The organism is Luteibacter sp. 3190 (assembly GCF_031456385.1).
GTDB lineage: Bacteria > Pseudomonadota > Gammaproteobacteria > Xanthomonadales > Rhodanobacteraceae > Luteibacter.
In genome coordinates, this window is record NZ_JAVDUO010000005.1 from 1 (window position 1) to 114313 (window position 114313).

At 66.2% G+C, this 114313-nt stretch carries 105 protein-coding genes and 1 tRNA gene (1 of these 106 cut by a window edge); 75 read left to right on the plus strand and 31 right to left on the minus strand.

Translation table 11 applies throughout. From position 1 onward, the window contains the following. Positions 1 to 544: 544 nt before the first annotated feature. Positions 545 to 1102 carry a DUF4879 domain-containing protein gene (locus J2X58_RS17275; protein ID WP_310049822.1) on the minus strand — a complete coding sequence of 186 codons (558 nt, stop codon included), beginning with the start codon at positions 1100 to 1102 and terminating at the stop codon, positions 545 to 547. Positions 1103 to 1269: 167 nt separating this feature from the next. Here J2X58_RS17275 and J2X58_RS17280 point away from each other — a divergent pair, with 167 nt between their 5' ends. The 4 genes from J2X58_RS17280 (at position 1270) to glpK (ending at position 6188) form a co-directional block, all read left to right on the plus strand. Next, positions 1270 to 2043 (plus strand): DeoR family transcriptional regulator, encoded by a 774-nt coding sequence (locus J2X58_RS17280; protein ID WP_310049824.1) that lies wholly within the window; start codon positions 1270 to 1272, stop codon positions 2041 to 2043. A 354-nt stretch (positions 2044 to 2397) separates the two neighbouring features. Beyond that, complete coding sequence (glpD, locus tag J2X58_RS17285; protein ID WP_310049826.1) at positions 2398 to 3885, plus strand: glycerol-3-phosphate dehydrogenase; 1488 nt, start codon at positions 2398 to 2400, stop codon at positions 3883 to 3885. Positions 3886 to 3957: 72 nt separating this feature from the next. After that, positions 3958 to 4662, plus strand: a complete 705-nt coding sequence (locus tag J2X58_RS17290) for an MIP/aquaporin family protein (protein WP_310049828.1) — start codon at positions 3958 to 3960, stop codon at positions 4660 to 4662. A 17-nt stretch (positions 4663 to 4679) separates the two neighbouring features. Continuing rightward, entirely contained in the window at positions 4680 to 6188 is a 1509-nt protein-coding gene (glpK, locus tag J2X58_RS17295) for a glycerol kinase GlpK (protein ID WP_090055483.1), read from the plus strand. A 172-nt stretch (positions 6189 to 6360) separates the two neighbouring features. Here the strand turns inward: glpK and J2X58_RS17300 are convergent, their stop codons facing one another. Further along, positions 6361 to 7296 carry a carbohydrate kinase family protein gene (locus J2X58_RS17300; RefSeq protein ID WP_090055480.1) on the minus strand — a complete coding sequence of 312 codons (936 nt, stop codon included), beginning with the start codon at positions 7294 to 7296 and terminating at the stop codon, positions 6361 to 6363. A 269-nt stretch (positions 7297 to 7565) separates the two neighbouring features. Between J2X58_RS17300 and J2X58_RS17305 the strand changes: the two genes are divergently transcribed. The 15 genes from J2X58_RS17305 (at position 7566) to lpdA (ending at position 26468) form a co-directional block, all read left to right on the plus strand. After that, complete coding sequence (locus tag J2X58_RS17305; RefSeq protein ID WP_072322142.1) at positions 7566 to 8612, plus strand: rod shape-determining protein; 1047 nt, start codon at positions 7566 to 7568, stop codon at positions 8610 to 8612. Between the two features lie 38 nt (positions 8613 to 8650). Further along, positions 8651 to 9661, plus strand: coding sequence for a rod shape-determining protein MreC (mreC, locus tag J2X58_RS17310; RefSeq protein ID WP_310049834.1), 1011 nt, complete (start codon positions 8651 to 8653; stop codon positions 9659 to 9661). Next, positions 9658 to 10149, plus strand: a complete 492-nt coding sequence (gene mreD / locus J2X58_RS17315; protein ID WP_090055474.1) for a rod shape-determining protein MreD — start codon at positions 9658 to 9660, stop codon at positions 10147 to 10149. Before mreC ends, mreD begins: the two co-directional genes overlap by 4 nt. Further along, complete coding sequence (gene mrdA / locus J2X58_RS17320) at positions 10146 to 12149, plus strand: penicillin-binding protein 2 (protein ID WP_310049836.1); 2004 nt, start codon at positions 10146 to 10148, stop codon at positions 12147 to 12149. The genes mreD and mrdA overlap by 4 nt, the downstream gene beginning before the upstream one ends. A gap of 2 nt (positions 12150 to 12151) precedes the next feature. After that, complete coding sequence (gene rodA, locus J2X58_RS17325; protein WP_090055469.1) at positions 12152 to 13267, plus strand: rod shape-determining protein RodA; 1116 nt, start codon at positions 12152 to 12154, stop codon at positions 13265 to 13267. Between the two features lie 139 nt (positions 13268 to 13406). Next, positions 13407 to 14372 (plus strand): lytic murein transglycosylase B, encoded by a 966-nt coding sequence (gene mltB, locus J2X58_RS17330; RefSeq protein WP_310050105.1) that lies wholly within the window; start codon positions 13407 to 13409, stop codon positions 14370 to 14372. A gap of 140 nt (positions 14373 to 14512) precedes the next feature. Then, the gene (locus J2X58_RS17335; RefSeq protein WP_310049841.1) at positions 14513 to 15727 is read left to right on the plus strand and encodes a septal ring lytic transglycosylase RlpA family protein; all 1215 of its coding nucleotides are present in this window, start codon (positions 14513 to 14515) and stop codon (positions 15725 to 15727) included. Positions 15728 to 15764: 37 nt separating this feature from the next. Further along, positions 15765 to 16988 carry a D-alanyl-D-alanine carboxypeptidase family protein gene (locus J2X58_RS17340; protein WP_090055467.1) on the plus strand — a complete coding sequence of 408 codons (1224 nt, stop codon included), beginning with the start codon at positions 15765 to 15767 and terminating at the stop codon, positions 16986 to 16988. 13 nt (positions 16989 to 17001) lie between these two features. Continuing rightward, a complete protein-coding gene (locus J2X58_RS17345; RefSeq protein ID WP_090055462.1) occupies positions 17002 to 17292 on the plus strand; it encodes a DUF493 family protein in 291 nt (96 codons plus the stop codon). Between the two features lie 197 nt (positions 17293 to 17489). Beyond that, complete coding sequence (lipB, locus tag J2X58_RS17350; RefSeq protein WP_090181200.1) at positions 17490 to 18158, plus strand: lipoyl(octanoyl) transferase LipB; 669 nt, start codon at positions 17490 to 17492, stop codon at positions 18156 to 18158. A gap of 15 nt (positions 18159 to 18173) precedes the next feature. Continuing rightward, positions 18174 to 19172, plus strand: a complete 999-nt coding sequence (lipA, locus tag J2X58_RS17355; protein WP_310049847.1) for a lipoyl synthase — start codon at positions 18174 to 18176, stop codon at positions 19170 to 19172. 31 nt (positions 19173 to 19203) lie between these two features. Continuing rightward, positions 19204 to 21540, plus strand: a complete 2337-nt coding sequence (locus J2X58_RS17360) for a carboxy terminal-processing peptidase (RefSeq protein ID WP_310049849.1) — start codon at positions 19204 to 19206, stop codon at positions 21538 to 21540. A 238-nt stretch (positions 21541 to 21778) separates the two neighbouring features. Continuing rightward, positions 21779 to 22639 (plus strand): mechanosensitive ion channel domain-containing protein, encoded by an 861-nt coding sequence (locus J2X58_RS17365; RefSeq protein ID WP_310049851.1) that lies wholly within the window; start codon positions 21779 to 21781, stop codon positions 22637 to 22639. Between the two features lie 318 nt (positions 22640 to 22957). Beyond that, positions 22958 to 24652, plus strand: a complete 1695-nt coding sequence (gene aceF / locus J2X58_RS17370) for a dihydrolipoyllysine-residue acetyltransferase (RefSeq protein WP_310049854.1) — start codon at positions 22958 to 22960, stop codon at positions 24650 to 24652. Positions 24653 to 24665: 13 nt separating this feature from the next. Beyond that, positions 24666 to 26468 (plus strand): dihydrolipoyl dehydrogenase, encoded by a 1803-nt coding sequence (gene lpdA / locus J2X58_RS17375; RefSeq protein ID WP_310049857.1) that lies wholly within the window; start codon positions 24666 to 24668, stop codon positions 26466 to 26468. Positions 26469 to 26579: 111 nt separating this feature from the next. On the opposite strand, the gene J2X58_RS17380 is transcribed toward lpdA, so the two are convergent. Further along, entirely contained in the window at positions 26580 to 27047 is a 468-nt protein-coding gene (locus J2X58_RS17380) for a transposase (protein WP_310049859.1), read from the minus strand. A gap of 214 nt (positions 27048 to 27261) precedes the next feature. Between J2X58_RS17380 and J2X58_RS17385 the strand changes: the two genes are divergently transcribed. Next, a complete protein-coding gene (locus J2X58_RS17385) occupies positions 27262 to 28587 on the plus strand; it encodes an amino acid permease (RefSeq protein ID WP_090055443.1) in 1326 nt (441 codons plus the stop codon). A gap of 44 nt (positions 28588 to 28631) precedes the next feature. Next, positions 28632 to 30746, plus strand: coding sequence for a beta-agarase (locus J2X58_RS17390; protein ID WP_310049861.1), 2115 nt, complete (start codon positions 28632 to 28634; stop codon positions 30744 to 30746). Here J2X58_RS17390 and J2X58_RS17395 read toward each other — a convergent pair. From J2X58_RS17395 to J2X58_RS17410, 4 genes are all read right to left on the minus strand, one after another. Next, complete coding sequence (locus J2X58_RS17395) at positions 30729 to 30911, minus strand: DUF2061 domain-containing protein (protein WP_090055440.1); 183 nt, start codon at positions 30909 to 30911, stop codon at positions 30729 to 30731. The genes J2X58_RS17390 and J2X58_RS17395 overlap by 18 nt on opposite strands. A 90-nt stretch (positions 30912 to 31001) precedes the next feature. Then, the gene (locus J2X58_RS17400) at positions 31002 to 31412 is read right to left on the minus strand and encodes a hypothetical protein (RefSeq protein WP_090055437.1); all 411 of its coding nucleotides are present in this window, start codon (positions 31410 to 31412) and stop codon (positions 31002 to 31004) included. A gap of 10 nt (positions 31413 to 31422) precedes the next feature. Next, entirely contained in the window at positions 31423 to 31890 is a 468-nt protein-coding gene (locus J2X58_RS17405) for an Mpo1-like protein (protein WP_310049865.1), read from the minus strand. A gap of 35 nt (positions 31891 to 31925) precedes the next feature. Continuing rightward, positions 31926 to 32822 carry a phosphoribosylaminoimidazolesuccinocarboxamide synthase gene (locus tag J2X58_RS17410; RefSeq protein WP_310049868.1) on the minus strand — a complete coding sequence of 299 codons (897 nt, stop codon included), beginning with the start codon at positions 32820 to 32822 and terminating at the stop codon, positions 31926 to 31928. A 241-nt stretch (positions 32823 to 33063) separates the two neighbouring features. Between J2X58_RS17410 and J2X58_RS17415 the strand changes: the two genes are divergently transcribed. The 10 genes from J2X58_RS17415 to J2X58_RS17460 all read left to right on the plus strand — a co-directional run bounded on the left by J2X58_RS17415 (position 33064) and on the right by J2X58_RS17460 (position 43354). Then, positions 33064 to 33375, plus strand: coding sequence for a c-type cytochrome (locus tag J2X58_RS17415; RefSeq protein ID WP_090055427.1), 312 nt, complete (start codon positions 33064 to 33066; stop codon positions 33373 to 33375). After that, positions 33372 to 34178 carry a co-chaperone DjlA gene (djlA, locus tag J2X58_RS17420; protein WP_090055424.1) on the plus strand — a complete coding sequence of 269 codons (807 nt, stop codon included), beginning with the start codon at positions 33372 to 33374 and terminating at the stop codon, positions 34176 to 34178. Before J2X58_RS17415 ends, djlA begins: the two co-directional genes overlap by 4 nt. Before the next feature lie 122 nt (positions 34179 to 34300). Continuing rightward, positions 34301 to 34978, plus strand: a complete 678-nt coding sequence (gene rpe / locus J2X58_RS17425; protein ID WP_310049872.1) for a ribulose-phosphate 3-epimerase — start codon at positions 34301 to 34303, stop codon at positions 34976 to 34978. 142 nt (positions 34979 to 35120) lie between these two features. After that, positions 35121 to 35870, plus strand: coding sequence for a hypothetical protein (locus J2X58_RS17430; RefSeq protein WP_310049874.1), 750 nt, complete (start codon positions 35121 to 35123; stop codon positions 35868 to 35870). 91 nt (positions 35871 to 35961) lie between these two features. Then, entirely contained in the window at positions 35962 to 36726 is a 765-nt protein-coding gene (locus J2X58_RS17435) for a hypothetical protein (protein ID WP_310049876.1), read from the plus strand. A gap of 588 nt (positions 36727 to 37314) precedes the next feature. Then, positions 37315 to 38004: a proteobacterial dedicated sortase system response regulator gene (gene pdsR / locus J2X58_RS17440; RefSeq protein WP_090055412.1), complete on the plus strand. Its 690-nt coding sequence runs from the start codon at positions 37315 to 37317 to the stop codon at positions 38002 to 38004. A gap of 124 nt (positions 38005 to 38128) precedes the next feature. Then, positions 38129 to 40126: an ATP-binding protein gene (locus J2X58_RS17445; RefSeq protein ID WP_090055409.1), complete on the plus strand. Its 1998-nt coding sequence runs from the start codon at positions 38129 to 38131 to the stop codon at positions 40124 to 40126. A gap of 161 nt (positions 40127 to 40287) precedes the next feature. Beyond that, complete coding sequence (gene trpE / locus J2X58_RS17450) at positions 40288 to 41763, plus strand: anthranilate synthase component I (RefSeq protein ID WP_090055406.1); 1476 nt, start codon at positions 40288 to 40290, stop codon at positions 41761 to 41763. Positions 41764 to 41917: 154 nt separating this feature from the next. Continuing rightward, a complete protein-coding gene (locus J2X58_RS17455) occupies positions 41918 to 42577 on the plus strand; it encodes a UTRA domain-containing protein (RefSeq protein ID WP_090055403.1) in 660 nt (219 codons plus the stop codon). A gap of 306 nt (positions 42578 to 42883) precedes the next feature. Further along, complete coding sequence (locus J2X58_RS17460; RefSeq protein WP_139206089.1) at positions 42884 to 43354, plus strand: DUF4019 domain-containing protein; 471 nt, start codon at positions 42884 to 42886, stop codon at positions 43352 to 43354. A 58-nt stretch (positions 43355 to 43412) separates the two neighbouring features. Here the strand turns inward: J2X58_RS17460 and J2X58_RS17465 are convergent, their stop codons facing one another. Further along, complete coding sequence (locus J2X58_RS17465; protein ID WP_310049884.1) at positions 43413 to 44411, minus strand: alpha/beta hydrolase; 999 nt, start codon at positions 44409 to 44411, stop codon at positions 43413 to 43415. A gap of 233 nt (positions 44412 to 44644) precedes the next feature. On the opposite strand from J2X58_RS17465, the gene J2X58_RS17470 reads away from it, so the two are divergent. After that, on the plus strand, positions 44645 to 44953 hold the full coding sequence (locus J2X58_RS17470; protein WP_310049886.1) for a hypothetical protein: 309 nt from the start codon (positions 44645 to 44647) through the stop codon (positions 44951 to 44953). Between the two features lie 198 nt (positions 44954 to 45151). Here J2X58_RS17470 and J2X58_RS17475 read toward each other — a convergent pair whose 3' ends face one another. The 4 genes from J2X58_RS17475 to J2X58_RS17490 form a co-directional block, all read right to left on the minus strand. Continuing rightward, positions 45152 to 46522: a leucyl aminopeptidase family protein gene (locus tag J2X58_RS17475; RefSeq protein WP_310049888.1), complete on the minus strand. Its 1371-nt coding sequence runs from the start codon at positions 46520 to 46522 to the stop codon at positions 45152 to 45154. A gap of 61 nt (positions 46523 to 46583) precedes the next feature. Continuing rightward, complete coding sequence (locus tag J2X58_RS17480) at positions 46584 to 47282, minus strand: HAD family hydrolase (RefSeq protein ID WP_090180514.1); 699 nt, start codon at positions 47280 to 47282, stop codon at positions 46584 to 46586. A 3-nt stretch (positions 47283 to 47285) separates the two neighbouring features. Next, a complete protein-coding gene (locus J2X58_RS17485) occupies positions 47286 to 48791 on the minus strand; it encodes a substrate-binding domain-containing protein (RefSeq protein WP_310049891.1) in 1506 nt (501 codons plus the stop codon). Positions 48792 to 49152: 361 nt separating this feature from the next. Next, positions 49153 to 50523 carry a Do family serine endopeptidase gene (locus tag J2X58_RS17490; protein WP_090180520.1) on the minus strand — a complete coding sequence of 457 codons (1371 nt, stop codon included), beginning with the start codon at positions 50521 to 50523 and terminating at the stop codon, positions 49153 to 49155. A 352-nt stretch (positions 50524 to 50875) separates the two neighbouring features. Here J2X58_RS17490 and J2X58_RS17495 point away from each other — a divergent pair, with 352 nt between their 5' ends. The 7 genes from J2X58_RS17495 (at position 50876) to J2X58_RS17525 (ending at position 58412) form a co-directional block, all read left to right on the plus strand. Next, complete coding sequence (locus J2X58_RS17495; protein WP_090055382.1) at positions 50876 to 53023, plus strand: adenosylcobalamin-dependent ribonucleoside-diphosphate reductase; 2148 nt, start codon at positions 50876 to 50878, stop codon at positions 53021 to 53023. Positions 53024 to 53044: 21 nt separating this feature from the next. Beyond that, entirely contained in the window at positions 53045 to 53971 is a 927-nt protein-coding gene (locus J2X58_RS17500) for a hypothetical protein (RefSeq protein WP_310049895.1), read from the plus strand. 56 nt (positions 53972 to 54027) lie between these two features. Further along, entirely contained in the window at positions 54028 to 54813 is a 786-nt protein-coding gene (locus tag J2X58_RS17505; RefSeq protein ID WP_310049897.1) for an NrdJb, read from the plus strand. Positions 54814 to 54942: 129 nt separating this feature from the next. Continuing rightward, positions 54943 to 56046, plus strand: coding sequence for a DNA cytosine methyltransferase (locus J2X58_RS17510; protein ID WP_310049899.1), 1104 nt, complete (start codon positions 54943 to 54945; stop codon positions 56044 to 56046). After that, complete coding sequence (gene dcm, locus J2X58_RS17515) at positions 56043 to 57179, plus strand: DNA (cytosine-5-)-methyltransferase (RefSeq protein WP_310049902.1); 1137 nt, start codon at positions 56043 to 56045, stop codon at positions 57177 to 57179. The genes J2X58_RS17510 and dcm overlap by 4 nt, the downstream gene beginning before the upstream one ends. A 66-nt stretch (positions 57180 to 57245) precedes the next feature. Further along, positions 57246 to 58214: an HNH endonuclease gene (locus J2X58_RS17520; RefSeq protein WP_310049905.1), complete on the plus strand. Its 969-nt coding sequence runs from the start codon at positions 57246 to 57248 to the stop codon at positions 58212 to 58214. 123 nt (positions 58215 to 58337) lie between these two features. Beyond that, positions 58338 to 58412, plus strand: a tRNA-Val gene (locus tag J2X58_RS17525). A gap of 1201 nt (positions 58413 to 59613) precedes the next feature. Here the strand turns inward: J2X58_RS17525 and J2X58_RS17530 are convergent. Further along, a complete protein-coding gene (locus tag J2X58_RS17530; protein WP_310049908.1) occupies positions 59614 to 61356 on the minus strand; it encodes a hypothetical protein in 1743 nt (580 codons plus the stop codon). Positions 61357 to 61962: 606 nt separating this feature from the next. Further along, on the minus strand, positions 61963 to 62721 hold the full coding sequence (locus tag J2X58_RS17535; RefSeq protein WP_310049911.1) for a hypothetical protein: 759 nt from the start codon (positions 62719 to 62721) through the stop codon (positions 61963 to 61965). Between the two features lie 628 nt (positions 62722 to 63349). Here J2X58_RS17535 and J2X58_RS17540 point away from each other — a divergent pair. After that, positions 63350 to 63616 (plus strand): hypothetical protein, encoded by a 267-nt coding sequence (locus J2X58_RS17540; protein WP_310049914.1) that lies wholly within the window; start codon positions 63350 to 63352, stop codon positions 63614 to 63616. On the opposite strand, the gene J2X58_RS17545 is transcribed toward J2X58_RS17540, so the two are convergent. Then, positions 63597 to 64328, minus strand: a complete 732-nt coding sequence (locus tag J2X58_RS17545) for an HNH endonuclease (protein WP_310049916.1) — start codon at positions 64326 to 64328, stop codon at positions 63597 to 63599. The genes J2X58_RS17540 and J2X58_RS17545 overlap by 20 nt on opposite strands. 234 nt (positions 64329 to 64562) lie before the next feature. Here J2X58_RS17545 and J2X58_RS17550 point away from each other — a divergent pair, with 234 nt between their 5' ends. The 11 genes from J2X58_RS17550 (at position 64563) to J2X58_RS17600 (ending at position 75789) form a co-directional block, all read left to right on the plus strand. Continuing rightward, the gene (locus J2X58_RS17550; protein ID WP_310049919.1) at positions 64563 to 65651 is read left to right on the plus strand and encodes a lysozyme inhibitor LprI family protein; all 1089 of its coding nucleotides are present in this window, start codon (positions 64563 to 64565) and stop codon (positions 65649 to 65651) included. After that, a complete protein-coding gene (locus J2X58_RS17555; RefSeq protein ID WP_310049922.1) occupies positions 65648 to 66304 on the plus strand; it encodes a hypothetical protein in 657 nt (218 codons plus the stop codon). The genes J2X58_RS17550 and J2X58_RS17555 overlap by 4 nt, the downstream gene beginning before the upstream one ends. A gap of 146 nt (positions 66305 to 66450) precedes the next feature. Continuing rightward, a complete protein-coding gene (locus J2X58_RS17560; protein ID WP_310049923.1) occupies positions 66451 to 67035 on the plus strand; it encodes a hypothetical protein in 585 nt (194 codons plus the stop codon). A 561-nt stretch (positions 67036 to 67596) separates the two neighbouring features. Next, positions 67597 to 68160, plus strand: coding sequence for a hypothetical protein (locus J2X58_RS17565; protein ID WP_310049927.1), 564 nt, complete (start codon positions 67597 to 67599; stop codon positions 68158 to 68160). A 48-nt stretch (positions 68161 to 68208) separates the two neighbouring features. Continuing rightward, complete coding sequence (locus J2X58_RS17570; protein ID WP_310049930.1) at positions 68209 to 70377, plus strand: peptidoglycan-binding domain-containing protein; 2169 nt, start codon at positions 68209 to 68211, stop codon at positions 70375 to 70377. A 139-nt stretch (positions 70378 to 70516) separates the two neighbouring features. After that, positions 70517 to 72316: a type IV secretory system conjugative DNA transfer family protein gene (locus tag J2X58_RS17575; protein WP_310049932.1), complete on the plus strand. Its 1800-nt coding sequence runs from the start codon at positions 70517 to 70519 to the stop codon at positions 72314 to 72316. A gap of 27 nt (positions 72317 to 72343) precedes the next feature. Continuing rightward, on the plus strand, positions 72344 to 72772 hold the full coding sequence (locus J2X58_RS17580) for a hypothetical protein (protein WP_310049935.1): 429 nt from the start codon (positions 72344 to 72346) through the stop codon (positions 72770 to 72772). 74 nt (positions 72773 to 72846) lie between these two features. After that, positions 72847 to 73716, plus strand: a complete 870-nt coding sequence (locus tag J2X58_RS17585; RefSeq protein ID WP_310049939.1) for a trypsin-like serine protease — start codon at positions 72847 to 72849, stop codon at positions 73714 to 73716. Further along, positions 73713 to 74069, plus strand: coding sequence for an antibiotic biosynthesis monooxygenase family protein (locus J2X58_RS17590; protein ID WP_310049941.1), 357 nt, complete (start codon positions 73713 to 73715; stop codon positions 74067 to 74069). Before J2X58_RS17585 ends, J2X58_RS17590 begins: the two co-directional genes overlap by 4 nt. 84 nt (positions 74070 to 74153) lie before the next feature. Next, entirely contained in the window at positions 74154 to 74786 is a 633-nt protein-coding gene (locus tag J2X58_RS17595; protein WP_310049943.1) for a hypothetical protein, read from the plus strand. A gap of 118 nt (positions 74787 to 74904) precedes the next feature. Next, on the plus strand, positions 74905 to 75789 hold the full coding sequence (locus tag J2X58_RS17600; RefSeq protein WP_310049945.1) for an alpha/beta hydrolase: 885 nt from the start codon (positions 74905 to 74907) through the stop codon (positions 75787 to 75789). Between the two features lie 70 nt (positions 75790 to 75859). Here the strand turns inward: J2X58_RS17600 and J2X58_RS17605 are convergent, their stop codons facing one another. Further along, complete coding sequence (locus J2X58_RS17605; protein ID WP_310049947.1) at positions 75860 to 76750, minus strand: LysR family transcriptional regulator; 891 nt, start codon at positions 76748 to 76750, stop codon at positions 75860 to 75862. 99 nt (positions 76751 to 76849) lie between these two features. On the opposite strand from J2X58_RS17605, the gene J2X58_RS17610 reads away from it, so the two are divergent. Continuing rightward, complete coding sequence (locus J2X58_RS17610) at positions 76850 to 77986, plus strand: hypothetical protein (protein WP_310049951.1); 1137 nt, start codon at positions 76850 to 76852, stop codon at positions 77984 to 77986. Here the strand turns inward: J2X58_RS17610 and J2X58_RS17615 are convergent. Further along, positions 77974 to 78366, minus strand: a complete 393-nt coding sequence (locus J2X58_RS17615; protein ID WP_310049954.1) for a VOC family protein — start codon at positions 78364 to 78366, stop codon at positions 77974 to 77976. The two genes, J2X58_RS17610 and J2X58_RS17615, sit on opposite strands and share 13 nt — an antisense overlap. 324 nt (positions 78367 to 78690) lie before the next feature. Here J2X58_RS17615 and J2X58_RS17620 point away from each other — a divergent pair, with 324 nt between their 5' ends. Continuing rightward, the gene (locus J2X58_RS17620; protein WP_310049955.1) at positions 78691 to 79329 is read left to right on the plus strand and encodes a glutathione S-transferase family protein; all 639 of its coding nucleotides are present in this window, start codon (positions 78691 to 78693) and stop codon (positions 79327 to 79329) included. A gap of 478 nt (positions 79330 to 79807) precedes the next feature. Here the strand turns inward: J2X58_RS17620 and J2X58_RS17625 are convergent, their stop codons facing one another. After that, positions 79808 to 80554: an SDR family oxidoreductase gene (locus J2X58_RS17625; protein ID WP_310049958.1), complete on the minus strand. Its 747-nt coding sequence runs from the start codon at positions 80552 to 80554 to the stop codon at positions 79808 to 79810. Between the two features lie 99 nt (positions 80555 to 80653). On the opposite strand from J2X58_RS17625, the gene J2X58_RS17630 reads away from it, so the two are divergent. Together J2X58_RS17630 and yjjJ are read left to right on the plus strand one after the other, a co-directional pair. Continuing rightward, positions 80654 to 81568 carry an AraC family transcriptional regulator gene (locus J2X58_RS17630; protein WP_310049960.1) on the plus strand — a complete coding sequence of 305 codons (915 nt, stop codon included), beginning with the start codon at positions 80654 to 80656 and terminating at the stop codon, positions 81566 to 81568. A gap of 100 nt (positions 81569 to 81668) precedes the next feature. Further along, positions 81669 to 83045 (plus strand): type II toxin-antitoxin system HipA family toxin YjjJ, encoded by a 1377-nt coding sequence (gene yjjJ, locus J2X58_RS17635; protein WP_310049962.1) that lies wholly within the window; start codon positions 81669 to 81671, stop codon positions 83043 to 83045. A 9-nt stretch (positions 83046 to 83054) separates the two neighbouring features. Here the strand turns inward: yjjJ and J2X58_RS17640 are convergent, their stop codons facing one another. Further along, positions 83055 to 83474, minus strand: coding sequence for a hypothetical protein (locus J2X58_RS17640; protein WP_090055321.1), 420 nt, complete (start codon positions 83472 to 83474; stop codon positions 83055 to 83057). A 156-nt stretch (positions 83475 to 83630) separates the two neighbouring features. On the opposite strand from J2X58_RS17640, the gene J2X58_RS17645 reads away from it, so the two are divergent. Further along, on the plus strand, positions 83631 to 84131 hold the full coding sequence (locus J2X58_RS17645) for a DUF4879 domain-containing protein (RefSeq protein ID WP_310049964.1): 501 nt from the start codon (positions 83631 to 83633) through the stop codon (positions 84129 to 84131). Positions 84132 to 84361: 230 nt separating this feature from the next. Here the strand turns inward: J2X58_RS17645 and J2X58_RS17650 are convergent, their stop codons facing one another. Continuing rightward, positions 84362 to 85192 (minus strand): restriction endonuclease, encoded by an 831-nt coding sequence (locus tag J2X58_RS17650; RefSeq protein WP_310049966.1) that lies wholly within the window; start codon positions 85190 to 85192, stop codon positions 84362 to 84364. Between the two features lie 203 nt (positions 85193 to 85395). On the opposite strand from J2X58_RS17650, the gene J2X58_RS17655 reads away from it, so the two are divergent. Continuing rightward, positions 85396 to 86724, plus strand: coding sequence for a lysozyme inhibitor LprI family protein (locus J2X58_RS17655; RefSeq protein ID WP_310049968.1), 1329 nt, complete (start codon positions 85396 to 85398; stop codon positions 86722 to 86724). Between the two features lie 138 nt (positions 86725 to 86862). Here the strand turns inward: J2X58_RS17655 and cycA are convergent, their stop codons facing one another. Next, on the minus strand, positions 86863 to 88236 hold the full coding sequence (gene cycA, locus J2X58_RS17660; protein ID WP_090055316.1) for a D-serine/D-alanine/glycine transporter: 1374 nt from the start codon (positions 88234 to 88236) through the stop codon (positions 86863 to 86865). Between the two features lie 180 nt (positions 88237 to 88416). Between cycA and J2X58_RS17665 the strand changes: the two genes are divergently transcribed. Next, complete coding sequence (locus tag J2X58_RS17665) at positions 88417 to 88800, plus strand: nuclear transport factor 2 family protein (RefSeq protein WP_310049973.1); 384 nt, start codon at positions 88417 to 88419, stop codon at positions 88798 to 88800. Positions 88801 to 88806: 6 nt separating this feature from the next. On the opposite strand, the gene J2X58_RS17670 is transcribed toward J2X58_RS17665, so the two are convergent. Continuing rightward, positions 88807 to 89160, minus strand: coding sequence for a response regulator (locus J2X58_RS17670; protein ID WP_090055313.1), 354 nt, complete (start codon positions 89158 to 89160; stop codon positions 88807 to 88809). Between the two features lie 141 nt (positions 89161 to 89301). Here J2X58_RS17670 and J2X58_RS17675 point away from each other — a divergent pair, with 141 nt between their 5' ends. The 6 genes from J2X58_RS17675 to J2X58_RS17700 are packed head-to-tail and all read left to right on the plus strand — an operon-like array spanning position 89302 to position 94701. Continuing rightward, positions 89302 to 90159 (plus strand): STAS domain-containing protein, encoded by an 858-nt coding sequence (locus J2X58_RS17675; RefSeq protein WP_310049976.1) that lies wholly within the window; start codon positions 89302 to 89304, stop codon positions 90157 to 90159. 5 nt (positions 90160 to 90164) lie between these two features. Then, positions 90165 to 90527: an STAS domain-containing protein gene (locus J2X58_RS17680; protein WP_090055310.1), complete on the plus strand. Its 363-nt coding sequence runs from the start codon at positions 90165 to 90167 to the stop codon at positions 90525 to 90527. Positions 90528 to 90532: 5 nt separating this feature from the next. Continuing rightward, positions 90533 to 90928, plus strand: coding sequence for an anti-sigma regulatory factor (locus J2X58_RS17685; protein WP_217642653.1), 396 nt, complete (start codon positions 90533 to 90535; stop codon positions 90926 to 90928). After that, positions 90919 to 91932, plus strand: a complete 1014-nt coding sequence (locus J2X58_RS17690) for an ATP-binding protein (protein WP_310049978.1) — start codon at positions 90919 to 90921, stop codon at positions 91930 to 91932. Before J2X58_RS17685 ends, J2X58_RS17690 begins: the two co-directional genes overlap by 10 nt. Next, positions 91929 to 92777 carry an ATP-binding protein gene (locus J2X58_RS17695; protein WP_090055305.1) on the plus strand — a complete coding sequence of 283 codons (849 nt, stop codon included), beginning with the start codon at positions 91929 to 91931 and terminating at the stop codon, positions 92775 to 92777. Before J2X58_RS17690 ends, J2X58_RS17695 begins: the two co-directional genes overlap by 4 nt. Continuing rightward, the gene (locus tag J2X58_RS17700; protein ID WP_310049982.1) at positions 92767 to 94701 is read left to right on the plus strand and encodes a response regulator; all 1935 of its coding nucleotides are present in this window, start codon (positions 92767 to 92769) and stop codon (positions 94699 to 94701) included. The genes J2X58_RS17695 and J2X58_RS17700 overlap by 11 nt, the downstream gene beginning before the upstream one ends. Before the next feature lie 3 nt (positions 94702 to 94704). Here the strand turns inward: J2X58_RS17700 and J2X58_RS17705 are convergent, their stop codons facing one another. Then, positions 94705 to 95712, minus strand: coding sequence for a zinc-binding alcohol dehydrogenase family protein (locus J2X58_RS17705; RefSeq protein WP_310049983.1), 1008 nt, complete (start codon positions 95710 to 95712; stop codon positions 94705 to 94707). Positions 95713 to 96007: 295 nt separating this feature from the next. On the opposite strand from J2X58_RS17705, the gene J2X58_RS17710 reads away from it, so the two are divergent. The 3 genes from J2X58_RS17710 to J2X58_RS17720 all read left to right on the plus strand — a co-directional run bounded on the left by J2X58_RS17710 (position 96008) and on the right by J2X58_RS17720 (position 101132). After that, positions 96008 to 96922 (plus strand): SDR family oxidoreductase, encoded by a 915-nt coding sequence (locus J2X58_RS17710; protein ID WP_218143218.1) that lies wholly within the window; start codon positions 96008 to 96010, stop codon positions 96920 to 96922. Positions 96923 to 97135: 213 nt separating this feature from the next. Then, complete coding sequence (locus tag J2X58_RS17715; protein WP_310049985.1) at positions 97136 to 98374, plus strand: tetratricopeptide repeat protein; 1239 nt, start codon at positions 97136 to 97138, stop codon at positions 98372 to 98374. 124 nt (positions 98375 to 98498) lie between these two features. Then, positions 98499 to 101132: a M1 family metallopeptidase gene (locus J2X58_RS17720; RefSeq protein WP_310049988.1), complete on the plus strand. Its 2634-nt coding sequence runs from the start codon at positions 98499 to 98501 to the stop codon at positions 101130 to 101132. Between the two features lie 65 nt (positions 101133 to 101197). Here the strand turns inward: J2X58_RS17720 and J2X58_RS17725 are convergent, their stop codons facing one another. Next, complete coding sequence (locus J2X58_RS17725) at positions 101198 to 102052, minus strand: PfkB family carbohydrate kinase (protein ID WP_310049990.1); 855 nt, start codon at positions 102050 to 102052, stop codon at positions 101198 to 101200. Between the two features lie 4 nt (positions 102053 to 102056). Next, positions 102057 to 103361: a nucleoside transporter C-terminal domain-containing protein gene (locus J2X58_RS17730; RefSeq protein ID WP_090055292.1), complete on the minus strand. Its 1305-nt coding sequence runs from the start codon at positions 103359 to 103361 to the stop codon at positions 102057 to 102059. Between the two features lie 506 nt (positions 103362 to 103867). Here J2X58_RS17730 and rhtC point away from each other — a divergent pair. Next, the gene (gene rhtC, locus J2X58_RS17735; protein ID WP_090055291.1) at positions 103868 to 104497 is read left to right on the plus strand and encodes a threonine export protein RhtC; all 630 of its coding nucleotides are present in this window, start codon (positions 103868 to 103870) and stop codon (positions 104495 to 104497) included. Here rhtC and J2X58_RS17740 read toward each other — a convergent pair. The 5 genes from J2X58_RS17740 to J2X58_RS17760 all read right to left on the minus strand — a co-directional run bounded on the left by J2X58_RS17740 (position 104494) and on the right by J2X58_RS17760 (position 107325). Next, positions 104494 to 104931, minus strand: coding sequence for a MarR family transcriptional regulator (locus J2X58_RS17740; RefSeq protein ID WP_310049992.1), 438 nt, complete (start codon positions 104929 to 104931; stop codon positions 104494 to 104496). The genes rhtC and J2X58_RS17740 overlap by 4 nt on opposite strands. Position 104932: 1 nt before the next feature. Further along, positions 104933 to 105694, minus strand: a complete 762-nt coding sequence (locus J2X58_RS17745) for an AraC family transcriptional regulator (protein ID WP_310049994.1) — start codon at positions 105692 to 105694, stop codon at positions 104933 to 104935. Positions 105695 to 105800: 106 nt separating this feature from the next. Then, positions 105801 to 105983 carry a hypothetical protein gene (locus J2X58_RS17750; protein WP_310049997.1) on the minus strand — a complete coding sequence of 61 codons (183 nt, stop codon included), beginning with the start codon at positions 105981 to 105983 and terminating at the stop codon, positions 105801 to 105803. Between the two features lie 110 nt (positions 105984 to 106093). Beyond that, positions 106094 to 107011, minus strand: coding sequence for a hypothetical protein (locus J2X58_RS17755; protein WP_310049998.1), 918 nt, complete (start codon positions 107009 to 107011; stop codon positions 106094 to 106096). Positions 107012 to 107052: 41 nt separating this feature from the next. Continuing rightward, a complete protein-coding gene (locus tag J2X58_RS17760; RefSeq protein WP_090055283.1) occupies positions 107053 to 107325 on the minus strand; it encodes a hypothetical protein in 273 nt (90 codons plus the stop codon). Between the two features lie 105 nt (positions 107326 to 107430). Between J2X58_RS17760 and wrbA the strand changes: the two genes are divergently transcribed. Next, positions 107431 to 108030 carry an NAD(P)H:quinone oxidoreductase gene (gene wrbA / locus J2X58_RS17765; RefSeq protein ID WP_090055281.1) on the plus strand — a complete coding sequence of 200 codons (600 nt, stop codon included), beginning with the start codon at positions 107431 to 107433 and terminating at the stop codon, positions 108028 to 108030. Between the two features lie 4 nt (positions 108031 to 108034). On the opposite strand, the gene J2X58_RS17770 is transcribed toward wrbA, so the two are convergent. Then, entirely contained in the window at positions 108035 to 108631 is a 597-nt protein-coding gene (locus J2X58_RS17770; RefSeq protein WP_090055280.1) for an AraC family transcriptional regulator, read from the minus strand. Between the two features lie 214 nt (positions 108632 to 108845). Between J2X58_RS17770 and J2X58_RS17775 the strand changes: the two genes are divergently transcribed. The 6 genes from J2X58_RS17775 to J2X58_RS17800 form a co-directional block, all read left to right on the plus strand. Beyond that, positions 108846 to 110834, plus strand: coding sequence for an ATP-binding protein (locus J2X58_RS17775; protein ID WP_310050002.1), 1989 nt, complete (start codon positions 108846 to 108848; stop codon positions 110832 to 110834). Next, positions 110831 to 111469, plus strand: a complete 639-nt coding sequence (locus tag J2X58_RS17780) for a response regulator transcription factor (RefSeq protein WP_090055276.1) — start codon at positions 110831 to 110833, stop codon at positions 111467 to 111469. Before J2X58_RS17775 ends, J2X58_RS17780 begins: the two co-directional genes overlap by 4 nt. A 108-nt stretch (positions 111470 to 111577) precedes the next feature. Then, positions 111578 to 111955: a response regulator gene (locus tag J2X58_RS17785; protein WP_090055275.1), complete on the plus strand. Its 378-nt coding sequence runs from the start codon at positions 111578 to 111580 to the stop codon at positions 111953 to 111955. Positions 111956 to 112002: 47 nt separating this feature from the next. After that, on the plus strand, positions 112003 to 112776 hold the full coding sequence (locus tag J2X58_RS17790; RefSeq protein WP_310050004.1) for a YdcF family protein: 774 nt from the start codon (positions 112003 to 112005) through the stop codon (positions 112774 to 112776). Between the two features lie 60 nt (positions 112777 to 112836). Beyond that, a complete protein-coding gene (locus J2X58_RS17795) occupies positions 112837 to 113358 on the plus strand; it encodes a hypothetical protein (RefSeq protein WP_310050007.1) in 522 nt (173 codons plus the stop codon). 246 nt (positions 113359 to 113604) lie between these two features. Next, positions 113605 to 114313, plus strand: the 5' portion of a protein-coding gene (locus J2X58_RS17800) for an EamA family transporter (RefSeq protein ID WP_310050009.1). Its footprint extends 170 nt past the window's final position; 709 of the gene's 879 nt are visible here — the first part of the coding sequence; its start codon is at positions 113605 to 113607; its stop codon lies beyond the right edge, outside the window.

The window sequence follows — 114313 nt, forward strand, 5'->3', positions numbered from 1 at the left end:
GGGGCTTTATCCTAAAAACCCGGTCTCATTGAGGCCGGGTTTTTTCTTTTGCGCATCGCGCGACCCGCAACAGGTCACCGCCAGGGGCTTTATCCAAGAAGGCCTCCCCGATCGGGGAGGCCTTCGTCTTTTCCGTCGTTGCTGTCGTGCCCGCAGGGCACGCACTGCAACAGGTCACCGCCAGGGGCTTTATCCCAAAAACCCGGTCTCGGAAGAGGCCGGGTTTTTCTTTTGCGCTGTGGGAGCGGACCCGGCCGCGACGGCTCCTCGCCGCACGCCACAGGTCCTGCGTCGCCTCGCGACAGGCCGTCGCGCCCAGGTGCGCTCCAACGGCCGCCATGTCGCGCGCTTCTGTGGGAGCGGACCTGGCCGCGACCGCTTCTCGCCGAACGCCACAGGTCCTGCAACACCTCGCGACAAGCCGTCGCGCCCCAGTGCGCTCCAACGGCCGCCGTGTCGCGCGCTTGTGTGGGAGCGGACCTGGCCGCGACCGCTTCTCGCCGAACGCCACAGGTCCTGTGGCACCTCGCGGATTGGCCTGACGTCAGAGGATTTCGAGCGAGTCGCTGCGCGACGGCCCTTCGGCGGGAATGCTTTCGTGACGGAACTGGCCGCCGTCGGAATCGCCGAGGTCGTACTGCAGGAACGTGCCTACCACGGTGCCTGACGAGCACGGCCAGCTGTACTGCCCATCGATGATGCACACGGGGAACGTGTACATCGGTGTCAGGTTCAGCGCGACGCCATCGAGCGTCAGTCTCCGCTGGGCGGCGATTCCGACCTCGAGCACGCCGACCTTCAGGTAAAGACCATAGTGATCGTTCGACGTCCGGGTCTGATCCTCGCGGATCGTCTCGGCACCGCCGTACTGAGACTCCACGGAGAGGATCCAGACTTTTTCGATCGCACGTGGATCCGGACTCGCCGATGGCTGCCCGGCGTCGCGATACGGTGCCGGAAGCTCGAAGGGCAGGTCGGCGGAACGGCTGTATGCGGGCACGGTGCGGTAGCAATCCAGGCTTTCCGCGAGGGCACCAGCGAAGGGAAAAAGGGAGAGCGCGGTAGCGCAGGCGACACGAGTCGCCGGACAGGAAGTGAACATTGAAACTCCTTGTTCGTAGAGCGCCCGCTCCAGCGCGGGCGAACCGATTCTCTCATCGCGACTACCCGAGCAACTACCGGCATTCACTCACCGACGCGCCCGCCGCATGACTTCCACCCGCCACACGCGCCATCATGTCGGGAAGTGGAACGTTGATGGGGTAGCCGATGGAGCCAAGACTCAACAGGCGACAGGAAGAATTGATCGCGATCGTGCAACGCGAAGGGTTCGTCGGTGTCGACGAGCTCGCGAGTCACTTCGACGTCGCGCCGCAGACGATCCGACGCGATCTCAACCTGCTGGCCGACGGGGGGCTCATCCGCCGCTATCACGGTGGCGTCAGCGCGCCGTCCTCCAGTGTCGAGAATGTCGCCTACGCGGCGCGCCAGTCACTGCAGGCGGCGGAAAAGAACCGCATCGCCGCATCGATCGCAGGCGCGATCCCGGACGGCTCGTCGCTCTTCATCAACCTCGGCACCACCAACGAAGGCGTCGGCCGCGCGTTGCTCAACCACCGCGATCTGCGCGTCATCACCAACAACCTCAATATCGCCATCCTGCTCAGCGACAACCCGACGTTCGAAGTGATCGTCGCCGGCGGCGTCGTGCGCGGGCGCGACCACGGTGTGACGGGCGAGGCCACGATCGAGCTGATCCGTCAGTTCAAGGTCGACTTCGGCATCATCGGCATCTCGGGCATCGAGCTCGACGGCACGCTGCTCGACTTCGATTTCCACGAGGTGCGTGTGGCGCAGGCGATCATCGAGCACTCCCGTCAGGTCTACCTGGGTGCGGACCATACCAAGATCGGCCGCAACGCCATGGTCCGCCTGGGCGACTTTTCGCGCGTCGACGCATGGTTCACCGACCGCCCCCCTCCGGACGCGTTGCAGCCCGTGCTCGAGGCATCGGGTACCCAGGTCTTCGTCGCCAAGGATTGAGCTAGAGCCCGGCCTCCGCGGCGATCGTGCCCGCTGCCGCGGGATCGCCGATACGATCGGCTCACACCAGAGCCGCCAGCTCTCACCCATGGAATGGTTGGCCCCGCTACCGAAGGGTGGGAGCCGATCCCATCGGCGATGGGCGCTCGCACGGACACGACTTCGCTGCACCGCAGCGTGCGATGTTCGTTTGTGTTCGAATATGCTCGTTTACCAACAGGCGGTGCCTGACAGCGCGTAAGAAATGTTCGAATGCGCAAGGATTCACGCGCGAGTTCCACCCAAACGAACGTACCCGGGCGTAGGGTCTTTCTCACGGTTGCCGGCGCCGCCTCCCGAATGACGGAGCGTGCGATGGTCGAGCAGGTCGATGTTCTGGTGGTGGGTGGTGGCGTCAATGGCGTCGGTATCGCGCGTGACGCGGCGGGCCGTGGCCTCAGCGTCTGGCTCTGCGAGCGCGACGACCTCGCGTCCCACACCTCCAGCGCGAGCACGAAACTGATCCACGGTGGGCTGCGCTACCTCGAGCAGTTCGAATTCGCCCTCGTCGGCAAGGCGCTGGCCGAGCGCGAGGTGCTCCTGCGCGCGGCCCCGCACATCATCTGGCCGCTGCGCTTCGTACTCCCGCACCAGCCGCACCTGCGCCCCGCGTGGATGATCCGCATCGGCCTGTTCCTCTACGACCATCTCGGCCGCGGACGGCGCACGCTGCCCGGCTCGCGGCGCGTTCGCTTCGGCAAGCACGTCACCGGCGAGCCGCTGCGCGACGAGTTCACGCAGGGCTTCGTGTACTCCGACGCGTGGGTGCAGGATGCGCGCCTCGTCGTGCTCAACGCGATGGACGCGGCGCGTCGCGGTGTCCGCGTCGAGACGCACACGCGCTGCGTCAGCGCGCGCCGCGACGGCGAAGGCTGGACCGCCGAACTCGAGAGCCGCGACGGCAGCCGCCATTTCATCCGGGCGCGCGCGCTCGTCAACGCCGCCGGCCCCTGGGCGGCGACGTTCCTCGATGACGTGGCGCACGTGCCGCACCAGCACTCGCTGCGCCTGATTAAGGGCAGTCATATCGTGGTGCCGAAGATCTTCGATCACCGCTATGCGTACATCTTCCAGCAGCCCGACCGCCGCATCGTCTTCGCCATTCCGTACGAGCGCGATTTCACGCTCGTCGGCACGACGGATATCGAATACAAGGACGACCCGTCGCGCCCCGTCATCACCGACGAGGAGACGCGTTACCTGTGCGACGCCGCCAACCGCTACTTCAAGAAGCAGCTGACGCCCGCCGACGTCGTCTGGAGCTACAGCGGTGTACGCCCGCTGCTTCAGGACGAATCCGGCAACGCCTCGGAAGTCACGCGCGACTACCAGCTCGACATCGACGCCAACGGCCCGCCGCTGCTGAACGTCTTCGGCGGCAAGCTGACCACCTTCCGCAAGCTGTCGGAGGAGGCCGTGGACAAGCTCGCGCCGCTGCTCGGCAACACGCAGCCGGCGTGGACCGCCGACGCACCGCCGCTGCCCGGTGGCGGCGAACGCGACATCGACGAACTGCAGGCGGACATCCGCGCCTCGCGTCCCTGGCTCCCCGATGCCTTCGCCTGGCGTCTCGTGCACAGCTACGGCACGCGCGCCCGCGACCTGCTCGGCGAAGCCGATGGTCTGCACGCGCTTGGCGAGCATTTCGGTGCCGATCTCTACCAGGCCGAGGTCGATTACCTCGTCCGTCACGAATGGGCGACGGAGGCCGAGGACATCCTCTGGCGCCGGAGCAAGCTGGGCCTGCGCGTCGCGCCGGCCGACGTGCAGCGCCTTTCCGATTACCTGTCCACGAAGCGCTAAACGCTCGCGGCCACCCCCAGCGCGCGCCGGACTGCTGACCGTCGCGCGTCCCCAAGATAAGGAGTACTCAGCATGTCGGTGTACCTGAGTGAGTTCCTCGGAACGATGGTGATGATCCTGCTCGGCGACGGCGTCGTCGCCGGCGTGCTGCTGAAGGATTCGAAGGCGAAGGATGCGGGCTGGAGCGTCATCACGTGGGCGTGGGGCCTCGCCGTGCTCATGGGCATCTTCGTCGCCGCGAAGAGCGGCGCCCACATGAACCCCGCGATCACGCTCGCGATGGCGTCCATCGGCAAGCTGTCGTGGACGCTGGTCCCGGGCTATATCGCCGCCCAGATGGCCGGTGCGTTCACCGGAGCGGTGCTCGTGTACTTCGCCTACCTCGCGCACTGGAAGGGCACGCAGGACGCCACGGCCAAGCTCGGCGTCTTCTGCACCATCCCGGCGATCCGTTCCATTCCGGCGAACCTCGTGACCGAAATCATCGGAACGTTCGTCCTCGTCTACTGCGTGCTGGCCATCGGCAGCAACGATCTGTCGAAGGGTCTCGCCCCGATCGCCGTCGCGCTGCTCGTGGTCGTGATCGGCATGGGCCTCGGCGGCCCCACCGGTTACGCCATCAATCCCGCGCGCGACTTCGGGCCGCGCGTCGCCCACGCCATCCTGCCCATCCCCGGCAAGGGTGGTTCCGACTTCGCCTACGCACCCGTGCCGATCGTCGGCTCGATCATCGGCGCACTGCTTGCCGCCTTCGCCTATACCGCCCTCGCGGCGTGAACCCAAGGACCCGCATCGTGACCACGAAGAAGAAATACATCCTCGCCATCGACCAGGGCACCACCAGCTCGCGCACCATTCTGTTCGACCACGACGGCAACATCGCCGGCACCGCGCAGCGCGAGTTCCCGCAGATCTTCCCGCAGCCGGGCTGGGTGGAGCACAACCCGCGCGAGATCATGACCAGCGTGCTGTCGACCATGACGGAAGTCATCAGCAGCTCGCAGATCGACGCGTCGTGCATCGAAGGCATCGGCATCACCAATCAGCGCGAGACGGCCGTGGTGTGGGATCGCCACACGGGGCAGCCCATCTACAACGCCATCGTCTGGCAGTCGCGCCAGACGGCGGAGATCTGCGACAAGCTCAAGGCCGACGGCTTCGAGGACATGGTCCGCGAGAAGACGGGCCTGCTGATCGACGCCTACTTCGCCGGCACGAAGGTGCGCTGGATCCTCGACCATGTCGAGGGCGCGCAGGAAAAAGCCGAAGCCGGCGACCTGCTGTTCGGCACGATCGACACCTGGCTGATCTGGAACCTCACCGGCGGCAAGGTGCACGTCACCGACTACACCAACGCCTCGCGCACGCTCATGTACGACATCTTCAAGCGCGAATGGGACGACGAGCTTCTGAAGATGCTGAACGTGCCGCGCGCGATGCTGCCGGAGGTGAAGTCCTCGAGCGAGGTCTACGGCAACACGCTGGCGAAGCATTTCTTCGGCCGCGAAGTGCCGATCGCCGGCATCGCGGGCGACCAGCAGGCCGCGCTGTTCGGCCAGGCGTGCTTCGAGGAAGGCCTGGCGAAGAACACCTACGGCACCGGCTGTTTCATGCTGATGAACACCGGTGAGAAGGCGGTGCGTTCCAAGAACGGTCTGCTCACCACCATCGCGTGGGGCGTCGACGGCAAGGTGGAATACGCCCTCGAGGGCAGCATCTTCGTGGCGGGCTCGGTCATCCAGTGGCTTCGCGACGGCCTGCGCATGCTCGGCAAGGCGTCGGACTCGCAGGCGTACGCGGAGCGAGCGAAGGACAACGACGGCGTCTACTTCGTGCCCGCGTTCGTCGGTCTGGGCGCACCGTACTGGAAGAGCGACGTGCGCGGTGCCGTCTTCGGCCTTTCGCGCGGCACGACGAAGGAACAGTTCATCCGCGCGGCGCTCGAATCGATGGCCTACCAGACGCGCGACGTGCTCGAGGCCATGCAGTCCGACTCCGGCATCCAGCTCAAGGAACTGCGCGCCGACGGCGGCGCGATCGCCAACGACTTCATGGCGCAGTTCCAGGCCGACATCCTCGACGTCACGCTCTTGCGTCCGAAGGTGCAGGAAACCACGGCGCAGGGCGCGGCGTATCTCGCCGGCCTCGCCGTCGGTTTCTGGAAGGACAAGAAGGACATCGCCACGCGCTGGGCGGTCGATCGCGAGTTCAAGCCGGAGATGACGAAAGAACGTCGCGACGATCTCTACGACGGCTGGAAGCAGGCCGTGAATGCGACCATGGGCTTCAAGCCACGCAACTAAGAGCATCGCCGATGCGATCGGCTCCCACCCTCTGGTAGGTCGGCCTTCGCAAGCATGGCTACCGAAGGGTGGGAGCCGATCGTATCGGCGATCACGACGAAGCGAGCCGCACAATCAAAAAGGGGCGACGCATCGCTGCGCCGCCCCTTTCGCTTTCAGGCTCTTCGACCGATCAACCGATCGCGTAGCCGAACTGTTCCTCGAACGCTTCCGCGAACTGCGCGTACGTGAAGTACTGGTTCTGCGTGCCCGGATGCTCGACCTTCAGCGCGCCCATCAGCGACGCCATGTTGCCGACCGTCTTCCAGTCGTAGCCCTTCATGATGCCGAAGATCAGGCCGGCGCGGTACGCGTCGCCGCAACCCGTCGGATCGACGACCTGGCGCTCGCGCGCCGGCCCGATCTCGATCGTCTCGCCATCGGCGTGGATCTGCGAGCCGCGCGGTCCGAGCGTCACGATGTACGCCTTCACCTTCGACGCGATCGTCTTCGCGTCCCAGCCGGTGCGCTGCTGCAGCAGCTGCGATTCGTAGTCGTTGACGATCACGTACGTCGACTTCTCGATCATCGAGCGGAACTCGTCGCCGTTGAACAGCGGCATCGCCTGGCCCGGATCGAAGATGAAGGGCACGCCACGCGCGGCGAACTCGTCCACGTGCTGCAGCATCGCCTCGCGGCCATCCGGCGCCACGATGCCGAACTGGTAATCAGGAATGTCGCGCACGTGGTTGTCGTGCGCGTTCGACATCGCGCCCGGGTGGAACGCGGTGATCTGGTTGTTGTCCAGGTCGGTCGTGATGAAGCACTGCGGGGTGAACATGTCGTCGTACTGACGCACGCCCTCGAGGCGGATGCCGTGCTTCTCCATGTGCGCGCGGTACGGACCGAAGTCCTGGCCCACCGTCGCGACCGGCATCGGGTCGCCGCCGAGCAGCTTCAGGTTGTACGCGATGTTGCCCGCGCAACCACCGAACTCGCGACGCATGCCCGGAACGAGGAACGACACGTTGAGGATGTGCACCTGGTCCGGAATGATGTGGTTCTTGAACTGGTCCTGGAACACCATGATGGTGTCGTAGGCGAGCGATCCGCAGATAACGGCAGTCATGCGTCGGTGACCCTGGAAGTAGTGGTGGGACGACCCGGGCGGGCCGCCGCAAACGCCGCCCGCGTGGGGTCCGGCAAACCTGCGAATCCTACCCAAAAAAGGGCCGCGAGGCGACCATCCGGAGGCATCGCATGCCCGGAGCAGGGCGGTCTCCCGCACGCATCATCCGGACTTACAAGGCTTTCTTAACGTATCCGCCCTTGCGTGGGAGGGGTGGCCAATCTAGACTCGCACGCTTACTTTTTCCCGCTACGGGCGCCCGCCGCACCATGTTTAAGAAGTTCCGCGGACTTTTCTCGAACGACATCTCCATCGATCTCGGCACGGCGAATACGCTCATTTATGTGCGCGGTCAGGGCATCGTCCTGAACGAGCCGTCGGTGGTGGCGATCCGCCAGGACCGCGGCCCGGGTGGTCCCCGTGCCGTGGCGGCCGTCGGTGGCGACGCCAAGCGCATGCTCGGCCGCACGCCGGGCAACATCGCCACGGTGCGTCCGATGAAGGACGGCGTCATCGCCGACTTCACCATGACGGAGGCGATGCTCCAGCATTTCATCAAGCAGGTGCACCGCTCGCGCATGCTGCGCCCGAGCCCGCGCGTGCTGGTCTGCGTGCCCTGCGGCTCCACCCAGGTGGAGCGCCGCGCGATCAAGGAATCGGCCGAAGGCGCCGGTGCCCGCGACGTCTTCCTCATCGAGGAGCCGATGGCGGCCGCGATCGGCGCCGGCATCCCGGTGCACGAGGCCCGCGGCTCCATGGTGCTGGACATCGGCGGCGGCACCTCGGAAGTGGCGGTGATCTCGCTCAACGGCATCGTCTACTCGCAGTCCGTGCGCGTGGGCGGCGACCGCTTCGACGAGGCCATCATCAATTACGTGCGCCGCAACCACGGCACGCTGATCGGCGAATCCACCGCCGAGCGCATCAAGCTGGAAATCGGCTGCGCCTTCCCGCAGAGCGAAGTCCGCGAGATCGAGATCTCCGGCCGCAACCTCGCCGAGGGCGTGCCGCGCATGTTCACGATCAACTCCAACGAGGTGCTGGAAGCCCTGCACGAGCCGCTCTCCGGCATCGTGGCGGCGGTCAAGGCGGCGCTGGAGCAGACCCCGCCGGAGCTCTGCTCCGACGTGGCCGAGCGCGGCATCGTGCTCACCGGTGGCGGCGCGCTGCTGCGCGACCTGGATCGCCTGATCTCCGAGGAAACCGGCCTGCACGTGCAGGTCGCCGACGATCCGCTCACCTGCGTGGCGCGCGGCGGCGGCAAGGCCCTGGAGATGATCGACCAGCACGGCAGCGACTTCTTCGCGTTCGAATGATGATGGCGCGCAGCGGCGCTATGGCCGGAGCGCGCTGAATGGCCCTGAATCGCGACGACAAGTCGCCCCTGTTCGCACCGGGCGTGGCGGGAACGCTGCGCCTGATCGTGTACCTCGCGCTCGCCTGCGTGCTCATGGTGCTCGATCATCGTGGCGGCTGGCTGGCCAACGTCCGCTACGGTCTCTCGCTCGTGGTCGAACCCGTGTACCGGATCGCCGGGCTGCCCTCGCAGGGCTTCCAGGCGGCGACGGTGGCGTTCGCCGACCGCCAGCGCCTCACCGAGCAGAACCAGCGCCTGCGTGAAGACCTCCTGCTCGCCAACGCCAAGCTCAACCGCATGGCCTCGGTGGCCGAGCAGAACACGCGCCTGAAGGAACTGCTGGATACCCAGCACAGCCTGTCGCTCAACGTGCAGCTCGCGCGGCTCATCGGCGTGGACCTCGGTACGTTCCGCCACCGGATCGTGCTCAACGTCGGCGCGCGCGACAAGGTGCAGCCGGGACAGGTCGTGATCGACGCCCGCGGTGTCATGGGCCAGATCGTGGACGTCATGCCCACCACGTCCGTCGCGATGCTGATCACCGATCCGAACCACGCCATTCCCGTGACCATCGAACGCACCGGCCTGCGCACCATCGCCTATGGCTCGCGCGCGGGCGACCTGCTGACGCTGCCGAACATTCCCGTGTCCGCCGACGTGCAGGTGGGCGACAAGCTCGTCACCTCCGGCCTCGGCGGACGCTTCCCGCCCGGCTTCCCCGTGGGCGAGATCCGCGACGTGGCGCAGACCGCGTCGGGCACCTTCCTCTCCGCGCAGGCGAAGCCGGCCGCGGACCTCGACCGCAGCGAGGACGTCCTGCTCCTGCACGATCTGGCGGAATCCGCCGGTCCGCCGCCGCCAGCGCCCAACGTCGGGCCGCCGTCCGACATGAAGCCCGATCCGAACGCGCCGCCGGCGCCGACGCTGCCGGCGGTCACCTCGCCGACGGCGACGCCGCTGCCCGCGCGTGCCGCCACGGCCGCCTCGCCGGCGGGGAGCACGCCATGAACCGCGTCCGCGTCCGCCAGCTCTGGTTCGCCGCCACGCTGCTCATCTCGCTGTTCCTGATGCTGATCCCGCTGCCGGGTCCGCTCACGCCGTTCAAGCCGTATTGGCCGGCGCTCATCCTGCTCTACTGGTGCCTGCAGTCGGGCGATCGTGTGACGCTCGGGCTCGCGTTCTGCCTGGGCGTCGCGGCCGATCTCTTCGATGGCGTGCTGCTCGGCGAACAGGCGCTGCGCCTCACCGCGATGGTGTTCATCGCGCTGCGTTTCCGCTCGCGCCTGCGCTTCTTCCCGATGTGGCAGCAGTCGCTCGCGGTGCTCGGGTTCCTGGTGAACGACCGCATCCTGCTGCTGCTCGTGCGCGTGTTCGGCGGCGATCCGCTGCCGCCGGCGGAATACTGGATCTCGCCGCTGGTCGGCGCGGCGCTGTGGCCGTTCGTGTTCCTGATCCTCGACGACCTGCGCGCGCGGCTGCGCATCCACGACGCATGAAACGCCGGCGCGCCTCGATCAAGGAAACGCGCGGCGAAGTCGCGCTGTTCCGCCGTCGCGCGCTGGCCGGCTTCGCGCTGATCCTGCTCGGCCTCAGCGCCGTGTGCGTGCGCTATGTCTACCTGCAGGTGCTGCATCACGAGGAATTCGTGGCGCGCTCGGACCAGAACCGGGTCAAGCCGCGCGCGATCCCGCCGGCGCGCGGCCTCATCTACGACCGCAACGGCGTGCTGCTGGCCGACAACGTGCCGGCGTTCCGCCTGGAAGTGACGCCCGAGCAGGTCGACGACATGGACGCGATGCTCGGCAAGCTCGGCGCCGTCGTGCCGATCAGCGACGACGACATCGCCACGTTCAAGAAGCAGGTGAAACAGGGCCGACGCTTTGAGGGCATCCCGCTGCGCCTGAAGCTGACCGAAGACGAGATCGGCCGCTTCGCCGTGAACCGCTGGCGCTTCCCCGGCGTCGACGTCGTGCCGTACCTCACGCGTCGCTATCCGCTCGGCCCCTCCATGGCGCACGTCATCGGTTACGTCAGCCGCATCGACGCCGACGACCTCGACCGCATGGACGACGACGAGGAGGCCAGCTACAAGGGCACCACGCACATCGGCCGCATCGGCATCGAGCGTTCGTACGAGAAGCTGCTGCACGGTTCGCCCGGCTACGAGCTGGTGGAAGTGAACGCCGACGGCCGCACGCAGGCCGTGCTCGACACCACGCCGCCCACCCCCGGCAAGAACGTGTACCTCAGCATCGACGTGCGCCTGCAGAAGGCGGCGGAGCAGGCCATGGCGGGCAGGGCGGGGGCGGCGATCGCCATCGATCCGCGCAACGGCGAGGTGCTCGCGTTCGTCAGCGTGCCGGACTTCGATCCCAACCTCTTCGTCAACGGCATCAGCTCCGCCGACTACAAGGCGCTGACCACGGCGCCGGACAAGCCGCTGTACAACCGCGCCCTGCGCGGCGTGTACCCGCCGGGGTCCACCGTGAAGCCCTTCCTCGCGCTCGGCGGCCTCTCGATGGGCATCCGCCGCCCGAGCGACACCGTGCTGTCCACGGGCGAGTTCTGCATCCCGGGCCAGTCGCGCTGTTACCGCGACGACAAGCGCGGCGGCGACGGCACGGTGAACATGATCCGCGCCATCGAGCTGTCGACGAACACCTATTTCTACCGCCTCGCGCTCGACATGGGCATCGACCGGCTCGCGACCTGGATGGGCGGCCTGGGCTTCGGCAAGAAGACCGGCATCGACCTCGTCGGCGAAGTCGAGGGCATCCTGCCGTCGCGGGAGTGGAAGGCCACGCGGAGCAAGTCCGGGTGGTATCCCGGCGAGACGATCATCGCGGGCATCGGCCAGGGCTACTGGGCCGTGACGCCGCTGCAGCTGGCGCACGCCACCGCCACGTTCGCCGGCCACGGCATCCCGTACACGCCGCATCTCCTGCTCGACACGCAGGACGGCGTGGACAGCCCACGCGTGCACCAGCCGTTCCCGCCCAGTGGCCCCTCCGTGATCCGCAAGGCCTCCGACTGGGACGCCGTGAACGAGGGCATGGAAGCGGTGATCAACTCCGGCAAGGGCACCGGCAAGGCGCTGCGTTTCGGGTTTCCGTACATCATCGCGGGCAAGAGCGGCACCGCCGAACGCTTCTCGCGCAAGACCGACGCGTACGACACGAACAAGAACACCGCGTACCTCGCCAGTCGCCACCGCGCGCTCTTCATCGCCTACACGCCGGCCGACGATCCGAAGATCGCCGTCGCGGTGGTGCTCGAGGCGGGCGCCTGGGGCGCGGCGGATTCCGGCCCCATCGCGCGCAAGATTCTCGATCAGTGGGTGGTGGACGAGGGCGGCCCGCGGCCGGTCGACCCCGCGCCGGGCCAGGTCGTGACGGCCGACGCCGATCCGGCGGACGCGACGGAGGACGAACCCGAGCCGCCGGCCGCGCCGGCCAGCGCGGGTGCGCCGCCGCAGGACGATGGAGAGGACCAGTAACGATGTTCCCGCAACTCGCCCTCCGTCTGAAACGCTTCGGCCTGCGCCTGCTCTCGAAGCCGCGTCTCGACATTCCGCTGCTGCTCGCGCTGTTCGTGCTCGCGATCGTGGGCCTGTCCAACCTCTACAGCGCGGGCAACGGCAACGATTCGCTGGTGATCGGACAGGCCGCGCGCTTCGTGCTCGGCGGCGTGCTGCTGCTCGTCATCTCGCGCATCCCGCCGCCGGTGCTGCGCTCGTGGACGCCGTGGCTCTACCTCGGCAGCACCGCGCTGCTGGTGGTCGTCGCGATCCTCGGCGAAGGGCGTGGCGCGTACCGCTGGCTCGACCTGGGCGTCATGCGCTTCCAGCCCTCCGAACTGCTGAAGCTGACCATGCCCATGATGGTCGCGTGGTACCTGCACCCGCGGCAGCTGCCGCCGGGCTGGAAGGACATCGCCGTCGTCGGCCTGCTGATCGCCGTGCCCGCGGGGCTCATCGCCGAGCAGCCCGATCTCGGCACCGCGCTGCTCGTCGCGGGCGCGGGCGCGTTCGCGCTGTTCCTCTCGGGCATGGCGTGGTGGCGGATCGGCCTGCTCGGCGGCGCGGTGGGCGCCGTGATCCCGGTGGCGTGGCAGTTCCTCCACGAATACCAGCGCAACCGCGTGCGCACGCTGCTCGATCCCGAATCCGACCCGCTGGGCAAGGGCTGGCACATCATCCAGTCGAAGATCGCGGTGGGCTCCGGCGGCGCGTTCGGCAAGGGCTGGCAGCACGGCACGCAGTCGCGCCTGGAGTTCCTGCCGGAACACACCACCGACTTCGCGTTCGCCGTGTTCTCCGAGGAATTCGGCCTGCTCGGCGTGATCCTCATCATGCTGCTCTACGCCTTCATCATCGGCCGCTGCCTGTGGATCGCGATGAACGCGCGCGACACCTATTCGCGCCTGCTCGCGGGCGCCATCGGCATGAGTTTCTTCGTGTACGTGGCCGTGAACGGCGGCATGGTCGCCGGCATCCTGCCCGTCGTGGGCGTGCCGATGCCGCTGCTCAGCTACGGCGGCACCTCCGCGGTCTCGCTGCTCACGGGCTTCGGCGTGCTGATGTCCATCCACGCGAACCGCAAGCTGCACGACTGACGATCCGCCTCAGCCTGAACATTCGCCGAAGACGGCCCCGGCCGCGCCACGACAGCGTGATACGCTTCCTTGCATGGATGAAGTTCTCGCCGCGCGCCGCGCCCGCCCCGCACGACACCTCCCGCGCCTCGCCGGCGCGATGCTCGCCTTCCCCCTGCTGTTCACCTCGGCCGCCATGGCCGAAACCCATCCGGGCCAGGAACAGCTCGTCCGCGAAGTCGCGAAGGACACCGGCAAGAGCAAGGCCTCGCTGAATTCGCTGCTCGATGGCGCGAAGAAGCAGCAGGCCATCCTCGACGCCATCAGCCGGCCCGCGGAAGGCAAGCCCTGGCGCGATTACCGCCCGATCTTTCTCACGGAACAGCGCATCCAGGCCGGCGCGGACTTCTACCGCGAACATCGCCAGTTGCTCGACGGGATCGGCCGCACGTACGGCGTGCCGCCGGAATACATCGTCGCCATCGTCGGCGTGGAAACCTTCTATGGCCGCAACACCGGCAAGTGGAAGGTGATCGACGCGCTGACGACGCTCGCGTTCTATTACCCGAAGCGCGCGCCGTTCTTCCGCGAACAGCTGAAGGTGCTGCTCGAGCTGCCGCAGAACCACCTCGGCGGTCCGCTCGACACGCTCACCGGCTCGTACGCCGGCGCGCAGGGCTGGGGCCAGTTCATGCCCTCGTCGATCCGCGATTGGGGCGTCGACTACGACCACGACGGCCATATCGACATGAAGGGCTCGATGGGCGACATCTTCGCCAGCGTCGCGAACTACTTCAAGGAACACGGCTGGGAAACCGGCGGTCCCGTCGCCACGCGCGCGCAGCCGGACCGTCGCGCCGTCGCGCCCGCCGTGCCGAAGGACTGGCGCCCGGTCGCGCCCGTCGAGGCCTTCGTCGCCGATGGCTTCGCGCCGCTGAAGCACGTCAATCCCGGTCGCGACGCGCAGCTCGTCCGCCTGGATGGCCCCACCGGCGACGAATACTGGTTCACGTTCCAGAACTTCTACGTCATCACCACCTACAACCGCAGCCCGATGTACGCCATGGCCGTCGACCAGCTGGCGCACGAGATCCGCGCCCGCGTGAACGGACCGGCCCCGCGATGAACACCCGGGGGGTGCCCGCGGCGAGCCCACCTTCGAAAGACCGTAGGAGCGCGCCTTGCGCGCGACAGCTCCTCGCGATCACGCAACAGGCCCCCGATCGCCGCGCGAAAAGCTGTCGCGCGCAGGGCGCGCTCCTACGGGTGCTGCTCATCGCACTCCTGCTCGGCCTCCTCACCGCCTGCGGCGGCAGCAAGAACACGCGCCCCGCATCGCGCGGCGGCAGCACATCGTCCCCCTCGCGCGGCGGCTACGACGACATCCGCAAGTCGCAGCGCTCGCGCTACCGCTCCAACGCGGACAGCGTGCCGACCGACGCGCCCGACGTCAGCAAGCTCCCCGAGCCGGTGCCGAAGGTCGAGCCCCGCGCGCTGTACGGCAACAAGTCGCCGTACTCCGTGCTCGGCCAGACGTACACCGTGCTGCCAAGCCCGCGCGGCTACGTCGAGCGCGGCATCGCGTCGTTCTATGGCAACAAGTTCCACGGCTACAAGACCTCGAGCCTCGAGGAATACGACATGTACCAGTTCTCGGCCGCGCACAAGACGCTGCCGCTGCCGAGCTACGCGCGTGTCACCAACCTCGAGACCGGCAAAAGCGTCATCGTCCGCATCAACGATCGCGGCCCGTTCCACGAAAACCGCATCATCGACCTCTCGTTCGTCGCCGCCGTGAAGATCGGCGTCTGGCCGAAGGGCACCGGGCTCGTGGAAGTGCGCGCGATCGATCCGTCCGACCCCGGCAGCGACCGCGGTGCGCCCTACGTGAACACGGCACCGAAACCCGCGCCCATCAGCGCGCCGCCGCCGCCCGCGCGGGTCGCGAGCGGCACGCCGGTGGGCGCCCGCACCATCGCCACGCCCGAGCGCGCCGTGAGCCGGCCGCCGTCCGATGCCATCGCGGCCCCCGTGGGCAGCGCCCCGGTCGCGGCGGCCCCGAGCGCGCGTCCCGCCGCCGCCGATCCGGAAGCCGACGATCACGTCCCGGGCATGACCGGCATCTCACCCGCCGAAGCGCTGCCGCCGCTCGCCAGCGCCGGCAACGGCGTCGCGTCCGCGCCGGCCGGCAAGCCGGCCTCCCAGGCCTCCCCGCGTCCCACGATCACGGCCCCCGTCGCGGGCAAGCCCAGCATCTACCTCCAGGTCGGCGCCTTCTCCGACGCGGTCAACGCGAACCGCGTGGCCGACCGGCTGAACCAGGCCGGCCTCGGCCCGGTCAGTGTGGTGGAGGCCACCATCGGTGGCCGCAGCGTGCGCCGGGTCCGCGTGGGCCCGCTCGCCGACGTGGACACCGCCGACCGCGTCACCGACCAGATCGCCGGCATGGGCCTGCCAAGGCCCTCCGTCGCGGTAGACTGACCTCCTTTTTTGTTGCTTTGACTGGACCGCTGAAACGATGAAGCTCTTCCCTCGCTCCCTGTTCGCTTTCGCCGCCGCCGCGCTCGTCGCGGGCGTGACCGTGGCGCAGCAGACGCCTCCGCGTCCCGCCCCCGTGCCGCGTCCGGTGGTGCCCGAGGCACCGGTGCCGCCGCCGCCGGACGTCGAAGGCAAGAGCTGGGTGCTGATGGACTACAACACCGGGCAGATCATCGCCTCGAAGGATCCGGACGTGCAGCTCGAGCCGGCCTCGATCACCAAGGTGATGACCGACTACGTCGTCTCCGCCGAGATCGGCAACGGCAAGATCCACATGACCGATCCGGTCACGATCAGCGAGAACGCCTGGCGCGGCGGCGGCGCGGGCACCGACGGCTCCACCAGCTTCCTGAAGCTCAACAGCCAGGTGCCGCTGAAGGACCTGCTCTACGGCATGATCATCCAGTCGGGCAACGACGCCGCCATCGCGCTCGCCGAGCACACGGCCGGTTCCGAGCCGGCGTTCGCGAACCTGATGAACGCGTACGCCAAGCAGCTGGGCATGACCCATTCGCAGTTCCAGAACGCGTCCGGCTACCCGGTGGCGAACCACTACACGACCGCCCGCGACATCGCGATCCTGTCGCGCGCGCTGATCCACGACTTCCCCGAGGACTACGCGATCTCGGCGGTGAAGGAATTCGAGTGGAACGGCATCAAGCAGCACAACCGTAACCTGTTGCTGTGGCGCGACAACACCGTCGACGGCATCAAGACCGGCCACACCGCCGCCGCCGGCTACTGCCTCGCCGCCTCGGCGAAGCAGGGCGACGCGCGCATGATCGCCATCATCATGGGCGCCGGCAGCGAGAAGGGCCGCGCCGACGCCGCGCTGGCGCTGCTCAACTATGGTTTCCGCTTCTACGAATCGCACAAGCTCTACGAAGCCAACAAGCCGCTGGCCACGCCGAAGCTGTGGAAGGGCGCGGAGAACACCCTCCCGCTCGGCCTGACGGAAGACGCCATGGTCTCGGTCAAGCGCGGCGACTACGACAAGCTCAAGGCCAACCTCGACATCCCGACGACCCTGATCGCCCCGTTCAAGAAGGGCCAGCAGGTCGGCACGCTGCGCGTGACCCTCGACGACCAGCCGGTGTTCACCGCGCCGCTCGTCGCCCTGGCCGACGCGCCGGAAGGCGGCTTCTTCTCGCGCCTGTGGGACACGATCATGCTGTGGTTCCACAGCGACGGCGACAAGAAGTAAGAGGATTACGCTCATGCGCGAGATCGACTTCAGCGAAGCGCAGAAGGACGGCAAGGGCTTCCAGTTCCCGGGCGAGTTCGAGATCACCGCGATCGGCAACGCCAACGCGGGACTCGAGAAGCACGTGCCGTTCCTGCTCCATGGCATCGGTCTCGAGGTGCTCCACGAGACCCTGTCGACCAAGCTCACCCCGGCCGGCAACTACCAGTCGGTCACCGTGAGCTTCGTCGCGCCGACCCGCGAGAAATACCTCGAGGCGCACAGCACCCTGCGCGCCGACGCGAACATCCGTTTCACCATGTAGCCGTCCGGCCCCCGTAGGAGCGCGCCCTGCGCGCGACATCTTTTCGCGAGAAGCCGCAGGGCCTGCGGCTCACGGCCCCAGAAGATGTCGCGCGCAAGGCGCGCTCCTACGGACCCCGGCGTCGAGCGGATCACGTCGGTCTTGTATCGTGGGCCCCACGCCCACAACTCCCCGACATCCCCCACGACCGCACCGCCATGACCCTCCCCCTCAACGTCCGCCGGCTGGGGCGCGTCCCCTACGAAGCCAGCTGGAAGGCCATGAGCGCCTTCACCGACAACCGCACCGACGACACCGTCGACGAGCTGTGGCTGCTGGAGCACGATCCCGTCTTCACCCTCGGCCAGGCCGGTCTCGACGAGCACGTGCTCTTCGCCGGCGACATCCCGGTGGTGCGCGTGGACCGCGGCGGGCAGGTCACCTACCACGGGCCCGGCCAGATCGTGGCCTACCCGATGATCGACCTGCGGCGCACCGGGGTGGGCGTGCGCGAGCTGGTCAACCGGATCGAGCAGGCCCTGATCGACACCCTCGGCGAGTGGAATATCGGCGCGGAGCGCCGCGAGGGCGCCCCCGGCGTCTACGTCGCGGACGCCAAGGTCGCGGCCCTCGGCCTGCGCATCCGGCGGGGCTGCAGCTTCCACGGCCTGGCCTTCAACGTGGACATGGACCTCGAGCCCTACCACCGCATCAATCCCTGCGGGTACAAGGGTTTGGAAGTCACCCAGGTGGTAGACTTGGGCGGTCCGTCGCGACTGGCAGACGTGGAAGACGTCCTGGTTCAGGAATTCTGCAAGCAATTCGGCTTCCACGCCGTGCCCGCCGATCCCATTCTCCCCGAACTCCCCGCGCGCCTTGCGGTCTGAGGCTTCACAGACGTTATGACCCAGACTTCCGCCACCCCCCTTCGCAGCATCCCGATTGCCGTGGTCGACAAGCCCGGCGAGAAGATGCTCGGCAACGACAAGATCGGGCTCAACCGCGCGAGCTTCGACAGCACGCAGCCGGCGTTGCGCAAGCCCGGCTGGATCCGCGTGCGCCTGCCGCAGGGCAACGCGGTGCAGGAGCTCAAGGCCCGCCTGCGCGAGAACTCGCTCGTCACCGTGTGCGAAGAGGCCTCGTGCCCGAACATCCACGAGTGCTTCTCCAAGGGCACCGCCACCTTCATGATCCTCGGCGAGGTCTGCACCCGCCGCTGCTCGTTCTGCGACGTGGCCCACGGCCGCCCGCTGGCGCCGGATCCGCTGGAACCGGCGCGCCTGGCCGAGACCATCCGCGACATGCGCCTGCGCTACGTGGTGATCACCTCGGTCGACCGCGACGACCTGCGCGACGGCGGCGCCGAGCATTTCGCCTCGTGCATCCGCGCGGTGCGCCACGCGAGCCCGGACATCCGCATCGAGATCCTCACCCCGGATTTCCGCGGCAAGGGCCGCATGGAGCGCGCGCTGGACGTCCTCAAGGATTTCCCGCCGGACGTCTTCAACCACAACCTGGAAACGGTCCCGCACCTGTACCGCGAGGTCCGCCCGGGCGCCGACTACCAGTGGTCGCTGGATCTGCTCAAGCGCTTCAAGGCCCAGCACCCGACCGTCCCGACCAAGTCCGGCATCATGCTCGGCCTCGGCGAGACCCTCGAGCAGGTCCTGGAGACCATGCGCGATCTACGCGCCCATGACGTCGACATGATCACCATCGGCCAGTACCTGCAGCCGACGGCGCATCACCACCCGGTGGTCCGTTACTGGACGCCGGACGAATTCGATGCGCTGCGCGTCGCAGGCGAGGAGATGGGCTTCTCCCATGTCGCTTCCGGCCCGTTGGTGCGATCCTCCTACCATGCCGACCTGATGGCCCACGCCGCCGGCGTCGTCGAATAAACACGCTCCATCGCACTGAGGCTTCGATTACATGACTCTTCGCCCCGCGATCGCTCTCCTGCTGGCCCTCACGGCCGCGGGCGCCAACGCCCAGAACGCCGCGCCCGCGCCGATGCAGAAGCCGGGAGCGACCGAGCCCGCGACGAAGACGGCGCCCGCGCCGCAGCCGAAGGATGCCTCGGAAGCCGCGACCTCGCCCGAGCCGCAGCGCAAGGAGTCCAGCCTGCCGCTGAAGCCCACCGCCGCCGAGGCGCAGGCCTCGCAGCTGTCGGCGCGCTTCCTCACGCGCTTCCATTACCAGGCCCAGCCGCTCGACGACGCCATGTCGGCCAAGATCTACAAGGCCTACATCGAGTCGCTCGACAGCGAGAAAGTGTTCTTCACGCAGGAAGACCTCGCGAAGTTCGAACCGCTGAAGACGCAGTTCGACGACGCCATCTGGAACCAGGACCTCACCGGCCCGTTCTCGGTGTTCAACCTGTACATCACGCGCGCGGTCGACCGCATGAACTACGCGCGCGGTCTGCTCAAGCAGGGCTTCGACTTCAGCGGCAACGAGAGCTTCAACTTCGACCGCAAGAAGGCCGCCGCGCCGAAGAACCAGGCCGAGCTCGACGACGTGTGGCGCAAGCGCACGATGAACGACTGGCTGCGCCTGAAGCTCGCCGGCAAGAACGACGACGAGATCCGCAAGACGCTCGACAAGCGCTACGCCACCTACATCACGCGCGTGCGCCAGCTCGACGACGAAGACGCGACGCAGGCGTTCATGACCGCGTACGCGAACTCCACCGACCCGCACACCGACTACCTCGGCCCCCGCGCCGCCGACACCTTCGACATCGCCATGCGCCTGTCGCTGGAAGGCATCGGCGCGGTGCTGCAGGCGCGCGACGACTACACCACCATCCGCGAGCTCGTGCCCGGCGGCCCGGCCATCAAGTCCGGCAAGATGAAGCCCGGCGACCGCATCGTCGCGATCGGCCAGGGCGAGGCGGGCCCGATGGTCGACGTCGTCGGCTGGCGCCAGGACGACGTGGTCAAGCTCATCCGCGGCAAGAAGGACACCACCGTCCGCATCGAGATCCTCCCGGCCGATGCCGGCGTGGACGGCAAGCACGAGATCGTGACGCTCGTCCGCAAGAAGGTCACGATGGAAGAGCAGGCCGCCAAGTCGAAGGTCATCGACGTCAAGGACGGCGACGTCACGCGCAAGATCGGCGTGATCGAACTGCCCACGTTCTACCAGGACTTCGGCGCGCGCCGTAACGGCGACGCCAACTTCAAGAGCGCCACCCGCGACGTCTCCAAGCTGCTCACCGAACTGAAGGCGCAGAAGGTCGAAGGCGTCATCATGGACCTGCGCAACAACGGCGGCGGTTCGCTCAACGAAGCCACCGAACTCACCGGCCTGTTCATCGACACCGGCCCGGTGGTGCAGGTGCGCGACGCGCGCGGCCAGATCGACGCGCAGGGCGACGACGCACCTGGCATGGCGTGGGACGGTCCGATGGCCGTCATGGTCAATCGCGGCTCCGCCTCGGCATCCGAGATCTTCGCCGCCGCCATCCAGGATTACGGTCGCGGCCTCATCATCGGCGAGCCCACCTTCGGCAAGGGCACCGTGCAGAACCTTGTCGACCTCGACCGTTTCGGCAAGGCGACCACCGGCGAGGACGCCAAGTACGGCGAGCTCAAGATGACGATCGCGGAGTTCATCCGCATCAACGGCGACAGCACGCAGCTGCGTGGCGTCACGCCGGACATCCAGTTCCCGCAGAACGGCGACGCGAAGGAATTCGGCGAGTCGACCTACGACAATGCGTTGCCGTGGCGTCACATCGACCCGGCCGACTACAAGCCGGTGGCCGACCTCAAGCCGATCATCGGACCGCTCAACCAGAAGCACCAGGCGCGCGTCGCCACGTCGCCGGCGTGGAAGCTGATGCTCGACGAGCTGAAGCAATACCAGACGCTGCGCGACAAGACGGACATCTCGCTGAACTTCGCGGCCCGCCAGGCGGAGCGCAAGCAGTACGAGGCCATCCAGACCGATTTCCGCAACCGCCGCAAGGCGATCTTCGGCGGCGACGGCAGCCCGGGCGACACCGACGATGCCGCCACGTCCGACGACGGTCTCAACGCGAACGAGCGCAGCATCAAGTCCGAGATCAAGCAGGAGGCCGAGGCCAAGAAGGCGAAGGACACGCCGCTCGACGAGGCCGCCCACATCGTCGGCGACGAGGTGGCGTTGATCAAGGCGGACCCGAAGGTCGCCTCCGTCGTGCTGCCCTACGGCGGCCGCAAGATCGACGCACCGCAGACGGCCCAGGTGCCGCCCAAGCCGGCACCCGCCAGCAACCCGTAAGGCGAAAAGGCGCCGAAAGGCGCCTTTTTTTTGGTCGACGCCGCGGACATCGCCGATACGATCGGCGATCCCGCGAAGCGGGCACGCTCGCGGAGGACTCACCTACCGAAGGGGTGGGAGCCGATCGCATCGGCGATCCCCGCGCCAGCGGGCACGCTTGCGCCGATCCGCGGTACTGAACATTCACTTCGCCCCTGCTAGCCTCGACGCGCTTTTCCCAACGCTCAAAGGCAGGGCCATGACCGATTTCCTCGATCGCCTCGGCGTCGATCACGCCATGCGCGTGCTGATCATCACCTACTCGATCCGCATCGGCCTCGCGCTGCTGGTTCTCTTCGTCGGCTTCTGGATCGCCGCGCGCCTCGCCAACTTCGGTCGCCGCGCACTCGAACGCGCACGCGTCGACGTCACGCTCGCCGGCTTCCTGCGCAACATCATCTACGGCATCCTCATCGCACTGCTGCTGATCCAGGTGCTCGGGATGGCGGGCGTGCCCACCGCCTCGTTCATCGCCGCGATCGGCGCCGCCGGCCTCGCCATCGGCCTCGCCCTCAACAGCTCGCTGTCGAACCTCGCATGGGGTGTCCTGCTGATCCTCTTCCGCCCATTCCGTGTCGGCGATTACGTCACGGTCGGCGGCGTGGACGGCACGGTGGAAAGCGTCAACCTGATGCACACGTACCTGATCACGCCCGACAACCGCCAGGCGGTCGTGCCGAACGCGAAGGTCGGTGGCGATGCGATCATCAACTACAACGTCCGCGGCACGCGCCGTTTCGAACTCAAGGTCGGCATCGGCTACGGCGACGACATCGGCAAGGCCATGCAGGTGGTGCGCGACCTCTTCGCCGCCGACCCGCGCATCCTCAAGGATCCCGCGCCGGGCGTGTGGACCGAAGCCCTGGGCGACTCCAGCGTCAACCTCGTCATCCGCGGCTGGACCACCACCGGCGACATGTGGGAAACGCAGACCACGTTGCTCCGGGGCATCAAGGAGCGCTTCGACGAGAACGGCATCACCATCCCGTACCCGCAGAGCGAGATCCGCGTGGTGGGAGCGACGCCGGACGCCGAGCGGAATCCCCTCAAGCCATCCTGACACCAGGCTCTGGCGACCCCTGCTGCGTGGGGATCGCCGATGCGATCGGCTCCCACCCTCCGGTAGCCGTCTCCTCGCAGGCCCCCTACCGAAGGGTGGGAGCCGATCGCATCGGCGATCCCGCGCAGCGGACACGCTCGCGAGCGACGGCGGGGACCGACCACCCCATCCACCCAAACAACCGTTTGAATCGAGGAAAAACGGGACCCGCCAGCCTCCCGAGGGATTACAATCGACCGGTTGCGCCGCAGCATGGCGCGCTCCCATCCCCCGCCCGCGGGTCCGTCCGCCCGCAAGCGTCTGTTTTCAGGAGGTTCCATGGCCGACGTCAAAGAAGCCCTCGTCCCCGATATCGGTGGCAAACCCGTCCCCGTCATCGAAATCATGGTCAAGGTCGGCGATCGCGTCGAAAAGGACCAGAGCCTGGTCACGCTCGAGTCCGACAAGGCCACCATGGAAGTGCCGGCGCCGTTCGCGGGCGTCATCAAGGAACTGAAGGTCAAGGTCGGCGACGAAGTCGACGAAGGCGCGGTGATCGCGCTGGTCGAAGCCGAGGGCGACGCCCCGGCCGCCGCCGCGCCGAAGGCCGAAGCACCCAAGGCCGAGGCCCCGAAGGCCGCGGCACCCGCGCCGGCACCGGCCGCCGCCAAGGCGCCGTCGGCGTCGAAGTCGTCCGGCCCGGTCGAGGTCAAGGTTCCCGACATCGGCGGAAAGCCCGTGCCGATCATCGAGATCATGGTCAAGGCCGGCGATCGCGTCGAGAAGGACCAGAGCCTCATGACGCTCGAGTCCGACAAGGCCACGATGGACATCCCGGCGCCCGCCGCGGGCGTCATCAAGGAACTGAAGGTCAAGGTCGGCGACGAGGTCAACGACGACGACGTCATCGCGATCCTTGAAGGCGAGGGCGCTGCCGACGACACGCAGCCTGCGCCGTCCGCGGACAAGCCCGGTATCTCGGAAGCCCCGGCCGAGGCGCCGCAGCGCGCCGCCGCCGCCGCGGCACCGGCGCCGTCGAAGACCGCGGAAGCCCCGGCCGGCGGCGCGCCGCGCACGCCGCCGGTGTCGTTCGACGCCAGCACGATCATGCCGGAGAACGCCCCCTACGCCAGCCCGGCCGTGCGTGCCTTCGCGCGCGAGCTCGGCGTCGACGTCGCCCAGGTCAAGGGCAGCGGTCGCGGCGGCCGCATCCAGCGCGACGACGTCGCCGCCTACGTGAAGCAGGTGATGACCTCCGCCGGCTCGCCGGCCAGGGGCGGTGCCGTCGCCGGCGGCAACGGCCTCAGCCTGCTGCCGTGGCCGAAGGTCGACTTCTCGAAATTCGGCGAGATCGAAGAGCGTCCGCTGGGCCGCATCCCGAAGATCTCCGCCGCGAACCTCGCCCGCAACTGGGCCATGATCCCGCACGTCACGCAGTTCGAGGACGCGGACATCACCGAGCTCGAAGCCTTCCGCAAGAAGCTCGGCGAGGAGAACAAGGATCTGAAGGTCACCCCGCTGGTCTTCCAGATCAAGGCGGTGGTCGCGGCGCTGAAGAAATTCCCCACGTTCAACGCGTCGCTCGACGCGGCGGGTGAAGTGCTGACGCTGAAGAAGTACTACAACATCGGCATCGCCGTGGACACGCCGGACGGCCTCGTCGTGCCGGTGATCCGCGACGCCGACAAGAAGGGCCTGCTCGAGCTCGCCGCCGAACTGGGCGAGATCTCGAAGAAGGCGCGTGACAAGAAGCTCACCGCCGCCGACATGTCGGGCGGCTGCTTCTCGATCTCCTCGCTCGGCGGCATCGGCGGCACGGCGTTCACGCCGATCGTCAACGCGCCGGAAGTCGCGATCCTCGGCGTGTCGAAGGCCGCGATGAAGCCCGTGTGGAACGGCAAGGAATTCGCGCCGCGCCTGATGCTGCCGCTGTCGCTGTCGTACGACCACCGCGTCATCGACGGCGCGCTCGCCGCGCGCTTCGCCGTGTACCTGGCCCAGCAGCTCGGCGACATCCGTCGCCTGTTGCTCTGACGGAGGCACGCACATGGCTAACACGATCGAACTGAAGGTTCCCGATCTCGGCGGCTCGCACGATGTGCCGGTCATCGAGATCCTGGTGAAGGTCGGCGACACCGTCGCCAAGGACCAGAGCCTGGTCACGCTGGAATCCGACAAGGCCACGATGGACGTGCCCGCCTCGCAGGGCGGCCGGATCGTCGAGATCAAGGTCAAGATCGGCGACGAACTCAACGACGGCAGCGTCATCGCGCTGATCGAAGCCGAAGGCGCCGACGCGCCGGTGGCGGAGAAGGTCGTCGGACAGTCCGTCACGAAGGACGCGCCGCCCCCGGCCGCTCCGTCGCCCGCTCCGGCGCCGCCGAAGCCGGCCACGCCGGTCGCCGCACCCAAGGCGGGCAGCGACAGCGGCCGCAAGGCCGACATCGAATGCGACCTCGTCGTGCTCGGCTCGGGCCCGGGTGGCTACACGGCCGCGTTCCGCGGCGCGGACATCGGCCTCGACACCGTGCTTGTCGAGCGCTACGCGTCGCTCGGCGGCGTCTGCCTCAACGTGGGCTGCATTCCGTCGAAGGCGCTGCTGCACGCCGCGGCCGTCATCGACGAAGCCGCGCACATGGAAGCGCATGGCATCACGTTCGGCGCGCCGTCCATCGACCTCGACAAGCTGCGTTCCTTCAAGGAGAAGGTGGTCGGCAAGCTCACCGGCGGCCTCGCGCAGATGGCCAAGGCCCGCAAGGTCCGCACCGTCACGGGCGTGGGCGCGTTCGTCTCGCCGTACGAGATGGAAGTCCAGACGGCCGAAGGCACGAAGCTCATCCGCTTCAGGAACGCGGTGATCGCGGCCGGTTCGCAGTCCGTCAAGCTGCCGTCGTTCCCGTGGGACGACGAGCGCGTCATCGATTCCACCGGCGCGCTCGAACTGCGCGACGTGCCGAAGAAGCTGCTCGTCGTCGGCGGCGGCATCATCGGCCTGGAAATGGCCACCGTCTACGCGGGCCTCGGTTCCGAGGTCACCGTCGTCGAACTCGCCGACCAGCTGATCCCCGGCGCGGACGCCGACCTGATCAAGCCGCTGCAGCAGCGCATCGCCAAGCGGTACAAGGGCATCCACCTCAAGACGAAGGTGGTCGAGGCGAAGGCGACCAAGAAGGGCATCGAGGTCACGTTCGACGGCGAGAGCATCCCGGACACGAAGCTCTTCGATCGCGTGCTCGTCTCCGTCGGCCGCTCGCCGAACGGCGCCAAGGTCGGCGCGGACAAGGCCGGCGTGGAAGTCACCGATCGCGGCTTCATCCCGGTCGACCGGCAGATGCGCACCAACGTGCCGCACATCTTCGCCATCGGCGACCTCGTCGGCCAGCCGATGCTGGCGCACAAGGCCACGCACGAAGCCAAGGTGGCCGCCGAAGCCGCCGCGGGACAGAAGAGCTTCTTCGACGCGCGCGTCATCCCGTCGGTCGCGTACACCGATCCGGAAATCGCCTGGGTCGGCGTCACCGAGCGCGAAGCGAAGGAGAAGGGCCTGAAGGTCGGCGTCGGCAAGTTCCCCTGGGCGGCTTCCGGTCGCGCCATCGGCATCGACCGCACCGAAGGCTTCACCAAGCTCATCTTCGACGAGGAAACCCATCGCATCGTCGGCGCCGGCATCGTCGGCCCGCACGCGGGCGACCTCATCTCGGAACTCGCGCTCGCCATCGAAATGGGCGCCGAAGCCGGCGACATCGGCCGCACCGTCCACCCGCACCCCACGCTCGGCGAATCCGTCGGCATGGCGGCCGAGGTGTACGAGGGCACGATCACCGATCTGTACATTCCGAAGAAGAAATAAGACATCCGCGCAGGGCGCGCTCCTCCCGTAGGAGCGCGCCCTGCGCGCGACATCTTTTGAGGCCAGACGCAACAGGCCCCTGCTCCTGCGATTCCGCGCTCCGTCCGGGCATCAGATCCAGACGGCATTCCAATACGGATAATCGCCGACCCGCGCCACCAGACCGGCCCGCACGGGGTTCGCGATGACATACCTCGCCGCGGCTTTCACGTCGTCGTCCTCGCGAATCGCCCTGTCATGGAAGGCGCGTTGCCACACCGGCGAGACGCGGCCTTCCGCCCGAAGCGCCTTGGTAACGCGCGATTTCATCGCTTCCACCACCTTGGGAAGTTCGCTCTCGCGAAGGTGGATGAGCCCATGCCAATGGTCGGGCATCAGTACCCAGGCGAGGCAGCTGGCATCTCTCCAGGACCGTTCCGAATGAATCGTCCGGCACGCGGCCCGCGCGGCCCGGTGATTCCGAAACAGCGGTGCCCGATTCCACGTGCACGTGGTAACGAGATAGATCCGTCCGGGCTCCGATGTCCGGCCGATACGCAGCGCTGATTGCCCGGGGTGGATGATCATTCCGGCGATCATGTCTCCCGGCCCCATCCGCGAGAAGCGGTCACGGCCGCATCGGCGCGTCGGCCCGCAACGCCGATGTAGGAGCGCGCCCTGCGCGCGACATCTTTTGAGGCTGTGAGCCACAGGTCCTGTGACTCCTCGCGAAAACATGTCGCGCGCAGGGCGCGCTCCTACGACGAGGCGCCGGCATCTCGCACCAAGCCCTCGCTTATGGCATCGTCGGCGGATGCCAGCACCCCAGCCAGCCCACTACTTCCGTCGTCTCGGCATCTGGGATGCCGCGATGATCGTCATCGGCGGTGTCATCGGCGGGGGCATCTTCCGCACGCCGGCCACCGTCGCGCAGCTCACCAGTTCCGGCACCGAAGTCATCGTGCTGTGGACGCTCGGCGGCCTGCTCACCCTCGCGGGTGTCCTCTGCTACGCGGAACTCGGCGCCAGGCGGCCCCAGGCCGGCGGCACCTACGTCTACCTGCGCGAGGCGTTCGGCCAGCTTCCGGCCTTCCTCTTCGGCTGGACGATGGCGCTCATCAACTACCCCGGCAGCGTCGCCGCCGTCGCGACCACGTTCGCCGACTACGCGTGCCGCGCCATCGGCCTCCCGCACGAATGGGTGAAGCCGTTCGCCGTGGGCGCGATCACGTTCATCGTCACGGTGAATCTCTTCGGCATTCGCGCCGGTGCCCTGGTGCAGAACATCTTCACCGTGCTGAAGCTTGGCGCGGTCGCATTGCTCATCGTCGTCGGCCTGTACCTCGCGCGCGGTCATCTCGGCGCGGCGTTCGTCGCCGATCCCACGAACGACGTGCCCGCCAGCACCATCATCGGTGCGCTGCTCCCGGCGCTCTTCGCTTACGGCGGCTTCCACTACCTCAACGATCTGGCCGGCGAAGTCCGCGATCCGCAGCGAACGCTGCCGCGCGCGCTCGGCCTCGGCATGGCGAGCGTCGTGGTCTGCTACGTGCTGGTCAACATCGCGTACATGGCCGGCCTCGGTCACGCCGGACTCGCCGCGAGCACGGCGCCCGCCGCCGACCTCATGCGCCGCGTCTTCGGCGAATCGGGCGCCACGGTCATCGCGGTCGGCATCGCGTGCTCCACCTTCGGTTATTGCAGCATCGCCATCGCGGGCGGCGCGCGCGTGCTGCAGGTGATGAGCGCCGATGGAATGTTCTTCCGGCCGATCGCGAAGATCGAGCCGCGCACGGGCGCACCGCAGTTCGCGCTGGTGGCGCTCGGCGGCTGGGCGATCGTGCTGATCCTCTCCGGCAGCTTCAACGCGCTGCTCAATTACACGACCGTCGGCGAGTGGCTGTCGCACGCCTTCGGCATCGCGACCATCTTCTGGTATCGCAAGAAGCTGCGGTCGGAGCCGTCGCCGTACCTGGTGCCCGGGTACCCATGGCTGCCGATGGTGTTCTCCACGACGGTGCTCTGCGTGATCGCGGCCACGGCGATCGCGGCGCCTGGCGATGCCGGCATGAGTCTGGTGATCATCGCCCTTGGCGTGCCGGTGTACTACCTGTGGCGCCGGAAGTCGGTCGCTCGCTGATCGCATCGAGTGACGATTCACCCGCGCCGTGCGACAGTCCCCTCATGCGCACCTTCATCTTGCTCGTCATCGGCAGTTTCGTAGGCACCGCCCAGGCGACCGCGATCGACTTCGCGCGTCCCGACGCCACGGTGCGCGTCGCGACGACCAACGCGACGCTCGACCCCACGATCCGCAAGACCGCCACCGGCGAGGCCCTCGTCGCCGCCACCTTCAACCCGTCGCCCAGCCCCGCGCTGACGCTCACGCCGACGCAAGGCGCCTGGCACTGGACCGCGAACGGCACGATGCGTCTGCGCGTGCAGAACGGCATGCCGTGGCCCGTGACGCTGACGATCGATGTCGCTTCCGGCGACAAACACCTCAAGGCGACGGTCGGCCTGCCGCCGGGCCCGCCGCAGACGCTGTCGCTTCCGCTGCACGCCACCTCGCCGCGCGCCTTCGGCATGCACGCCGGTCCGCCGATGCCATTCGACGACGGCACCACCCGGCGTCTCGTCGCCACCACCGTCGACGGCGCCATCGATGCGAACGCGATCACGCGCGTGACGTTCGCCATGCCGCAGCCAGGCGCGCCGCAGACGCTGCTCTTCGGCACGCTCGACGATGTCGCGGGCGACGACGATCTGCGCCGCGCATATACCGGCATCGTCGACCGCTACGGCCAGTTCACCCGCGCGACCTGGCCGGAGAAGATCGCCGACGACGCCGCGCTGAAGCAGCGCGCCAACGCGGCGTCCGCCGCGACGCCCGCGGCCAACCTCGATCGCTATGGCGGCCGCACCGACCTTCCCGCCATGCAGGCGACCGGCTGGTTCCGCACCCAGAAGCAGGGCGATCGCTGGTGGCTCGTGACCCCCGAAGGCCATGCCTTCTTCTCGCTTGGCGTCAACGCGGTGAACCTCACCGACGGACGCACTTACGTGCAGGGCCGCGAGTTCATGTTCACCGCGCCGCCGAAAGCGGGCGCCCCGCACACCGGTAGCGCCGACAGCCGCAGCGACCAGGGCTCGCAACGCGACATCGGCATGAATCACGGCCTGTGGTGGGACATCTATGCCACCAACGTCGCCCGTTCCCTCGGCGACGATGCGAACGCCGCGTGGCGTCGGCGCACGGTGGATCGCCTGAAGCGCTGGCGCTTCAACACGCTCGGCAACTGGAGCGATCCCGCGTTCGCCGGCGACCACCGCATCGCCTACACCGTGCCCATCCTGATCGTCGGCAGCTACAACACCGTCGCCACCGGCTTCGATTACTGGGGCCGCATGCCCGATCCCTTCGATCCGAAGTTCGCCGCGGCGACCGACGCCGCCGTGGCGAAGGCGACGAAGGGCGTGCGCGACGATCCCTGGCTGCTCGGCTACTTCGCCGACAACGAACTCGCGTGGGCGGGGCAGGGGCCGCAAGGCCGCTGGGCGCTGGCGGCCGGAAGCCTCGCGCAGGGTCCGGAAAGCCCCGCGAAACAGGCGTTCCTCGCTTACCTGAGGAAAACCCATGGCGACGCGGCCGCCTTCGCGAAGGCGTGGGGCGTCGTGGTCACGTCGTGGGATCAGGTGGCGGCGAGCGGGTTCAAGGCGCCGGATCCGAGCGAAGCGCACCCGGCGATCGCGGCCGACGACATCGCCTTCCTGAAGCTCTACGCAGGGAAGTACTTCGAGACGGTCGCGACGTCACTGAAGAAAGCCGATCCGCATCACCTCTTCCTCGGCGGACGCCTCGCCGTGCGCACGCCCGAAGTGGAGGAGGCGAGCGCCCGGTATGCCGACGTCACCAGCATCAACACGTACACCGACGTGCCCGAACACGGCTTCGACATCGCCGCGTTCCGCCGCTACGACAAGCCCGCGATGATCACCGAGTTCCACTTCGGCTCGTCGGATCGCGGCCCGTTCGGCAACGGCGTCGCCGCGGTGGCCAGTGAAGAGGAGCGCGGCAAGGCCTACGCCCGCTTCGTCGACGCCGCCGTGGCGTCGGGCATCCTCGTCGGCACGCACTGGTTCCAGTACGTCGATCAGCCGGTGACGGGGCGTGTGCTGGACGGCGAGAACGCGCACATCGGGCTGGTCGGCATCACCGACATCCCGTTCGAGGGTTTCACGCGCTCCGTGACCGACACCAACGCCCGCGCGGGCGGTGGCTCAGGCGGCGGCCGATAGGCGAAGGCCGCCCTTGTCGCCGCGGGACATGTCGCGACCCAACGCGAACGCGATGGGCTCGGCGATGCCGACGATCGTGCTGATCGCCACATTCTGATTAACGGCGTAACTCATCGAAAACGCGATGCTGAAGTGCGTCGCGGCGAACTTGATCTTGCGGGCCATGGCGAGTCACCTCAATACGAATGACTCTCATTATGGGGTCGGCATCCGCCGAGTCCAATGGTTCTTCCCAATGGTGCCGATAGCCCGCCGCTATCGGTGCAGCGCGGTGCCGCCGATCATGGCGACCACCATCACCAGGGCCACCACCATGCAGGCGCTGGTCGGCTTCACGCGGCGGGCGTCGACGCGCGGCACGAGCCGCCAGATCAGCCAGACGCCGGCGAGCATGTCCAGCACCAGCGCGGCGCGCATCCAGGGCAGGGCGAAGACGGACTGGCCCACGGCCTGCCCATGCTGCGCGGCGATCACCAGGCCGCCCGTGAGCACCGCCAGCAGCATCCACAGCAGGCTGGCCAGGTAGACGCGGTTGAACACCACGGGCACCCGCTCGAGCCAGCGCAGGGCGAACCAGCCGATGACGGCGGGGACGACGGCGGCGGCGCTGGAATAGATCACCCACCAGATCGCGGCGGAAAGCAGGGTCAGGAGGGTCTGGGTCACGTCGGGTCTGTCAGTAGGACGGGCCGAACCGGCCGAGGGCCTTGCTCATCAGCCACGCAGGGCCGATCAGCAGGTACTGGAGGTCGGTGAGGAAGGACGGCCGGCGCCCTTCGATCCGGTGCCCGATGAATTGCCCGATCCACGCCACCACGAACACCACGACGGCCAGCCAGAGCAGGCCGCCGCTGCCGATGGCGCGGTAGAGCATGTCGGTGAACAGCGCCAGCACGATGAACGCCCCGGCCATGGCCAGGCCGATGCGCCGCGACAGGCGGAAATAGTAGAAACAGAAGGCCAGGAACATGGCGAGCACGGCCCAGAACCCAGGCCGGCCGAGCCAGCCGGGCACGGGGATCAGCCAGACGAAGGCGACCACCGTCCAGGTGATCGCCGGCACGCAGATCCAGTGGATCAGGCGATTGGTGGCGTTCTGGTGGTCGCGGCTGTAGTTGCCGAACCAGGTGGCTGCGTCGCGCATGGCGTCCCCTCCGTGCTGCCTTCGTTGCGCCAAGCTTAGTCCAGTCGGATGCCGGCCAGCTTGTCGAGCGCCTCGGCGTACTTCTCGGCGGTGCCGCCGATGACGTCGGCGGGCACCTTCGGCGCGGGCGGCGTCTTGTTCCAGCCGATGTGCTCCAGGTAATCGCGGACGAACTGCTTGTCGTAGCTGGGCGGGCTGATGCCCACCTGGTAGTCGTCGGCGGGCCAGAACCGTGAGGAGTCCGGGGTGAGCATCTCGTCCATGATGTGCAGCACGCCGTGCTCGTCCGTGCCGAATTCGAACTTGGTGTCCGCCACGATGATGCCGCGCTTCGCCGCGTATTCCGCCGCGAAGCGGTAGATCTCGAGCGTGGCGTCGCGCACGGCGTTCGCCAGATCGGCGCCCACGGCCGCCACCACGCTGTCGAAACTCACGTTCTCGTCGTGGTCGCCCACGGCCGCCTTCGTCGACGGGGTGAAGATCGGCTCCGGCAGCTTTTCCGCCTGCTGCAGACCGGGCGGCAGCGTGATGCCGCAGAGCGCGCCGGTGGCCTGGTAGTCCTTCCAGCCCGAACCGATGAGATAACCGCGCGCGATGGCTTCCACCGGCACCGGCTTGAGACGTTTCGTGATCACGGCGCGCTTCGCGTACAGCGCCGGGTCGACGCCCGCGGGAAGCACCGAGGCCACGTCCTCGCCGGTCAGGTGGTTCGGGATGATGTGCTTCGTCTTGTCGAACCAGAAGTTGGAGATCTGCGTCAGCATCTCGCCCTTGCCCGGGATCGGATCGGGCAGCACCACGTCGAACGCCGACAGCCGGTCCGTCGCCACCATCAGCAGGCGGTTGCCGGGCAGGGCGTAGACGTCGCGCACCTTGCCGCGGTGGATGAGCTCCAGGCCCGGCAGGTCGGATTGCGAAAGGGTGGTGGGCACGGCGAGGCTCCGGTGAGGCGGGGAATCCGCCCATTGTAGCGATCCGAAGCCATCCCGGCCCTGCCGCCCTCGCGCGAAGGCCTCCGTAGGAGCGCGCCCTGCGCGCGACATCGTTTCGCGAGGAGCCCAGGCACTGAAGCTCCTGGCCCCAGAACATGTCGCGCGCAGGGCGCGCTCCTACGCCGCAGGCGGACGGCGTCCGCCTGCTAGAATTCCCGATCAACGCCCCCATAGCTCGCCCATGCGCATCCTCACGACCGCGGCAATCGCCCTGGCCCTTTCCGTCCCTGTCCTCGCCGCGCCGCCTGCGAAGCCGGCGCGCCTCGGACTGTGCGCGGCCTGCCACGGCGAAGACGGCGTGGCGAAGATCCCCGGCGCGCCCAACCTCGCCGGGCAGAAACTCGACTACCTGCGCGAAGCGCTGCGCCAGTATCGCGACGGCCGCCGCGACATCCCCGTGATGCGCGCGGCGACCGGTCCCCTCACCGACGCGGAGCTCGACCAGCTCGCCCAGTGGTACTCCGCCCTGACCCCGCCCCGGGCCGCCCCATGAATTTCACCGCCACACTCATCGGCGCCGTCATCGGCATGTCGGTGACGCACAACCTGCTCGGCGCGCTCGTCGGCGGCATCCTCGGCTTCATGTTCGACGCCAGCCGCCAGCAGCGCCAGCGCACTCCGACCCAGGGCGGCTACGTCGCGCCGCTGTTCGCGCTGATCGGCGCGGTCGCCAAGGCCGACGGCCGCGTGTCCGAAGCCGAGATCGCCATCGCCGAACGGCTCATGGCGCGCATGGGCCTCGACCAGGACGCCCGCCGCGTCGCGATCGAAGCGTTCAATGAAGGCAAGCAGCCCGAATTCGACGCCGCGGCCGTGATCGACGAACTGCGCCAGTGGGTCGGCCACCGTCGCGACCACGCGTTCCCGGTGATCGACGTGGTGATCGAGACGGTGCTCGCCGAAGGCCAGCCGTCGCCGGAGAAGATGGCCATCCTGCGCCAGCTCGCCTTCGCGCTGCGCGTCAGCGACATGGAGCTGATGGCGCTCATGGCGATGAAGGGCTACGCCTGGAACGCCAGCGCCGGGGGCCGCTCCTACGGTGGCGGCCGCGCGAATGGCGGCGGCTACGTGCCCCCGCAGCGCAACCCGCAGGGCCCCGATCCCTACGCCGTGCTCGGCATCCAGCGCGATGCCGACGACCGCGCCATCAAGCGCGCGTACCGCAAGCTGATCTCCGAACACCACCCCGACCGCCTCGGCGATCTGCCCGAGGACATGCGCCGCCGCGCCGAAGCCCGCGCCAGCGAAATCAACGCGGCCTACGAGCGCGTCAAGGCGGAAAGAGGATTCAAGTAAGGCGGGGGTCCATGCCCGCACCATAGCTACCGGAGGGTGGGAGCCGATCGCATCGGCGATTCCGCGACAGCGGCCCCCCGGCGATATCATCCGAAAGCACTTCTCGTCGAACGGTACCCACCATGGCCAAGCAGTCCCCCGTCATCGCCCCGTCCATCCTCTCCGCCGATTTCGCCCGCCTCGGCGAATCCACGCGCAAGGTGCTCGACGCCGGCGCGCAGTGGGTGCACTTCGACGTGATGGACAACCACTACGTGCCCAACCTCACCATCGGTCCGATGGTGCTCAAGGCATTGCGCGATTTCGGCATCACCGAGCACATCGACGTGCACCTGATGGTCAAGCCGGTGGACCGCATCGTTCCGGACTTCGCGAAGGCGGGCGCCCGCAGCATCAGCTTCCACCCGGAAGCCACTGAGCACGTCGACCGCACCATCCAGCTGATCAAGGACGAAGGCTGCGAGGCCGGCCTCGTGTTCAACCCGGCCACGCCGCTCTCGTGGCTCGACTACGTGATGGACAAGATCGACATGGTGCTCATCATGTCGGTGAATCCGGGCTTCGGCGGGCAGAAGTTCATCCCGACCGCGATCGACAAGATCCGTCACGTCCGCGAGCGCATCGACGCCAGCGGCCGCGACATCCGCCTCGAAGTGGATGGCGGCGTCAACGCCGACAACATCGGCCAGATCGCCGCCGCGGGCGCCGACACCTTCGTCGCCGGCTCCGCCATCTTCGGCGCTCCCGACTACGCCGACGTCATCCGCCGCATGCACGCCGCGATCGAAAAGAACGCCTGACGCGACACTTTCAACGCCGCGCGCGGCAGGCCCCGATGCGCTGCCGCCGCCACCCGCCAGCTAAACAAGATTTCACGAGCAAAAAGCAAACTCTGTAGTACTGTAAAGCAAGCTCTCGGGTGAGCCCATGGAGGATACGCTGATGAAGTCGTCGTCCGTTCTTGCCTTGCTCCTCGTTCTGGCCACGCCGATGGCGGCCCTCGCCGGCCAGCGTCCGCAGCCCTTGCCCGATCAGAAAGACGTCGTCGCGAAATCGCTGATGCCGTGTCCCGGCGGACTCGAGCGCTTCCTCCCGGGCGACTACTACTTCTGCTCCGCGGCCCGCAGCTACTGGAGCGGGCACGAAGGCCTCGCCCGCGAAAGCCTCAAGGATGCCGCGCGCTGGGCCAGCAAACCCGCGCAGTACGCCCTTGGCGTCATGTACTTCAACGGCGACCACGCGCAGCGCAACCGTCCGCTTGGACTCGCCTGGCTGGCGCTCGCGGCGGAGCGTCACGATCCGTCCTACGAGCCCGCGTTCATCTCCGCCTTCCAGCAGGTCACGCCCGAAGAGCGTGCGCAGGCCAATGCGTACTGGCAGGAGCTGAAGGAAACCTACGCGGACGCCGTCGCCGCTCCCCGCGCGGAGCGCCGCTTCGATCGCGAATACCAGCAGATCGCCTGGGCCACCAACTTCGGCGGCAGCGTCTTCATCGACGGCGTGACGATCCCCTACGGTTACGGCTTCGCCGAGGACGCACCGCTGCAGAGCGGCTTCTCGCTCGGCCGCCTGCTGCAGAGTCAGAAGGCCATCTACTTCTACGGCTACAACAGCCACGTCTTCGTGGGCGACGCCGAACTCGTACCCATCGGCACCATCGCGGCCCGGACGCCGAAACCCTCCAACGACTGACCCGGTAGGAGCGCGCCCTGCGCGGGACATCTTCTCGCGAGGAGCCGCCTCCTACCCACCCACGGAAACACGACCACGGGAGAAGGACATCATGTCGGTAAGGCGTATCGCGTTATCCCTGCTCTGCACCGTCTTCGCCGCTGGCGCGATCGCCGGCGAGGCGTCTCCTTCGAATCCCAAGGACGTGATCCGCCAGACCGTGCGCTACTGCGCCACCGGCCTGGAGCGGCTCCTCCCGGGTGAATACTATTTCTGCGCCGCGGTCCGCGATTTCGGCAAAGGCCACAACAACCTCGCCGCCGAGCGCCTGCGCGACGCTGCCTACTGGGCCAGCAAACCGGCGCAGTACATCCTGGGCCTCATGTACTACAACGGCGACGAGGGCAGGGTGAACCGTCCGCTCGGCATCGCCTGGCTCGCCATCGCGGCCGAGCGCCACGATCCGAAGTACGAAGCAGCCTTCGCCCGCGCGTATCTCGAAAGCACGGCCGAGGAGCGCGCCCAGGCGAACGTGTACTGGAAGGATCTGCGCGAAAACTACGCCGACACCAGCGCGGGCGTCCGCGCCCACCGTCGTTACCAGTCGGAGATGCGCATGATCGAGGCCGCCTCGTTCTTCGGCGGCTCCGTCTTCATCGCGGGCCTCACCCCGCCGGGCGACCCGACCGGCCAGTTCGGGGACGGTACCGACACCTCGCGCGTCGGCGGTGTCTCCGGCTACTCCGTCGGGAAGATGATCAAGAACGACGCCGACGAGTACTTCCGCGGCATGGTCGGCACGGTGACGGTCGGCGAGGTGCAGCCGGGCTACGTGGCGATCGGTCAGGTGGCAGGTGCGGTCAAGGCGCCGCGGTGACGCGCGACAAAAAGCTCCCCCGGCCAGGCGGCTGGGGGAGTGAAGGGAGGCTCCGTCAGGAGCGTCTCAGGGGGAAAGGGTGACCGGTCAGACCGGCTGCCAGTTCGGGTCGGGTTCCGCCGCCCCGGCGGCTGGCGCGCTTCCGTGCGCGCCAGCCGCGCCATGACCTTCCATGGCCGGTTCCACGAAGTCGTCGAAGAGATCCATGAGCTTCCTCCGTCAATGCATGCCGAAGAGCAGGCCAAGAGCCAGGGCGCCAAGGGCGAGGGCCACGCGCAGGGGCTCGAAGTCGCGATCGAGTTCGGTGTTGTCGGCGTCGGGTTTGGTCTTCATGGGTTCTCCTCCGGCGCCGGTCGGTGCGCCGTCATGGACAGTTGAACGCCGATGACGGCGGCAGGAACGTCCCCTGTAGGGCATTCCGCAGACGGTTTATGGCAAATGGATGGCAAAGTTTTCGTGACGCGCCGGACGCGGCCCGGACCCGGCGCGCCACGAGGCGAAACGCGGGCAAATCGGGCACGGGCCTTGCAGATGGGGCGGCCGCATAGCACCCTGCGCGCAGTCCGATCCACTCACCGGAAGCGCCCCATGGCCCGCAGTATCGCCATCGTCGAAGACGAACCCCTGATCCGCGCGAATTACGTCGAGGCGCTGAACCGATTCGGTTACGAGGCGCGCGGCTACGGCTCGCGCGGCGAGGCGTCCAACGCGTTCGCCATGCGCCTGCCCGAGCTCGTGATCATCGACATCGGCCTCGGCGACGAGCCGGAAGGCGGTTTCGACCTGTGCCGCGAGCTGCGCGCGAAGTCGGCCACCTTGCCGATCATCTTCCTCACGGCGCGCGATTCCGATTTCGACGTGATCTCGGGCCTGCGCCTCGGCGCCGACGACTACCTCTCGAAGGACACCAGCCTCCATCAGCTCGCCGCGCGCATCGCGGCGCTGTTCCGTCGCATCGAGTCGCTGAAGACGCCGACGGCGTCGGAGACCGTGATCGAGCACGGGCCGCTGAAGCTGGAATCCGAACGCATGCGCGTGCTGTGGAACGGCATCGAGATCCCGCTCACCGTCACCGAGTTCTGGATGGTGCACACCCTCGTGCGTTTCCCCGGCCACGTGAAGAATCGCGACCAGCTCATGCGCGAAGCGGAGCTCGTGGTCGACGACGCCACGATCACCTCGCACATCAAGCGCATCCGCAAGAAGTTCGTCGCGCTGGCGCCCGATTTCGACGCGATCGAAACCGTGCACGGCGTCGGCTACCGCTGGACCCCGTGACACCCCCGACCATCCTCGGTAGGAGCGCGCCCTGCGCGCGACATCTTCTGGAGCCGTGCGCGACAGGTCCTGCGGCTCTTCGCGAGAAGCTGTCGCGCGCAGGGCGCGCTCCTACGGGTTCCCCATGACCCTCCGCCAGAAACTCCTCCTCGTCGCCCTCTGCACGCTGGCCCTCCCGGTCGCCGGCTGGCTCTACGTGCGCCAGATGGAAACGCTCCTGCGCGAAGGCCAGGCGCAGGCGCTCGTCGCCTCCGCGCGCGCGATGGCCCGCAGCCTCGTCGTGGTCGACGCGCCGCTGCCGCCCGCGGGCCCCGCGTGGTACGTGCAGCGCACCGCCGTGCCCATCGCCGTCGACGGCTACGGCGACGACCTCGCCGCGCTCAGTCCCTGGGCGCAGACCTTCGGTCGCAACGCGCGCGTGATCCTCGCGGAAGACGACCACTGGCTCTATTTCTTCATCGACGTCCGGGCGCCGCAGCGGCACCGCGCCGACGCCACCGATCGCCTCGCGCTCAACGCCGACCACCTCATCGTGGCCATCGGCAGCGGCGACGACGCGCAACGCTACCTGCTCGCCAGCGCGGCCCCCGGCGCCACCACGGCGATCGCGCTCGACGCCGAGGCCGGCGTGCTGCCCGACCGCATCAACGCGCAATGGCAGGAAGACGGCAGCGGCTTCCGCGCGGAGTTCCGCCTGCCGCGTGGACTGCGGCTCGACCGCTTTGGCCTCGGCGTCCATGTCATCGCCGATGGCGACCACGAGCCGCTCACCGCCGAAAGTCGCCCGTTGCTCGACTTCTCGCCCGCGCTGTCCCAGGAAATCGCACGCCTCGCACCCGATGGCGTCCGCGTGCGCGTGCTCTCGGACGGCGCATGGCTGATGGCGCAGAGCGGCAAGCTGCAGCTGCCGGATCTTCCGTACAGCGAGCGCCCCGGATGGTTCGCGTCGCTCGTCTACCGCTCGCTGCTCGCCACGCGGCTCGATGCCGACAGCGCCTGGGCCGAGGATGCGCCGCGCATCGATCTGCCCGAGGTGCGCGAGGCCCTGCAAGGCAAACCCGCCACCGCGTGGCGCGCGGGCGAAGCGCGCGGCAGCGTCGTGCTCGCCGCCGCGATGCCGATCCAGATGCGCGGCAAGCTGCACGGCGTGGTGCTGCTCGAACAACCGAGCCGCGCCGTGCCGCTGCTCGCCAACCGCGCGCTGTTCGGCCTGCTGCTGACGAGCTTCGCCGTGCTGCTCGTCGCGGGCGGCGTGCTGCTGCTCTTCGCCACGCGTCTCACCATCCGCTTGCGCCGCCTGCGCAACGCCGCCGAGCGCGCGCAGGACAACGACGGCCGTCTCGACGGCCCGTTCCCCCTCACGGACGCCACCGACGAACTCGGCGATCTGGCGCGCAGCTTCGAGCGCCTGTTCGAGGTGGTGGGCGGCTATACGGATTACCTGCGCACGCTCGCGTCCAAGCTCTCGCACGAGCTCAACACGCCGCTGGCGATCGTCAAATCCTCGCTCGACAACCTCGACCACGCCGGCCTGCCCGCCGAAGCCGAGCCCTACCTCGCCCGCGCACGCGACGGCGTGGCGCGCCTCGGAGCGCTGGTTCGCGCCATGAGCGAAGCCAGCCGCATGGAGCGCGCGATCGCCGCGGCCGAGGCCGAGGACGTCGACCTCGCGGACATCGTCCGTGGCTGCGCCGAGGGCTACCGCAACCTCACGGGCAACCGGAAGCTCACGGCCGAGATGCCCGCCACGCCCGTCTTCATGCACGTCGCGCCCGAGCTCATCGCGCAGGCGCTCGACAAGCTGTTCGACAACGCGCTGTCGTTCACGCCACCCGGCGGCTGGATGCGCATCGCGCTGCGCCCCACGCCCGAAGGCGCCGACATCGAGCTGGCCAACCAGGGTCCGCCGCTGCCCGCCGCCATGCAGGGCCGCCTGTTCGATTCGCTGGTGAGCCTGCGCGACAAGGCCACCCCCGGCGACGCCCCGCACCTGGGCCTGGGCCTGTACGTGGTGCGCCTCGTGGCCGAGCGCCACCAGGGCCTCGCCAGCGCAAGAAATATCGACGACGGCGTGGCCTTCACCCTCCACCTCAAGGGCATGCCCCGCCAGCGGCTGGCGTGAGTGCCCCACGGAGTGCACAGGGCCGGTAGGAGCGCGCCCTGCGCGCGACATCTTTTCGCCGGGCGCAAGTCAAAGGACATAAACGCGTGAGGCGGGCTCCTGTCGGTGACCGTCGGGGCTACAATCGACCGTTCACCCCAACACGTCGCCCCCACGACCCCATGATCTCCCGCGAACAGTTCGACGCCTACGCCGCGCAGGGCCACACCCGCATTCCGCTGGTGCGCGAGGTCTTCTCCGACCTCGACACGCCGCTGTCGGTGTACCTCAAGCTCGCCGATGGCCCGTACACCTTCCTCTTCGAATCCGTGGAAGGCGGCGCGACCTGGGGACGTCATTCCATCATTGGCCTGCCGGCCCGGCGCGTGTATCGCCTCCGCGGGCACGAGCTCGAAGTGGAGGAGAGCGGCGAAGTGGTCGAACGCCGCCACCTCGACGATCCCCTCGCGGAGATCGAGGCGCTGCGCAAGCAGTACGACGTGCCGAAGCTCCCCGGCCTGCCCGACTTCACCGGCGGCCTCGTCGGTTATTTCGGCTTCGAGACCATCGGCTACATCGAAAAGCGCCTCGCCCAGTGGGACAAGCGCGACGAACTCGGCACGCCCGACGTGCTGCTGATGCTCGCCGACGAAGTCGCGGTGTTCGACAACCTCAAGGGCCGCCTGTACCTCATCGTCCACGCCGACCCGTCACGCCCGCAGGCGTACGCCGAAGCCTCCCGCCGCCTCGACGCGCTCGCCTTCCGCCTGCGCCAGGCCGGCGTCTCGTACCCGCAGATGCTCCAGCCCGCCGCGCTCGACGAATCCGATTTCAAATCGTCGTTCACGCGCGAGGAGTACGAGGACGTGGTGCGCAAGGCGCAGGAATACATCCGCGCCGGCGACATCTTCCAGGTGGTGCCGTCGCAGCGCCTGAGCATCGGTTTCAACGCACGCCCCGTCGATGTCTACCGCGCGCTGCGCGCGACGAACCCGTCGCCGTACATGTATTTCATCGACATCGGCGCGACGCAGATCGTCGGATCGTCGCCGGAGATCCTCGTGCGTCTGAAGAACGGCCGCGTGGTGCTGCGCCCCATCGCCGGCACGCGTCGTCGCGGCAAGGACGACGCCGAGGACATCGCGCTGGAAACCGAGCTGCTCGCCGATCCGAAGGAACGCGCCGAGCACCTCATGCTGATCGACCTCGGCCGCAACGACGTGGGCCGGGTGAGCCAGACGGGCAGCGTGGAGCTCTCGGAATCGTTCGTCGTCGAGCGCTATTCGCACGTGATGCACATCGTGTCGCAGGTGGAAGGCGACATCAAGGACGACCTCAGCTACATGGACGTCATCAAGGCCACGTTCCCCGCCGGCACGGTTAGCGGCGCGCCGAAGATCCGCGCGCTGGAGATCATCCAGGAGCTCGAGCCCTTCAAGCGCAACATCTACGCCGGCGCCATCGGCTGGCTCGGCTGGTGGGGCGACGCGGATACCGCGATCGCCATCCGCACCGCCGTCATCCAGGACGGCCGCCTCCACGTGCAGGCCGGCGGCGGCGTGGTCTACGACTCCGACCCCGGCGCCGAGTGGGAAGAAACCATGAACAAGGGCCGCGCGCTGTTCCGCGCGGTGGCCCAGGCCGCCAAGGGCCTCTGATCATTCGACCGAGCACGTAGGAGCGCGCCCTGCGCGCGACATCTTTTGGGGCCGCGCGCGACAGGTCCTGCGGCGCTTCGCGAGAAGCTGTCGCGCGCAGGGCGCGCTCCTACGAGACCATCGTCCAGACAATCCGGTACAGGCATCGCCAACCATGACCACCCGAACCCTGATCGCCGCCACCTCCCTCGCCGTCCTCGCCGCCACCGCGCAAGCGCGCGAGCCGTGGAAGGACGACGTGGCCTCCCGCACGCAGGTGCTGGCGCTGCTGCAGTCGTTCAACGCGGATCTGCTCAGTCACCCCAGCGCGACCCTCACGCTCGAACGCTGGTGCGGTGCCCACGGGCTGGCGCCGGAGGCGAAGATCGTCGCGCATCGCATCAAGGGCCAGGACAAACCATTGCCGGACGACGCCCGCGAAACGCTCGGGATCGGCAAGGACGAACCCGTGCGCTACCGCCGCGTGCAGCTCGCCTGCGGCGAGCGCGTGCTCTCGGAAGCCGACAACTGGTACGTGCCCGCGCGCCTCACGCCGGAAATGAACCAGATCCTCGACACCACCGACCAGCCGTTCGGCAAGGTCGTCCAGGCGCTGCATTTCCGTCGCCAGACGATCAGCGCGGAACTGTTGTGGTCCCCGCTGCCCACCGGCTGGGAGATGGACGCGCCGTTGCCGCCCGCGCGCGACGCCCGCCTCGCGATCCCGCACGACGTGCTTCGCCATCGTGCGGTGCTCTACACCGAGACCAACCAGCCCTTCAGCCTGGTGGTCGAAACCTACACCGACGAGGTGCTGGCCTTCGGCCGTCGTTGATACCTGCGGGCCGCGCTTCGCAGGAATCGCCGATACGATCGGCTCCCACCCTCCGGTAGCCAGTCCTACCTACCGAAGGGGGTGGGAGCCGATCGCATCGGCGATCCCGCGGCAGCGGGCACCCTCGCGATATCGCACCTACCGAAGGGGTGGGAGCCGATCGCATCGGCGATTTCCCGCGGCAGCGGGCACCCTGGCCGCACCCCACCAACCCGCGTATCCCATCCGGCCGACTTGGCACCCGCGCCGGACCGCCGGAAGCTGTCCCCGACCCCTCCCGGAGCGCGACCCGTGTCCTCGGTGCCGATGCCAAAGCGCAAGCCCCCTGCGCCCGCCTTCCGCGGCGCCAGCGGCTACGCCTCGCTGCTGAGCATCAGCAACGCGCCGAAGCTCGGGCCGCAGCCCAACTCCCTCGACCTTGCGGTCAGCTGCGCCACGCATTGGGTGCGCATGTCCGACGGGCGCCGGCCCGACGCGATGTGGCTCGAAGCCGGCGCGATGATGCAGAAGCTCGTCCCCCGCGCGGAGTGGGTGCGCTACCTGCGCAAGATCCGCCTCGATCGCGGGGCGCTCGTCGGGCGCGAATGGTTCGAAGTCACCCGCGTGCGCGATCCCGCCGGCCTGCCCGCGGGCGATTACCTCAACGTGATCTTCGTCGCGCACTATGCCCGCGCGGTCATCTTCGAGACCGTCTCGCTCGCGCCCGGCAGCGGCGGCTGGCTCCCGGTGGGCTACGTCATCCGCCCGGTGCAACGCGAGATCAGCCTCTCGCAGTAATCGCCCACCCAACTTCGGGTGGGAGCGCGTTCACGCGCGACGGGTGCTCGCGATCCCGTCACAACACGCCATCCAGCGCCCGATAGAACCGCTCCGGCGCCTCGATCATCGGCGAATGCCCCAGCCCGTCCAGCGGCACCAGCGTCGCGCCGGGAATGCGCGACGCGGCCTCCTTGCCGAGCGTCGGGTAGTCTCCAAGCTTCGCCGCGACATCGGCGGGCGTGCCGTCCCTGCCGATCGCCGTGCGGTCCCGCTGCCCGATGATCAACGCCGTCGGCACGCGGATGTCCGGAAACTCGTACACGACTGGCTGCGTATAGATCATGTCGTACGTCAGCGCGCCGGCCCACGCGGACGCCTCGCGCCCGTCCCCTTCGTACATCCCCGCCTGCATGAGCGCCCAGCGGTCGTACTCCGGCTTCCACTTGCCGTCGTAGTAGCTCTTCAGCTGATACGCCTTGATGCTCGCGTACGACGTCTTTAGCTCGCTGGCGTACCACGCGTCGACGCTGCGCCAGGGCACGCCCTTAGCCTTCCAGTCCTCAAGCCCGATCGGATCGACGAGCACGAGTTTCTCCACGCCCTGCGGATACATCAGCGCATACCGCGCGCCAAGCATCCCACCCATCGAATGCGCGACCACCGTCGCCTTTTCGACGCCGAGGCTCGCCAGCAGGTCGTGCGTGTTCGCCGCGAGCTGGTGAAAGCTGTACTGATACCCGCGCGGCTTCGACGATTTGCAGAAGCCCACCTGATCGGGGATCACCACGCGGAACCCCTTCGCACGCAGGTGTTCGGCCGTCGCCGCCCAATACGGCCCGCAGAAATTCTTTCCATGCAGAAGCACCGCCGTCCGGCCGTTCGGGTGTTCCGGCTTCAGGTCCATGTACGCCATCTCCAGCGCCTGCCCCTGACTCTTCACCGGGAACATCGACACGGGATAGGGATATTCGGCACGTTCCAGTCGCGCGCCGAGGGCTTCGGCCTTCGGAGCGTCGTCGGCGAGGGCGGGTAGGGTGGCGGCGAGGAGCAGGGCGGTGACGAGTGGGCGAAGCATCGGAAGTCTCCGGTGAGGCATCGGTGCAGGCTACCGCAAGGCCTGCAACGTTCCGTCACGTACGAATCGCCGATCGCATCGGCGATTCCGCGGCAGCGGGCAAGCTCGCCCCGCCGACGCGGGCACCGCCGGGCATGGAAAGCCGATACCGCCCCGTGTTCCCGCCATATTCCGATAGCCATCCCCGAGGCCGATGGCATACTCCTCGAAACGCGCCACGCAGGAAGCTCGAGATGCCCGACTTCGACTCAACGAACCACGTCTATACCCGCCCCCCGATGACGCGCGGCGTCGATCCGCAGCGCATGAACTGGCTCTGGCAGCTGATCCTGCAGGCGACGGATCTCGATCCGTCCGACGTGCGCGCGGCGCTTGTCGCCGCCGGCGTGGGTGGCGCGGAAAAGCGCATCGCCAGCTGGCAGGCGCGCGAGGGCGACGACAACTACTTCCCGCTGACGATCGCGGAACTGGAGCGCAATCTGCGCTCGGTCGTGGCGTGGAAGGAAAAGCGCGCGCAGCAGAGCGAAGCCGAGCAATCGTAGGAATCGCCCAGCGAGAGGCATCCGCGCGCGTTCAACCCCGAGCCGCGCAGTAGGAGCGCGCCCTGCGCGCGACATCTTTTCGCGAGGAGCCACATCCCGGGGCCTCTCACGAAGAGCAGCACGCCCTGTAGCTCATGGCCTCAAACATGTCTTACCCAAAGGGCATGACCGCGCAGGGCGCGCTCCTACGGTGACCGCTCAGGAATACCGCTCCGACAAGAACCGGAAAAACGCCCGCAATCCCTGCGCCTCGCCTCCGCGGGGATGCGCCGGCCGATCGCCGTCGTTCCACGAGTACGTGTCCAGGTGCATCCAGTTCTGGCTGTCCGGCACAAAACGCTCCAGATACAGCGCCGCGGTGATCGCACCGGCGTGCCTCGAAGGTCCCGCGTTCGCGAAGTCCGCGATGCCCGACTCCAGCATCCGACGGTACGGGCGCCACAACGGCAGACGCCACAACGGATCGTGCACGGACTCGGCCGCGTCGATCACGCTGTCGGCCAGCGAATCGCGATTGGTGAACAGCGCCGGCAGTTCCGGACCGAGCGCCACGCGCGCGGCGCCCGTCAGCGTGGCGAAATCCACGATCAGGTCGGGCACCTGCTCCACGGCGTAAGCCAGCGCGTCGCACAGCACCAGACGGCCCTCGGCGTCGGTGTTGTCCACCTCCACCGCATGGCCCGCGCGCGTGCGGATCACTTCGCCCGGACGCATCGCGTTGCCCGCGATCGCGTTCTCCACGGCGGGCACCAGCAGCGTCAGGCGCACCGGCAGCTTCGCCTGCATCACCAGGCCGGCGAGCGCGATCGCGTGCGCGGCGCCCCCCATGTCCTTTTTCATCCAGCGCATGCCATCGGCCGGCTTGATGTCGAGGCCGCCGGTATCGAAGCACACGCCCTTGCCGACGATGACGAGCTTCGGGTTCGAGTTCTTGCCCCAGGTGAGCTCGATCAATCGCGGCGCACGATGGCTCGCGCGACCCACGGCATGGATCGTGGGGAAGTTCGCCTCGAGCAGTTCGTCGCCCACCCACTCCTGCACCTTCGCGCCGTGCGTGTCGGCGTGCGCGTGGATGGCCCTAGAAAGATCTTCCGGCCCCATGTCCTCGGTGGGCGTGTTGACCAGGTCGCGCACCTGCGCCGTCGCGGCGATGAGCGGAGCGACCGCGCGCAGCGTCGCGGGCGTGACGGCCAGCTGCGCCGGCTTGCGGTCGTACGTGCGGTAGCGATCGAAGCGATAGGCACCCAACGCCCAGCCCAGCGCGGCGAGTTCGACGTCGTCGATGACGCTCTCGGCGTCGAGATCGTACACACCCTCGGGCAAGCGATACGGCAGGGCGCCCAGCGCCATCAGCGGATGACGACGATCGACGCCGACGAGCACGCGGGCGATCTCGCCCTTCGGGCCCGGCACCACGACCAGCGAACCGGGTGTCGGACGGAATCCGGTGGAGGTCAGCCAACGGCGCTGTGTCGCGTCCAGTCGGCCCTCGGCGGCTGCCATGCTCGAAGCGTCGACGGCCTCGATGGCGATGCGTTTTCCGGATTTGCGTTCGATGAGCGGTGACATCAGGCCTCCCGTGCCTCGCGGTTGCCAACCGCGTCAAATGTTTCGTCGGTGAAACGCTATTCTAGCGGCCGTCCGCCGCCGCTGCGTCAATCCAGTCGGCGAGCGATGCCATGTCGGCGAATTCGAGATCCGGTGCCGGCCCATGCGACCAGCGCTCGCCCGTGCGGTTGAGCCACACCGTGCGCATGCCTGCTTCCCGCGCGCCGACGACGTCGAGCAGCGGATCGTCGCCAACGTGGAGGATGTCTTCGGGCGCCATGCCAAGGGCCTCGGCGGCTGCCAGGAAGATCTGCGGGTGCGGCTTGGCCACGCCCACGCCGCTGGCGTTGAGGCGCGTATGGAAGAGGTGGTGCAGCCCGATTATTTCAAGATCCGCATTGCCGTTGGAAATGCTGACCAGCGGCATGCGCGACGCGATGCGCTCGAGGGCGGGCAAAGTGTCGGGATACAGCTCGACATTGTTACGAGCCGCGAAATAAATGCGCCAGAGCTCGTCGACGGGCGCGTCGTCGATGCCGCAGGCCGCGAACGCCTCGCGGATGGTGATCCGCCGCTGTTCGCTGAAATCGTGCGAGAGGTGCGTGTGTTCCCGCGCCACTTTCTCCCGGAGCTCGCGCATGGCCTCGATGGGCCATGCGGTCGCGACATCCGGGTGATGTTCCTTGAGCCAGCGGTCGACGCAGTGCTCGGCCTCGATCAGGGCCGGAAGCACCGGCCACAGGGTGTCGTCGAGGTCGAGCGAGACGGCGCGGACGGGCACGGCTTAGCGCGCGCCGACCTTCAGCACCTGGCCGAGGCGGACGTTGTTGTCCTTCAGGCCGTTCATGGCGCGCAGCTGGTTCACGTCCACCGCGTTCTTCTTCGCGATGGAGTAGAGCGTGTCGCCCTGGGCCACCTTGTACGTGCGCGAGGCGGCGGCCGGCTTCTTCTCGGCGGCCTTCGCGACGGCGGCCTTGGCCGGCTTCGCGGCCGGCTTGGCTTCCGCCACCTTCGGCGTCGCGACGGCGTTCGACTTCTCCGAGGCATCCGCCGGAGCGGTGACCACCGGCTTGGCGACCGGCTTGCCCTTCACGGTGACGGCATCGGCGAGCACCTTGGCGAACTTGCCGCCGGCCTTCGCGTTGTCCGAGGCGGTGAACGCTTCCGAGCGCACGCCGAAGAAGCCCATGTGCGCCGTGGTGGTGACGCTCGCGACGACGTGGGCGAACTGCGACGGCTCGGCCGTGGTGGCGACCGACGCCTTGGTTTCTTTCGCGGCCTTGGCGCCCTTGCCGGCGACCTGCGCCTTGGCGACCGCGGCTTCCTTCGCGACGGCCGAGGCGGCGAGCGCCGGAGCGGCGGCCGGAGCGGCGCTCGGCGTGGTCATCGCCTGGCCCACGTTGGCACGCGTGCCGACGGTGGAAGCGATGGCGGCACGGCGGGCGGCATCCTTCGACGCGAGGGCGGCGCCGTCGGCGTACGGCACGAGGCTGTGCGCACGCAGCAGCGCGCTACCGGCGCTGGAGGTGACGAACGACACGAAGTCCTTCGCTTCCGCGGCCTTCGGGCCGGTCTCGTTGGTGACCAGGTAGATTTCGGTGTACAGCGGGTAGGTGCCGCTGCCGACCGTCGACATCGAGGGCGCGACGCCGTCGATCGAGAGGATCTTCACCTTCTTGTTCGAGGCGACGCCCGCGAGGGTCGTGGCACCGAGGCCCTGCTTGTCGAGCGTGACGCCCTCTTCGAGCTTCGCCACGTTCACGTAGAGGCGCGGCGCGGCCACCGGCTGGTTGCCGCGACCGAAGAGCAGCTTGCGCAGGCTGTATTCCACGCCGTCGGCCGGGCTGGCCACCGCGTAGAGGTTGATCGGGGCATCGTTGCCGCCGAGCTCCTTCCAGTTGGTGATGTGCCCCATGTAGATCTCATGGAGCTGCTTGAGCGTGATGTTGCTCACCGGGTTGGACGGGTAGGTGACCATGACCAGGGCGTCCCACGCCACCGGCGTGAAGGTCAGCGACTGCTCCGCGCCGCCGATGCCCGGGCGGGCCGAGCCGGCGAGGTCCGCCGTGCCCTTGGCGACGGCGTCGATGCCCGAGGCCGTGTTGAACGGCTGCAGTTCGAGCTTGCCCTTGCCGGCCTTCTCGTAGGCCTTGGCGACGTCGGTGACCACGCCGCGCGCGGTGGTGATGTCGCCGCGCCAGACCAGTTGCGGTCCCGCGGCAAGAACGGTGGCGGAGGCGCTAAGGCCGATCAGCGTGGCGGTGAACAGTCGCGCGAGACGAAGAGACATGGACGGCAAGAACCTCGGATGGGGCTGGGACAGGCAAGCAAGGCCGCAATTGTGGGCCATCGAGGCCCCGCGCGCCATTGACGTCATTCAACATCCTGCCGAGGCGAAACGGAACGTAGGCTGTCGGGGTGTTCATGGACCCCGAAGCGCCTATCGCCGATACGATCGGCTCCCACCCTCCGGTAGCCAGACCCACCTATCGAAGGGGCAGGAGCCGATCCCGCGCAGCGGGCACGTTCGCGAAGCACCCACCTACCGAAGGGGTGGGAGCCGATCGCATCGGCGATCCCGCGCAGCGGGCAAGCTCGCGAAGCACCCACGTACCGAACGGGTGGGAGCCGATCGCATCGGCGATCGAACGTCACAACACCGCGTAATACACCCCACCATCCCGCACCACGGTCAGCAGCAGCTGCCGCCCGCCCAGCTTGCCCGTGGTCGGGAAGCTCTTCACCCCCATCACCCGCTGCTGCGACACGGCCACCACGATGTCGCCATCCTCCAGCCCCGCGGCGTCCGCACGCGAGCCCCGCTTGATGCCGCTCAGCGCCACGCCATACAGCCCCTGCGCCTTCTGCTCCGCGGTGAGGTCGCTCAGCGTGACGCCCGCCAGCCGCGGATCCACCTTCGCGCCATCCAGCGTCGCGATCTTCGCCGCGGCGACCGTGGCTTCCACCTCCCGCGTGGCGCCGTCGCGCTTCACCGACAGCCGTACCTTCGCCCCCAGCGGCAGCAAGCCTTCCGCGTTGCGCACGTCCTGCGCCCCGCGCACCGGCTTCCCGTCGACAGCCGTCAGCACGTCGCCCGTCTGCAAGCCTGCGCCATCGGCGGGCGAGCCGTCGTTCACGCGCGTCACCACGGCGCCCGCCGCGTCCTTCAGCCCGAGCGCGGCCGCGATGCGCGGCGTGATGTCCTGCACCTCCACGCCCAGATTCCCGCGCCGCACCTTCCCGTACGCCAGCAGCTGCTTCATCACGCCGGTGGCGAGATCGGTGGGAATGGCGAACCCGATGCCGACGTTCCCGCCCGAGGGCGTGAAGATCATCGAGTTGATGCCCACCAGCTCGCCGCGCAGGTTCACCAGCGCGCCGCCGGAGTTACCGGGATTGATCGACGCATCCGTCTGGATGAAGTTCTGGAAGCCCTTGCCCAGGCCCGAGCGGCCCAGCGCCGAGACCATGCCCGAGGTGGCCGTCTGCCCGAGTCCGAACGGATCGCCCACCGCCACCACGAAATCGCCGACGCGCAGCTGCGACGAATCCGCGATGGGCAGCGCCTGCAGGCGCTCCGCCGGCACCTGCAGCAGGGCGACGTCGGTATCCGGATCGCTGCCGATCAGCTTCGCCTTCAGATCGCGCCCATCCTGCAGCGTGACCGTGATATCGTCCGCGCCCCCCACGACATGGTGGTTGGTCAGCACGTAGCCCTTGGCCGCGTCGACGACCACGCCCGAACCCAGGCTCTGCTGCACGCGCTCGCGCGGCACGCCCTGGTTTCCGAACAACTGGCCGAACAACGGATCGTCGAAATAGGGATCGCGTGCCCGCACGCGCGTCTTCGTCGAGATGTTCACCACGGCCGGGGTCACCTTCGCCAGCATCGGTGCCAGCGAGGGCACGGGCTGGCCGTCGACGGCCGCCGGCAGCGACGCGAACGCGGGCGTCGCGGCGGCGAGCGCGAGGGCGAAAGACAGGGCAAGGCCAGTGGTTCGCCGGTAAGTGCTGGCGGGCATGGGAAAGCTCCTTGAGTGGTGTGTCCGGGACGCATTCGACCACGACACCGCCCACCAGTTTCAACCCCTGAGACGTACGTCCCGGACACTTTACATCGACCCCCTCCGGGCTTAAGGTACACACCGGCCGCAACCACAACATCTTGTGTTCCTTCGTTCGCCACTTACCAAGTGCTGGTGCTGCGGATACTCAGGTACAAGCTTCAAACCATCGCCGGTGAAGGCTTTTCCGGACACCGCGATGGATGATCAGGGATGGTCGACGGGATCCGTGGGGGAGGCCGTCGACGGGTTGCGCCGACGCAAACCAATAAAAGGCCTGTCAAAGGTCGAGACCGAGGACGACACACACATGAGCACTGCACGTGCGCAAGCCATCGGGCTTGAGACTGCCGCCATTCCGCTTCAGCCCGCCTCGTACGACATCTGGGACAAGAAGTACCGCCTGAAGGCGAAGTCCGGCGACCCCGTCGACGCTTCCGTGGACGGCACCTACCAGCGCGTCGCCCGCGCCCTTTCCGATGTCGAAGCCACCGCCGAGCTGCGCGACCACTGGAACGAACGCTTCCTCTGGGCGCTGCGCCGCGGTGCGATCCCCGCCGGCCGCATCACCTCCAACGCTGGCGCGCTGGAGCACAAGCCCGCCACCTCCACGATCAACTGCACCGTGTCGGGCACCATCCACGACTCGATGGACGACATCCTCGAGAAGGTGCACGAGGCGGGCCTCACGCTGAAGGCCGGCTGCGGCATCGGCTACGAATTCTCGACGCTGCGCCCGCGCGGCGCCTACGTGTCCGGCGCCGGCGCCCACACCTCGGGCCCGCTGTCGTTCATGGATATCTACGACAAGATGTGCTTCACCGTCTCGTCCGCCGGCGGCCGCCGCGGCGCGCAGATGGGCACGTTCGACGTGAGCCACCCCGACGCCAAGGAATTCATCCGCGCCAAGCGCGAGGATGGCCGCCTGCGCCAGTTCAACCTCTCGCTGCTCATCACCGACGGCTTCATGGACGCCGTGGAGAACGACCAGGACTGGCCGACCGTCTTCCCGGTGCACGTGAAGGAGCAGGGCGAGATCGACCTGAACGACGCATCCAAGGTCGTCTGGCGCGAGTGGCCCACCAAGGAAAACTACGTCACCCGTGACGACGGCCTGGTGGCCTGCAAGATCTACGGCCACATCCGCGCCCGCCACCTGTGGGACATGATCATGGTCTCGACGTACGACTACGCCGAGCCGGGCTTCATCCTCATCGACCGCGTCAACGAGATGAACAACAACTGGTGGTGCGAGCACATCCGCGCCACCAACCCCTGCGGCGAGCAGCCGCTGCCGCCGTACGGCTCGTGCCTACTGGGCTCGGTGAACCTCACCACCTTCGTGCGGGATCCGTTCGGCCCGAAGGCCCGTTTCGACTGGGACGAGTACCGCGAAGTGGTGCGCGTCTTCACCCGCATGCTCGACAACGTGGTGGAGATCAACGGCCTGCCGCTGCCGCAGCAGCGCGAAGAGATCATGTCCAAGCGCCGCCACGGCATGGGCTTCCTCGGCCTGGGTTCCACCCTCACCATGCTCAAGATGCGCTATGGCTCCGCCGACGCCGTGACCTTCACGGAAGACGTCTCCCGCGAGATGGCCGTGGCCGGCTGGGAAGTGGCGCTGGATCTCGCCAAGGAGAAGGGCCCGGCGCCCGTGCTCGCCCGCGAGTACGAAGTGACCGGCGACATGCTGCGCAAGCGCCCCGAGATGGTGAAGGACGGCTGGAAGGTCGGCCAGAGCATCAAGGGCAGCGTGCTGCACGCCAAGTACTCGCGCTATATGCAGCGCGTGGCCGAGGTCGCTCCGCACCTGGTCGACGCCCTCGCCGAGACCGGCGCGCGCTTCACGCACCACTCGTCGATCGCGCCCACCGGTACCATCAGCCTGAGCCTCGCCAACAACGCCTCCAACGGCATCGAGCCCAGCTTCGCGCACCACTACTCGCGAAACGTGATCCGCGAAGGCAAGAAGTCGAAGGAAAAGGTCGAGGTCTACAGCTACGAGCTGCTGGCCTACCGCGCCCTCATCAACGGCGACGCCATGCCGTTCTCCGACGACCCGAAGACCCGCCTGCCGGAGTACTTCGTGGCCGCCGACGACATCAGCCCCAAGGAGCATGTCGACATCCAGGCTGCCTCGCAGAAGTGGATCGACTCCTCCATCTCCAAGACCGCCAACGTACCCACCGACTACCCGTACGAAGACTTCAAGGACATCTACTTCTACGCGTACAAGCAGGGCCTGAAGGGTTGCACGACGTTCCGCTTCAACCCCGCTGCGTTCCAGGGCGTGCTGGTGAAGGAAACGGATCTCGAGAACACCCTCTATCGCTTCGAATTGGAAGACGGTAGCGTTGTCGAACTGAAGGGTAACGACGAGGTCGAGTACGACGGTGAAATGCACACCGCCGCGAACCTCTTCGATGCCTTGAAGGAAGGCTATTACGGCAAGTTCTGACCCCGCGGAGAGGGAATACGTATGTCGAGTGAAAACCAGGTCGTCGAGGGTGAGCTGCCCGACGTCGACACCAACGAGACCGACACCACGCCGGTAGCGGAGACGGAAGTCGCCGCTGAAGAAACCCCGGCACCGGTCGTCGCCAAGAAGGTCGTCAAGCGCAAGCCGGTCGCCCGCAAGGTGATCGACGCCGCGTCGCCGGCGCCCGTCAGCGACACGTCGGGTGACGACACCCGCGCGGCCGAAGACATCTTCGAGCCGGTGGTGAAGACCCCGAAGGCTCGCAAGGCCCCGGTGAAGAAGGCCGCCGCCAAGAGCGCCGGCTCCGCCGAGTCCACCGAGACCACGGCCGTCGCCGAAGCCCCGGCTGCGAAGAAGGCCGCGAAGCGCGCACCGGCGAAGAAGGCCGCTGCGAAGAAGGCGGTGAAGAAGGCTGCCGCGAAGAAGGCCCCGGCCACGAAGGCCGCCGCGAAGAAGGCGACCAAGAAGGCCGCCGCCAAGAAGGCTGCGCCGAAGAAGGCCGCTGCCAAGAAGGCGGCACCGAAGAAGGCTGCCGTCAAGAAGGTCGCCGCCAAGAAGGTCGCCGCCAAGAAGGCGGTGAAGAAGGCCGCCGCGAAGAAGGCTCCGGCGAAGAAGACGGCAGCCAAGAAGGCCGTCAAGAAGTCGGCCGGCCGCAAGGTCGCCACGAAGAAGGTCGCCCGCAAGGGCGCGGCGAAGACGGCCGCTCGCAAGAGCCCGGCTCGCGCCGCCAAGAAGGCCACCGGCAAGGTCGCTCGCAAGAGCGCTGGCCGCGCCCTGGTAAAGAAGACGGTCCGCAAGGCCGCCGGCAAGACGACCGCCCGCAAGGCGGTTGGTAAGAAAGTCGCCAAGGCGACGAAGAGGTCCACTGCCAGCAAGACCGGTCGCACGTCGGCGCGCAAGAGCGCGGTCCGTGGCCGCCGTAAGTAAGTAGCACCCATCCGGCCCGGCGTACGCGCCGGGCCGGATACCCAAGAGAGAAGACCATGGCGATCAAGATCGAAAAGAAGATCAAGGGCTACAACGTCGTTAAGCCCGAGGACAAGGCCGCCCCGGCCCCCGCGCCCGTGCCGGTGAAGGAAGCCGCGCCCGTGGCCGAAGTGATCCAGATGCACGAGAGCCTCGAGCGTCCGGAAACCCTCGTCGGCAACACGTACAAGATCAAGTCGCCGCTCTTCGAGCACGCGCTGTACGTGACCATCAACGACATCGTCCTGAACGCCGGCACCCAGCACGAACAGCGCCGCCCCTTCGAGCTTTTCATCAACTCGAAGAACATGGACCACTTCCAGTGGATCGTGGCGCTTACCCGAATCCTGTCCGCCGTCTTCCGCAAGGGTGGCGACGTGACCTTCATCGTCGAAGAGCTCAAAGCGGTGTTCGACCCGCGCGGCGGCTACTTCAAGGCCGGCGGCATCTACATGCCCAGCATCGTCGCCGAGATCGGCGGCGTGATCGAACAGCACATGAAGTCGATCGGCCTCATCCACGACCCCGAAATGAGCGAGGCCACCCGCCAGCTCATCGCGGAAAAGCGCGCCGCTTACGAAAAAGCCACGGCCAAGCCCACCCCCGCCCCCGCTGTAGGAGCGGACCTGGCCGCGATCGCCCCTAGCGACACGGCCCAAGCCTCCGCCACCCCAGAAACCCACACCAACGCCTCAGGCTTCCCGCCCGGCGCCACCCTCTGCGCCAAGTGCAACACGCAGGCCCTGGTGCTGATGGATGGGTGCCAGACTTGCTTGAATTGTGGGTATTCGAAGTGCGGGTGAGCAGAGCGCCGCACAAGTTGTGCCATAAACGATCACGTCCGTCCTCTGCTTGTCGCAGTCCTTGCGACGGTTGAGTCGCAGAGTGACGTTCGAGGCCTGGCTTCGAGCGGCAACCAGAAAAGCATTTTTATGAAAGCATCAAAGATTAATGTAATCGACCTTTTCGCGGGAGCCGGAGGCCTCAGTGTCGGAGCGGCGCAGGCTGGAGCTCGCGTCGCGCTTAGCCTCGAGCTTGATTCATTCGCTTGCCAGACATTGCGGCTTAACCACGAATATCACGGAGAAGTAATTGAGGGTGACGTCGCAGAATTCTCCGGAGACGATCTGCGGCATAGAGCGATTGGGCGCAAGAAGACGCCTCTCATCGTGGTCGGTGGGCCGCCGTGCCAGCCTTTTTCGAAGGCTGCCTACTGGACGCAGAGCGGCGAGGATGCGGCGTACCGGCGCGCACGTGCCGCTGGCAAGAGCGCGGAAAAACCTAGTCGCCCTACGTTGGTGAAAGCCGATCCTCGGCGAGACCTGGTTGCGGAGTATTGGCGAATCGTTGAAGAGTCGAATGCCGACGGATTTGTGTTTGAGAACGTTCCGAGCATCAAGCACCCGAGGAACAGGCCCATCTACGACGCTTTAGTTAAACGTGCGCGAGATTCCGAATACCACGTGACGGAAATCCTAGCTACAGCAACCGATTTCGGCGTAGCGCAGGCGAGGTCACGCGTTGTGCTCCTTGGTTCCCGACGACGCCCGCCGGCAGTCCCTGTTGCGACCCACAGTGCAGTCGGCGAGTCGGGCCTATCTCCGCTGGTTACGGCTGGAGATGTGCTCCATGAGTATCGCGGGCGCCGTTTTTTCGAGCCAGAGGAGGTCGTCACTGGTCGTTGGGCTCGTCATCTCGAGGAAGTGCCTCCCGGAGGTAACTATAAGGCTCATACAGCTTGGGCTGGACATCCTAATCCAACCTTCGAAACAGAGACTCGCTTCTGGAATTTTTTGTTGAAGCTTGCGAAAGATCGTCCGTCATGGACACTGGCGGCAAGCCCTGGACCATGGACGGGCCCTTTCCACTGGGAGTCACGCAGACTCCGGACTCCAGAACTTGCGGCGCTTCAGGGGTTCCCTTTTGCGTATCAAGTTGCGGGGTCTCGCCGCGAACGAGTTCGTCAGATGGGAAATGCAGTTCCTGTCCCGCTTGCTCGCGTAATGGTTGAAAGTGTCATGGAGACACTTTCTTGACGGGGGCAGAAAAGGTCGCCGGGCGGCTCAAGTGCATTAGTCTTTTCAGCGGTTGTGGCGGTCTAGACATCGGGGCTCATGCAGCAGGATTTGATGTGATCGTCGCAACCGATATTGAGTCGACTTGTGCCGAGACGTATGCGCAGAATTTCCCATCGGTTCCGTTCATAACGCGTCGAATTGGTGATGTAGAGAGTCAAGATCTTTTGCACGCTGCGGGAGTTGACGCTTCCCAGGTTGATCTTCTCATTGGCGGTCCCCCATGCCCCGCCTTCTCGAAGAGCCGTTTTTACAGGACTGAAAAGCCTCGAGCTCTCGATGACCCTGTCGCAGCCGAAACGGTTGGCGGATATCTCCGGATGCTTCGCGAGATTCGGCCGAAGGCATTTCTATTGGAGAACGTGAAAGGGCTATCGTATGGGGTGCACCGGCAAGCACTTGACCATATTCTTCAAACCGCTGCCGACCTTGGCTACGCGACTGAGGTCCACATCGTTAATGCGGCCGACTATGGCGTGCCACAAATCCGTGAGCGGTGCTTAGTCGTCGGTTCGTTGAATGGTCCGGTACAGGTTGCTTCCAAAAAATTTGCGAAGATGGGTACCGACGAAAACCTGCCGCCATGGCGAACGGCGGGTGAAGCTCTGTCGGATCTTGACACCGACGAGTTAGCGCGTGATGACGACGGGCATTTCGCAGGGGGCCAGTTCAATGATCTCTTGCGTCTTATCCCTCCTGGTGAGAATTACCTTCACTTCACCGCGGAGCGGGGCCATCCTGAGCCCAGATTTAAGTGGCGGTCTAGATATTGGTCTTTTCTCCTAAAGTTGAGCCCATCTCTTCCTTCCTGGACGATTCAGGCGCGGCGGTCGAACAACATGGGCCCGTTCCATTGGAGAAGCCGGATACTCAGAATTACAGAGATCAAAAGGCTCCAAACCTTTCCGGATAACTTTGTGCTCGCAGGGAATGTAGAGCAACAGTGGCGCCAGGTGGGCAACGCGGTCCCCCCTTTGCTTGCGGAACATTTCTGCCGGTCGATCTACGAGAAGCTGATGGGCGTCAGTCAGTTCTTGCCACGGGGCGCCGAAGCGGTGGCTGCCACGCGGAAGAAGGTGCGCGAAGCGCGATAAACGAGGGAGTGATGAGGGGGGGGGGCTGTGTCAAGACTGCGAAAAGAGCAACTCTTGGTTCGCGTAGTGGATTCGCTGCTCACCGGTGGATTGCTTGTCAATCGCACCACTGGTCGCGGCGAGCATCCTGCAGAACTGATTGTCCAAGAGCATAATAAAGCGCCACGACTACTGCGCGTATACGTGTGGAATGTGACTCACGGAGGTGGAGCTGCACGAGCCGCAAATGAATACCGCATCCAAGTAACCGGCATCGATCGATTCGAAGCGCCGCCGGGTGGTGAAGTACTGATCCTCGGGTGGTTCGAGGAGTTAGAAGTGTTCGCTGCATTCGATTTTCGCTTTCACTCGGTTCGGCTCGGAGCGTCGCCCTCCATACAAATTGGGCGCAACGCGCTTGAGGCGGCTGCACGAAATGGGTTTGCGCCGTACACGCGCGGGAACGGTGAAATCACAGTTGCAGTTCGGTGGGATCTCCTCGCTGCCTACGTTAGCCAGTTAAAAGAACTTCACGACTTTGGCGATGGTGTTGAGGACTTTCGCGCACTCGAACATATTTCGGACAATCCGGAAAACTTAGCACCAGCCTTATCGCCATCAATATCGGCTCCTCGGAGCAGGGTGCTCGTCCAAACGGCAAGGCTCCTTCGCGATGCTGGCTTTCGCGACCGAGTGCTGGCCGCCTATGGTCATGCCTGTGCATTCTGTGGCGTCCAACTTGAACTTCTGGATGCTGCGCACATTGTTCCGGTTAACCACGATGCCAGCAGCGATGAGGTCTCGAATGGAATTGCGCTTTGTGCGTTGCATCACCGGTCTTACGATCGATCACTCATCACCTTCGACACCTCCTACAGATTGGTTATTGACGAGCGAAGAATGGATCGACTCCGGATGCGGGAACGTGCGCTTGGGGAAGACGGATTTCGTCGCGCGTTGAGAGAGACAATCGTGCTGCCCTCGCGCACTGATCATCGGCCCAAACCAGAGATCGTATCTCTGGCTAACGAACTGAGGGGCTGGCGGTTGGCGTAACGCTGGGCGATCGGCAAAGTCGCGGTGCTGGAAACCGACACGACAACACGCTGCGCCGAGCGTCTTAGCGTCAAAGGCATTGCGGTACCGCCAGTCGTCGAGTAACATTTCACCTTGGATTTCGGGCGGTTAGCTCAGCGGTAGAGCACTACCTTGACATGGTAGGGGTCACAAGTTCGATCCTTGTACCGCCCACCACACTCCCGCATTGCCTTGATCCCGGCTTCAGTAACGGTCGGACTTTGGGTTCGCTCTTGCACCCTATTTGGCATGGGCTGCGGATTGCAGCCAGCTTGGTGGGCTCTCAAATGGGTCTTAAGTGCACTCACGGCCCGATTTTTTTGATCTGCGTTCTAGCGCACGAAGGCTGGAAGCGAGTGGTCGTCCCGACATGCTACGCCTAGCCGTTTGGCGACCGGCTTGATGTAACCGTTCTGACACTGGTTCCGATTGGGATTCCCAAGTTTTTGCGGCACGCTCATAAACCAGCTACGTAGACTCTGCGTTGTCGCCGCACTGCTTTCGGATGTAAGTCGCAGTTGCTCACATGCCCGGCGTCGCGCCGTCTGACGGCTCATGACGTTTGGTTCGCCGCATGCCTACTACAGACCATTCGCCTGCCGCAGCTATAGCCTTGTGGTTCAGGTCCTCCGCGACCGCCGCTCTCTCGATGCCGCAAACGCCGACGCGTTCAGACCCAATGTCAAGGAGTCACCCGCTTGCTGGCTGCTGCGGGAAGAAAGATCTCACCTTACACCCCATGGGCCGTTTTCTCGCAAGCGCCGCCCATCGCAAAGACTCGAGAGCTCAAGTCGAGATGCGACTGAACGTACGGCGGTGCGGGGTCGATTTCTTTTCGGGAAAACGATGTAGGCCCGCTCGAGGACGCCCAGCATCGTCGCCAAGATCGGCGGCGTGATCGAACAGCACATGAAGTCGATCTGCCTCATCCACGACCCCGAAATGAGCGAGGCCACCCCCAGTTCGTCGCGGTAAAGCGCGCGGCCTACGAAGAAGCCACGGCCAAGCCAACCACCGCCGCCGCTGTAGGAGCGGACCTAGCCGCGACAGCTCCTAGCAACACTGGCCAGACCACCGCCCCAGAAACCCACACCAACGCTTCACTCTTCCCACCCGGCGCCACCGTCTGCGCCAAGTGCAACACGCAGGCGCTCGTGCTGATGGATGGGTGCCAGACTTGTTTGAATTCGAAGTGCGGGTAACTTAGCTGTCGATTTCTGAGGAAACGGGCGGCCTAAGAGCCGCCCTTTTTATCAGTGAGATGCTGCTCTGACGCCGAGTCGAGCCGAGTCGTTCGGTGTCAGAGGCTTGGAAAATTCAAACTTTTGCCTTACTGCAATGGAAGGCGGCTCCCGCCCTCCATTATCGTATTTCAACATCAGTTGTTTGCTTCGAGTCGAGCCTTGAGCTCATCCTTGATCGGAAGCATTGCCTCATAGAGTCGGTGATAGGCCTTGCCGACGGCGCCATTGAACAAGCGGAGCTTCGGTCGAGTCACAGCCGTTCCAGCCAATATGATGTGAGAGACAGAGATGCCGGGGTAAGGATCGATGTAAACGATGTCGGCAACGCCTAATTGATAGGCCTTCTTTGAGCACAGTTCACAAGGGCTCGCCGTAGTGTAGAGATGCCCGCCCTTGATGCTCGGAGACCCGCTAGAGGTAAGTTGCAGGAAGGCATTTTCCTCAGCGTGGAGTGAACGTGTGTGTACTTGGTTCCCGGGCTGATCCGCCAGTACGGACCGATTGGCTGCCTCCTTGAAGCAGTACGGACAGGGCAGGCCTTGGTCCAAGAGTTTGGCTTTACGGTCTTTGTGCGCGTCGAGGATATAGGTACGTAGAGTGTCGTTTGTACGTTCAAACTCGCTATATGCTTCCTCGTCGCTCGCGACCTCCAAGGCGTCTACATTCCGCAGCGCACAAGAGACCTGTCCCCTAGGGACATCGTTCCAGCCTATGGAGCGCACGACGAAATTCTCATCAGTTACCGCCGCACCAACTTGTCGTGAAATGCAGCCACTGTTAAGCTTCGCGACCAGCGCAATTTGCATACATCTTTCATCGCGCGTCGGGGTCACCAGTCCCGGCTGCAGCGCTAGAGCATAATAGCGAAGAAGCTGCCCGAAGAGCTGAGCGTTTGATGCCCGACGTTTGGCCGCGCTCCGAGTATATTTACCTGCATTCCCGACAAATATATCAGCCTTCTGCAAGCAGCTTTGGATGTCTTGCGTTGTGAGGTTATGATACGAAGACAGCGGCTTATGTTTCTCAGGATACTCTCGGTCGTCAAGTGACTTGATCGTTGACTGATTCAAGCCAATTGAATGGAGTCTGTCGCGACGATCCTCTTCATCGGTCGTTATTGCGATCGCGTACAACGTGGAATAGCGGTCTCGTAAATAGATCAATTCTAGTGGATTGCGAATTGCATCTAGCACAATCCGGGTCTGCTTCTTGCCAAGCTTGTCATTCTCACGAATGCTTTCAATGATCCGAACTATCGCAAGTGGCAGTTGAAAGAGCTTGGTCGGATCTTCGGTGTTATTTAACGCATTTCCAGAGGCGCGGACGTTGTCGCCCACGGTCTGCATCAATGAAGCGTACGCTTCGCCGACGCTTTCTTTGAATTCCTTAAGGAGTTGAGGCAGCGGGCCGGTGATCACCGCGACCGCCATGGCGTGTTTGGTTCTGACGGCGGCATCAAACTCAGCGCCAGGCATCTCAAGCAAATCGAGAAACTCTCCGTGCCCCTCAGCGAACGCCTGCAGAAGATCTGCCGCTCTGTCATTGAGTCCAGAGAGCGTTCCTGGGGTTTTCGACGACAAGGCCGTAAAGTGCTTCGCGAGCAAAGCAACTAAAATCGCTGAGACCGTGATCTTCGAAAAAGGAATCCATTTCTGTCTTGCGAAGTTGACGATTATGTCCCGCTTTCGACCTTCGGCGCCTTCTGGACGGAAGTGCTCCGCGAGTGATGGGTCGAAGCGCCGGGTTAACAGGTCCGCGGCAGTTGTACACCCGCTGCCAGTCCTGCCGGTAAGTGCGAATATAAGTAAATCCTGATGCTCCCGATAGGCTTGTTCTACGCCGTCGCGAGCTAAGGTGTGTTTCACTTGTGCGTCCATAAAACAGTTCCATTGTGATTATTGGGCGGCAGATGCTGCCGCATCTAACATTGCCGAATCCATAGACTTGATTTCTGACTCGGATCTGCGCGCTGATACAATTCCTTTCTAACCTGGGGACACCATCAGAAACATTGTTCGATCTTGGTCTTTGGCCGCAGTTAGCGTGTCTCCGGGACTGGCTTTGTCAAACACTTTGGACTTTGGACAATAGCAGCGAAGTTCGGGGCCACGATGGGCCACTTTTCCCCGGCTGTCGTAATAAGATATATTCCGGTTCCCGCAAATTTCGTCGTGACCCTTGGCCGCTTCATACATGATCACGGCGTCGGCGAGCGGTCTGACTCCCGCTTGCCGTTCTGCTTGCTGACGCCATGGCCCCGAGCGACGTCGGCGGCCTTCATCGCGGGGGAGTAAGCCCTAGTGCGGTCGTTCCGCGCGAGCTTCTTGATCCACATCCTGTTGGTCGTCGTCAGACGATCCTGGAGGGCTCCCCAACCCAAGTCCCTTCCCATCCACGTGTATCCTATTCAATGACGGTTAGTCAGCGAGTTCAGTAGCATGGTCGGGCCAATTTGGCGACGATGCAACATCGGGGAGGCGCGGCTAGCCAGAAGTTGTGCCGCCGCACGATACTGGTGCTGGCTCTAGGCGAGTTGAAGATTCTGCGCAATCACTGGCCATTACGGCCGCTGGCTCGGCCGCCAAGGCGGGTCCTGGGTCCTGAAGTCTTGCCTGCGCGAACTCGAACATGAGCACAAAGCGATCGCGCCTGACGCTATCAACGCTCGCGACGAAGCTCATCACATACGCGGCCACCATAGCGATGAAGGCCGAAACTCTCACAACAGCCTCTGCTGTAGACAGGCCAGCGAACTTGAAAATATCGCGATTTGTGATCAACAGGCCGAGGATGGCGATAAATCCGATCTTGCTTGCTGTGCCGAAAAACACTTCGCGACTCATGTTCGCGCCGAGCGACCGCTCGCGAATGGTTTCAAGCGACCGGACGACGGCCGGCTTGCCGTGAGATGCTATCCAATCGATCGTCTTCGCGTCTTCGACCGCGAGCAAATCGTACTTCTCAAGCTCGCTGACTTCTCTACGACCTCTGGCCTTCTTCCGTCTCCACATTCCGAGGTAGAAGACACTCGCGGCGATGAGCTCGATCGCGAAGAACGACGTGCTTATCCAAGAGAGATGAAGCGGTAGTGCGTAAGTCGCGACGACCCCTGCGGCGAATGAACAGGCGACTATGGCTGCGAGCCACCGACCCCGCCTAGACAGCAGGGCGTCATCATTAAGGCCGGCGCGCGTTTCGTCTAGGCGCCTCTGGAGTTCGACGAACGAAACGAATGAATCCATGTGTTTCCCCGAACATACGTCTGGTCGATCGTTCAACTGCGACTTACGGGCTACGCACCGAGTGTGCCTACATACAAGTCTTTTATGATCTGCTACGGTCGCAGGGTTGCCAGCGTCGACGTGTCTTCGTGCCCTGGCGACTACCGAAAGGTAAAAGCGCGAGCCAGGAGCGCTGCAACGCCCCTGACCCGCTAACCACAACCAACTGACTAGGAGTCAACCGTGGCTACCCACGATCATACGGCACACGCTCGCCCGCCGAATCCCCCCGGCGACACCCCATCCGGTTACCGGGCTGTCTGCATCCGTCGCAGACACGGTTGATCGACCGGGCGTCAGCGCTTCTTCTGAGGTATTTCTCGGCCGTGTGACCCGGCGCGTCCTCTGGCGTGCCGTTTTCATGGGCTGACGCCTCTCCACGTCGTCAATCAAGCTGTCCGGCGCCCGGTCACGGGCAGCCGGTGAAACCGCGAGTCCTATGGTCCGCGGCACGTCGCTGTGTGGGCGTGCCGCGTCAGGACAGGCGGCCGTTGTTACTCAAGGATTCGAGATGTCTCTAGCAAATGATGGTTCAAGGGTTCGGCGTTGTAACTGGCAGGTCGACCCGGACGCTTCGTCGCACGACCTGTTGAACGATGCCACTGAGTGGCTTCAGTACGCGCGTGGGCTGACGGAAATGCTGGCCGAGTTCGTGCACGAGTCGGACAGTGTGGACTGCCGGCAGATGGCGCTTTCTCTGGAGGCGGTCGCGGCGCTCACACACATGGGGGTGCAGAGTGCGGCCGCCGCTCACGCCCGTATCAGCCTTGAGACGCGCGAGCGAGCCCAGGCGGAGCCTGTTGTCGTCCCTGCGGTGCGGATCCCGAAGCAGCGCCTTAGCCGTTGTCCGGACTGACCGCGCCCTTCAAGTCTTCAGCCGAAAGCCATTTGCCAGACTTGGCGATAAGGCGATGCATTAACCGGTGGCAGTTTGCGCAGAGCAAGGCGACGTCGGTGAGCCTCGTCTTGCGCTCCCCTTGCTCGGCTAGGGGTATGAGATGGTGAGCATCGAAGATGGCGTCGTCGAGGTTCGGGTCATCGGTCGGATTGACCTTGCCGCACGCATCGCAGCTCAGGCTTCCGTGCTTGCGTCGCTCCTTGATGAGGCTCTTTCTGAGTTTCCGGTTTCGCTCGCGGCGACGGTGCATCGCGGTGAACACCGAGCCTTCAGGAAACTCCAGCTCCTCGTCGTCCTGGTCGTCGGTTTCGAGCGGGGCCTCGGCCACATGCTTGAGGATGAGGGTGGCGATCTCCTTGACCTTCTGACGCCGGCTTTCGAACTGCTTCCACACCGCGAGGTCGGTCGCTGACGAATTGGCAAAGCCTCTGCCGGTCGCAACGCTCTGTAGGTTCGAGAGCTTGAACGATACGCCCGCCGGGTTGCGGAAGCTCGGACTCTCTGCCCTCAACTCATTGCCGGGCAGTGCGCGGAGCGTCTGCGAGAGCTGGATTACGCGCGGGTCGGAGTCCGACAATGCCACCATGCCGGCGTCGAAGAATAGATCGAGTGCGAGGATCGTCTCGTCACGCGTCCAGGGCGGATTGCCTCGCCCGGCGGTCTTTGCCATTTGGTTTTCCCCCTACTGATGAGAAGTATCTCACTGACGGGGGTTCCGGGCCACGGTTTGGGCTTTTCGGTGGGCCATATCCTTTCGAGACGACAGATGACGCCTTCGAGCCGACGAGGTATTCCGACCTCTCTTTTCCGAAAATTTCCATATATCGCACCTCAAGGTTGACGTACCGTGCCGCTACTTTTCGCGGCGCCGCGCAACGAGGCGCGGGCTTCCCAAGGAGGGACTATGTACGTAGACGAGGTTCGCGGTCGCTGGCATCGACCAGTCGGACGTGTCGGGCGTGTGGGGCTGTGGGCGTTGAGCCTGGCAGCCCTTCTCGTGGCGCCCTGCGCCGCGCGGGCGAGCGATGCTGCCGCACCGGACTTGCCTGCCAAGGTCCTTCCTTTCGTCGAGAAGGGGCGGGCCGTTCTGGCGTTCAAGGAGGCGCCCACGGACGAGGCAGGGGTCAACAACCTCGTGTTCGTCACGCGGCATGCGCCTCCGGAGGCCACTCCGGCGCCGACAGAGGGGCCCGTCGAATACACGTGCGAGCTCGTGGCGCTGCGCGAGGACAGAAACGGCATTCGCGTGACGGGTCGAACCACTGAGGCGGTCCAATGCTCGGGGAACCGGACGAACCTTCAGGCAGGATTTCGGGAACTCGACGACAACCTCACGCTTGTCGGGAACGAACTTAGGTTCAAGAACTACTGCAACACCGTCCGGGCGGGGTGGTTCACGTACTCTTTCCGCTTCGAAGGTGGTCGCTGGCGTTTCTCAGCCAGTGAAGCGTCCTGGGACTCGGTCAACGAGGACGGGTTCAACATGGAGGTGACGCAGTCCATATCGGAACGGGATATCCGCCTCACGTTCATGGAGGACTTCTCCCGGGCTGGCTTACGCGATGCGCTGCGATCATCCCGATTAGCGAAAGTCGATTACCGGGGTCTGCTGAACATAAAGCCGGAGGCCTCCGAACGAGCCGCCGGCATTCGCACCTCGTACGCTCGATGCATGGATAGGGCGGAAGCCGACTTCTTCGCGATCATCGAGTGTTCGAATGTGGAGTACCTGTTCCAGGACGAACGGTTGAATGCCAGCTACAAGAGGAGGATGGCGAGCCTCGGTGAGAACGAAAAGGAAAAACTTCGTGCCGAGGAGCGGCTATGGATCAAAGCCAGGGACTCCTACTGCAACTCCAACGAATTCGGCGGCGTGACGTCGCGAGCCGTCATCGCCTCGTGCCACATGTTCCAAACCGCGTATCGAGCGATGACACTCGAGCACGCTGCTAGCTTGCAGGTGACCGCTGCTCGAGCTGGGGTGGTTCGGTGACCGCTGCACGTAAGGCCATCATCGCGCTCGCGTTGATGGCGGTTTACGCCACGCAGGTGAGCGTAGGGGCTGAGACGGCGACACCGGGGAGGAGAATGGTTCCCGACGAAGCAGGTCCGTTCATTCCGCGGGGAGGTGTCGTGATTGCCTATGCGGAGGTCGAGGCGAAAGGCGATGCGAAGACCATGGCCATGGCCGTCCGCACTCTGCGCCCGAATCAACCTGCGGATATCGATCCATGGGATGCGGATTACACGTGTGACCTGATTATTCTGCGGAACGAAGGCGGAACGGTACGGGTAGCCGGTCGTTCGAGCCGTGCGATCGCGTGTCGAGGAAACCTCCTCAGCCCGGATGTCGGAACCCGTGTTCTGGACGACAGCCTGGACCTCCGAGAGGACGAAGTAACGTTCAGAAATTCTAGAGACACGGCTTTCAAGGGTATGTCCAGCTACTCGTTCCGATGCGCAGCGGGAGCGTGGCATCTGTCGGCCGCCACATCGGTTTTCTCGTCGTATGGACCAAGAGGTGGGGTTATACATAAAAGACAGGCGATCTCCTATCCCAAGGACTTCGGACTAATCCGTATGGAGGACTTCGACCCGGACGCTATTGAGCAAGTTATGTCGAAGTCGGAACGAGTAATCGACTAAGCACATTGCGATGCTGCGGGACCTTCGAACGGCGATGTGCGAAGCGCGCTATACGACTAGGCGACCAGGCGCAACGAAGAATGTGGGGCGCTGTAGCAATGAGACTAAGTGCAAAAATAGCGCCTACATTGATGGCAGTGACCGGCATGGCAACTACCACGGTAAGCGCGAGTCCAGATGTGCCGAACTCGCACCCTTCCGAGCGCGATATCGAACAGGGGCGCGCCGTTGAAAGTCGCGATGTCCCGTCTATCCTCAGTCATCTCACGAAGTATCGGTCGACGACGTTCGGGAATCGGGTTTGTTTCGTCGGTGCACTGGCGGACGAGGACGGGCTCTACCAAAGCCCCTACGTCTACGTCACGAGTACAAGCAATGACCGCGTGGATTGGATGCGTCGCTTGCCGTACCCGGCCGAGTTCTATCAAGGTCGCGCCACCCACTGCGTTGCGCATGGCGACTACGTCTATGCCCTCCTGCAGGTGGACACGGATTCGCATCAAGCGACAAACCAGACGATCGTGTCCGTCGTCAAGCTTGATGCCCGCACCGGGCGGCTGGTCACGGCTCGCAAGGTCGAGATAGACGGCGTAGGACGAGGAGCTTCGCGCTGGTTGAATCGAAGCGAGGATGTCTTCCAGGTGGAAGGCAATTCCATACGTGTATCCGGACGATACCGGAATGTGGATTCCGATGAGATAGAAACGTTCTCAACAACGGTCGATCCGTAGTCATCTGAGGCGATTTCTCCGCTCGTGAAGCTCGGGGAAGGCACGGCGCAGGTGCGTCCGCCGATGACGTGCGAGCGGGAGCAGAGCAGTTGGTGGAAATTTTCAGAATAGTCCTATGTACCGCAACCGAGATATGCGTTTTAGTGTCATTCGAAATTGCTAAGCGCGTCGATCAGTGAGTCAGAAGCGGCCTGTTCGCTGCCGCGAGAACAGCAATCGCATCGAGGCGGTTCCGGTAGGTATCACGACGTAGCTGTGGGGCAAACAAGTAGCCGGTCTATCGAAGTAAAGAGGGTGCAACAGATGGAACTGAAACGGTTGGTAGTCGCTGCCTTCCTGGTGTCTGCAGCCGCTGTCGGGTGCGGAGCTTACGCCGTACCAGCCGGGGACGCGTCCGCCGCACAGCACGTGGAAAATGGTCACGGGGTTGAAAGCGGGACGCGCGTCCCCGTGTGGCCCGCGTCGACGGCCGCCGAGCGAGAGATCCAATCGCCTGGCCAAGAGGCCTCGGCGCAGCTCGTCGTGGAGGAGCGTCAGGGGCATTGGACGGCCTGGATTCTCATGACCCCCGAATCCGGAGAGGCCCGGGCGATGAATTTCTTCACCGGCCAGGTCGTACGTCCCGTTAAGTTATTGAAGGTAGACGGCAGAACTTCTTTTATCGATCCGGAAGGGGCTCAGCACACGCAGGTGCTCGATCTCGGCCTATCCGTCTCGCGCGGCGAGGCCGAAGACTATGTAGGCAAGATCCAGATAAACACGGATTTTGCGATCTTCGATTGCGATGGGTGCGCGCGCGATGTGGACTTCTCAGAGCGCGTCGAGAGCGTCTCTCCACGTGCATCAGTCTGGAAGAAGGCCCCGATATATCCCGATGGAGACGGCTGGTCATCTCGTATCGGCTCTGCGGTCGACATGGGCGACGGAACGCTTCTATTCATCGGTGGGCGCTTTGCTTTCAGAGTTGACCAGCGCGACTTTGCTCCTGTTGGGTCTGCGCCCAATCTGCATGTCGTAGATGAAGAACGAATACGCGAGGTCATCGAGACCGCTGAGAACAATCGTATTGATGTAACAGATGCTTATCTAGCCAAGCAACTGGCATTGAGGAACAACGGCGAATAAAAAGGACTAGGAATGAAAGATGGACGTCGTGCACTAAGCACAAACGAGATGAGCGCCATTGCCTACTTTGCGGTGGGTGTGAGCTCCGAGGGAAGTTACGCTGGCAAGGACAGGGCGTACAAGCTGTCGTTCGCAGGAAAGTTCGACAGCAGCGGACGCATGAGTCCGATAGAGAACAGTGGGTTGTCGTATGGCACCTTGCAGAAAGATCTCGGACAAGCGGGACGGGAGCACGTTGCAGAGATCTTCGATGCGTACCAGGTCTGGGCCCTAGCCCATTCTCCTGCCGATGTTCTCTCCGACGACGAGAGGGCTCAGGCAGAGGTGGACTTTGCGCGCACGGGTCGACAGGTCAAGAAAGAGAATGGTCGGCCCCTGAACCTTTCGACTAAGGAGAAGGTCGATCGCTTCCTTGATTCAGAACACGGGCGAGATTTGGTCCACCGAAGTGACCGCGTCGAAGTAAATGGCCTTGTCGCAGGACCGCTCCGCAGACTTGCCAGCACGCCTGCGTTTCTACAAGCATCATCCGACGACAGGGTGAGATTGGCTGTTGTGGTAGCGAAGGCGTACAACCAAAACAGAGTCAAGACAAACGAGTTGCTTGATTACATGGCTGACGGCGGTAAGCATCCGCGAACGTTGAATTCACTCGAAGATGTGATCTCTCACACCGAAGATTTCTCTGATGCAATGCGAACCGGTCGCGACACGGCACTTAAGGCGGCTGAGCTGCTCATCGGACTGCGCGAATCAAGGTTGACCAATCCGCTGCGCGTGGCCTGGGAGACGGTAATCAGCGACCCTCTCATTGCCCCCTCTGAGATGGCTAAGAAGGGTAATTCAGAGGTTCGGCTTCACCATTCCGCAGTCCGGAATCTCTTTCTCGATCCGGAGCGCTCGAAGGCTTTTCTTGAATCGGTCGACCAAGGATTTTCCCATCAGTACGGGCGTCCCCTTGCGGAGAACGGTCGGCCGGCCACTTCGGGCTTTTATTCGTCTGGGACGGCCCTTGTGTTGTGGAACAGTGACGGGCGCGGAGTGGCACACGTGGACGGATCTTGGTTCGAGTTTTCGAGGAAAGAGATATCTAGGCTCCGCAATGAGGACCGATCGATCGACCTGTTGATCAACCGGGATGGGCAAGTTCAGCATCTCCTCCACGTTGACACGCCGAGTCGTTCTGTCCAGCGGAACGCTGATAGATCGCTCCGGAAAGGTATGCAAGGAGACGATGTGCGGGCTCTCCAACAAGATTTGGCCCGGCTCGGTTATACCGATGCACGAGGTCGCCCGTTGCGTCAGGATGGTGATTTCGGCACAACGACCAATGCGGCCGTTCAAGCATTTCAGCGCGATCACCGTCTTGCCGTGGACGGCGTTGTCGGAGCAGCGACGATGGCCTCGATTCGAGAGCTAGCGCGTCAGGATCAGCCTTCGATAGGGCAGCCCGACATGGTATATCCGGGCTACAACCGGCAGGCTGACGCGCTGGAGCCGTATCATTCGCTGCGGCCTACGCCTTTGCCGTTGCTACTTAAACCATCGTTGACACAACCCGAGTCAGATCCTGCTGCAGAGCGTGTTCAGTCAATCCAGGTGCCTGCTGTAAGCCGTCCGTATTTCGAACACGCGATGGAGCGGGCGAGCGGAGCCGGCAATCTCGGCACAGAAAATGCGGGGCGAGAGTCGTACGGCTTGAGTCCGGCGCGCGGTGCTCCTCAAGCTAAGATCGACGAAACTCACTCGATCGAGTGGCGGGACCAAGTGCGGCAACCACATGTGGAACATCAGGCTTCCTATGACGTACGCTCACTTGCCTCCTCGGGGGAGCGCGAAGCGCAAACCCAGCCCGGCCGGGATCTCAACGATCCCCGTAATCCAGAGAGTGCCTACCATGGCTTGTACAGGGAGCTGGGTCGCCGAGTTCCCTACGCTTCGGAGGACCGACTCGTGCAGTTCACCGCGGCCTGCCACACCAGTCGCATCACCGCCGACAACCTGAGCATCTGTCACCTGGACGAGCGGAACCTGACGATGGGGTTCCTGGGAAATGGCCCTCTCTCCTTGCCCGTCACCGTCGACCTGAAAAAGGCGCCGCCGGAGCCCGAGCAGGCCGTCGCCCAGATCGCGCAGTACGACCAACAGCAGGCGCAGGTCCGCGCCGAGTACCTGGCCCAGCAACAGCAGATGAGCAGGAGCGGACCGTCCCTCTGACGGTCTGCCGCTTGGCTGATCTGCGCCTCGTCCGCTGACGGTCGACCACGCTCAGGTGTCCCGGCCGGGTGGATTCCGGCCGGGACGAGACTTTTTGCGAAGGAAAGCAACGATGTTTGATAAGAAACGAATGGCCGCCATGCTTGTTCTGTTGGCGGCTGCGCTCGTGGCCGGCGAGTACGCTTCCGGCTACGTGCTTTACTGGCTCACGAACTGGAACATCGATCCGGGCTTCCTGACCTACTGGACCTACATCCGCGCCGTCGATGTGCCCGAGTTCGCGCCGTTCGTCCTGAAGATGAAGCTCAGCGGAGTGATCGGGTTCGCGTTGCCCATCGTTGTCTGGCTTGGTATCAGCTTCAAGCTGCTGCAGGCGCGTCCTGAACCGACGCACGGCAATGCGCGGTTCGCCGACCTGGCCGATCTCAAGAAGGCCGGTCTGCTCAAGCCGAGTCCGGACGCGGTTCTCATCGGTAAGTACAAGGGCTACTACCTCTGGCTCAGCGGCGCGCAGCACGTCATCACGATCAGCCCGACGCGCTCGGGCAAGACGACCTCGATCGCGATCCCCGTGCTCCTGTCCTACCTGATGTCGATGATCGTCCTCGACATCAAGGGCGAACTCCACGCCTCGACCAGCGGGTGGCGTGCGGCGCAGGGTCAGAAGATCTGGGTCTGGGCGCCCTACGACGATGCCGGCAAGACGCACCGCTTCAATCCGATGACGACGTTCGTCGGCATGGACCCGGGCAAGCGCATCGGTGAGATTCAGACGATCGCCGCGATTCTCTACCCGGATCAGCCGGGCGGCGATCCGTTCTGGATCTCGCAGAGCCGAGCGGCCTTCACCGCGTTCACCTCGTTCATGTTCGAGCGCTGGGATGAGAAGATTCGATGGCTCACCAAGAGCAACGCTGCCGACGAGCTCATGCCCGATCCCAACGTCTGCGACCAGTTCCCGAGTTTCGAGCGGGTGCTTCGCCTTTCGAGCGGCACCGACGAGATGGAGACGAAGCAACTCCTGACCACGATCGTCAAGGATCGCTCGTACGCGTTCGTCAGCTCGCAGACCAAAACGGTCTTCCGCAACCTGATCGGTCTGCCCGATGAGACGTTCTCGTCGGTCATCGCGAGCATGCAGGCGCCATTGCAGCAGTTCCTCAGCCCGATCCTCGCCGCGGCCACCAACGCCACCGACTTCAAGGTGGAGGACTTCCGCAAGATCCTCAGCACCCTCTACGTCATCATCCCGACCAACAAGCTCGACGAGAGCGCGAAGCTGCTGAACATCTTCTTCAGCACGGTGATCGGCAAGAACCTCGACAAGCAGCTGGGCGAGGAGCCCGACCTGAAGTACCAGCTGCTGATGCTGATGGACGAGTTCACGGCGATGGGGCGCGTGGACGTCTGGGCCAAACGCATCTCGATCTCGGCAAGCTACGGCGTGCGCGACCTCTGCATCATCCAGAGCCGTGCTCAGCTGAAATCGGCCTACGGCGAGAACGACGCCCAGAACTTCATCACGAACCACGGCGCCCAGATCGCGTTCGCACCCCGCGAACAAGCGGATGCGAACGAGTACAGCGAGATGCTCGGCTACAAGACAGTGCGCAAGCGTCAGCAGAGCACCAGCCGCGGCGGTGGCGGGCAGCAGGTATCGACGAGCTACGTCGAAGAACGCCGCGCGCTGATGCTGCCGCAGGAGGTAAAGGAGATGCCGTCCGACGACGAACTGGTGTTCTACGAAGGCTGCCGCCCCATCCGCGCGAAGAAGAACTGGTTCTTCAAGGACAAGATGTTCAAGGAGCGGGCGGCGATTCCCCCTGTCGAGGTGAGTGCGGCTCAGAGGAGTGCGGCGATCATCGCTATGCCTGCGCCACTGGGGATGCCGACGGACGCTGCCAAGGCGGCCCTTTCTCGGGCGGCGAAGGCAGCCTGATACCGAGCGATCGAGTAGGAGTGGTGCATGAAGAGGCAGGTTGCGATGTTTGCTGTTGCTCTGGCGGTGACGTGTTCTTCGGTCGCTGGGAACGCCTGGGCTGATCCGAGAGAGAAGTCACCAAAGCTTGGACCCCAGTATCGAAAAGCAGAGACAGTTATGGAGTTTCGACGAATGCTGCTCGCCGATGGATGGATACCGGAAGAGAATCCGGATTGTCTTGAGGAAGTCGTCGGCGGTGACTACGAGGGGAGGTGTCGTGACGATCCAGAGGAACGTCAATGCCGCGTCTGTACGATGGTGCCGGAGATTGCGGTAAGTACCGGGAGCGGACATACGATTCTTGCGTACACCAAGGAAGGGACCAGGCTTTACGTGGAGCTATATGGCGATATCGGCGATGTCGACAAGCCACCACCGCACGATCTGGCGATCATGGATTGGAGGTTCCGCTGATTCTTCAACGACAATAGGTTCCGTAAGAGGGGGCGCCGCCATCTAAGGGCCTGGATCACCATGAGGATGAATCGATGAAATGGAGTCTCGTGTTCTGCCTGTGGGCGATGTCCAGTGCGGCCGGGGCCGTCATCACCCGGGCCGATGTGGACGATGCGCGGTATCGGGTCGACCCGGGAGTGGTGCCTGCGCTGGCGGACCTGCCGGGTGAGGGGCACGGCGTGCTCATCGCCCCCCGGTGGGTGCTGACCGCCGCGCATGCCGCGCCCATGATGATGGATGGCATGGAAACCGACGTGTCGATCGGCGGAGTCGCGCGTCGGGTGTCTCGGGTGGTCGTCCACCCAGGCTATCGAAAGGTGCCGGAAGCGCTCATCAAGGAGGTCCTGGCGTCGGGCGACTTCGCCAGGCTGTATGCCTCTCTTGGCTCGTCGGACGACATCGCGCTGATCGAGCTGGCGTCGCCCGTCAGCGGTGTCACGCCCATGCCCCTCTATCGCGGGGACGAGGAAGCCGGGAAGACGGCGGAGCTCTTCGGGAAGGGCGCCACGGGCCATGGCGATCATGGCCAGGATCCCGCGAGCGCGCATCGCACTGTCCTTCGTCATGCCTTCAATGTGATCGAGGGTGCGGACGCGCGCTATGTCTGGTACCGCTTCGACGCACCGCCGGCCGGCCTGCCGCTCGAAGGCATCACGGGTGGCGGCGACAGTGGTGGCCCTCTGGTCGTCGGCACGGCCGCGTCGGCGCAGCTCGTCGGCCTCGGTTCGTGGAGTCGCTACCCGAAGGATCACCCGTTCTGGAAGGGCTTGACCCCGGATCGCCCGTTCGTCGGAGGCCTCTACGGTGTGGTGGTGTATGCCGTTCGCGTCTCGCGCTACGCCCCGTGGATCGATAGCGTGATGGCTTCGCCCGAGGAAGCACATGAGGAGACGCCAAAGTGATCACGCCTTCCGACCCGAACGATTCGCCGACACCGCCGACCCCTGCACCCGGGTTCGCGGTGATCTACCGGTGGCGCATCCACGCCGACCGTGAAGCGGCCTTCGTGGCCGCATGGTCGAGGATCACCGGCCTGTTGAAATCCGAGCGCGGTTCGCTCGGCGCACGTCTCCATCGCGGGCGGGACGGCATCTGGTACAGCTACGCCCAGTGGCCGACGGAAGCAGCGCGGGCCGATGCCTTCTCGCTCGGTCCTGTGGACGAAGCGGCACAGGCCGTGATGAAGGATGCCATCGCTGAATCCTTCCCCGAGATCCTGCTCGAGCCTGTGGTCGATCACCTCATTCGGGCATAAGCTCGAGGAGCTCGTGGCTCCGCCCACCTGAACTATCGGCACGATTCCGTGTCGAGGTAAGTCAGGACGAACCGGGGCGGGACGATGCAGCCGAGGTACCAGGCATCCGTTGGACGCGGCATCCTTTGGGGAATCATCATCGCCGCGCATGTCGGGCTGATCGCCTGGCTCTACGCCATGCGCGCGAGGCCGGATGTCGAGATGCCGTACGCATCCCAGGAGCAGCCCATGGATGCCCTTCGCGTCCGGTTCGTCTCCGCCTCAGTGCAACGGCGCCAGCCGATCGACCGGCATGCTCCGAAGGTCGTCATACCGCAGACGACTGCCTCGCGAACGCTGCGGGCGCCGTCATCCATCCCGTCCAGAACACCAGAACCTGCCTCAGGACGACCACCCGGGCAACCGTCCGAGCCGTACGCTGACTCCGTCGGGCCTGCGGGTGGCGGTCAGGCGGAGGCCGATTCGCTGCCGCATTTCTCGGGGAATCCCGATCTTCGCCAACCCACGTGGAACGCGGCGCCCCGAGCTCCCGGAACCTCCGATGGCGAACTGGCGAAGACATTTCATGTAAGGCGCGAAACCAGCATCGACGACAGCCTCCGCGGCATCGGCCGATACATGGCGTGCAGCCGCGTCCAGATGAAGCGCAATCAGGTCGGTGGAGGCATCGATCCGACCGTCGCCACGGCGTATGCCGCGCTGGATTGCAAGAAGTAGGCGAACCGAAGCCGGGCGTCCTGCAGCGTTCTGCCCCAATCACCGGCAAGTGTCTTCAGCCACCGTCGGTGGCCGCGAAACCCCGTGCTATATCGAACCTTCACTCCCGGAGGTCGCAATGAACAGACTCGCATCCGTTGCCATCCTCGCTGCGCTGTCCTTCGGCGCATGGTCCGGAGGCGCCCACGCCGACGACACCCTCGACGGCCGTTTCGACATTGGCGGTCGCTCGATCAAGCTGAAGTGCGAGGGCAGCGGCACGCCGGTCGTGGTGGTGGATGCGGGGCTGGGTACCGCGCCGGCGGAAGATCCGGGTTGGCTGGGCATCGCGGCCAAGGTCGCGCCGGTCACGCGCGTGTGCCTGTACGACCGTGCCGGCGTCGGTGGCAGCGATCCGGCGAAGACGCGTCCGCGCAGCAGCAAGGATGCCGCGGAGGATCTGCACGCCGCCCTGAAAGCGGCGCACGTGCCAGGCCCGTATCTTCTGGTCGGGCATTCCATCGGCGGGCTGCACGCGCAGGTGTTCGCCAGCATGTATCCGGACGACACCGCTGGCCTCGTCCTCGTCTCGTCGACGCATCCGGATCAATCGAGCGCGTGGCTGTCTGCGCTCGGGCCCGCGAAACCTGGCGAGGAAAAGGCGGTGACCGAGGCACGCACGTTCATCAGCACGGTGCAGACCGATCCGACGAAGAACGAGGAAGGCCTCGACATCACGCCAAGCCTCGCGCAGGCGAAGCAGCTGAAGTCGCTCGGCGCGAAGCCCGTCATCGTCGCGACGCACAGCCCGCGCTTCCGCATGGTGCCGGGCCTCTCGGAACCGATGTCGATCAAACTCGAAGACGCCACGCAGCGTCTGCAGAAGCAATTCCTCACGCTATCGAGCAACGCGCACCAGAACATCGCGGCGACCGCCGGCCATGGGCTGCCGCATGAGGATCCCGCGTTCGTGGTGGCGAACACTCTGCAGGGGGTGAAGGCGGTGCGGGCTCAATCGCCCTGATAAACCGCCTCGACGTTCACGGCATCCGTGTCGAGCACAGGCTCAACGACTTCCGCGTTCCGCCGGTCACCTATGGACCAGGCCGGGAATGCGCCAGGCGCTCATGGGCGAAATTGATGAACGCCCTGAGCCGAGGAGTCTCGAAACGACTTGTCGGCCACAACACGGTGACCGGAATGGGGGTGGCGCGCCGGTCTTCGAGCAGAGGCACGAGACGACCTTCGCGAATGGCATCGTCGACCAGAAAATCGGGAACGTAGGCCACTCCTAGCCCTTCGATCGCCGCTCCGCGCACCGCCTCCATGTTGTTGCACACGACCGCGGTAGCCATCGCGGGCGCGACTCCGTTCGACAGCACCCAGGCCTTCAGCTTGCCCGTCGCGCGATACCGGAATTGGATCGCCTGGTGGGCGGATAGGTCCCTTGGGATGACGGGCGTACCGTGGGCATCGAGGTAGGCAGGAGAGGCGCAAATCCGCATCGCGAACTCGCCGAGCTTTCGCGATTTGAACGTCGAGTCGTCAAGCTCGCCCGCCTGGATCGTCGCGTCGAACTCGTGGTCGTACGTGTAAAGGCCGTCGTCGAAGTCCAGTTCGAGTTCGACTGCCGGGTACGAACGGCGGAATTCCGATAGGACAGGCATCAGGAGCCGATAGAAGACATGGGGCAGCCGGATCCTCAACCGGCCACTGGGTTCTTCGGCCGATCGTTGTAGCAACGCCCTTGCATCCGCGATTTCGCTGAGGATCGAGAGGGCACGCTCGTATAGGAGTCCTCCCTCTTCGGTGAGCGCGATCTTTCGGGTGCTGCGCTGGAACAAGCGAACGCCGAGATCTTCTTCGAGGTTTGCAATGTTCTTGCCCACGGCCGACGCGGATATGCCCAGCTGCCTGCCGGCGGCGACGAAGCTCTCCGTCTTGGCGGCGCAAACGAAGCTCTTCAGTGCGACCAGGCTGTCCATGCGCGTGATTATGGAATTTTTGTCCGTGATGTAAAGCGAAGCAGGCTGATTATCATCGTGGAGGCTTCCGATATCGTTTCGCCAAACTTCGGAGGCACCATGGGCTCGACTTCATCGCTGGGGCGCGTTCGCTCCGCATCAGTGTTCCTTCCGCTGGCGGCTTTCGCGGCCGCGCTCATCGGACTCTCCGCTCCGGCGATGGCGGAAAGCGGCATCGCGATCGGCCAGGCTCCACCTTCCTTCGTGGAGAGCGTGCGGCATCCGGAAGACCTGGACCGTCTCACGGGGACGCGATGGGTGATCGTTAGCGACTTTCAGCCGCGGGACGGCGCCCTGTTCGCGGTGGATAGCGACTCGCCCGAACGCGCCGTCGTGGTGCCCTGGGCTCCGGGCGCCGCGTCGGGACGCATCAGTGCCACCGAGTTCAGCCCTCACGGCATCGCCGCGAAGCGTCGGAGTGACGGACGCTACGAGCTGCTGGTCGTCGATCACGGTGGCGGCAAGGAGGCCATCGACTGGCTCGTCCTCGATGCTTCCGGACAGGTGCCGACAGTGGTCGAGGGCAAACGGATCGCTGCTCCGCAGGGCACCTCGGGCAACGCGGTAGCTTTCGTCCCTGGCGGCGGGTTCGTCATGACAAGCATGTTCGATCCCGACGATCGCACGACTGTCGACAAGGTGTCGGCCGGCAAGCCCACGGGAGGGGTCTGGCGCTGGACCTCGGCCCAGGGGTGGAAAGCTTTTGGGCCGCGGCTGCCGGGTGCCAACGGCATCGCCGTGACGCCGGATGGCGCGCATCTGTTCGTCAATGCGTGGTCATCACGCACGATTCTGAAGTTGGCTATGGATGGCAAGGAAGAAGCCCGCGCGTCGGTGGACTTCCTTCCCGACAACCTGAGGTGGAACGGCGACGATCACTTGCTTATCGGCGGTCAGGCCGCGACTGCCCATGAGATCTTTACGTCGGGACAACCAGGCGCCCGTTTCCCCAAAGCGTATGTCGTGGCAGAGCTCGATACCCACACCATGACGGTTCGTGAGCTCGTGCGAAAGAACGACGACGATGCTGTGCGGGAAGGATTTGGTGCCGCGACGGGTGCGTTGGTCGTGGGGCGCAGCGTTTGGGTTGGCAGCTTCATGGGTGACGTGCTTGCACGTTTCGCGATCCAGACCGATCCGGCGAAAAAGAAGGTGGAAGGCGACGGAGTGAAAGCGGTGCGAGCTCAATCGCCCTGATAGACCGCCTCGACGTTCACGCCATCGGGGTCGAGCACGAACGCCGCGTAATAGCGTGAGTGGTAGTGATCCCGGATCCCGGGCGGCCCGTTGTCCCGGCCACCTGCGGCGAGTGCTTCCTCGTAGAACTGCCTCACCTCGGCGCGACTGGCTGCCTCGAAGGCCACGTGCATCACCTTGCCCGGCGCGGCGTGGTCGTGCAGCCAGAGGCTTGGGTATTCGTTGGCGCCAAAGCCGAGCCGCGTGCCGCCGTTGCGCGTCTCGTTCGGGCCGATGGTGACGAGGAGCGTCACGCCGAGCGGTGCGAGTGCGCGTTCGTAGAACGCCCGGGCCCTCTCTATGTTCTCGACGGCGAATTCGATGTGGTCGATAAGCGGCATGCGGGGCTCCGGCGCGTGGCTGATGGGGCAATGTCGGATAGTTTTGGCTGCAGATCAACGGGTGGAGGGTGGCGAGCTCTTGTCGGGAGCGGCAGGGTGGATCGCGTCGCTTCGCTATTCGCGCGCGAGCGCGCTCCCACCTGCGGAATGGGCTGCGGTTTGATCGTGCGGCGCAGCAGGGGGTGGAATCGGAATCGCTGTAGTCTCGCCGGGTGGACCAGCGTTTCCGAAGGATGTCGCGCCGCTCACCGTCGAAGGCTTCCGCGCGGCGAACGCACTCATGGCGCCATACCTTCGGGCCGATTGCCAACCTGGGGAGTAACGATGACCATCACCATCACCGCGTTCGAACGCTCGCCCGATGGCGGCAAGGGTCTGGCGCGCGACACCCGCGTGCGCTGGGCGCTGGAAGAGGTGGGCCAGCCCTACGAGGTGCGCCTCGTGCCGCATCCGCAGATGAAGCAGCCGGACCACATGGGCTTGCATCCCTTTGGCCAGATTCCCACCTACGAGGAAGACGGTCTCGTGCTGTTCGAAACGGGGTCGATCGTGTTCCACCTGGCGGAGCGGTATGGCCACCTGTTGCCGAGCGACGCCAATGCGCGGGCACGTGCGATCACGTGGATGTTCGCCGCGCTCAACTCCGTGGAACCGCCGATCCTCGACATTTTCATCGCGAAGATCCTCGAAGGCGACAAGCCATGGGCGGCCGAGCGCGTGCCGATCGTGATGGAGCGCGTGCGTCAGCGACTGAAGCTGCTTTCGGATCGACTGGGCGACGCCGAGTGGCTGGACGGCGAGTTCAGCGCCGGCGACCTGCTGATGGTCTCGGTGCTGATGCGCGCGCGACCGTCGGGCGCCCTCGCGGAGTTTCCGCAGTTGGTGGCATACGTCGAACGCGGCGAGGCGAGGCCGGCATACCAGCGTGCATTCGCGGCACAGCTGGCGGTCAACACCGCCTGACACTCACCACCAGCTACCGCCAGCCGCTGTAGGAGCGGCCCTGGCCGCGACCGCTCTTCGCGAGGAGCAACAGGCCCTGCTGCCCAGCGGCGAAAAGCCGTCGCGGCCAGGTCCGCTCCCACAGGTGAGGAGGCGCGGCGAGCACCCTTCAGGCTCCGGTGGACGACAACGTCCAGGTCGAACGGCTATCGCCCGCCGCTGTAGGAGCGGCCCTGGCCGCGACCGCTCTTCGCGAGGAGCAACAGGCCCTGCTGCCCAGCGGCGAAAGGCTGTCGCGGCCAGGTCCGCTCCCACAGGGTGACGAGGCGTGGCGAGCATTCTTCAGGCGCCGGTGCACGACAACGTCCAGGTCGAACGGCTACTGCCTGCCGCTGTAGGAGCGGCCCAGGCCGCGACCGCTCTTCGCGAGGAGCAACAGGCCCTGCCGCCCAGCGGCGAAAGACCGTCGCGGCCAGGTCCGCTCCCACGACGGCTCGCTTTACGAGCGAGCCGCCTGCGACCACTCCACCGCGTCCGCGCCGGCGGGAATGCGCATCGGGGCCGATGCGTCGGTGGCGGCGCGCCAGACGGCTTCCGCGACATCGCTCGAATGCGTGACCGGGCCGTCGGCCGTCATGCCGCTGAAGACCTGCTGCATGAAGTCGGCATAGGCGGGCGACGGGGGCTGCATGCGGGCGCGGGCGTTTTCGCCGAAGCGCGTGTCCGGGGCGCGGCCGGGGAGCACGAGGTGCGCGCGCACGTTGAAAGGTGCGAGCTCGAGCGCAAGCGATTCGGTGAAGGCGTTCACGGCCGCCTTGCTTGCCGAGTAAACCGACAGCAGCGGCAGCGGACGGTACGTGACGCTCGACGTGACGTTGATCACGACGCCGTTCTTGCGCTCGCGCAACTGCGGCAGCACGGCCTGCGTCATGGCGATCGTGCCGAGGGTGTTGGTTTCGAAGACGTCGCGGACGGTATCCATCGTCATGCCTTCCAGCGCGCTGAGCACGCCGATGCCTGCGTTGTTGACGAGGACATCGACCGGGCCCGCTTCGTCGATCGCGCGACGGATGCTCGCCGCATCGGTCACGTCGAGCGCGAGGACGCGCATGCGGTCGGACGCCGGGAAGAGATCGATGCGCGGCGTGCGCATGGTCGCGATCACGTTCCAGCCCTTCTCGTGGAAATGGCGAGCGATATCGAGGCCGAAGCCGGACGAGCATCCGGTGATGAGGACGGTCTGCATGGTGACTCCTGGGGTGAGGGTGCCTGCCGGCCACGATAGGCGCCCGGCCCCGGACTCGCTACACTCTGAAGTCCGATTATCGTTTGCGAGAGTCCAGTCATGATCGATCCGCTGGCGGAAGTGGTCACCCTGCTGCAGCCCAGCCTGCGGCGGTCGAAGCTCGTCTCGGCGGCCGGGTCGTGGGGCGTCCGCCAGGCGGAGCAGGGCAATCCGGTGTATTGCCTGATCCTCGAAGGATCCTGCCGCCTGACCCTTGGCGACGAGGAGCCAATGGCGCTGCAGGCGGGCGATTTCGTGTTGATCCCCGCATGGCGCGACATGCTGCTGTCCGGCAACGAGCCGCCCAGGCCCGAGGACATCGACCGGCATCCCGTGGAACTCGCCAATGGCGAGCACCGTCAGGGCACGCCGGAGGGCCCGCACGAGGTCCGCTTCCTCGCGGGCCTGTGCGAGTTCGGATCGCCGGACGCGGCGCTGCTCGTGTCGCTGCTGCCGCGGGTGGTTCTGGTCCGCGACGAGCCGCGGCTCTCGACGCTGGTGCAGCTGGCCAGCGACGAGGCGCGTGCGCAGCGTCCGGCGCGTGAGGTGGTGCTGGCGAACCTACTCGAAGTGCTGCTGATCGAAGCGCTGCGCTCCACCGCCGACGCCAGCCCGACGCAGGGTCTGCTGCGCGGGCTGGCGGACGCGCGCGTCGGCACCGCCATTCGCCACATGCACGAGAGCCCGGCACGCCCGTGGACAGTGGCCGAACTCGCCAGGGAGTCGGCCATGTCACGCTCGGCGTTTTTCGAACGCTTCAGCCGCGAGGTCGGCGTCGCGCCGATGGAATATCTGCTGTCCTGGCGCATGGCGCTGGCGAAAGACCTCCTGCGTCGACGGGACGGCAGCGTGGCGGAGGTCGCTGAGCGCGTGGGCTACGGCTCGGCCAGCACGTTCAGCGTGGCGTTCTCACGGCATGTGGGCGTGTCGCCCGCAGTGTATGGAAAGAGCGCTTCGGCGCCGGTCGCCGCTTGATGTCTGCATGAATCTATTCATGTTTCCACTGGAAGGTGAGTCAACTCACTGATACAAAAAGATATTGACATAGAAAATCTATTCATATATCTATTCATGCATGGCAACGATGGTGCGCGCCGAGCAGCTTCTCACCGCCCTGCGGCTGCGGGGTGCCTCAAGTGCGGCCGACCTGGCCGCGGATCTCGGCGTCAGCCAACCCACCGTTTCTCGTCTCCTGGCTTCAGTCGGCGACGTTGTCGCGAGGATCGGCCAGGCCCGACGTAGCCGCTACGCGGCGATTCGGGATGTACGAGGCCTCGGCTCGCGCTGGCCCCTGTTCCGCATCGACGCCCAAGGGCGCCCACAGGAGTTCGGCTTTCTGACGGCCCTTTATCCGAGGGGCGCTTTGGTCGCCCCACGTCGGCCGACCGACTGGATGCGCGACGAGTTCTCGGATGGCCTGTTCCCCGGCGTGCCCTGGTTCCTCGACGATCAGCGACCGCAGGGGTTCCTCGGTCGCCAGTTCGCGCAGCGCTGGGCTGGCGCCCTGGGATTACCGTCCGACATCCTGCTATGGGATGACGATGCGGTCATGACGGCGCTGTTGCTTCGCGGGAGCGACGGGCCGGGCGACTTCGTACTCGGCGAGCGATCGCTCGAAGCGGCGCTCGCCGAAGGGCCGTCACCCATTCCGACCGCCGAACGCGGCGAGGTCTATGCGCGGTTCGCGGAGGCGGCGATGGGTGGCGCGGAAGTCGGATCGTCGGCTGCCGGCGAGCAACCGAAGTTCACCACTGCGGTCGCCGACGGGAATAACGAGACGCGCCACGTCATCGTGAAGTTCAGCGAGCCTGTCGATGGCAACGCCACCGCGCGTCGCTGGGCCGACCTGCTTCTGAGCGAACACATCGCCGGAGAAGTCCTTCGGGACCACGGCCACGCCAGTGCACGCTCGGACATCGTCTGGTCAGGAGGGCGCGCGTGTCTCGAAGTGACGCGCTTCGATCGCGTCGGCGCGTACGGGCGACGCGGCTGCGTCACGCTGGCCGCGTGGAGCGATGCGCACGACGGCCTGCGCGACGATGGTTGGGCGGGTGCCGCCTCGCGAATGCGCGCCGGAGGATGGGTCGATGCCGATACGCTCGAACGCATCCGGGAACGCTGGTGGTTCGGTCGTCTCATCGGCAACACCGACATGCATTTCGGAAACCTCGCGTTCTTCCTCGATGACGCGCTACCGCTCGAACTCACGCCGAACTACGACATGCTGCCGATGATGTACCGTCCTGCTGCGAGCGGTGCCGTCGTCGGGCGTGAGTTCACGGTCGCGACGCCGACGCCGGCCGACCTGGCGGTGTGGTCGCTCGCTAGCGGCTGGGCAGTGTCGTTCTGGCAGCGCGTCGCGGAAGACGCCAGCATCAGTCGCGAGTTCCAGGCCATCGCGAACGCCAACGCGCAGATCGTGACCAGGGCGCGATCACGATTCGCGACGTGACGTGATCCGTCATGCTTCGACGTCGACACGGCGGAGCGTGCCGTTGAGACGCTTGAGCAACGCCAGCCCGCGGATGGAAATGTCCCTTTCGGCGATGCGGCCTTGCGCATCAGCGCAAGCGATCTGCTGTTGAATGATTTCGTACGAATTGTCCATCCGGAGATCGAGATATTCATCGTGCGATAGCGAACCGTCGTTCCATATGCCGAGGGTGCATATGAGGTCCAATGCCTCATCACCCGAAATCTGTCCTGTGCTCTGCAGTTCGGATACCGCGTCGAAGAACTGGCGAACCGTCATGTTCGAGAAGTCGTATCGATCGGCCGGTCGCGGATCGCTGACGGATGACGCCTCCACGGTGGCTGGATGGACACTGTCAGCATTGGCGACGGGCGCGAACGTTGCGTTGGAGATAGACGATATATGCATGAATCGGCTTCCTGCGCTCTTGGGATGATTTCTCCATCGTAAGCAAAGCGTCTGCCGACGAACGATCTGATCTCGACCTCGCGGCGTCGTCCTACGAAAAGTGTCGCGTTGGAGGTAACAGGACGGGCATGGACCCGGCAGATTCAGTTTGCGGAAATGCATAACGTTTCGGCCGCAGCGGATGTGCTGCGGATGGAGAACATCGCAATGAAGAGAAACGTGTCATTCGCAATCGGCGCGCTGGCCCTTGTCGCTTGCTGGAGCATCGCAGCGCAGTCTTTCGGCGGAGCTGCGCCTGTGTCTGATCTTTATGTCGCGAGCGTCAGCTCGCAAACGGGGTCCACCGAAGCGATAAGCGTCCACCAGACCGCTACCCAGCGTCATCATGCAGGTGGCTTTGTACATGTTGTCTCAGTCGAACGAGGCTACGGCCACGCCTCTGCCACGATGAACAATGGGCCAGTGCGGGAGATCGAAACCGTCAATCTTTGCGACGGGGGGCGCGGATCGATGGTCCGCTGTCGAAACGGCCAGACCGTCATTGGTCACATGCGTACTTGGGATGTCACCGGTAAAGGGAATGGACAGTTCACCGTGAAGTCAACCTCGGTCAACTGGCCTCGCAATACGGCGACCAAATCGATCTCGATCTTGTAGGAGCGCCGGTCTGACGAAACATTGTGGGAGCGCACCTGGGCGCGACATCTTTTGAGGCCGCGAGTGGCAGGTCCTGTTGCTCTTCGCGAGGAGCTGTCGCGCCCGGGTGCGCTCTCACAAGACAATGTGCCGGCGAGGTGGCGAAGCGCTGTTGGAGCGCACCTGGGCGCGATGTCTTTTGAGGCCGTGAGCGGCAGGTCCTGTTGCTCTTCGCGAGGAGCCAGACCGCGTTATGGAACCGATGGCGTCGTTTTTTCCAGGATGCGCATCGACTCCGCGTTGGCCGCTTCCCATGCGGCGATTTCCGCTTTCGTGGTCGGGAGGTGGGCTGGCATCGCCGCGTGACCGTTCATCGTGCTCGCGGGCGACGAATCCACCGGCGTGCCCGGCGTGGCGGGCACGTGGCGGGACGTGATGGCCTGTGCCGCCAGCACGCGCATGGCGCCCTGGGTCGCGCGCACCGCGTCGGTGCGCGCCTTGAGCACCGTCATCGCGTAGTACTGCCACAGCACGCAGAGCGAAATGGCCATGGTCAGGAAGGCGGCTGCGACCGCGACAATGGGAGCGCGGCTGCGCCTGGCGCGCTTCGGTGGATGCCGCGGCACGTTCCACGACGGCATGGCGTCGAACGAGGCGAACGGAACCGCGGGCTCTTCGATCGGCCCGAGCATCGCGCGCACGGCCTTGCCGTCGATCAGGCGGATGTGCCGGAATTTCGCGGCGGCCTCGATCGCGGCATTGGTGAATTCGCCGGAGGTGATGACGATGGCACCGGTCGCGGACGCCGTATGCATCACGCCGATGAGCTGGTGCACGTCGTTGTGCGGCACCTTCCAGCAATTCCAGTGCTTGCACTGCACGACGATCGTCTCGAGGCCCTGGCGCAGTATCAGGTCGATGCCGCCGTCGGTGCGGCGCGGGCCGCCGCCGGTGCCGACGTGGTCCACCTCGAATCCCTGCGCGCGGTAGTAGTCCGCGATCAGGTGCTCGAACGCGTCCCACGATACGCGGGTGAGCGCGTCGTCGTAACGGAAGCTCACGGGCTTGAAGCCCGTGCTCATCGGATGGTCCTTTGGTGCGGCATGCGATTCCCCTGTTCGCACGACGGCACCGCCCCCCGGCTGGCCACGTGGAATCGGCCGACTATACCCAATTCTCGGGTGCGTTCCTGTAGGCGAAGGACTACAACATTTCCGGGTCGGGAGCGTTCGGCGCGTGTCTCCTAGAATGGTCGGAATGCACCCGCTCACCGAGGAGACGTTTCGTGAGGATCACTGCCACCGTACTGTCGCTCGCCTTCGCGGCCGGCACCTGTCATGCCGCCGGATTCGATTGCGGCAAGGCGTCCACCGCCGTGGAGAAGGCCATCTGCGCGTCACCGGCGATCTCCGCGCTGGATGGCGAGCTCGGCGAGGCCTTCCGGGCGGCGTTGAAGAACCACCCGGACAAGGCCGACGCGCTGAAGACCGACCAGCGCCACTGGCTGGCTGAGCGCGACGCGTCGGTGGCCGCTTACCTTGGCGATCACCCAGGAAAACCACTCGCGGCCGACGTGGCGCGGTATCCCACGCGCATCGCCTTCCTGCGCGGCCTGGATGCGAAGGCGCCGAAGCCGCTCGACACCGTGCAGGCGCTACTGCCACGGTTGCCGAAGGGGTCGGACGATGTGCTGGCGGATCTCGCGAAGGCGGGGGCGTCCGTCGCCGTGGCCGCGGAGGTGTCGCTCGACGATGCGAAGGCGTTTCCGTTCGAGCCCGATGCGGCCGTGAAGAAGGCGCTCGCGGAACTCGACGCGTCGTCGGGCTACCGCAAGCTCGACGGGATGCCGGTGAGCTCGGTGTTTTCCGTCGGGGGCACGGCGTCGTGCTGGACCGAAGTGCCGTTCCGGATCGAGGGCCGCAAGGCGATCGCGGTCGACGCGCCGGGTGCATGGGCGTCGGACTGCATGTCCCGCCATGGCATGGCGCGCGTCCGCAGCGACGTCATCGCGACCGTGCTGTCGAATCCGTCGCCCGACGAGATGAACCTGGGTGTCAGTCGCTGGGAAGGGACGCGCTTCGGGCCCGATGCGCAGCTGACGTTGCGCTTCGATCACGCATTGGTTTCCGGTGGTAGCGCGTGTGCGCCGAAGCAGTCGCCCTGCGAGGATTTCGCCGCCGTCGCGATGGCGGCCGCCGCGCGCTACGAGCGCAGCCCGGTGCAGGGCACGCTGGATCGCCCGCTGAAGGGCGCCGCGAAGGTGTCGTACGACGCGCTGCTCGCGGCGGCGCGGGCGCCGAGTGGTCTCGCGCCGAAGGGCGAGTCGGCCACGTTCCGGGATCTGCCGGATTTCGGCGGCGCGGTCGGCGAAGGGATGATGACCGGCTACGGCGACGAAGCCACGTTCTTTCCGATCGACTTCCGTGGAGAGACGTTGCTGGGGTACATCGGGCACGGCCACGTGGGCTGGCGCGTCAACGACGACTGGATGCTGTCGGCGTGGCGGCTGAAGGCGGGCACGCTGGAGCCCGTGGCGTCGATGTACGTGAAGGTGGAGCGCGGCGCGCTGTTGCTGTCGGCGGTGGTGCCGGCGCCGGAGGCTGAGTCGCTTTAGTAGGTTTTGCTGTCGCGAGCACCCATCGCGCCCAGGTGCGCTCCCACAGGTTTCTAGCTCCTGTGGGAGCGGCCTTGGCCGCGAAGGGGTGCTTGCCGCGAGCACCCCATCGCGCCCAGGTGCGCTCCAACCGCGGTTTCAGGCCTTGCGGCGGCGCAGGGCGTAGCCGATGCCGAGGATCGCGAACCACACCGGGCTGGCGATCAGCGCCTGGCGCGTGTCGCTCTCCAGCGCGAGCAGCACGAGCACGAAGGCGAAGAACACCAGGCAGGCCCAGCACATGAACACGCCGCCAGGCATCTTGTACGCCGACACCGCGTGCAGTTCCGGACGCTTCTTCCGGTAGGCCATGTAGGCGATCAGGATCAGCGACCACACGAACATGAAGAGGATCGCGGCCAGCGTCGTGACCAGCGTGAACGCGGTGACGAGGTTCGGGATGACGTACACCAGCATCGCGCCGCCGAGCAGACACAGGCACGAGAACAGCAGGCCACGCGAGGGAACGGCGGCCTTCGACAGGTGCCGGAAGGTCGACGGCGCATGGTCTTCCTCGGCCAGGCCGTAGAGCATGCGGCTGGTGGAGAAGATGCCGCTGTTCGCCGACGACGTGGCCGACGTGAGCACGACGAAGTTGATCAGGCTGGCCGCGGCCGGGATGCCGGCGAGCACGAAGAGTTCCACGAACGGGCTCTTGCCGGGCAGCACCTGGCGCCACGGCGTCACGGACATGATCACGACCAGCGCGAGCACGTAGAACAGGATGATGCGGACGGGGATCGAATTGATCGCCTTGGGCAGGTTGCGCTCCGGATCGGCCGTCTCGGCGGCGGTGGTGCCGACGAGTTCGATGCCCACGAAAGCGAACACCGCGATCTGGAAACCGGCGAAGAAGCCGCCGATGCCGGTGGGGAAGAGGCCACCGTCGTTCCACAGGTTCGCCAGCGACGCCACGTGGCCGTCCGGCGAGCGGAACGCCCAGGCCACCATGCCGAAGCCGGTGACGATGAGCGCGCAGATGGCGATGATCTTGATCAGCGCGAACCAGAACTCCAGTTCGCCGAAGAGGCGTACGGTGGTCAGGTTCAGGCACAGCAGTAGCGCGACGCACAGCAACGCCGGCACCCATGGCGCGAGCCCGGGGAACCAGAACTGGGCGTACGAGGCGATGGCGATCACGTCCGCGATCGCGGTGATGATCCAGCAGAACCAGTACGTCCATCCGCAGAAGAAGCCGGCCCATGGACCGAGCAGGTCGGTGGAGAAGTCGATGAACGACTTGTACTGCAGGTTGGAGAGCAGCAGCTCGCCCATCGCGCGCATGACGAAGAAGAGCATCACGCCGATGATGAGGTAGACCAGCAGGATCGACGGGCCCGCGAGGCTGATGGTCTTGCCCGAGCCCATGAACAGGCCCGTCCCGATGGCACCGCCGATGGCGATCAGCTGCAGGTGGCGGTTCGACAGGCTGCGCCTGAGGTGCTCGGGGGACTGCTCCTGCGGATGCGACATCGGGCGGCTCGGGGTTGGGACGGAAGCGGGCACCATACGGGGGAGGGGGAGGGGTCGGCAAGGCACGGCATCACGCGCACCGGGGCCGCTGCCGCGGATCGCCGATACGATCGGCTCCCACCCTCCGCACGGTCGCCGGCTTCGTTACTATCCGAAACGCCCACCGTGCTGGATACCCTCATGACCGACCCGTTCCGCCAGGCCCTGATCGACGCCTACATCGACGCGTACAACCGCTTCGACATCGAGGGCATGCTGGCCGTGCTCTCCGACGACGTGCGCTTCGAGCACCACGCGGGCGGGGCGATGAGCGTCGCGACCGACGGCAAGGAGGAGTTCGGGAAGCTGGCGCGGGTGGGTGCGGCGCTGTTCGCGTCGCGGCGGCAGGAAGTGACCGCGGTCCGCGACGAGGGCGACACGGTCGTGGTGGACATCACCTTCCACGGCGAGATCGCCGAAGACATCCCCGACGGCCCGGGCGCGGGCACCGTGATCGAGATGGTGGGGACGTCCGAGTTCGCGTTCGACGGCGGGAAGATCAGCCGCGTGATCGACCGGGCCTGACTTCCGTCAGGCGGCCAGGTCGCGGATCGCGTTCAGCAGGGTCTTCCGGTCGTAGGGCTTGGCCAGATACCGCATGCCCGGCCGGAGCCAGTCGTGCTGTTCCGGGGCCTCGCCGGAGGTCACCAGCACGCGCATGTCGTGATGGCGGATGGCCAGTTCCTGGCCGCCGATCCGGCCGGGCATGTTGATGTCGGTGAACAGGACATCCGCCTTGCCGGTCGCCAGCCAGTGTTCGGCCTCGTCCCCGTTGCGCACGGAATGCACCTCGTAGCCTTCCATGTCGAGGATCATTTCGGAGAGGTCGCGGATGGCGTCGTCGTCTTCGACGAGCAGTACGACCGGGAGGGGTTGGGACGACATGGGACGGGCTCTGGTAAGGGACGCTGGACGAGGCGATTAGCCCGTCCGCCGTGAACACGATGTCAACGCGTTCGGCGACGAACTGCACTATTCCATTGTGCCGGGTGTGAACGCATCATAGCGTTTTTACAGGGGATGCCCATGGCCGCACTGTCTCAGCGCACGATCGACGCCGTTCGGAAGAACGAATCCAGCCTGCTCGCGGAGTGGACCGCCAATCTGGACGCCAGCGGTGCCTCGCGCGACGCGCGTATCGGCCACGCCGAGTTCGAATCGCAGACGAAGGAATTCCTCCGCCTGCTCGTCACCGGCTCGGCCACCAATGAGATCAACGGCGCCGGCGGCAACGAGTGGAGCGAGACCCGCGGCTTCCTCGAGCGCCTCTCGCGCAGCCGGGCCCTGCTGGGGTTCGACTCGCAGCAGACCGCCAGCTTCATCTTCTCGCTGAAGCGCCCGCTCTTCGACCTGCTCCAGGTGGAATACGCCAGCGAGCCGACGGAGCTCGCCGGTCAGCTCTGGGCCGTCTCGGAACTGCTCGACGGCCTCGGCCTGCACACGATCCGCACCTTCCAGAAGTCGCGCGAGGATGTGATCGCGCGTCAGCAGGAAGAACTGCTGGAACTGTCCACGCCCGTGGTGAAGCTCTGGGACGGCGTGCTCGCCCTGCCGATGATCGGCACGCTGGATTCCCAGCGCACCCAGGTCGTCATGGAATCGCTGCTCCAGCGCATCGTCGAGACCGGCGCCGAAATCGCCATCATCGACATCACGGGCGTTCCCACGGTGGACACCCTGGTCGCGCAGCACCTGCTGAAGACCGTTACCGCCATCCGCCTGATGGGTGCCGACGCGATCATCAGCGGCGTGCGTCCGCAGATCGCGCAGACCATCGTGCACCTGGGCCTCGACCTGCAGGGCATCGTCACCAAGGCCAATCTCGCCGACGCGCTCGCGCTGGCCCTGAAACGCTCGGGTTTCATCGTCGGCAAGGAAGGCTGATCGCCATGGAGCGCATCCCCATCCTGCGCATGGGCGAGTTCCTGCTCGTCACCATCCAGGTCGACATGCACGATCAGCTGGCGCTGACCCTGCAGGACGACCTCTCCGAGCGCATCAGCGACACCGGCGCGCGTGGCGTCCTCATCGACATCTCGGCGCTCGACATCGTCGATTCCTTCATCGGCCGCATGATCGCCACGATCTCGGGCCTGTCGAGGATCATGGACGCGGAAACCGTCGTGGTCGGCATGCAGCCCGCCGTGGCGATCACGCTCGTGGAGCTCGGCCTGACGCTGCCCGGCGTGAGCACGGCGCTGGACGTGGAGCGCGGCATGAAGCTGCTGCGTGACCGCGTGTCCGCGCGATGAACACGATCAGGCAAGGCACTCAACCGATCCGGATCGAACAGGATGTCGTGCTCGCGCGACAGACCGCGCGCAAGCTCGCCGTCGAAGCCGGGCTGCGACTGGTCGACCAGACCAAGCTGATCACGGCGGCCAGCGAACTGGGCCGCAACACCGTCATCTACGGCGGCGGTGGCGACATGGACTGGGAGCTGCTGGAAGACGGCGGGCGCAAGGGCCTGCGCCTGATCTTCCGCGACGAAGGCCCCGGCATTCCCGACGTGAAACTGGCGATGACCGATGGCTGGACGTCGGGCAGCGGCCTCGGCCTCGGCCTCACTGGCGCCAGGCGTCTCGTGGACGAATTCTCGCTGGAGAGCGCGGCCGGCGCGGGCACGCGCGTGACGATCTGCAAATGGACGTGACCTTCAGCGGCGAACCGACCCGCATCGTCGCGATCGAGGACGCCACGCAGATCGGCCAGGCGCGGCGCGTCGCGCAACTGGCGGCCAGCGGCGCGGGGTTCGATACCACCGACGCGGGCCGCGTGGCCCTGGTGACCACGGAGCTGGCCACCAACGTGCTCAAGCATGCGCGCAGCGGCGAGATCCACATTTCGGTCGTGCAGGGCGACGGCGCCTATGGCGTCGAGGTGACGGCCGTCGATCGTGGCCCCGGCTTCAACCTGGCCGATTGCCTCCCCGACGGATTCTCGACCGGCGGCACGCGCGGCGAAGGCCTCGGCGCGGTGCGCCGTCAGTCCGACGTCATGGACATGTACGCCGATCATCGCGGCTCGGTGGTGATGGCGCGCCTGTACCCGAAGGGCTTCGCGAGGGCCGACATCCGCTTCGCCGCCACGCAGCAGCTGATGCAGGACGAGACCGTCTGCGGCGACGGGTGGGGCGTGGCGCTGGACAAGGACAAGGTGTCGATCCTGCTCGTCGACGGGCTGGGGCACGGCATGTCGGCGCACGAGGCGGCGAACGCCGCGCTGGCGACGTTCCGCGAGGCGCCGCTCGAAGAGCCGGTCAACCTGATCGGTGCACTCAACAACGGCATGGCCGGCACGCGTGGTGGCGCGGTCGCGGTGGCGCAGTACCTGCGCGAGAGCGGCGTGCTCCGTTACGCGGGCATCGGCAACATCGCGGGTGGCCTGCTCACCATCGAGGGCTCGCGCGGCCTGGCGTCGCATCCCGGCATCGTCGGTGTGCAGGCACGCCGCGCCCAGTCGTTCGATTTCCCGCATTCGCAGGGCAAGCTGCTCCTGATGTACAGCGACGGCCTGCAGTCGCGCTGGAACCACAAGGAATACCCCGGCCTGCCCAACCGGCACCCGGGCGTCGTCACGGCGCTGCTGTATCGCGACTTCAATCGCGGCCGCGACGACACGACCATCCTCGCCATGACCCTCGGGACCGGCCTGTGAGCGACAACGACGACATCGCGCGGCTGACCGCAGAAAACGATTCCCTCCGCGCGGAACTGGAAGAGACCAACCAGGGCGTGCTCGCGCTGTACGCCGAACTCGACAAGCAGGCCGAGCAGCTGCGCCAGGCCTCGGAGCTGAAGAGCCGGTTCCTCTCGTACATGAGCCACGAGTTCCGCACGCCGCTGGGCTCCATCCTCAGCATCGCGCGCCTGATGGCCGACGGCATGGACGGCCCCCTCAACGGCGAGCAGCAGAAGCAGGTGTCGTTCGTGGCCAACGCCGCGCGCGAGCTGAGCGACATGGTGGACGACCTGCTCGACCTGGCGAAGATCGAGGCGGGCCGCATCACCATCTCGCCGGCGTGGTTCGAGCTGATGGACCTGTTCTCGGCGTTGCGCGGCACGTTCCGCCCGATCGTGGACGCGACGGAGGCCGACCTGATCTTCGAGGATCCGGAGCACATGCCGAAGCTCTACACGGACGACAAGAAGCTCGCGCAGATCCTGCGCAACTTCATCTCCAACGCGCTGAAGTTCACGCCGCGCGGCGAGATCCGCGTCTCCGCGCAGCTGGAAGGCGACGATCGCGTGCGATTCGCCGTCAGCGACACCGGCATCGGCATTCCGGAGGAACTGCAGGGCGCCCTGTTCGAGGACTTCACGCAGGTGGACTCCCCGCTGCAGAAGCGCCTGCGCGGCACGGGCCTCGGCCTCTCGATCTGCCGGCAGTTCGCGCACCTGCTGGGCGGCGAGGTCGGTGTGGTGAGCCACCCCGGCAAGGGTTCCGTCTTCCATGTGGTGCTCCCCTTGAAACTCTCCAGCGAGTCGAACGATGCCTCGTAACTCCCGGCTGCTGATCGTCGACGACAACGCGGCCACGCGCTACGCGATGCGGCGCACGGTGGAGCGCGCCGGCTACGAAGCCATGGAGGCCGGCACGGGCACGGAAGGCCTCGCGCTTCTTGCCAGCCACGAGTTCGCGGCGGTGATCCTCGATGTGAACCTGCCCGACATGAGCGGCTTCGACATCGTGCGCCGGTTGCGCGAGGCGCCGGAGACGATGCTGCTGCCCGTCGTGCACGTGTCGGCCGCGTCGATCGACACGGGCGACCTGATCACCGGTCTCGACAACGGCGCGGACGCCTATCTGATCCATCCGGTGGATCCGGACGTGATGCTCGCGACGCTGCGCACGCTGATGCGCGTGCGCGAGACCGAAGACGAACTGCGCGCCGCCGAAGCGCGGTTCCGCGAGATCTTCACCAACATCGCGGCGCCGATCGCCGTGATCGACGGGGCGCTTCGCATCCTGGATTCGAACGAGGCGTTCGACCGGCTGATCGAGGATGCCGGCTGCACCGGCGAACTGGTGTCCTGCTTCGAACCGGGCCAGGACGAAACGCTGGCGCAGATGCGCGAACACCTCGCGTCGAACGAGCGCTGGCGCGGCGTGCTGTGCATGCACTCGCGCGCGGGCGTCCGCGAGACGGAATGGCGGGTCACGCCGTATCGCAAGGAAGGCGGCCTGGTCTTCGTCGAGGACGTCACCGAGCAGCGTCGCCGCGAGCGCGACCAGCTCGAACGCATCGACACGGCGCACAGCCAGCTGGCGATCGAGAAGGCCGAGCGCGAACGCACCGAGCTGCAGCTGCTGCAGGCGCAGAAGATGGACGCGCTGGGCAAGCTCACCGGCGGCATCGCGCACGACTTCAACAACCTCCTGACCAGCATCATCACGGGCATCGACCTGATCAATCGTCAGGTGGAGGCCGGCAAGCCCGACAAGGTGCAACGCTTCGCCGATGCCGTGCTCGGTTCCGCACGTCGCGCCGCCGCGCTCACGCACCGCCTGCTCGCGTTCGCGCGCCAGCAGCCGCTCGACGCGAAGGCCTCCGACCTCAACGGCAACGTCCGTTCGCTGGAAGACATGCTGCGGCGGACGCTCGGCGAGCGCGTCACGCTGGAACTGGATCTTTCCGGCGAGCCCGTGGTCGCCGAGGTGGACACGAACCAGCTCGAGAACGCGGTCATCAACCTCGTCATCAACGCGCGCGACGCGATGCCCGAGGGCGGACGCATCCGGATCGCCACGGGACGCCGACGCCTCGTCGGCGACGGCTCGTTGCCCGATGGCGATTACGTGCACGTGACGGTATCGGACAACGGTTCGGGCATCGCGCCCGATGTGCTGCAGAAGGTGTTCGAGCCGTTCTTCACCACCAAGCCGCTGGGGCAGGGCACGGGTCTCGGCCTGTCGATGATCTACGGTTTCGCGCGCCAGTCCGGCGGCGAGGCGCGCATCGAAAGCGTCGTGGGCCGCGGCACCGAGGTGACGCTGCTGTTGCCCGCCAGCGAAGGCGAGGTGGTGACCGTCACGGCCGGCCAGGGTGAGATCGCTGGCGGCCACGGCGAACGCGTGCTGTTGGTGGAGGACACCGACTCGCTGCGCATGTTCACCGCCGAGGTCCTGACCCAGGCGGGCTACACGTGCGTGGCCACGGGCGACACCGATCGCGCGCTGTCGCTGCTGCGTGGCGACGAATCGTTCGACCTGCTGCTCACCGACATCGGCATGCCGGGCCTCGACGGACGCGAGCTCGCCGACGTGGCGCGGGCGTGGCGTCCGACGCTGCCGGTGCTGTTCATGACCGGCTACGCGGAAAACGCGACCGAGCGGTCGCGTTTCCTCAATCGCGGCATGGATCTCATCGCGAAACCGTTCGAGATCGATGCCTTGCTGACGCGCGTCAGGCAGATGCTCGACTAGGCTTCAGAAACCCTCGAGCACGATCTTGCCCTTCGCCTTGTGGCTCTCGATGCGTTGGTGGGCGCGGCGCAGGTTCTCGGCGGTGATCGGGCCGAAGTGCTCGCCGAGCGTGGTGCGCAGGGTGCCGTCGTCGATCAGCGCCGCGACGCGATCCAGAAGCTCATGCTGTTTGATCATGTCGGGCGTCTCGTAGGTCGAGCGCGTGAACATCGACTCCCAGTGCAGCGAGATCGCCTTGCGCTTCAGCTTCGTGGCATCGAGCGCGTGCGGATCGTCGATCAGGCCGAACTGACCCTGCGGCTTCACGATCTCCACGATCTGCTCGTAGTACGCGTCCGTGTGCGTGAGGCTGACCAGGTGATCGACGTGCGCGATGCCCAGCGCTTCGAGCTGCGGGCCGAGCGGCTTCGAATGGTCGATCACGTGGTGCGCGCCCAGTTCGCGGACCCACTGGGCCGTTTCCTCGCGCGAGGCGCTGCCGATGACCGTGAGCTTCGTCAGGCGGCGCGCGAGCTGCACCAGGATCGAACCGACGCCGCCACCGGCGCCGATGATGAGGATCGACTCGCCCTCGTGGCCGCCCTCGGCGATCTTCAGGCGGTCGAACAGCATTTCCCACGCGGTAAGCGCGGTCAGCGGGAGCGCGGCGGCGTGGGCGTCGTCCAGCGTGCGCGGCTTGTGCCCGACGATGCGCTCGTCGACGAGCTGGAACTCGGCGTTGCTGCCGGGGCGGTTCAACGCACCGGCGTAGTAGACCTCGTCGCCTTCCTTGAACAGCGTGACACCTTCGCCGACCGCCGCCACCGTGCCGACGGCGTCGAAGCCCAGCACGCGGGGCGCCGTGGTCTTCACGCCGGCGCGCACCTTGGTGTCGACGGGATTCACCGAGACGGCGCTGACGGCGACCAGCAGGTCGCGCGGGCCGGGGACCGGCTGGGGAATGTCCATTTCGACCAGCGCGTTGGCGTCGTCGATGGGCAGGCCGTGATGGGTGTAGACGATGGCTTTCATGCGGGTAGCTCCGTTGAGGATGGCGCCATGCTCCTCCCCGGCGCGTTGCCGAAAAACCATCGCCGCGCGGGATCACTTTCATCGCCACGGTGAAAATCGGATGTCCTGGAGCGCGCTCCCTTCGCATCCGCATGACGGCCCGTCCACCCACCGATCCCGACAGTGGGGCGGACCACCGACGGAAAGGCTGCCCCCCATGACCGACGACTTCTCCCCGACCCGCCGCCGTATCTTCCAGAACGCCTCGCTCGGTGCCGCCGCGGCGGTACTCGCCGGCGCCCCGAGTTTCAGCGCCATGGCCGCCGAATCGACCGGACCGGGTGGCACGCGCCCCCTGGTCGACCCACGCCAGGGCTTTCCGCACCCGCCGTTCGCGAACCAGAGCCAGCCGTGGCCCGGACTCGCGGGGAAGATGACGCCGCGGCCCGACCACGGCGAAACCAGCTACAAGGGCAGCGGACGACTCGCGGGACGCAAAGCGTTGATCACCGGCGGCGACTCGGGCATCGGGCGCGCCGTCGCCATCGCGTACGCGCGTGAAGGCGCCGATGTCGCGATCAGCTACCTGCCGGCCGAGGAGGACGATGCCAAGGAAGTCGTCGACCTGATCCGCAAGGCGGGCCGCAAGGCGCTGGCGCTGCCGGGCGACATCCGCGACGAAGCCTGGTGCGGCCAGATGGTGCAGAAGACGGTGGAGGCGTTCGGCGGACTCGACATCCTCGTCAACAACGCGGGCCGCCAGCACAGCTTCGACTCGATCCTCGACATCAGCACAGAGTACTTCGACTGGACGGTGAAGACGAACCTCTACGCGATGTTCTGGATCACCAAGGCGGCCGTGCCGCACCTGCCGCCGGGTGCCGCGATCATCAACACGACATCCGTCAACGCGTACAACCCGTCCGAGAACCTGCTCGACTATGCGATGACCAAGGGCGGGATCATGATCTTCACCAAGGGTCTGGCGAAGCAGCTCGTCAAGAAGGGCATCCGCGTGAACGGCGTGGCCCCCGGCCCGTTCTGGACCCCGCTGCAGGTCTCGGGCGGCCAGACGCCGGAGAAGCTGCAGAAGTTCGGTGGCGATACCCCGATGGGCCGCCCCGGTCAGCCGGCCGAGATCGCACCGATCTACGTGCAGCTGGCGTCCACCGAGGCGAGCTACGAAACCGGGCAGATCTTCGGCGCCTCGGGCGGGGCGGGTAATCCTTAGCGCTTGATCGCCGATACGATCGGCTCCCACCCTCCGGTAGGTGACTTGCTACCGAAGGGGTGGGAGCCGATCGCATCGGCGATCCCGCGGCAGCGGGCATGCTTGCCACACCCGCCGGAAGGCCTAGGGCCCCCTCCCAAAAACCCGATATCTTTCAAACGGCTTCCCGATTACTATCCGCCCCGTGACGACAGGCGTTTTCAGGGGAACGGGATGTCGGAAGGGAAATCGGGGGCACTCGTCGATCGGCGTTTCGCGGCCGAGATGGACGCGTTGCAGCGTTTCGGGCGGGTGGAAAAAGAAGCCCAGCTCGGCGATGCGGACGCGCAGTACCGCCTCGCGCAGATGTACGCCGCGGGCGATCACGTCGAACAGGACTACGCACGCGCCACGCAGTGGTTCCGCCGGGCCGCGGAGCAGGGACACGTCGAAAGCCAGTGCCGCCTCGCCGCGCACTTCGCGGAAGGGCTCGGCGTTCCGCGCGATCCCTTCGAAGCCGCCGGGTGGTATCGCCGCGCGGCCGACACGGGCTCCGCCGAAGCGCAGTGCGCGCTCGGCATGCTGCATGCGCGCGGCCACGGCGTCGTCGCGGATCGCCAGGAGGCCCTGCGCTGGTGGGGTCTGGCGGCCGACCAGGGGCACGTGCAGGCCTGCGTGAACCTCGGTGTATCGCATTACTTCGGACGTGGCGTTCCGCGCGACGCCGAACTCGCCTTCGCGTTCTACACGAAGGCGATCGAGCGCGGCGACCCCGGCGCGCGTGGCTACGCCGACGCGTTGTGCAGCGTCGCGCACATGTATTGCGACGGCATCGGCGTGCCGCGCGACACCACCATGGGAGCGCATCACTACCGGCGCGCGGCGGAGATGGGCAACGGCACGGCGCAGTTCGCGCTCGCCAAGCTCTATCTCGAAGCCAGCGCGCAACCCGAGGATCGCGAGCAGGCGCGCCACTGGTTCGCGCGCGCGGCGGAGCAGGGCGACAGCGAAGCGCGTCGTATGCTCGCCGAGCTCGAAGCGATCCCCGCCGGGACCGACGCGACGCCGGAACGCATCGCGCAGATCGGCCCGCAGGACGCTTCCGCGCAGTTCCTCCTCGGCCAGCGGCTCGCCGCCGGCGACGGCGTGGCACGGAACGATCGCGAAGCCGTGCGCTGGCTGGCGCTCGCCGCCGAGCGCCATCACGTCGCCGCCCAGTACGCGCTGGCCACGATGATCGACGCCGGCCGCGGCGTGCCCCGCCGGATCGACGAGGTGGTGCGGCTGCTGCGCAGCGCGGCGGGCGCCGGCCATGCCGACGCCCAGTTCGACCTCGGCCTCCTCCACGAGCGCGGGGACGGCGTGCCGCGCAATCCCTCGATCGCCCGGGCCTGGTATCGCAAGGCGGCGGCGCGCGGCCACCTGAAGGCGCTGCGCAAACTGGAGAAGCGGTCGTGGTGGCGGTTCTGGTGAAGCGAGGGTCGCAATAACCTGCGCCCGTGACTTCCGGCGCTTTCCCGCGCGCGGTGCGAGGACGACCATCGGCGGATGACCGCCGGGCGGATGTCCGCCGGGGTCCGTACATAGGGCAACCCGCATGCGTAAATCCCTCGTCAGCGCGATCGCTTTCGCGCTCGCCGGCTTCTCCCTCGCCACCGTCGCCGCGCCCGCGAACGACACGGCCGAGCTCGCCACCACACAGCTTCCGCGCACCGTGCGGCCGACGCATTACGACGTGGCCGTGGTGCCGCATGCGGACAAGCTCGCGTTCGACGGCAAGGTGTCCATCGCGATCGACGTGCTGCAGCCGACGCCGTCGATCACGCTCAACGCGATGAACATGACGTTCGCCAACGTCTCGCTCGCCGCCGCGAAGGGCAAGGCGTCGTTCGCCGCGCCGAAGGTCGCCGTCGATGCCGACGCGCAGACCGCGACCTTCACCTTCGACCACGCGATCCCCGCCGGCAGCTACGTGCTGACGATGGATTACACGGGCAAGATCGGCACGCAGGCCAACGGCCTGTTCGCGATCGACTACGACACCAAGGCCGACGGCAAGAAGCGCGCCCTGTACACCCAGTTCGAGAACTCCGACGCGCGCCGCTTCATCCCCTCGTGGGACGAGCCGGCGTACAAGGCCACGTTCACGCTCTCCGCCACGGTGCCCGCCAACCAGATGGCCGTGAGCAACATGCCGGTGGCGTCGAAGAAGGACATCGGCAACGGACTGGCGACCGTCACCTTCCAGCCGTCGCCGAAGATGTCGACGTACCTGCTGTTCTTCGGCCTCGGCGAGTTCGATCGCGCCACGACGAAGAGCGATGGCGTGGAAATCGGCGTCATCACGCAGAAGGGCCTGACGTCGCAGGCGCAGTTCACGCTCGACACCGGCAAGGCCGTGCTGCAGGAGTACAACGCGTACTTCGGCGTGCCGTACCCGCTGCCGAAGCTCGACAACATCGCTTCGCCGGGCCAGAGCCAGTTCTTCTCGGCGATGGAGAACTGGGGCGCGATCTACACCTTCGAATACGCGCTGCTGCTGGATCCCACGATTTCCACGCAGTCCGACAAGCAGGAGGTCTTCAACACCGCGGCGCACGAAATGGCGCACCAGTGGTTCGGCGACCTCGTGACCATGCGCTGGTGGGACGACCTCTGGCTCAACGAAGGCTTCGCGTCGTGGCTCGCGTCGCGCACCACCGAGCGCCTGCATCCGGAATGGCACACCAACCTCGAAGCCGTGTTCACGCGCGAAGGCGCGATGTCGCGCGACGCCGTGGCGACGACGCATCCGGTCGTGCAGCACGTGGCGACGGTGGAGCAGGCCAGCCAGGCGTTCGATTCCATCACCTACTCGAAGGGCGAGTCGGTGATCCGCATGCTCGAGGCCTATGTGGGTGCCGACAAGTGGCAGAAGGGCGTGCAGGCGTACATCAAGGCGCACGCGTATTCGAACACCGTCTCGGACGATCTGTGGAAGGCGATCGACGCCGCCGCCGGCATGCCGGTGAGCACCGTCGCCCACGACTTCACGCTGCAGCCGGGCATCCCGCTGGTGCGCGTCGAGTCCGTGTCGTGCGCGAACGGTTCCACGACGCTGAAGCTCTCGCAGGGGGAGTTCACCCGCGACCGCCCGGACAAGAAGCCGCTGTCGTGGCATGTGCCGGTGATCGCGAAGACGGTCGGCGGCGCCACGTCGTCGACGCTGCTGGAGAACGGCGCCGGTTCGCTCACGGTGGCGGGCTGCGCCCCCGTTCTCGTCAACGCGGGACAGACGGGTTACTACCGCACGCTCTACGCGCCGGCGCAGATCAAGGCGCTGCAGGGCGCGTTCGCGAAGCTCGATCCCATCGACCAGCTCGGCGTCACCGCCGACGTCTGGGCGCTGGGCATGGGCGGCCTGCAGCCGGCGTCGGACGTGCTGGACCTGATCAAGGCCGCGCCGCTGGATGCCACGCCGCTGCTGTGGGACGGCATCGCCAGCGACTTCTCCACGCTGGACGATTATTACGAGGGCGATGCGACGCGTCAGGCCGCGCTGCGCAAGTACGCGATCTCGCGTCTCGCGCCGAAGTTCGCGCAGCTGGGCTGGGAAGCGAAGCCGGGTGAGGAAGCGCCGGTGGCGATCCTGCGTGCGCACCTGATCGGCACGCTGTCGCACCTGGGCGATGCGAACGTCATCGCCGAGGCGCGTCGTCGTTACACGAGCGACACCATGCCGCCGGAACTGCGCAAGTCGATCCTCGCCGTCGTCGCCGCGCATGCGGACGGCGCGACGTGGGACAAGCTGCACGCGGCGGCGAAGGCCGAGAAGACGCCGCTGGTGAAGGATCGCCTGTACGCGTTGCTGGCCACGCCGTCGGACGAGGCGCTGGCGAAGCGTGCGCTGGAACTGGCGCTGACCGACGAGCCGGGCGCGACGAACAGCGCGGCGATGATCTCCGCCGCGGCGCGTGCCCACCCCGAGCTCGCGTTCGACTTCGCCGTGGCGCACAAGGACAAGGTCGACCAGTTCGTGGATTCGACCTCGGCCGCGCGCTACTACCCGATGCTGGCCGGCGGTTCGCTGCAGCTGTCGACGATCGACAAGATCAAGGCGTTCGCCGACAAGTACATCGCACCGACCTCGCGTCGTGACGCGGAGACGAGCATAGCCAACATCCGCTACCGCGCGATGGTCCGCAAGGACCGCCTGCCGGCCGTGGATGCGTGGCTGAAGAAGAACGGTTGATGGATGTCTGAAACGAAGCCGCCGGTCGCGAGACCGGCGGCTTTCGTGTGTCTGGCCGCGCTACTTCACCCGGCCGCGGCGCACGCCGCGACGAGCGCTTCGCGGAAGCAGGGCACATCGACCAGTCGCGCGGCCAGGGTGCCCTTGAACACGTCGCCCGATCCGCAGGTTGGCACGCGGTAGAGTTCCGACTCGTCGCCGTGCCGGTCCGCACCGTGCGAGACGAGGCAGCTCTTGTCCAGCGACACCACGACCGTTCCCGCGCACAAACGGCGGGCGAGCGCGTTGATCGTCGTATCGTCCATGCTCGTCACCGCCTGCGCCGTGATGTCGATCGAGAGGAAACGCCCGCACACGCGAGCGAACTCGTAGACGTCGAGCAGCAGCACGTCGGTGCTGGCGAACTCGCGCACCGAAAGGCCAGGAGGCAGCGGGCCCGGATCCAGCACACGAAGGATGCGCTTCTCGCCGGCCATTTCGAGCGTGGCCGCGACGGCGTCGATGTTCGCCTCGGTCGAGACGAGCAGCACCTTCGCGCCCTCGAAGAGATCGGACTGCGCGGCGATGAAGCCGGCATCGAGCCGGTCGTTCGCGCCGGACGACAGCACGGACATGACCTGGCCCTTCGGATCGACGACCAGCGCGGTACGGCCGGTGCGCACGCCGGACACCACCTGCCAGCGGGCCACGACGTTGAGCGGCAGGCCGGAGGGATCGATGGTGTCGTCGCCGATGGCGGCGATGAGGCCGGTGGCCACGCCGGTGTGCGCCGCGGCGACCGCCTGATGAAAGGCCTTGCCGCCGGGACGCCGTTCGAACGCGGTGGCGTACGCCGGCTCGCCCGCGCGGGGAAGGCGTGGCGTCTGCCAGCGCTCTTCCTCGCTGTAGCCACCGACGACCAGCAGGCGCGCCGCGGTCATCCGGTCAGAAGCGTTCGAGCACGCCGGCGATGGTCGCCGTCATGAACGTCGCGATCGAGCCGCCCAGCACGGCGCGCAGGCCGAGGCGGGCGAGGTCGCCACGACGGTTCGGGGCGAGGCCGCCGATGCCGCCGATCTGGATGGCGATGGAGGAGAAGTTGGCGAAACCGCAGAGCGCGTACGTGGCGATCAGGCGGCTTTCCGGCAGCAGGTCGGGCAGGTGGCGCGCGAGGTCGGCGTAGGCGACGAACTCGTTGATCACCACCTTCTGGCCGATGAAGCTGCCGACTAGCGTGGCGTCCTGCCACGGTACGCCGATGAGCCACGCGACGGGGGCGAGCACCCAACCGAAGATCGTTTCGAGGCTGAGCGCGACCGGGTGGCCGGCGCTGGCGGTGAGCCACGCGTTGATGCTGTGCTCGCCACCGATCGTGCCGGCCCACTGCACCGGGCCGTTGATCAGGGCGATCAGCGCGATGAAGGCCAGCAGCATGGCGCCGACGTTCATGGCGAGCTTGAGGCCGTCGCCCGCACCGGTGGCCGCCGCGTCGATGACGTTCGCGGTGGTCTTCTCGACCTCGATCTTGACCGTGCCGCGCGTCAGCGGCTCCTGCGTCTCGGGGACGAGGATCTTGGCCAGCACCATCGTGGCAGGCGCGGCCATCACGCTCGCGGTGAGCAGGTGCTTCGCGTAGAACATGCGCTGCGCGGGATCGTCGCCGCCCAGCATCGCGACGTACGCCGCCATGACGGAACCGGCGATGTGCGCCATGCCGCCGATCATGACGGTCATGAGCTCGGCCTGCGTCATGCGCTCGATGTACGGCTTGATGGTCAGCGGCGCTTCGGTCTGGCCGATGAACACGCTGGCGCAGACGCTGGTGGTTTCCGCGCCGGAGACGCGCATCACCTTGGTGATGACCCAGGCCATGCCCTTGACGATCTGCTGCATCACGCCGAGGTGGTACAGCACGCCGGTGAGGGCGGCGAAGAAGACAATCGTCGGCAGCACCTTCACCGCGAAGATCACGCCGAACTTCTCGCTGTCGAGCAGGCTGCCGAAGATGAACCGCGAACCGACGTCCACGTAATCGAGCAGGCGCACGAAGCCGGTGGCGATCGCGTCGAACACGTCGCGACCCAGCGGCACCTTCAGCACGATGGCGGCGAAGGCGATCTGCAACAGCACGCCGGTGGCGACGAGCTTCCAGTCGACCACGCGCTTGTTGTTGGAGAAGCAGAACGCGATGCCGACAAGCACCGCCAGACCGAACAGGCCAAACAGAACATGGCCCAGCAAACCCAGCATCGTGACGTACCCCTTGGGAGGCCGGGGGTAGCCCCGTGACCGCTTTAAAAAACGCGAGGTTACGGGAGGTGGCCTTATGGGGCAAGTTCGGATGTGTACGAGGCGGCACGGCCCCTCTCCGTTGCCCCGGCGCACGCCGGGGCCCACGTCGTCGGTTCCCGGTTGTGCGAGGCGCTGATGTGTTGGCGTCCGGGGAGGTGCGTCGCGCGCAGGTCCACCGAGGACGTAGACCCCGGCGTTCGCCGGGGTGACGATCCGGAAAGGTGGTGGAGGCGTGCGCCGGGGTGACGTTTCCGGCGGGGTGACAGGCTTCGCGGTGCGGGTGCCGGTCCGTCAGTGCCCCTCACCGTCGCCCCGGCGTACGCCGGGGCCCACGTCGTCGGCTCCCGATCGTGCGAGGCGCTGATGTGTTGGCTTCCGGGGAGTCGCGTCGCGCTCAGGTCCACCGAGGACGTTTACCCCGGCGTGCGCCGGGGTGACGTTTCGGGACGGTAGGATAAGGACCCATGAACCTCTTCCTCACCATCGCCCTCGTGCAGATCGTGGCCCTGGTCACCCCGGGTCCCGATTTCTTCTTCGTATCCCAGCTGGCCGCCAGCCGGTCGCGGCGCGAGGCGCTCGCCGGCGTGATCGGGATCGCCCTTGGCGTCGCCGTATGGGCGGCGCTCGCGCTCCTGGGCCTGCAGATCCTGCTGCACCGGCTGGCCTGGCTGGAGCGGGGCATCGCCATCGCCGGCGGCGCGTACCTGTGCTGGATGGGCTTCCAGATGCTCCGGGCGTCGTGGAAGGCGAAGGCCGACGCGGCCGCGCCCGTGGTCGACGTTCGCGGGTCCAGTCCGGGACGCGCGCTCATGCGCGGGCTGGCCACCAACCTCGCCAATCCCAAGGCCGCGATCTACTTCGCGTCCATCTTCTCGGCGTTCGTGGGCGACGGCATGGGCGCCGCGGCGCGCTGGGGCCTTTGGGCGATGGTCACCGTGGAGACCTTCCTCTGGTTCGCGATCGTGGCGGGGATCTTCGCGCTGCCCGCCATGCGCCGGGGCTACGTGCGGGCCAGCCGCTGGATCGACGGCGGGGCCGGCGCGATCTTCGTGCTGTTCGGGCTGCACCTCGTCTTCGGGCGCCGCGCCGCCTAACTCTTGTCGAGGTTCCGGGTGACCTGCGCGAGACTGGCCGCCAGCACGGCCGGCTGATCGACGCCGTCGAGCGCCGCGCGCGCGAGATCGGCCACGAGGGCGCGGACGCGCTCGGCCATGCGCTTGCCGGCCGGCGTCAGGGCGATGTCCACCAGGCGCCGGTCGGACTCGTTGCGCTCGCGGCGCATCAGGCCGCGCTCGATGCCGGCATCCACCGCGTGCGTGACCGTGCTGGCGTTGACGCCGCATGCGACCGCCAGTTCGGTGGAGATCATGCTGCCGCGGAGGGCGAGCAGCAGGAGCATGTCGCTCTGCAGGGCGGTGAGCCCGAACTCGCGCTGGGCGCGCTTGCCCACGGTGTCGCGCAGCCGGGAGCCGGCCAGCATCAGGTCCCGGCCCAGACCGAGGGCCGTCGTCGTGTCTTCCGATGCCATCTCAGTCGGCCGCCCTGCGCCAGGCACCGGGCGGCATGCCGACGGTGCGCGTGAAAACCCGGGTGAAGTGGCTCTGTTCCGCGAAACCGCAGGCCAGGGCGATGTCCGCCAGCGAGAGCGTGGTGTCGCGCAGGAGCTGGCGGGCGCGTTCGATGCGGCGGTCGAGCAGCCAGCGGTGCGGCGGCTTGCCCAAGCTGCGGCGGAACGCGCGGGAAAAGTGATTGACGGAAAGGCCACAGGCGTCCGCGACGTCCGACACCGGGAACGACTGGTCGAGCCGCTCGTCCATGTAGGCGACCGCGCGGCGCTCCTGCCACGTGGCCAGGCCGCCGCGCGGGGCGCCGGTCTCCTCGGGCCCGGTCGGCAGGCTGAGGATCGCCCTCAGCGCGAGCGCCACGTGGGCGAGCAGCGGGGCGTTCGGGGCCTCGGCGCGCAGGCTGTCGAACAGCACCTGGGCGAGCGTGCGCACGGCCGGGGGATGGTCGCTGTCCATCGCGCCTTTCGGCTCGCCGCGGAAGAGGATGGCTCCGCCGCCCATGCCATCCGACGCGCAGGCGGTGCGATAGACCAGCAGCAGGTCGTCGGCCGCGTCGTCGAGCGCGATCTCGGTGAGCTGGGAGCGGCCGCGCAGGTCGTCGACCAGCCGCAGCCCGCCCTGGCGGTCGTCACGGTCGACCGCGGCGGAGCGCTGCGCGAGGTCGACGATCACCGTGGCGAGGGCGCGGCGATAGGTGCTTGGGCAGGTCGATTCGGCGCGGTACATGGGCCGATCCTTTTCGGGTATCGGAGGGCGGGACAAGGATTGCGCATGCAAGTATCGGCATCCACCCCCATAAGAGGTAGACCGTCCTCCGACAACACCGCGGTGCCTAAAACGCCCACCTCAGGATGGCCGCGACCACGGCGACGACCACCACGACCACGACGACGTGCCGCAGGTACGGGCCGCCTGAAACACCACCGTCATAACTGGCGTCGTCGTAATCGTGCGACGCGTCCCGGGGATGGCGGACGAACGGGAGGCGGAGGCGTTTGCGGGGTTTTCCGGGCATGGCATTGTGGCTACGTCAGGGTGGGAGCGCGTTCACGCGCGAATGGGTGCTTGCCGCGAGGACGTTCGCGCGTAAACGCGCTCCCACCCGGAGGCAGGCCGCCACCGTCGTCATGGGGACGCCACGCGCGAGGTATTCCTGAGCTCTTCGAGGATCTCGGGCCCGCGCACGTCGATGTGGTCGAGGTTGTTCACGTAGAAACGCACGAAGGGTTTTTCGGCATCCTTCGGCATCCAGGGCTTCGCCCAGACGAACACCACGCAATAGCCATCCGACTCGGCGATCAGCTTGTCGAGACGCGCACGCAGGAGGCGTCGCACCGGATACGCGTCGATCTCCTTCGCGGTGAGCGTGATGGTCGGACGCAGCTCCGCATCGTCGTGGCGGAAAGGACGCGAGAAACGCAGGTAATAGCCGCCTTCCTTCGTCGCCCGAAGCGAGGCGGTGCCCCACCACACGGCACGCGTGCCGAGCAGGTCGGCGACCTTCTGCCGGTAGACGTTGCGGAAAAGGGCTTCGTACGTCTGCGTCTCGCCGCCGATCTCGACGGTGGCCTCGTCCAGGTCCTTGTCGCGGCGATGTTCGAGGAACTTCTGCACGAGCGAGGAGAGGCGGTAATAGTGGCTGGCGCGCGGCCTCGATACCGTGCCGGCCGACGGAGCCGCGCGCCGCGCCGGTGAGGCGACCGCGTCGGCCGTCGGCGTCGCCGCCGGCGCGCGGAAGTGATCCGCGGGACGTTCGGCTTCGAACACGTCGGGTCGCTTTTCCGCTTTCGATTCGCCGCGACCGTGCGCGACTTCGCAGGTGTCGGCGTGATCTTCGAGCCGGTACGAACGAAAGTAGGGACGGATGCGCAGGTTCTGCTCGGGCTTGTCCAGGCAGGCGCAGATCAGCGGCGCGGAACATCCGTTGCCGACACACGTGAATCGCGCATCGCGGTCGAGCAGGTCGGCCCAGTGGAGCTCATAGGCGCGCTCGGCGGTGATGCGTTCGTCGTGCCCGGCGGTGAAAGCTTCTTCGATCGACACGTGGCCATCCGGCATCCCTGTTGGCGCCCACTGTAGCGCGATCAGAACGAGCCGAAACCCCGCGCCGGTTCCAGGCCCATGTCGAGCTTCACGCCGCGCAGGAACGCGAGCACTTCCTCGTAACGGCCCAGCGCCACCAGCGCCTCGGCGGTGCGCATGCCGAGCGTCGCGATCGGATCGTCGCGATACCAGGCGATGCGCGCGGCTTCGTCGGGCTCGACGCGCGCGGCTTCGCGCAACACGTGCCAGGCGTGCGACTTGCGCGGGGTCCCCTCGATCGGGGAACGAATATCGACAATCCGGGCGTATGACATGCAACTAACCTCGAGTGACGGCGGTGGATCGCCCACACGTGCTCTAGACGACAAACGTGCCTAACTTTCCTGTCCTTACCCTTTCCGATACGGAGTGACCGTCCCATGGCCAAAGTCCTCGTTCTGTATTACTCGTCGTACGGCCACATCGAGACCATGGCCCATGCCGTCGCCGATGGTGCGCGCGATGCCGGCGCCACCGTCGATGTGAAGCGTGTCCCGGAAACCGCGCCCGACGAGGTCGTTCGCAATGCCCATTTCAAGACCGACCAGTCCGCGCCCGTCGCCCGCGTCGAGGAACTCGAAAACTACGACGCGATCATCGTCGGAACCGGTACCCGCTTCGGTCGCATGACGTCGCAGATGGCGGCGTTCTTCGACCAGGCGGGCCCGTTGTGGCAGCGTGGCGCGCTCAACGGAAAACTCGGTGGCGCTTTCAGTTCGACGGCGACCCAGCACGGCGGCCAGGAAACCACCCTGTTCTCGATCATCACGAACCTGTTCCATCTGGGCATGATCCCGGTCGGTCTGCCGTACAGCTTCACGGGCCTCACGAAGATGGATGAGATCACGGGCGGAACGCCTTACGGCGCGACCACCCTTGCCGGCACCGACGGATCCCGGCAGCCCAGCGAGAACGAACTCGCCGGCGCCAGGTTCCAGGGCAAGCACATCGCCGAAGTGGCCGCGAAGCTCTTCGGCTGATCCGTCAGGCTTCCTGCCAGCGCGACCGCCGCCAGTGGCTGGGGCTCTGCCCCACCAGGCGGCGGAACAGGTTGCACAAGTGCGCCTGGTCGGAGAGGCCGCAGGCCAGGGCGATCTGGCTGAGCGGTTCGCGGGTCTGCAGCATCAGGGTCTGCGCGCGCTCCACGCGGCGACGCATGATGTACGCATGCGGGGGATCGCCGAAGGAGTCCTTGAAGGCGCGGCAGAAGTAGCTGCTGGACAGGCCGGCGATGGACGCCAGCTGGTCGATGGTGATCGAGAAGCCGAGGTTCTCGTCCACGTGCGCCGCCACGCGGCGCGCCTGCCAGGGCGCCAGGCCCGCGCCGACCCGGCGGCGGGGTGCGGCGGGCGGGAGGGCGGGGGAGGCGGCCGGCTCACGTTCCAGCAGCGCGGCCGCACGGGCGACGCAGGCACGGGTCGTGGCGAGGTCGGATTCGGCCGCGGTCAGGGCCTGCTCGAGCAGGCGCGTGACGCTGGATTCATCGTCGACGGTGGGAAGGGGGAAGGAGGCCATGCCGTGCATGGCATCGGAGGCGCGGGCGCTCCCCGTTCCGGCATAAGCATTCGTTTCGTATCGCATCGCGTCTGCTCCACGGAGGGTGGCTCATGGGCGGGTTTGCCCATGTCGGCAGACTATTCGCGAAGCGGGGGTGGGCTGAATTCTACATAGGATGAGGGCAGGCCATACCAAAGGATTAATGGAGGGTTTGTATATTTCTTGTAGCGACCAGCCGTAACGGTCAAAAACCATCACCGGCGTGCAAGACTCTCGCTACGCGAAACCGGAACACTTCGTGCCGATTCCGTACAAGACACCCATCGACCGGACCCACATGACGATGTCGCGATTCCGGCACATGCAGAGCCAGGCGTACGTCCCCGCCACCCGCCCGCGGCGGCTGGCGTCCGGCCTGCTGATGGGCGCCAGCGGCCTGCTCGCGCTGGCCGTCTTCCTCGTGGACACCTTCACGCCCCTGCAGAGCGCCGTGGCGGTCGTCTACGTGGTCGTCGTGCTGCTCGTCGCGGCCAGCGGCAGCCGCCGCGCCATCCTGGGCGCGACCATCGGTTGCCTCCTGCTCACCACGATCGCGTACGTGCGCGTCCACGGCATGCCGGCCCTCGACGCCCCGATGCTGCGCTGCGCCGTGAGCCTCGGGGCGATCGGCAGCACGGGCTGGCTCTCCCTGCGCAACCGCGAGCGTCTGATCACCATCGCCGGCCAGGCCCGCCTGATCGAGCTCACCCACGATTCGATCTTCGTGCGCGACATGGACGACGTGATCGTGCTCTGGAACGGCGGTGCCGAACAGCTCTACGGCTGGACCGCGCAGGAGGCCCTGGGCAGGCGCGCGAGCGACCTGCTCGGCACGGCGTTCCCCGGCGACCGGGTGGAGGCCGACGCCGCCCTGTTCGGGGCCGGACGCTGGGAGGGCGAGGTGTTCCAGCGCCATCGCGACGGCCGCATCGTGATCGTGGAAGCGCGCTGCGCCCTGCTGCGCGACGAACTCGGCAAGCCGCGCATGATCCTCGAGGCGGGTACCGACGTCACGGAACGGCGCGCGGCCGCGGCGGCCCTTGCCGAGAGCGAGCGCCGTTACCGCAGCATGTTCGAGACCGCCCGGTTCTCCTTCTGGGAGGAAGACTACTCGCGCGTGATGGATCGCGTGGACGAACTGCGCGCGCAGGGCGTCACCGACATGGCCCGCTACATCGAGGCGCATCCCGAGTTCGTGGCGGAGGCCTGCGCCCTGACCTACGTGACCGACGTCAACGCGGCCACCGTGCGCATGCTCGGCGCCCGCCGGCGCGAGGACCTGATCGGTCCGCTCGATCGCATCCTGCCGGCGTCCGAGCGCACGTTCGCGGGCGTGCTGCTGAAGATCCTCGAAGGCGGCGGTGTCGCCGAGGGCGAAACCCATCTGATCAATCTGCGTGGCGAGCGTCTCACCGTGCTCTTCGCGCTGAACATGCCGCTGGGCCCGACCCGCTACGACCGCGTGCTGGTCAGCGTCGTCGACATCACCGACCGCAAGCGCACCGAGCGCGCGCTGATCGCCATGCAGGCCGAGCTGGCGCAGGCGGCGCGCGTCACGGCGCTGGGCGAGATGAGCGCCTCGATCGCCCACGAGGTGAACCAGCCGCTGGCGGCCATCGTCACGCATGGCGAAGCCAGCCTGCGCTGGCTGCGTCGCCCGCAACCGGACATCGGCGAGGCCTGCGAGGCCATCGACCGCGTGGTGCGCGACGCGCGGCGCGCGAGCGAAGTGGTGCACCGCGTGCGTAGTCTCGCGAGCAAGGAGCCGCGCCAGCACGTCCGCTTCGATCTCGCCGCGCTGGTGGAAGAATGCGCGCAGCTGCTCGATGGCGACATCGCGCTGCATCGCATCGCCCTGCGCGTCGACATCGCCCGCGACGCGCCGCTCCCCCATGGCGACCGTGTGCAGCTTCAACAGGTGGTGGTCAACCTGATGGCCAACGCCATCCGGGCGATGTCCGAGGTCACCGGCAAGCGCCTGCTGAACGTGCGCGCACGCGCCGACGCCGTCGACGGCCTGCTCGTGGAAGTGGAAGACAGCGGCACCGGCATCCCCGAGCATATCGCCCCGCACCTGTTCGATGCGTTCGTCACCACGCGCGGCGACGGCATGGGCATGGGGCTCGCGATCTGTCGTTCCACGGTAGAATCCCACGGCGGTCGCCTGTGGGCGACCAATCGTCCCGGTGGCGGGGCGACCTTTCATTTCACGTTACCGCTGACGGAGGCGGAGGAGGCCCGCGCATGACTGGCGTACCCGTCGCCAACGCCGCTCGCACACCCATCGTCTGCATCGTCGACGACGATGCCTCCGTGCGCGAAGCGCTCGCCTCCCTGTTCCGTTCCGTGGGTCTCACCGTCGCGGCGTTCGGAAGCACGGCCGATTTTCTCGCGCGCGAGAACGCCGACGCGCCCGGTTGCCTCGTGCTCGACGTGCGCCTGCCCGGCGTGAGCGGTCTCGATTTCCAGGCGCAGCTCGCCGCCATGGAAAACCGTCTGCCGGTGATCTTCATGACGGGCCACGGCGACATCCCGATGTCGGTGCGCGCGATGAAGGCCGGCGCGCTCGATTTCCTGGCGAAGCCGTTTCGCGACCAGGACATGCTCGACGCCGTCACCAGCGCGATCGAGCGCGATGCGGCGGATCGTCGCGGGGCTGACGCGCTCGCAACGCTGCGCAGCGCCTATGCCTCGCTCACCCCGCGCGAGCGGGAGGTCATGACCCACGTCACGGCCGGTCTCATGAACAAGCAAGTGGGCGGCCTGCTGGGGCTTTCCGAGATCACGGTGAAGATCCACCGTGGCAACGTCATGCGCAAAATGGGCGCGAAATCCCTCGCGGAACTGGTGAAACAGGCGGAAGCGCTCGCCGCGAACCCTTGATACCAGCGGCCCCGCGCGCACCGCAAACCTCCGTATGATTCCCATCCCCCATCCGGGGGCGCACTGTATCGACGGCAGGTCGGGCACATACCCGGCGAGGAATTCAGGTTGGCCGCTAACAGGATCGTGGCGATCGTGGACGACGACGAGGCCGTGCGGACGGCCACCGTCAGTCTGGTGCGTTCGCTGGGACACAAGGTACGGAGTTTTGCTTCGGCCGAGGAGTTCCTCAGCCATGGCGACGACGAAGGTGTCGATTGCCTGGTGACCGACGTCCACATGCCCGGCATGGACGGCTTCGTCCTGTACAACCGCCTGGTGGAGCGCGGTCGCACCTATCCGGTGGTGTTCGTCACGGGATTCCTCGACGAAAGCACGCGCGCGAACATCCTCGCCGCGGGCGCCTTTTGCTACCTCGGCAAACCCTTCAGTGGCGACCAGCTGGTCGATTGCCTGCAAAGGGCGCTCGGGGAGGCGCCGCACTAGCGCGAGCGGCGGCCTTTTGTCACCGGGGTTTGCTACGCTCCGGCCCCATGACCCTGACCCTCTTCCTGATCCTCATCGTCATCGGCCTCGTCCTCTTCGCGCGGCGCCGCATCCGGGGAGGCATGGTCCTCTCGCTGCTCGCGCTGGCGTGGCTGTTCTTCGCCGGCTGCGGGCCGCTCACGGGAATGCTCCTCGGTCATCTTCAATCCGGTTTCGCACCCGACGTCGCGCAGTGGGGGCGGAAGAGCGCGATCATCCTGCTCGGCGCGGGGACGGTGCGCAGCGGGGCCGGCGCGGTGGAGCCCAGCCTCTACGCCAACGGACGCATCCTGCGCGCGGCGGAACTCTACCGGGCCTGCAAGGCGACCGGGGCGGAGTGCAAGGTGGAGGTGAGCGGTGGCGATGCGATGAAGCTCAAGCAGGCGGAAGCCGACGTCTACGCCATCACGCTCGACCTCCTGGGGCTGCCGCGCGAGGATCTGATCCTCGAGGCCAACAGCATGAACACGTTCCAGAACGCGCAGAACAGCAAGCCGCTGTTGATGGCGTATGGCGCGGACAAGGTGGTGATCGTTTCGTCGGGCGTGCACCTGAAGCGCGCGCTGCTTTACTTCGCGCACTTCGGCATCCGTGGCGAGCCGGTGCGGGCCGATTATGTCAACGCGCGTTACGACTGGCTGCCGAGCTCGGAAAACCTCTCGTTCGCGGATTTCGCGATCCACGAATACGTCGGCGTGTGGCGCTACCACTTCTACAACGCCATGGGCTGGAACGCGCCGAAGATTCCTGAAGATAACGCAACCACGCAGACACCTCGCTAACAATTGGCGTTTTATGCTGTTCAACCGTCCAGCACGGACCTTTCAATCAAGGAGTCGCCCGTGAAGTCACGCACCATCCTCGCCGCCCTGCTGGCCGCCGCTTCCGTCATGCCGGTCGCCGCGTTCGCGCAGCAGGCCGCGCCCGCTCCGGCCGCGAATCCCGCCAGCCAGATCCCGGCGTCGGACAAACAGGCGATCCAGAACTACAACCTGACCGAAGACGTGTTCAACCGCATCGTGAAGGTGTCGCAGGAAGCCAAGGCCCAGGGCATTCGCCCGAAGGACGCCAAGACCGACTTCTCGAAGATCCACTCGCTCGACGATCTCGCCAAGCAGGTGACCGATTCGGATCCGCGCATCGAGCCGCTGATCAAGAAGAACGGCTTCACGCCACGTGAGTTCCTGCTCGCGAACCTCGCCGTCACCAACGCGGCGATCGCGTCGGAAGCGAAGAACAATCCGCAGATGGCCGCCTATGTCGACCAGTCGAAAGTCAACAAGCAGAACGTCGCGTTCTACGAAGCGCACAAGGCGCAGATCAACGCGCTGATGAACGAAGACGCCCAGGGCGGCGCGCAGTAAGCACCCCCACCGGTCCGCTCCTGAGTTGGAGCGGACCTGGCCGCGACAGCTTCTCGCGAAAGCGCAACAGGCCCTACCCCGCGAAAGGTTGGTAGAGCGGACCCGGCCCGCTCCTGAATCGTGGGAGCGGACCTGGCCGCGACAGCTTCTCGCGAAAGCGCAACAGGCCCTGTAGCTTCCGGCCCCAAAACATGTCGCGGCCAGGGCCGCTCCTACAGGGTCGGCGAGGTGTGTAAAGTTGCCTCCATGCCACCTTCCCGCACCACCCCCTGGCTCCCCGCGCTCGCCGTCCTTGGTTCCGTCACCTCGCTGTGCATCGGCACTTCGTTCGCGAAGAAGCTCTTCCCGCTGATCGGTGCGGAAGGCACGTCGGCCCTGCGCGTCGGGTTTTCCGCGCTCGTTCTTCTGGCTTTTTGGCGGCCATGGCGCTGGCCATTGACGCGCCGCGATGCCGCGTCCGTGATTCGCTACGGCCTCACGCTCGGCGCGATGAACCTGATGTTCTATCTCGCGTTGCGGACGATTCCGTTCGGCATCGCCGTGGCGATCGAATTCAGCGGCCCGCTCGCCGTGGCCATGTGGTCGTCACGCCGTCCCGTCGATTTCGTCTGGCTCGCGTCCGCCATCGTCGGCCTCGCGATGCTTCTCCCGCTGGGCCACGGCAGCACGCTGGATCCGACCGGTGTCGCGTTCGCCCTCGGCGCCGCGTTCTGCTGGGCGCTCTACATCATCTTCGGCAAGCAGGCCGGACATTTGCACGCCGGCCACTCCGTATCGCTCGGCCTTGTCGCCGCGAGCCTGATCGTCGTGCCCTATGGCGTCGCCCACGCTGGCGCGCGCCTGCTCGATCCCGCCATCCTCGCTGCCGGCCTCGGCGTCGCCATCGTGTCCAGCGCGATCCCCATGTCGCTGGAAATGATGGCCCTCAAGCGCTTGCCGAGCGAAACCTTCGGGA

What these genes read in the sequence shown, in the direction of transcription:
- J2X58_RS17510 (WP_310049899.1), top strand. Translation starts at nt 54,943, where the DNA reads ATGAAAGCATCAAAGATTAATGTAATCGACCTTTTCGCGGGAGCCGGA.
- J2X58_RS17585 (WP_310049939.1), top strand. Translation starts at nt 72,847, where the DNA reads ATGAAATGGAGTCTCGTGTTCTGCCTGTGGGCGATGTCCAGTGCGGCC.
- J2X58_RS17340 (WP_090055467.1), top strand. Translation starts at nt 15,765, where the DNA reads ATGAAGCTCTTCCCTCGCTCCCTGTTCGCTTTCGCCGCCGCCGCGCTC.
- pdsR (WP_090055412.1), top strand. Translation starts at nt 37,315, where the DNA reads ATGGCCCGCAGTATCGCCATCGTCGAAGACGAACCCCTGATCCGCGCG.
- J2X58_RS17300 (WP_090055480.1), bottom strand. Translation starts at nt 7,296, where the DNA reads ATGACTGCCGTTATCTGCGGATCGCTCGCCTACGACACCATCATGGTG.
- J2X58_RS17600 (WP_310049945.1), top strand. Translation starts at nt 74,905, where the DNA reads ATGAACAGACTCGCATCCGTTGCCATCCTCGCTGCGCTGTCCTTCGGC.
- J2X58_RS17780 (WP_090055276.1), top strand. Translation starts at nt 110,831, where the DNA reads ATGACTGGCGTACCCGTCGCCAACGCCGCTCGCACACCCATCGTCTGC.
- J2X58_RS17665 (WP_310049973.1), top strand. Translation starts at nt 88,417, where the DNA reads ATGACCGACCCGTTCCGCCAGGCCCTGATCGACGCCTACATCGACGCG.
- lipB (WP_090181200.1), top strand. Translation starts at nt 17,490, where the DNA reads ATGACCCTCCCCCTCAACGTCCGCCGGCTGGGGCGCGTCCCCTACGAA.
- J2X58_RS17485 (WP_310049891.1), bottom strand. Translation starts at nt 48,791, where the DNA reads ATGTCTCTTCGTCTCGCGCGACTGTTCACCGCCACGCTGATCGGCCTT.
- J2X58_RS17360 (WP_310049849.1), top strand. Translation starts at nt 19,204, where the DNA reads ATGACTCTTCGCCCCGCGATCGCTCTCCTGCTGGCCCTCACGGCCGCG.
- J2X58_RS17570 (WP_310049930.1), top strand. Translation starts at nt 68,209, where the DNA reads ATGAGCGCCATTGCCTACTTTGCGGTGGGTGTGAGCTCCGAGGGAAGT.
- J2X58_RS17345 (WP_090055462.1), top strand. Translation starts at nt 17,002, where the DNA reads ATGCGCGAGATCGACTTCAGCGAAGCGCAGAAGGACGGCAAGGGCTTC.
- J2X58_RS17630 (WP_310049960.1), top strand. Translation starts at nt 80,654, where the DNA reads ATGATCGATCCGCTGGCGGAAGTGGTCACCCTGCTGCAGCCCAGCCTG.
- J2X58_RS17625 (WP_310049958.1), bottom strand. Translation starts at nt 80,554, where the DNA reads ATGCAGACCGTCCTCATCACCGGATGCTCGTCCGGCTTCGGCCTCGAT.
- J2X58_RS17495 (WP_090055382.1), top strand. Translation starts at nt 50,876, where the DNA reads ATGAGCACTGCACGTGCGCAAGCCATCGGGCTTGAGACTGCCGCCATT.
- J2X58_RS17530 (WP_310049908.1), bottom strand. Translation starts at nt 61,356, where the DNA reads ATGGACGCACAAGTGAAACACACCTTAGCTCGCGACGGCGTAGAACAA.
- J2X58_RS17690 (WP_310049978.1), top strand. Translation starts at nt 90,919, where the DNA reads ATGGACGTGACCTTCAGCGGCGAACCGACCCGCATCGTCGCGATCGAG.
- J2X58_RS17645 (WP_310049964.1), top strand. Translation starts at nt 83,631, where the DNA reads ATGCATAACGTTTCGGCCGCAGCGGATGTGCTGCGGATGGAGAACATC.
- mreD (WP_090055474.1), top strand. Translation starts at nt 9,658, where the DNA reads ATGAACCGCGTCCGCGTCCGCCAGCTCTGGTTCGCCGCCACGCTGCTC.
- J2X58_RS17305 (WP_072322142.1), top strand. Translation starts at nt 7,566, where the DNA reads ATGTTTAAGAAGTTCCGCGGACTTTTCTCGAACGACATCTCCATCGAT.
- J2X58_RS17730 (WP_090055292.1), bottom strand. Translation starts at nt 103,361, where the DNA reads ATGCTGGGTTTGCTGGGCCATGTTCTGTTTGGCCTGTTCGGTCTGGCG.
- lipA (WP_310049847.1), top strand. Translation starts at nt 18,174, where the DNA reads ATGACCCAGACTTCCGCCACCCCCCTTCGCAGCATCCCGATTGCCGTG.
- J2X58_RS17670 (WP_090055313.1), bottom strand. Translation starts at nt 89,160, where the DNA reads ATGTCGTCCCAACCCCTCCCGGTCGTACTGCTCGTCGAAGACGACGAC.
- J2X58_RS17455 (WP_090055403.1), top strand. Translation starts at nt 41,918, where the DNA reads ATGACCACCCGAACCCTGATCGCCGCCACCTCCCTCGCCGTCCTCGCC.
- J2X58_RS17465 (WP_310049884.1), bottom strand. Translation starts at nt 44,411, where the DNA reads ATGCTTCGCCCACTCGTCACCGCCCTGCTCCTCGCCGCCACCCTACCC.
- J2X58_RS17720 (WP_310049988.1), top strand. Translation starts at nt 98,499, where the DNA reads ATGCGTAAATCCCTCGTCAGCGCGATCGCTTTCGCGCTCGCCGGCTTC.
- J2X58_RS17640 (WP_090055321.1), bottom strand. Translation starts at nt 83,474, where the DNA reads ATGCATATATCGTCTATCTCCAACGCAACGTTCGCGCCCGTCGCCAAT.
- J2X58_RS17700 (WP_310049982.1), top strand. Translation starts at nt 92,767, where the DNA reads ATGCCTCGTAACTCCCGGCTGCTGATCGTCGACGACAACGCGGCCACG.
- J2X58_RS17620 (WP_310049955.1), top strand. Translation starts at nt 78,691, where the DNA reads ATGACCATCACCATCACCGCGTTCGAACGCTCGCCCGATGGCGGCAAG.
- J2X58_RS17460 (WP_139206089.1), top strand. Translation starts at nt 42,884, where the DNA reads ATGCCAAAGCGCAAGCCCCCTGCGCCCGCCTTCCGCGGCGCCAGCGGC.
- J2X58_RS17280 (WP_310049824.1), top strand. Translation starts at nt 1,270, where the DNA reads ATGGAGCCAAGACTCAACAGGCGACAGGAAGAATTGATCGCGATCGTG.
- J2X58_RS17750 (WP_310049997.1), bottom strand. Translation starts at nt 105,983, where the DNA reads ATGCCCGGAAAACCCCGCAAACGCCTCCGCCTCCCGTTCGTCCGCCAT.
- aceF (WP_310049854.1), top strand. Translation starts at nt 22,958, where the DNA reads ATGGCCGACGTCAAAGAAGCCCTCGTCCCCGATATCGGTGGCAAACCC.
- J2X58_RS17725 (WP_310049990.1), bottom strand. Translation starts at nt 102,052, where the DNA reads ATGACCGCGGCGCGCCTGCTGGTCGTCGGTGGCTACAGCGAGGAAGAG.
- J2X58_RS17290 (WP_310049828.1), top strand. Translation starts at nt 3,958, where the DNA reads ATGTCGGTGTACCTGAGTGAGTTCCTCGGAACGATGGTGATGATCCTG.
- mreC (WP_310049834.1), top strand. Translation starts at nt 8,651, where the DNA reads ATGGCCCTGAATCGCGACGACAAGTCGCCCCTGTTCGCACCGGGCGTG.
- J2X58_RS17770 (WP_090055280.1), bottom strand. Translation starts at nt 108,631, where the DNA reads ATGCGATACGAAACGAATGCTTATGCCGGAACGGGGAGCGCCCGCGCC.
- J2X58_RS17490 (WP_090180520.1), bottom strand. Translation starts at nt 50,523, where the DNA reads ATGCCCGCCAGCACTTACCGGCGAACCACTGGCCTTGCCCTGTCTTTC.
- trpE (WP_090055406.1), top strand. Translation starts at nt 40,288, where the DNA reads ATGATCTCCCGCGAACAGTTCGACGCCTACGCCGCGCAGGGCCACACC.
- wrbA (WP_090055281.1), top strand. Translation starts at nt 107,431, where the DNA reads ATGGCCAAAGTCCTCGTTCTGTATTACTCGTCGTACGGCCACATCGAG.
- J2X58_RS17415 (WP_090055427.1), top strand. Translation starts at nt 33,064, where the DNA reads ATGCGCATCCTCACGACCGCGGCAATCGCCCTGGCCCTTTCCGTCCCT.
- J2X58_RS17380 (WP_310049859.1), bottom strand. Translation starts at nt 27,047, where the DNA reads ATGATCGCCGGAATGATCATCCACCCCGGGCAATCAGCGCTGCGTATC.
- J2X58_RS17680 (WP_090055310.1), top strand. Translation starts at nt 90,165, where the DNA reads ATGGAGCGCATCCCCATCCTGCGCATGGGCGAGTTCCTGCTCGTCACC.
- yjjJ (WP_310049962.1), top strand. Translation starts at nt 81,669, where the DNA reads ATGGCAACGATGGTGCGCGCCGAGCAGCTTCTCACCGCCCTGCGGCTG.
- J2X58_RS17365 (WP_310049851.1), top strand. Translation starts at nt 21,779, where the DNA reads ATGACCGATTTCCTCGATCGCCTCGGCGTCGATCACGCCATGCGCGTG.
- J2X58_RS17550 (WP_310049919.1), top strand. Translation starts at nt 64,563, where the DNA reads ATGTACGTAGACGAGGTTCGCGGTCGCTGGCATCGACCAGTCGGACGT.
- J2X58_RS17595 (WP_310049943.1), top strand. Translation starts at nt 74,154, where the DNA reads ATGCAGCCGAGGTACCAGGCATCCGTTGGACGCGGCATCCTTTGGGGA.
- J2X58_RS17675 (WP_310049976.1), top strand. Translation starts at nt 89,302, where the DNA reads ATGGCCGCACTGTCTCAGCGCACGATCGACGCCGTTCGGAAGAACGAA.
- glpD (WP_310049826.1), top strand. Translation starts at nt 2,398, where the DNA reads ATGGTCGAGCAGGTCGATGTTCTGGTGGTGGGTGGTGGCGTCAATGGC.
- J2X58_RS17575 (WP_310049932.1), top strand. Translation starts at nt 70,517, where the DNA reads ATGCTTGTTCTGTTGGCGGCTGCGCTCGTGGCCGGCGAGTACGCTTCC.
- J2X58_RS17705 (WP_310049983.1), bottom strand. Translation starts at nt 95,712, where the DNA reads ATGAAAGCCATCGTCTACACCCATCACGGCCTGCCCATCGACGACGCC.
- J2X58_RS17275 (WP_310049822.1), bottom strand. Translation starts at nt 1,102, where the DNA reads ATGTTCACTTCCTGTCCGGCGACTCGTGTCGCCTGCGCTACCGCGCTC.
- J2X58_RS17580 (WP_310049935.1), top strand. Translation starts at nt 72,344, where the DNA reads ATGAAGAGGCAGGTTGCGATGTTTGCTGTTGCTCTGGCGGTGACGTGT.
- J2X58_RS17610 (WP_310049951.1), top strand. Translation starts at nt 76,850, where the DNA reads ATGGGCTCGACTTCATCGCTGGGGCGCGTTCGCTCCGCATCAGTGTTC.
- mrdA (WP_310049836.1), top strand. Translation starts at nt 10,146, where the DNA reads ATGAAACGCCGGCGCGCCTCGATCAAGGAAACGCGCGGCGAAGTCGCG.
- lpdA (WP_310049857.1), top strand. Translation starts at nt 24,666, where the DNA reads ATGGCTAACACGATCGAACTGAAGGTTCCCGATCTCGGCGGCTCGCAC.
- J2X58_RS17405 (WP_310049865.1), bottom strand. Translation starts at nt 31,890, where the DNA reads ATGCGCGACGCAGCCACCTGGTTCGGCAACTACAGCCGCGACCACCAG.
- J2X58_RS17445 (WP_090055409.1), top strand. Translation starts at nt 38,129, where the DNA reads ATGACCCTCCGCCAGAAACTCCTCCTCGTCGCCCTCTGCACGCTGGCC.
- djlA (WP_090055424.1), top strand. Translation starts at nt 33,372, where the DNA reads ATGAATTTCACCGCCACACTCATCGGCGCCGTCATCGGCATGTCGGTG.
- J2X58_RS17390 (WP_310049861.1), top strand. Translation starts at nt 28,632, where the DNA reads ATGCGCACCTTCATCTTGCTCGTCATCGGCAGTTTCGTAGGCACCGCC.
- J2X58_RS17715 (WP_310049985.1), top strand. Translation starts at nt 97,136, where the DNA reads ATGTCGGAAGGGAAATCGGGGGCACTCGTCGATCGGCGTTTCGCGGCC.
- J2X58_RS17505 (WP_310049897.1), top strand. Translation starts at nt 54,028, where the DNA reads ATGGCGATCAAGATCGAAAAGAAGATCAAGGGCTACAACGTCGTTAAG.
- J2X58_RS17430 (WP_310049874.1), top strand. Translation starts at nt 35,121, where the DNA reads ATGAAGTCGTCGTCCGTTCTTGCCTTGCTCCTCGTTCTGGCCACGCCG.
- J2X58_RS17710 (WP_218143218.1), top strand. Translation starts at nt 96,008, where the DNA reads ATGGCCGCCGAATCGACCGGACCGGGTGGCACGCGCCCCCTGGTCGAC.
- J2X58_RS17475 (WP_310049888.1), bottom strand. Translation starts at nt 46,522, where the DNA reads ATGTCACCGCTCATCGAACGCAAATCCGGAAAACGCATCGCCATCGAG.
- J2X58_RS17500 (WP_310049895.1), top strand. Translation starts at nt 53,045, where the DNA reads ATGTCGAGTGAAAACCAGGTCGTCGAGGGTGAGCTGCCCGACGTCGAC.
- rodA (WP_090055469.1), top strand. Translation starts at nt 12,152, where the DNA reads ATGTTCCCGCAACTCGCCCTCCGTCTGAAACGCTTCGGCCTGCGCCTG.
- J2X58_RS17790 (WP_310050004.1), top strand. Translation starts at nt 112,003, where the DNA reads ATGACCCTGACCCTCTTCCTGATCCTCATCGTCATCGGCCTCGTCCTC.
- mltB (WP_310050105.1), top strand. Translation starts at nt 13,407, where the DNA reads ATGCTCGCCTTCCCCCTGCTGTTCACCTCGGCCGCCATGGCCGAAACC.
- J2X58_RS17740 (WP_310049992.1), bottom strand. Translation starts at nt 104,931, where the DNA reads ATGGCATCGGAAGACACGACGACGGCCCTCGGTCTGGGCCGGGACCTG.
- J2X58_RS17650 (WP_310049966.1), bottom strand. Translation starts at nt 85,192, where the DNA reads ATGAGCACGGGCTTCAAGCCCGTGAGCTTCCGTTACGACGACGCGCTC.
- J2X58_RS17560 (WP_310049923.1), top strand. Translation starts at nt 66,451, where the DNA reads ATGGCAACTACCACGGTAAGCGCGAGTCCAGATGTGCCGAACTCGCAC.
- J2X58_RS17435 (WP_310049876.1), top strand. Translation starts at nt 35,962, where the DNA reads ATGTCGGTAAGGCGTATCGCGTTATCCCTGCTCTGCACCGTCTTCGCC.
- J2X58_RS17745 (WP_310049994.1), bottom strand. Translation starts at nt 105,694, where the DNA reads ATGTACCGCGCCGAATCGACCTGCCCAAGCACCTATCGCCGCGCCCTC.
- J2X58_RS17385 (WP_090055443.1), top strand. Translation starts at nt 27,262, where the DNA reads ATGCCAGCACCCCAGCCAGCCCACTACTTCCGTCGTCTCGGCATCTGG.
- cycA (WP_090055316.1), bottom strand. Translation starts at nt 88,236, where the DNA reads ATGTCGCATCCGCAGGAGCAGTCCCCCGAGCACCTCAGGCGCAGCCTG.
- J2X58_RS17470 (WP_310049886.1), top strand. Translation starts at nt 44,645, where the DNA reads ATGCCCGACTTCGACTCAACGAACCACGTCTATACCCGCCCCCCGATG.
- J2X58_RS17605 (WP_310049947.1), bottom strand. Translation starts at nt 76,750, where the DNA reads ATGGACAGCCTGGTCGCACTGAAGAGCTTCGTTTGCGCCGCCAAGACG.
- J2X58_RS17535 (WP_310049911.1), bottom strand. Translation starts at nt 62,721, where the DNA reads ATGGATTCATTCGTTTCGTTCGTCGAACTCCAGAGGCGCCTAGACGAA.
- J2X58_RS17545 (WP_310049916.1), bottom strand. Translation starts at nt 64,328, where the DNA reads ATGGCAAAGACCGCCGGGCGAGGCAATCCGCCCTGGACGCGTGACGAG.
- rpe (WP_310049872.1), top strand. Translation starts at nt 34,301, where the DNA reads ATGGCCAAGCAGTCCCCCGTCATCGCCCCGTCCATCCTCTCCGCCGAT.
- J2X58_RS17760 (WP_090055283.1), bottom strand. Translation starts at nt 107,325, where the DNA reads ATGTCATACGCCCGGATTGTCGATATTCGTTCCCCGATCGAGGGGACC.
- rhtC (WP_090055291.1), top strand. Translation starts at nt 103,868, where the DNA reads ATGAACCTCTTCCTCACCATCGCCCTCGTGCAGATCGTGGCCCTGGTC.
- J2X58_RS17565 (WP_310049927.1), top strand. Translation starts at nt 67,597, where the DNA reads ATGACCCCCGAATCCGGAGAGGCCCGGGCGATGAATTTCTTCACCGGC.
- J2X58_RS17615 (WP_310049954.1), bottom strand. Translation starts at nt 78,366, where the DNA reads ATGCCGCTTATCGACCACATCGAATTCGCCGTCGAGAACATAGAGAGG.
- J2X58_RS17395 (WP_090055440.1), bottom strand. Translation starts at nt 30,911, where the DNA reads ATGGCCCGCAAGATCAAGTTCGCCGCGACGCACTTCAGCATCGCGTTT.